Origin of the sequence: Planococcus faecalis (genome assembly GCF_002009235.1) — a bacterium.
Classification (GTDB): domain Bacteria; phylum Bacillota; class Bacilli; order Bacillales_A; family Planococcaceae; genus Planococcus; species Planococcus kocurii.
In genome coordinates this window covers 2,435,320-2,550,662 of record NZ_CP019401.1, presented here as the reverse complement: position 1 = coordinate 2,550,662, position 115,343 = coordinate 2,435,320, and the positions used below count along the sequence as shown (strand labels likewise).

108 protein-coding genes, 1 pseudogene, 1 riboswitch and 1 other annotated feature (1 of these 111 running past the window's edge) are annotated in these 115,343 nt (G+C 40.2%); of the genes and pseudogenes, 73 read left to right on the top strand and 36 right to left on the bottom strand.

Translation table 11 applies throughout. From position 1 onward, the window contains the following. Positions 1 to 140 precede the first annotated feature (140 nt). The 6 genes from AJGP001_RS12835 (at position 141) to ystJ (ending at position 7,300) form a co-directional block, all read left to right on the top strand. Entirely contained in the window at positions 141 to 1,127 is a 987-nt protein-coding gene (locus AJGP001_RS12835; protein WP_071153857.1) for a LacI family DNA-binding transcriptional regulator, read from the top strand. A 91-nt stretch (positions 1,128 to 1,218) separates the two neighbouring features. Further along, positions 1,219 to 2,496 carry a histidinol dehydrogenase gene (hisD, locus tag AJGP001_RS12830; RefSeq protein WP_071153856.1) on the top strand — a complete coding sequence of 426 codons (1,278 nt, stop codon included), beginning with the start codon at positions 1,219 to 1,221 and terminating at the stop codon, positions 2,494 to 2,496. Positions 2,497 to 2,526: 30 nt separating this feature from the next. Then, complete coding sequence (locus AJGP001_RS12825; protein WP_071153855.1) at positions 2,527 to 3,843, top strand: GntP family permease; 1,317 nt, start codon at positions 2,527 to 2,529, stop codon at positions 3,841 to 3,843. Between the two features lie 83 nt (positions 3,844 to 3,926). After that, entirely contained in the window at positions 3,927 to 4,871 is a 945-nt protein-coding gene (locus AJGP001_RS12820; RefSeq protein WP_071153854.1) for a 3-hydroxyacyl-CoA dehydrogenase family protein, read from the top strand. After that, positions 4,868 to 5,632, top strand: coding sequence for an SDR family NAD(P)-dependent oxidoreductase (locus AJGP001_RS12815; protein WP_071153853.1), 765 nt, complete (start codon positions 4,868 to 4,870; stop codon positions 5,630 to 5,632). The genes AJGP001_RS12820 and AJGP001_RS12815 overlap by 4 nt, the downstream gene beginning before the upstream one ends. A 420-nt stretch (positions 5,633 to 6,052) precedes the next feature. Then, on the top strand, positions 6,053 to 7,300 hold the full coding sequence (ystJ, locus tag AJGP001_RS12810; protein WP_058384658.1) for an NADP-dependent malic enzyme: 1,248 nt from the start codon (positions 6,053 to 6,055) through the stop codon (positions 7,298 to 7,300). 76 nt (positions 7,301 to 7,376) lie between these two features. Here ystJ and AJGP001_RS12805 read toward each other — a convergent pair whose 3' ends face one another. From AJGP001_RS12805 to AJGP001_RS12785, 5 genes are all read right to left on the bottom strand, one after another. Then, positions 7,377 to 8,120 (bottom strand): ABC transporter ATP-binding protein, encoded by a 744-nt coding sequence (locus AJGP001_RS12805; protein WP_058384659.1) that lies wholly within the window; start codon positions 8,118 to 8,120, stop codon positions 7,377 to 7,379. A gap of 1 nt (position 8,121) precedes the next feature. Beyond that, on the bottom strand, positions 8,122 to 9,753 hold the full coding sequence (locus AJGP001_RS12800) for an ABC transporter permease (protein WP_071153881.1): 1,632 nt from the start codon (positions 9,751 to 9,753) through the stop codon (positions 8,122 to 8,124). A gap of 70 nt (positions 9,754 to 9,823) precedes the next feature. Beyond that, positions 9,824 to 10,888: a Fe(3+) ABC transporter substrate-binding protein gene (locus AJGP001_RS12795; RefSeq protein WP_058384660.1), complete on the bottom strand. Its 1,065-nt coding sequence runs from the start codon at positions 10,886 to 10,888 to the stop codon at positions 9,824 to 9,826. A 343-nt stretch (positions 10,889 to 11,231) separates the two neighbouring features. Further along, positions 11,232 to 12,404 (bottom strand): cystathionine beta-lyase, encoded by a 1,173-nt coding sequence (gene metC / locus AJGP001_RS12790; protein ID WP_071153852.1) that lies wholly within the window; start codon positions 12,402 to 12,404, stop codon positions 11,232 to 11,234. Continuing rightward, on the bottom strand, positions 12,388 to 13,521 hold the full coding sequence (locus tag AJGP001_RS12785) for a methionine biosynthesis PLP-dependent protein (protein ID WP_071153851.1): 1,134 nt from the start codon (positions 13,519 to 13,521) through the stop codon (positions 12,388 to 12,390). Before AJGP001_RS12785 ends, metC begins: the two co-directional genes overlap by 17 nt. Before the next feature lie 74 nt (positions 13,522 to 13,595). Beyond that, positions 13,596 to 13,701, bottom strand: a riboswitch (SAM riboswitch). A gap of 513 nt (positions 13,702 to 14,214) precedes the next feature. Here AJGP001_RS12785 and AJGP001_RS12780 point away from each other — a divergent pair. Continuing rightward, complete coding sequence (locus AJGP001_RS12780; protein ID WP_078080617.1) at positions 14,215 to 15,222, top strand: LLM class flavin-dependent oxidoreductase; 1,008 nt, start codon at positions 14,215 to 14,217, stop codon at positions 15,220 to 15,222. 123 nt (positions 15,223 to 15,345) lie between these two features. Here AJGP001_RS12780 and AJGP001_RS17550 read toward each other — a convergent pair whose 3' ends face one another. The 5 genes from AJGP001_RS17550 to AJGP001_RS12760 form a co-directional block, all read right to left on the bottom strand. Beyond that, positions 15,346 to 15,510: a hypothetical protein gene (locus AJGP001_RS17550; RefSeq protein WP_169835273.1), complete on the bottom strand. Its 165-nt coding sequence runs from the start codon at positions 15,508 to 15,510 to the stop codon at positions 15,346 to 15,348. A 178-nt stretch (positions 15,511 to 15,688) separates the two neighbouring features. After that, on the bottom strand, positions 15,689 to 16,570 hold the full coding sequence (locus tag AJGP001_RS12775) for a hypothetical protein (RefSeq protein ID WP_071153850.1): 882 nt from the start codon (positions 16,568 to 16,570) through the stop codon (positions 15,689 to 15,691). Between the two features lie 136 nt (positions 16,571 to 16,706). After that, entirely contained in the window at positions 16,707 to 17,429 is a 723-nt protein-coding gene (locus AJGP001_RS12770) for an amino acid ABC transporter ATP-binding protein (protein ID WP_071153849.1), read from the bottom strand. Continuing rightward, complete coding sequence (locus tag AJGP001_RS12765) at positions 17,422 to 18,081, bottom strand: amino acid ABC transporter permease (RefSeq protein WP_058384666.1); 660 nt, start codon at positions 18,079 to 18,081, stop codon at positions 17,422 to 17,424. Before AJGP001_RS12765 ends, AJGP001_RS12770 begins: the two co-directional genes overlap by 8 nt. Before the next feature lie 28 nt (positions 18,082 to 18,109). After that, positions 18,110 to 18,895 carry an ABC transporter substrate-binding protein gene (locus tag AJGP001_RS12760; protein ID WP_058384667.1) on the bottom strand — a complete coding sequence of 262 codons (786 nt, stop codon included), beginning with the start codon at positions 18,893 to 18,895 and terminating at the stop codon, positions 18,110 to 18,112. 319 nt (positions 18,896 to 19,214) lie between these two features. Here AJGP001_RS12760 and pcp point away from each other — a divergent pair, with 319 nt between their 5' ends. Continuing rightward, positions 19,215 to 19,823 (top strand): pyroglutamyl-peptidase I, encoded by a 609-nt coding sequence (gene pcp, locus AJGP001_RS12755; RefSeq protein WP_071153848.1) that lies wholly within the window; start codon positions 19,215 to 19,217, stop codon positions 19,821 to 19,823. Positions 19,824 to 19,860: 37 nt separating this feature from the next. Here the strand turns inward: pcp and AJGP001_RS12750 are convergent, their stop codons facing one another. Next, the gene (locus AJGP001_RS12750; RefSeq protein ID WP_071153880.1) at positions 19,861 to 20,520 is read right to left on the bottom strand and encodes an HAD-IB family hydrolase; all 660 of its coding nucleotides are present in this window, start codon (positions 20,518 to 20,520) and stop codon (positions 19,861 to 19,863) included. 153 nt (positions 20,521 to 20,673) lie between these two features. Here AJGP001_RS12750 and AJGP001_RS12745 point away from each other — a divergent pair, with 153 nt between their 5' ends. Together AJGP001_RS12745 and AJGP001_RS12740 are read left to right on the top strand one after the other, a co-directional pair. Then, complete coding sequence (locus AJGP001_RS12745) at positions 20,674 to 20,967, top strand: hypothetical protein (RefSeq protein ID WP_071153847.1); 294 nt, start codon at positions 20,674 to 20,676, stop codon at positions 20,965 to 20,967. A gap of 225 nt (positions 20,968 to 21,192) precedes the next feature. Beyond that, positions 21,193 to 21,798: a hypothetical protein gene (locus tag AJGP001_RS12740; RefSeq protein WP_071153846.1), complete on the top strand. Its 606-nt coding sequence runs from the start codon at positions 21,193 to 21,195 to the stop codon at positions 21,796 to 21,798. Positions 21,799 to 21,844: 46 nt separating this feature from the next. Here the strand turns inward: AJGP001_RS12740 and AJGP001_RS17595 are convergent, their stop codons facing one another. Both AJGP001_RS17595 and aceB read right to left on the bottom strand, forming a co-directional pair. Continuing rightward, a complete protein-coding gene (locus AJGP001_RS17595) occupies positions 21,845 to 21,973 on the bottom strand; it encodes a YhfH family protein (RefSeq protein WP_211272186.1) in 129 nt (42 codons plus the stop codon). Positions 21,974 to 21,992: 19 nt separating this feature from the next. Continuing rightward, a complete protein-coding gene (gene aceB / locus AJGP001_RS12735; RefSeq protein ID WP_071153845.1) occupies positions 21,993 to 23,585 on the bottom strand; it encodes a malate synthase A in 1,593 nt (530 codons plus the stop codon). Between the two features lie 172 nt (positions 23,586 to 23,757). Here aceB and AJGP001_RS12730 point away from each other — a divergent pair, with 172 nt between their 5' ends. Beyond that, positions 23,758 to 24,408: a LytTR family DNA-binding domain-containing protein gene (locus AJGP001_RS12730; RefSeq protein ID WP_058384672.1), complete on the top strand. Its 651-nt coding sequence runs from the start codon at positions 23,758 to 23,760 to the stop codon at positions 24,406 to 24,408. 96 nt (positions 24,409 to 24,504) lie between these two features. Next, positions 24,505 to 25,662 (top strand): aminotransferase class I/II-fold pyridoxal phosphate-dependent enzyme, encoded by a 1,158-nt coding sequence (locus tag AJGP001_RS12725; protein WP_071153844.1) that lies wholly within the window; start codon positions 24,505 to 24,507, stop codon positions 25,660 to 25,662. A gap of 154 nt (positions 25,663 to 25,816) precedes the next feature. Here AJGP001_RS12725 and ahlS read toward each other — a convergent pair whose 3' ends face one another. Beyond that, the gene (ahlS, locus tag AJGP001_RS12720) at positions 25,817 to 26,665 is read right to left on the bottom strand and encodes an AhlS family quorum-quenching N-acyl homoserine lactonase (RefSeq protein ID WP_071153843.1); all 849 of its coding nucleotides are present in this window, start codon (positions 26,663 to 26,665) and stop codon (positions 25,817 to 25,819) included. 116 nt (positions 26,666 to 26,781) lie between these two features. Continuing rightward, complete coding sequence (locus tag AJGP001_RS12715; RefSeq protein ID WP_071153842.1) at positions 26,782 to 28,146, bottom strand: aspartate kinase; 1,365 nt, start codon at positions 28,144 to 28,146, stop codon at positions 26,782 to 26,784. Positions 28,147 to 28,273: 127 nt separating this feature from the next. Between AJGP001_RS12715 and AJGP001_RS12710 the strand changes: the two genes are divergently transcribed. The 3 genes from AJGP001_RS12710 to thrB are packed head-to-tail and all read left to right on the top strand — an operon-like array spanning position 28,274 to position 31,526. Beyond that, positions 28,274 to 29,566: a homoserine dehydrogenase gene (locus AJGP001_RS12710; RefSeq protein WP_071153841.1), complete on the top strand. Its 1,293-nt coding sequence runs from the start codon at positions 28,274 to 28,276 to the stop codon at positions 29,564 to 29,566. Further along, on the top strand, positions 29,563 to 30,624 hold the full coding sequence (gene thrC, locus AJGP001_RS12705; RefSeq protein WP_078080616.1) for a threonine synthase: 1,062 nt from the start codon (positions 29,563 to 29,565) through the stop codon (positions 30,622 to 30,624). Before AJGP001_RS12710 ends, thrC begins: the two co-directional genes overlap by 4 nt. Continuing rightward, on the top strand, positions 30,621 to 31,526 hold the full coding sequence (gene thrB, locus AJGP001_RS12700) for a homoserine kinase (protein ID WP_071153840.1): 906 nt from the start codon (positions 30,621 to 30,623) through the stop codon (positions 31,524 to 31,526). The genes thrC and thrB overlap by 4 nt, the downstream gene beginning before the upstream one ends. 55 nt (positions 31,527 to 31,581) lie before the next feature. Here the strand turns inward: thrB and AJGP001_RS12695 are convergent, their stop codons facing one another. Beyond that, positions 31,582 to 33,006, bottom strand: a complete 1,425-nt coding sequence (locus tag AJGP001_RS12695; protein ID WP_071153839.1) for an NAD-dependent succinate-semialdehyde dehydrogenase — start codon at positions 33,004 to 33,006, stop codon at positions 31,582 to 31,584. Between the two features lie 327 nt (positions 33,007 to 33,333). On the opposite strand from AJGP001_RS12695, the gene AJGP001_RS12690 reads away from it, so the two are divergent. From AJGP001_RS12690 to AJGP001_RS12650, 9 genes are all read left to right on the top strand, one after another. After that, positions 33,334 to 34,530: a hypothetical protein gene (locus AJGP001_RS12690; RefSeq protein ID WP_071153838.1), complete on the top strand. Its 1,197-nt coding sequence runs from the start codon at positions 33,334 to 33,336 to the stop codon at positions 34,528 to 34,530. A 67-nt stretch (positions 34,531 to 34,597) separates the two neighbouring features. After that, positions 34,598 to 35,773 carry an amidohydrolase gene (locus AJGP001_RS12685; RefSeq protein ID WP_071153837.1) on the top strand — a complete coding sequence of 392 codons (1,176 nt, stop codon included), beginning with the start codon at positions 34,598 to 34,600 and terminating at the stop codon, positions 35,771 to 35,773. Between the two features lie 36 nt (positions 35,774 to 35,809). Next, positions 35,810 to 37,111, top strand: a complete 1,302-nt coding sequence (locus tag AJGP001_RS12680) for a M20 family metallo-hydrolase (RefSeq protein ID WP_071153836.1) — start codon at positions 35,810 to 35,812, stop codon at positions 37,109 to 37,111. Between the two features lie 228 nt (positions 37,112 to 37,339). Continuing rightward, positions 37,340 to 37,639, top strand: a complete 300-nt coding sequence (locus tag AJGP001_RS12675; RefSeq protein WP_071153835.1) for a replication/maintenance protein RepL — start codon at positions 37,340 to 37,342, stop codon at positions 37,637 to 37,639. A gap of 842 nt (positions 37,640 to 38,481) precedes the next feature. Beyond that, positions 38,482 to 39,150, top strand: coding sequence for a YveK family protein (locus AJGP001_RS12670; RefSeq protein WP_071153834.1), 669 nt, complete (start codon positions 38,482 to 38,484; stop codon positions 39,148 to 39,150). A 28-nt stretch (positions 39,151 to 39,178) separates the two neighbouring features. Next, entirely contained in the window at positions 39,179 to 40,192 is a 1,014-nt protein-coding gene (locus AJGP001_RS12665) for a GNAT family N-acetyltransferase (protein WP_078080615.1), read from the top strand. Positions 40,193 to 40,244: 52 nt separating this feature from the next. After that, positions 40,245 to 40,727 carry a hypothetical protein gene (locus AJGP001_RS12660; protein ID WP_245830179.1) on the top strand — a complete coding sequence of 161 codons (483 nt, stop codon included), beginning with the start codon at positions 40,245 to 40,247 and terminating at the stop codon, positions 40,725 to 40,727. A 26-nt stretch (positions 40,728 to 40,753) separates the two neighbouring features. Beyond that, entirely contained in the window at positions 40,754 to 41,101 is a 348-nt protein-coding gene (locus AJGP001_RS12655) for an MGMT family protein (protein WP_071153878.1), read from the top strand. A 149-nt stretch (positions 41,102 to 41,250) separates the two neighbouring features. Next, entirely contained in the window at positions 41,251 to 41,988 is a 738-nt protein-coding gene (locus tag AJGP001_RS12650) for a gamma-glutamyl-gamma-aminobutyrate hydrolase family protein (RefSeq protein ID WP_245830177.1), read from the top strand. Positions 41,989 to 42,127: 139 nt separating this feature from the next. Here the strand turns inward: AJGP001_RS12650 and AJGP001_RS12645 are convergent, their stop codons facing one another. After that, positions 42,128 to 42,553: a hypothetical protein gene (locus tag AJGP001_RS12645; RefSeq protein ID WP_071153830.1), complete on the bottom strand. Its 426-nt coding sequence runs from the start codon at positions 42,551 to 42,553 to the stop codon at positions 42,128 to 42,130. A gap of 12 nt (positions 42,554 to 42,565) precedes the next feature. Next, the gene (locus AJGP001_RS12640; RefSeq protein WP_071153829.1) at positions 42,566 to 43,855 is read right to left on the bottom strand and encodes a helix-turn-helix domain-containing protein; all 1,290 of its coding nucleotides are present in this window, start codon (positions 43,853 to 43,855) and stop codon (positions 42,566 to 42,568) included. 505 nt (positions 43,856 to 44,360) lie between these two features. Between AJGP001_RS12640 and AJGP001_RS12635 the strand changes: the two genes are divergently transcribed. Both AJGP001_RS12635 and AJGP001_RS12630 read left to right on the top strand, forming a co-directional pair. After that, positions 44,361 to 44,954 carry a general stress protein gene (locus tag AJGP001_RS12635; protein ID WP_071153828.1) on the top strand — a complete coding sequence of 198 codons (594 nt, stop codon included), beginning with the start codon at positions 44,361 to 44,363 and terminating at the stop codon, positions 44,952 to 44,954. Positions 44,955 to 45,066: 112 nt separating this feature from the next. Further along, positions 45,067 to 45,936, top strand: coding sequence for a general stress protein (locus AJGP001_RS12630; RefSeq protein WP_071153827.1), 870 nt, complete (start codon positions 45,067 to 45,069; stop codon positions 45,934 to 45,936). Between the two features lie 40 nt (positions 45,937 to 45,976). Here the strand turns inward: AJGP001_RS12630 and brnQ are convergent, their stop codons facing one another. The 3 genes from brnQ to AJGP001_RS12615 form a co-directional block, all read right to left on the bottom strand. Continuing rightward, entirely contained in the window at positions 45,977 to 47,302 is a 1,326-nt protein-coding gene (gene brnQ / locus AJGP001_RS12625; protein ID WP_078080614.1) for a branched-chain amino acid transport system II carrier protein, read from the bottom strand. A gap of 118 nt (positions 47,303 to 47,420) precedes the next feature. After that, positions 47,421 to 47,606 carry a CsbD family protein gene (locus AJGP001_RS12620; RefSeq protein ID WP_058384693.1) on the bottom strand — a complete coding sequence of 62 codons (186 nt, stop codon included), beginning with the start codon at positions 47,604 to 47,606 and terminating at the stop codon, positions 47,421 to 47,423. Positions 47,607 to 47,671: 65 nt separating this feature from the next. Further along, positions 47,672 to 47,974: a hypothetical protein gene (locus AJGP001_RS12615; RefSeq protein WP_058384694.1), complete on the bottom strand. Its 303-nt coding sequence runs from the start codon at positions 47,972 to 47,974 to the stop codon at positions 47,672 to 47,674. A 106-nt stretch (positions 47,975 to 48,080) separates the two neighbouring features. On the opposite strand from AJGP001_RS12615, the pseudogene AJGP001_RS12610 reads away from it, so the two are divergent. Together AJGP001_RS12610 and AJGP001_RS12605 are read left to right on the top strand one after the other, a co-directional pair. Beyond that, positions 48,081 to 48,200, top strand: a pseudogene (locus tag AJGP001_RS12610) (NAD-dependent epimerase/dehydratase family protein); the annotation flags it as partial. Between the two features lie 382 nt (positions 48,201 to 48,582). Then, entirely contained in the window at positions 48,583 to 49,659 is a 1,077-nt protein-coding gene (locus AJGP001_RS12605; RefSeq protein WP_058384695.1) for a glycosyltransferase family 4 protein, read from the top strand. A 104-nt stretch (positions 49,660 to 49,763) separates the two neighbouring features. Here AJGP001_RS12605 and AJGP001_RS12600 read toward each other — a convergent pair whose 3' ends face one another. Further along, on the bottom strand, positions 49,764 to 50,801 hold the full coding sequence (locus tag AJGP001_RS12600; RefSeq protein ID WP_071153826.1) for an LCP family protein: 1,038 nt from the start codon (positions 50,799 to 50,801) through the stop codon (positions 49,764 to 49,766). Between the two features lie 158 nt (positions 50,802 to 50,959). Then, positions 50,960 to 51,595, bottom strand: coding sequence for a YigZ family protein (locus AJGP001_RS12595; RefSeq protein WP_078080612.1), 636 nt, complete (start codon positions 51,593 to 51,595; stop codon positions 50,960 to 50,962). Between the two features lie 155 nt (positions 51,596 to 51,750). Between AJGP001_RS12595 and AJGP001_RS12590 the strand changes: the two genes are divergently transcribed. Both AJGP001_RS12590 and AJGP001_RS12585 read left to right on the top strand, forming a co-directional pair. Then, complete coding sequence (locus tag AJGP001_RS12590; RefSeq protein WP_078080611.1) at positions 51,751 to 52,896, top strand: sensor histidine kinase; 1,146 nt, start codon at positions 51,751 to 51,753, stop codon at positions 52,894 to 52,896. 27 nt (positions 52,897 to 52,923) lie between these two features. Next, positions 52,924 to 53,598, top strand: a complete 675-nt coding sequence (locus tag AJGP001_RS12585; protein WP_058384699.1) for a response regulator transcription factor — start codon at positions 52,924 to 52,926, stop codon at positions 53,596 to 53,598. Positions 53,599 to 53,692: 94 nt separating this feature from the next. On the opposite strand, the gene AJGP001_RS12580 is transcribed toward AJGP001_RS12585, so the two are convergent. Further along, positions 53,693 to 54,301, bottom strand: coding sequence for a 3'-5' exonuclease (locus AJGP001_RS12580; RefSeq protein WP_058384700.1), 609 nt, complete (start codon positions 54,299 to 54,301; stop codon positions 53,693 to 53,695). A gap of 133 nt (positions 54,302 to 54,434) precedes the next feature. Between AJGP001_RS12580 and AJGP001_RS12575 the strand changes: the two genes are divergently transcribed. The 5 genes from AJGP001_RS12575 (at position 54,435) to AJGP001_RS12555 (ending at position 58,341) form a co-directional block, all read left to right on the top strand. Then, a complete protein-coding gene (locus tag AJGP001_RS12575; RefSeq protein ID WP_078080610.1) occupies positions 54,435 to 55,004 on the top strand; it encodes a DUF4440 domain-containing protein in 570 nt (189 codons plus the stop codon). An 89-nt stretch (positions 55,005 to 55,093) separates the two neighbouring features. Then, positions 55,094 to 55,927 carry a DegV family protein gene (locus AJGP001_RS12570; RefSeq protein WP_078080609.1) on the top strand — a complete coding sequence of 278 codons (834 nt, stop codon included), beginning with the start codon at positions 55,094 to 55,096 and terminating at the stop codon, positions 55,925 to 55,927. Between the two features lie 39 nt (positions 55,928 to 55,966). After that, positions 55,967 to 57,289, top strand: coding sequence for an ATP-dependent helicase ComFA (locus AJGP001_RS12565; protein WP_078080608.1), 1,323 nt, complete (start codon positions 55,967 to 55,969; stop codon positions 57,287 to 57,289). Next, a complete protein-coding gene (locus AJGP001_RS17645; protein ID WP_245830175.1) occupies positions 57,289 to 57,945 on the top strand; it encodes a ComF family protein in 657 nt (218 codons plus the stop codon). The genes AJGP001_RS12565 and AJGP001_RS17645 overlap by 1 nt, the downstream gene beginning before the upstream one ends. Before the next feature lie 36 nt (positions 57,946 to 57,981). Continuing rightward, complete coding sequence (locus tag AJGP001_RS12555; protein WP_071154714.1) at positions 57,982 to 58,341, top strand: PilZ domain-containing protein; 360 nt, start codon at positions 57,982 to 57,984, stop codon at positions 58,339 to 58,341. Positions 58,342 to 58,676: 335 nt separating this feature from the next. Here AJGP001_RS12555 and AJGP001_RS12550 read toward each other — a convergent pair whose 3' ends face one another. Next, complete coding sequence (locus AJGP001_RS12550; protein WP_071154713.1) at positions 58,677 to 59,384, bottom strand: SDR family NAD(P)-dependent oxidoreductase; 708 nt, start codon at positions 59,382 to 59,384, stop codon at positions 58,677 to 58,679. Between the two features lie 126 nt (positions 59,385 to 59,510). Here AJGP001_RS12550 and hpf point away from each other — a divergent pair, with 126 nt between their 5' ends. The 11 genes from hpf to AJGP001_RS12495 all read left to right on the top strand — a co-directional run bounded on the left by hpf (position 59,511) and on the right by AJGP001_RS12495 (position 70,687). Continuing rightward, complete coding sequence (hpf, locus tag AJGP001_RS12545; RefSeq protein WP_058384706.1) at positions 59,511 to 60,080, top strand: ribosome hibernation-promoting factor, HPF/YfiA family; 570 nt, start codon at positions 59,511 to 59,513, stop codon at positions 60,078 to 60,080. A 305-nt stretch (positions 60,081 to 60,385) separates the two neighbouring features. Then, positions 60,386 to 62,902, top strand: a complete 2,517-nt coding sequence (gene secA / locus AJGP001_RS12540) for a preprotein translocase subunit SecA (protein ID WP_071154712.1) — start codon at positions 60,386 to 60,388, stop codon at positions 62,900 to 62,902. A gap of 62 nt (positions 62,903 to 62,964) precedes the next feature. Further along, a protein-coding gene (gene prfB / locus AJGP001_RS12535; RefSeq protein WP_143039566.1) for a peptide chain release factor 2 occupies positions 62,965 to 64,066 on the top strand; the annotation gives its coding sequence in 2 pieces (ribosomal slippage) (positions 62,965 to 63,036 and positions 63,038 to 64,066; 1,101 coding nt in all). A gap of 220 nt (positions 64,067 to 64,286) precedes the next feature. After that, positions 64,287 to 65,117: a YitT family protein gene (locus tag AJGP001_RS12530; protein ID WP_410477393.1), complete on the top strand. Its 831-nt coding sequence runs from the start codon at positions 64,287 to 64,289 to the stop codon at positions 65,115 to 65,117. A 51-nt stretch (positions 65,118 to 65,168) separates the two neighbouring features. After that, positions 65,169 to 65,507, top strand: a complete 339-nt coding sequence (cccB, locus tag AJGP001_RS12525) for a cytochrome c551 (protein ID WP_071154711.1) — start codon at positions 65,169 to 65,171, stop codon at positions 65,505 to 65,507. Between the two features lie 265 nt (positions 65,508 to 65,772). Next, positions 65,773 to 66,459 (top strand): cell division ATP-binding protein FtsE, encoded by a 687-nt coding sequence (gene ftsE / locus AJGP001_RS12520; protein ID WP_058384710.1) that lies wholly within the window; start codon positions 65,773 to 65,775, stop codon positions 66,457 to 66,459. After that, the gene (gene ftsX, locus AJGP001_RS12515; RefSeq protein ID WP_058384711.1) at positions 66,449 to 67,333 is read left to right on the top strand and encodes a permease-like cell division protein FtsX; all 885 of its coding nucleotides are present in this window, start codon (positions 66,449 to 66,451) and stop codon (positions 67,331 to 67,333) included. The genes ftsE and ftsX overlap by 11 nt, the downstream gene beginning before the upstream one ends. 144 nt (positions 67,334 to 67,477) lie before the next feature. Beyond that, positions 67,478 to 68,056, top strand: coding sequence for a TlpA family protein disulfide reductase (locus AJGP001_RS12510; RefSeq protein ID WP_058384712.1), 579 nt, complete (start codon positions 67,478 to 67,480; stop codon positions 68,054 to 68,056). Between the two features lie 11 nt (positions 68,057 to 68,067). Then, a complete protein-coding gene (locus tag AJGP001_RS12505) occupies positions 68,068 to 69,174 on the top strand; it encodes a trans-sulfuration enzyme family protein (RefSeq protein WP_071154710.1) in 1,107 nt (368 codons plus the stop codon). 91 nt (positions 69,175 to 69,265) lie between these two features. Beyond that, a complete protein-coding gene (locus tag AJGP001_RS12500) occupies positions 69,266 to 70,417 on the top strand; it encodes a PDZ domain-containing protein (RefSeq protein ID WP_071154709.1) in 1,152 nt (383 codons plus the stop codon). A 12-nt stretch (positions 70,418 to 70,429) separates the two neighbouring features. Beyond that, positions 70,430 to 70,687 carry a CsbA family protein gene (locus AJGP001_RS12495; RefSeq protein ID WP_058384715.1) on the top strand — a complete coding sequence of 86 codons (258 nt, stop codon included), beginning with the start codon at positions 70,430 to 70,432 and terminating at the stop codon, positions 70,685 to 70,687. A gap of 58 nt (positions 70,688 to 70,745) precedes the next feature. On the opposite strand, the gene AJGP001_RS12490 is transcribed toward AJGP001_RS12495, so the two are convergent. Together AJGP001_RS12490 and AJGP001_RS12485 are read right to left on the bottom strand one after the other, a co-directional pair. Beyond that, the gene (locus AJGP001_RS12490; RefSeq protein ID WP_058384716.1) at positions 70,746 to 71,051 is read right to left on the bottom strand and encodes an AzlD domain-containing protein; all 306 of its coding nucleotides are present in this window, start codon (positions 71,049 to 71,051) and stop codon (positions 70,746 to 70,748) included. Next, entirely contained in the window at positions 71,048 to 71,743 is a 696-nt protein-coding gene (locus tag AJGP001_RS12485) for an AzlC family ABC transporter permease (RefSeq protein WP_078080606.1), read from the bottom strand. The genes AJGP001_RS12490 and AJGP001_RS12485 overlap by 4 nt, the downstream gene beginning before the upstream one ends. A 139-nt stretch (positions 71,744 to 71,882) precedes the next feature. Here AJGP001_RS12485 and AJGP001_RS12480 point away from each other — a divergent pair, with 139 nt between their 5' ends. The 7 genes from AJGP001_RS12480 to AJGP001_RS12450 all read left to right on the top strand — a co-directional run bounded on the left by AJGP001_RS12480 (position 71,883) and on the right by AJGP001_RS12450 (position 83,863). Further along, the gene (locus tag AJGP001_RS12480; RefSeq protein WP_058384718.1) at positions 71,883 to 72,512 is read left to right on the top strand and encodes a TVP38/TMEM64 family protein; all 630 of its coding nucleotides are present in this window, start codon (positions 71,883 to 71,885) and stop codon (positions 72,510 to 72,512) included. Positions 72,513 to 72,585: 73 nt separating this feature from the next. Further along, entirely contained in the window at positions 72,586 to 76,062 is a 3,477-nt protein-coding gene (gene addB, locus AJGP001_RS12475) for a helicase-exonuclease AddAB subunit AddB (RefSeq protein ID WP_071154708.1), read from the top strand. Continuing rightward, positions 76,040 to 79,648 carry a helicase-exonuclease AddAB subunit AddA gene (addA, locus tag AJGP001_RS12470; RefSeq protein ID WP_078080605.1) on the top strand — a complete coding sequence of 1,203 codons (3,609 nt, stop codon included), beginning with the start codon at positions 76,040 to 76,042 and terminating at the stop codon, positions 79,646 to 79,648. The genes addB and addA overlap by 23 nt, the downstream gene beginning before the upstream one ends. A 10-nt stretch (positions 79,649 to 79,658) precedes the next feature. Continuing rightward, on the top strand, positions 79,659 to 80,801 hold the full coding sequence (locus AJGP001_RS12465) for a DUF418 domain-containing protein (RefSeq protein WP_071154707.1): 1,143 nt from the start codon (positions 79,659 to 79,661) through the stop codon (positions 80,799 to 80,801). 79 nt (positions 80,802 to 80,880) lie between these two features. Then, entirely contained in the window at positions 80,881 to 81,780 is a 900-nt protein-coding gene (locus AJGP001_RS12460; RefSeq protein WP_058384722.1) for a fumarylacetoacetate hydrolase family protein, read from the top strand. A 68-nt stretch (positions 81,781 to 81,848) separates the two neighbouring features. After that, positions 81,849 to 82,220, top strand: coding sequence for a YisL family protein (locus tag AJGP001_RS12455; RefSeq protein ID WP_058384723.1), 372 nt, complete (start codon positions 81,849 to 81,851; stop codon positions 82,218 to 82,220). Between the two features lie 176 nt (positions 82,221 to 82,396). Next, positions 82,397 to 83,863, top strand: a complete 1,467-nt coding sequence (locus AJGP001_RS12450) for an alpha-amylase family glycosyl hydrolase (RefSeq protein WP_078080604.1) — start codon at positions 82,397 to 82,399, stop codon at positions 83,861 to 83,863. A 63-nt stretch (positions 83,864 to 83,926) separates the two neighbouring features. Here AJGP001_RS12450 and AJGP001_RS12445 read toward each other — a convergent pair whose 3' ends face one another. From AJGP001_RS12445 to AJGP001_RS12435, 3 genes are read right to left on the bottom strand one after another with little or no spacing between them, the layout of a single operon-like run. Next, positions 83,927 to 85,261, bottom strand: a complete 1,335-nt coding sequence (locus AJGP001_RS12445; protein ID WP_078080603.1) for a CoA-disulfide reductase — start codon at positions 85,259 to 85,261, stop codon at positions 83,927 to 83,929. A gap of 13 nt (positions 85,262 to 85,274) precedes the next feature. Then, complete coding sequence (locus AJGP001_RS12440) at positions 85,275 to 86,126, bottom strand: DegV family protein (RefSeq protein ID WP_078080602.1); 852 nt, start codon at positions 86,124 to 86,126, stop codon at positions 85,275 to 85,277. A gap of 20 nt (positions 86,127 to 86,146) precedes the next feature. Beyond that, on the bottom strand, positions 86,147 to 86,953 hold the full coding sequence (locus AJGP001_RS12435; RefSeq protein WP_078080601.1) for a Cof-type HAD-IIB family hydrolase: 807 nt from the start codon (positions 86,951 to 86,953) through the stop codon (positions 86,147 to 86,149). Positions 86,954 to 87,112: 159 nt separating this feature from the next. Between AJGP001_RS12435 and AJGP001_RS12430 the strand changes: the two genes are divergently transcribed. The 3 genes from AJGP001_RS12430 to AJGP001_RS12420 all read left to right on the top strand — a co-directional run bounded on the left by AJGP001_RS12430 (position 87,113) and on the right by AJGP001_RS12420 (position 90,550). Next, entirely contained in the window at positions 87,113 to 87,880 is a 768-nt protein-coding gene (locus AJGP001_RS12430; RefSeq protein ID WP_078080600.1) for a prolyl oligopeptidase family serine peptidase, read from the top strand. A 65-nt stretch (positions 87,881 to 87,945) separates the two neighbouring features. Next, the gene (locus tag AJGP001_RS12425) at positions 87,946 to 88,254 is read left to right on the top strand and encodes a metal-sulfur cluster assembly factor (protein WP_058384729.1); all 309 of its coding nucleotides are present in this window, start codon (positions 87,946 to 87,948) and stop codon (positions 88,252 to 88,254) included. Positions 88,255 to 88,408: 154 nt separating this feature from the next. Then, on the top strand, positions 88,409 to 90,550 hold the full coding sequence (locus AJGP001_RS12420; RefSeq protein WP_078080599.1) for an ATP-dependent Clp protease ATP-binding subunit: 2,142 nt from the start codon (positions 88,409 to 88,411) through the stop codon (positions 90,548 to 90,550). A gap of 31 nt (positions 90,551 to 90,581) precedes the next feature. Here the strand turns inward: AJGP001_RS12420 and AJGP001_RS12415 are convergent, their stop codons facing one another. Beyond that, positions 90,582 to 90,767 (bottom strand): YjzD family protein, encoded by a 186-nt coding sequence (locus AJGP001_RS12415; RefSeq protein ID WP_071153547.1) that lies wholly within the window; start codon positions 90,765 to 90,767, stop codon positions 90,582 to 90,584. A 187-nt stretch (positions 90,768 to 90,954) separates the two neighbouring features. Here AJGP001_RS12415 and AJGP001_RS12410 point away from each other — a divergent pair, with 187 nt between their 5' ends. The 7 genes from AJGP001_RS12410 (at position 90,955) to opp4A (ending at position 99,209) form a co-directional block, all read left to right on the top strand. Beyond that, complete coding sequence (locus tag AJGP001_RS12410; protein ID WP_058384731.1) at positions 90,955 to 91,887, top strand: beta-ketoacyl-ACP synthase III; 933 nt, start codon at positions 90,955 to 90,957, stop codon at positions 91,885 to 91,887. Positions 91,888 to 91,914: 27 nt separating this feature from the next. After that, the gene (gene fabF, locus AJGP001_RS12405) at positions 91,915 to 93,150 is read left to right on the top strand and encodes a beta-ketoacyl-ACP synthase II (protein ID WP_058384732.1); all 1,236 of its coding nucleotides are present in this window, start codon (positions 91,915 to 91,917) and stop codon (positions 93,148 to 93,150) included. A 305-nt stretch (positions 93,151 to 93,455) separates the two neighbouring features. Continuing rightward, positions 93,456 to 94,472 (top strand): ABC transporter ATP-binding protein, encoded by a 1,017-nt coding sequence (locus AJGP001_RS12400; RefSeq protein ID WP_078080598.1) that lies wholly within the window; start codon positions 93,456 to 93,458, stop codon positions 94,470 to 94,472. After that, entirely contained in the window at positions 94,459 to 95,394 is a 936-nt protein-coding gene (locus tag AJGP001_RS12395) for an ABC transporter ATP-binding protein (RefSeq protein WP_058384734.1), read from the top strand. Before AJGP001_RS12400 ends, AJGP001_RS12395 begins: the two co-directional genes overlap by 14 nt. Positions 95,395 to 95,399: 5 nt before the next feature. After that, the gene (gene opp4B / locus AJGP001_RS12390) at positions 95,400 to 96,362 is read left to right on the top strand and encodes an oligopeptide ABC transporter permease (RefSeq protein WP_058384735.1); all 963 of its coding nucleotides are present in this window, start codon (positions 95,400 to 95,402) and stop codon (positions 96,360 to 96,362) included. A gap of 25 nt (positions 96,363 to 96,387) precedes the next feature. Then, on the top strand, positions 96,388 to 97,299 hold the full coding sequence (locus AJGP001_RS12385; protein WP_058384736.1) for an ABC transporter permease: 912 nt from the start codon (positions 96,388 to 96,390) through the stop codon (positions 97,297 to 97,299). A gap of 95 nt (positions 97,300 to 97,394) precedes the next feature. Then, positions 97,395 to 99,209, top strand: coding sequence for an oligopeptide ABC transporter substrate-binding protein (opp4A, locus tag AJGP001_RS12380; RefSeq protein ID WP_058384737.1), 1,815 nt, complete (start codon positions 97,395 to 97,397; stop codon positions 99,207 to 99,209). 41 nt (positions 99,210 to 99,250) lie between these two features. Here the strand turns inward: opp4A and trpS are convergent, their stop codons facing one another. Both trpS and AJGP001_RS12370 read right to left on the bottom strand, forming a co-directional pair. After that, positions 99,251 to 100,246, bottom strand: a complete 996-nt coding sequence (gene trpS / locus AJGP001_RS12375; RefSeq protein WP_071153548.1) for a tryptophan--tRNA ligase — start codon at positions 100,244 to 100,246, stop codon at positions 99,251 to 99,253. Positions 100,247 to 100,290: 44 nt separating this feature from the next. Next, positions 100,291 to 100,501, bottom strand: a binding site (T-box leader). Positions 100,502 to 100,544: 43 nt separating this feature from the next. Continuing rightward, positions 100,545 to 100,895, bottom strand: a complete 351-nt coding sequence (locus AJGP001_RS12370; protein ID WP_245830173.1) for a DUF3899 domain-containing protein — start codon at positions 100,893 to 100,895, stop codon at positions 100,545 to 100,547. 233 nt (positions 100,896 to 101,128) lie between these two features. On the opposite strand from AJGP001_RS12370, the gene AJGP001_RS12365 reads away from it, so the two are divergent. From AJGP001_RS12365 to pepF, 10 genes are all read left to right on the top strand, one after another. After that, positions 101,129 to 102,820: a peptide ABC transporter substrate-binding protein gene (locus AJGP001_RS12365; protein ID WP_058384740.1), complete on the top strand. Its 1,692-nt coding sequence runs from the start codon at positions 101,129 to 101,131 to the stop codon at positions 102,818 to 102,820. 186 nt (positions 102,821 to 103,006) lie between these two features. After that, positions 103,007 to 103,942 (top strand): oligopeptide ABC transporter permease, encoded by a 936-nt coding sequence (gene opp3b / locus AJGP001_RS12360; RefSeq protein ID WP_058384741.1) that lies wholly within the window; start codon positions 103,007 to 103,009, stop codon positions 103,940 to 103,942. Continuing rightward, entirely contained in the window at positions 103,942 to 104,970 is a 1,029-nt protein-coding gene (gene opp3C / locus AJGP001_RS12355) for an oligopeptide ABC transporter permease (protein WP_071153549.1), read from the top strand. The genes opp3b and opp3C overlap by 1 nt, the downstream gene beginning before the upstream one ends. Positions 104,971 to 104,985: 15 nt before the next feature. Then, the gene (locus AJGP001_RS12350; RefSeq protein ID WP_058384743.1) at positions 104,986 to 106,041 is read left to right on the top strand and encodes an ABC transporter ATP-binding protein; all 1,056 of its coding nucleotides are present in this window, start codon (positions 104,986 to 104,988) and stop codon (positions 106,039 to 106,041) included. Continuing rightward, positions 106,041 to 106,976: an ABC transporter ATP-binding protein gene (locus tag AJGP001_RS12345; RefSeq protein WP_058384744.1), complete on the top strand. Its 936-nt coding sequence runs from the start codon at positions 106,041 to 106,043 to the stop codon at positions 106,974 to 106,976. Before AJGP001_RS12350 ends, AJGP001_RS12345 begins: the two co-directional genes overlap by 1 nt. Before the next feature lie 216 nt (positions 106,977 to 107,192). Then, positions 107,193 to 108,401 (top strand): putative glycoside hydrolase, encoded by a 1,209-nt coding sequence (locus tag AJGP001_RS12340; protein ID WP_078080597.1) that lies wholly within the window; start codon positions 107,193 to 107,195, stop codon positions 108,399 to 108,401. A 369-nt stretch (positions 108,402 to 108,770) separates the two neighbouring features. Next, positions 108,771 to 109,166, top strand: coding sequence for a transcriptional regulator SpxA (gene spxA / locus AJGP001_RS12335; RefSeq protein ID WP_008429739.1), 396 nt, complete (start codon positions 108,771 to 108,773; stop codon positions 109,164 to 109,166). A gap of 244 nt (positions 109,167 to 109,410) precedes the next feature. After that, positions 109,411 to 110,067, top strand: coding sequence for an adaptor protein MecA (gene mecA / locus AJGP001_RS12330; RefSeq protein WP_071153550.1), 657 nt, complete (start codon positions 109,411 to 109,413; stop codon positions 110,065 to 110,067). 70 nt (positions 110,068 to 110,137) lie between these two features. Then, on the top strand, positions 110,138 to 111,244 hold the full coding sequence (locus AJGP001_RS12325; protein WP_245830171.1) for a competence protein CoiA: 1,107 nt from the start codon (positions 110,138 to 110,140) through the stop codon (positions 111,242 to 111,244). A gap of 45 nt (positions 111,245 to 111,289) precedes the next feature. Next, a complete protein-coding gene (gene pepF / locus AJGP001_RS12320) occupies positions 111,290 to 113,098 on the top strand; it encodes an oligoendopeptidase F (RefSeq protein WP_078080596.1) in 1,809 nt (602 codons plus the stop codon). 467 nt (positions 113,099 to 113,565) lie between these two features. Here the strand turns inward: pepF and AJGP001_RS12315 are convergent, their stop codons facing one another. The 3 genes from AJGP001_RS12315 to AJGP001_RS12305 form a co-directional block, all read right to left on the bottom strand. Then, positions 113,566 to 114,363, bottom strand: coding sequence for a ClpXP adapter SpxH family protein (locus AJGP001_RS12315; RefSeq protein ID WP_058384749.1), 798 nt, complete (start codon positions 114,361 to 114,363; stop codon positions 113,566 to 113,568). Beyond that, the gene (locus tag AJGP001_RS12310) at positions 114,360 to 114,758 is read right to left on the bottom strand and encodes a globin domain-containing protein (RefSeq protein WP_071153552.1); all 399 of its coding nucleotides are present in this window, start codon (positions 114,756 to 114,758) and stop codon (positions 114,360 to 114,362) included. The genes AJGP001_RS12315 and AJGP001_RS12310 overlap by 4 nt, the downstream gene beginning before the upstream one ends. A 101-nt stretch (positions 114,759 to 114,859) precedes the next feature. Continuing rightward, positions 114,860 to 115,343, bottom strand: the 3' portion of a protein-coding gene (locus tag AJGP001_RS12305) for a CYTH domain-containing protein (RefSeq protein WP_078080595.1). It continues 107 nt past the right edge of the window; 484 of the gene's 591 nt are visible here — the last part of the coding sequence; the start codon falls outside the window, past its right edge; it ends in the stop codon at positions 114,860 to 114,862.

Genomic DNA, 115,343 nt, shown 5'->3' with positions numbered 1-115,343 from the left:
TAGTAAAACGGAGCAAATGAAAGAGTAAAATTCCTGCTGTTGCCTGCAGGAATTTTTACTGCGACTAAACACAAGGGATGCTAGAAAAGCAGTTATAGTGTAAGCTAGAGTTCGATATTAGTGGAAAAGGGTTGAAAAGAATGAAGTCTACAATCAATGCAAAAGATGTTGCAAAGCTTGCAGGTGTCTCGCAATCGTCTGTTTCTAGAGTCTATTTTGAAGGTGCAAAAGTTTCTAAAAAAACACGTCAAAAAGTATTGGCTGCAGCAGAAGAACTGGGCTATCGGCCAAATGAGTTTGCCAGAAGTTTAATCACTAACCGAACAAAAATTATAGGCTTAGTGATGAAAGGCGTACAAAATCCTTTTTATCCTCAAGTCTTAACACAGTTTACAGCTTCATTTAAAAAATTCGGCTATAGCATTCTATTCGTCCATACGAATAGCGATGAAATTCAAACTGAAGATATTGAGACCTTATTGAATTACAATGTTGCTGGAGTGGTCATCACAGATGCAACGATGTCGCTAAATGTTGCAGAAAGCTTCAGAGCAAATCAGATTCCGTTGGTGTTTTTTAACCGGAAATTGAGCCGTTCTAATTTCTATTCGGTCTGCTGCAATAACTTGAGTGCAGGTCGTGCAATAGCAGAATATCTGATTGCTAAAGGCTCGAAAGATATGGCTTACATTTCGGGCAATGAAAATACATCGACTAGTCAAGAACGTGAAGAAGGATTTAGCGAAGTAGTGACTCAACACAATTTGAATTTCAAAAAGTATTCGTCAGATTATACATATGAAGGTGGCTATAAAACAGCCCTTGCAATCATGGAAGAAGAGGCACTGCCGTCCGCTTTTTTTGTAGCGAATGATATTATGGCGCTAGGTGTTATGGATGCTTTACGGAAAAAAGAAATTCAAGTTCCAGCACAAGTAAAAGTGATTGGCTTTGATAACATTGGCATGTCTTCTTGGCCTGCTTATGAACTGACAACTTGGGAACAACCGATTGAAAAAATGGTAGAAGAAACGGTGACTTATTTATTAGCTGAAATGATTGACTATACAGGCACAGCAGAGGCTGTAGAAGTGGATGGGGTATTTATTGAACGGAAAACGACATAATAGGTGTTGACATTTATCGAAAATGCGCATATTATCTAAATAGTTTCATTTTTGCATACGTATTCAAAAATAAATTTTTGGAGGAATTATGATGATGAAAGTATTGAAAGCAGGAAAATCTCAAGAAGAAGTAAGCGCTAACGATTCGAAAGTTTCGCAAATAGTGGCAGAGGCATTATTAGCCATTGAAAAAAATGGCGATCAAGCAGTGCGTGAACTATCAGGTAAATTTGATAATTGGCAGCCAGAATCTTTTCGCTTGTCTCAAGCTGAAATAAATGAAATCGTTTCCACTGTTCCTGATCATGTTATCGAGGACATTAAGTTTGCCCAAAAAAATATTCGCGACTTTGCAGAAGCACAACTGGCTTCTATGAATGACGTTGAAGTAGAAAATATACCAGGAGTTATTCTTGGACATAAAAACATTCCAGTGAACAGTGTAGGCTGCTATATTCCAGGTGGACGCTATCCAATGGTTGCTTCCGCTCATATGAGTGTGCTAACAGCAAAAGTTGCTGGTGTTAAACGTGTAATCGCTTGCACACCGCCAATCAATGGAGAAATTCCAAACGCGACAATTGCCGCAATGTCACTTGCTGGAGCAGATGAAATCTATTTACTTGGTGGAATTCAAGCGATGGCAGCGATGGCGATCGGAACGGAAACAATCAGATCAGTTGATATGATCGTCGGGCCGGGAAATGCCTTTGTAGCGGAAGCGAAGCGTCAATTGTACGGACGCGTTGGAATCGACTTATTTGCTGGACCGACTGAAACGCTAGTGGTAGCAGATCATACAGCGGATGCTGAAATGGTGGCGACAGATCTTCTAGGTCAAGGAGAGCACGGCCCAACTTCACCAGGAGCATTGATTACAACTTCAGAAGAACTAGCAAATGAAACAATTAAAGAAATCGAACGCCAATTAGAAACATTAGTAACGGCCGATGTTGCACGCGTTTCGTGGGAAGATTACGGCCAAATTTTACTAGTCGATTCAATAGAAGAAGCACGTATTGAAGCAGACCGTTTGGCATTTGAGCATGTTGAAATCCTAACAGAAAATCCTGATTATTTCCTTGAAAATATGACGAATTATGGCTGTTTATTTTTAGGACCCGAAACGAATGTTGCATATGGCGACAAAGTAATTGGGACTAACCATACACTGCCGACAAAAGGCGCTGCTCGTTACACAGGTGGATTGTGGGTAGGTAAGTTCATCAAAACCGTTACGTATCAGAAAGTAACACCAGAAGCGAGTGCTTATATCGGTGAATATGCAGCACGTTTATGCCAGCTTGAAAACTTCGCAGGACATGCAGAACAGGCGCTTCTCAGAGTCAGAAGATACGGCAGTAAATAAGTTACTCTAAGGGGTATAGGGGGTTGTTTTATGCTTGGCATGTTGGGAATGTTTGGTGGCTTAATTTTATTGATCATTTTGACGATGCGCGGGATGAACTTGTTGATCGCAGCACCGTTAACTGCTTTGTTTGTTGCGTTATTAAACGGATTGCCGTTGTTTCCTCAGCTTGCTGAGGAAGGGGCAGCTAACTTTTTAACAAATTACATGACCGGTTTTACAGGCTTTATCGCTTCGTGGTATTTGATGTTCTTGACCGGTGCCATTTTTGGTAAAGTGATGGAAGACAGTGGTGCAGCTGACAGCGTATCAAAATGGATCGTTAGCAAAATTGGGATGAAACGTGCGGCTCTAGCTGTTGTTCTTGCTTGTGCGGTTTTAACTTATGGCGGCGTCAGTTTGTTCGTTGTCGCTTTCTCTGTGTATCCGATGGCACTCAGCCTATTTAGACAAGCTGATTTGCCGAGACGTTTTATCCCGGCGGCGCTTGCTTTTGGATCGACCACTTTTACGATGACTTCTGCTGGTTCGCCTGAAATCCAAAACTGGATTCCCATTGAATTTTTAGGAACGACACCGTATGCAGGGTGGGAGGTCAGTATCATCGTAGCCTTATTTATGATGATTTTTGGGTACTGGTGGTTGAAGAAAATGATTTCCAAAGCGTTAGTAAAAGGGGAGCGATTTACCGCTCGGAAAACCGATCCGGCTGCAGAAGAACGCATAGAATTACCAAATCCTTTACTCAGTATGATTCCACTGGTTGTCGTTCTAGGCATTTCATTTCTTTTCCACAATTCGCTTGGAACTTCGGCATTGATTATTGCGTTAAGCGGCGGTATTGCAACAACTTATTTTCTTAACAGAAAATATTTCCGTAATATTGGGCATGCCTTCAGTGAAGGTGCAGTAGGAGCTGTTATCGCGATTGCTAATACGGCAGCAGTGGTTGGTTTTGGTGGAGTTGTCAAAGCGACACCTTCTTTTGAAACAGCGGTTGATGTTATGACGGGTATTCCAGGAAGCCCGTTAATTGGGGGTGCACTGGCGGTGGCGGTCATTGCCGGATTAACAGGTTCGTCTTCGGGTGGACAAGCGATTGCTTTACCCCTGCTTGCACCTCATTATTTAGATATGGGAGTCGATCCAGAAGCCTTACACAGAACGGTTTCCATTTCTTCAGGTTCACTCGATTCAATGCCGCAGGGTGGTTATGTCGTAACGACTATTCGCTCAATTGCAGGTGAAACACATAAAGATGCGTATCCTGCATTTGGTGCATTAACCGTTGTCGTGCCACTCATTGGTGCTGCACTGGCAGTTGTATTATTCTCACTTGGATTATAAGATGAAACTGCCCAACAAACTTTCGGTTCCTTGTTTGTTGGGCAGTTTGCGTGAGACAGTCAAACGACAGAGGGGTGTAAGGGATGGAAAAAATTTCAATTCTTGGAGCAGGAACGATGGGACATTCAATTGCCTTATCGGCAGCATGGGCCGGCGAAACTGTAACGGTTTATGGCATCGATGAACAAGATCTTAGCAATGCGGATAGAGGATTACATAACAAACTCAAAGTCATGACAGACAATAAACTGGTTACTGTCGACCAAGCAGAAGAAATTAGACAACGAATTCAATTGACCACTTTTCTTGAAAAAGCTATTTTGAACTCGACGTTCATTATCGAAGTTGTACCCGAAGTATTGGAGCTGAAAAAAGAACTTTATAGTCGATTGGAGACGTTGATCAGCGATGACGTGATCATTGCCAGCAACACCTCTGGATTTAAACCGAGTTTATTGGCTGAAGAGATGCGGCTACCCGCTCGCTTTGTCGTAACGCATTTTTGGAATCCAGGACATCTTATTCCTTTAGTAGAAGTAGTTAAGGGAGAGCAGACAGATGCAAAGACTGTTGAGCGAGCAATGGCTGTTTTAAAAGAAATGAACAAAAAAGCAATTTTGCTCCATAAGGAAATTCCAGGATTTATCGGCAATCGTCTACAATATGCCTTGTTCCGTGAAGCGCAAGCTTTACTGGATGCTGGAGTTGCTTCAAAAGAAGATATTGATGCAGCTGTCACGTATAGCATTGGGCGAAGGTTGCCTGTAACCGGACCACTTATGACTGCGGATATGGGAGGGCTTGACGTCTTCTCGGCAATCTCTAATTATTTGTTTGAAGAGCTAGCGACAGATCAGCGATCAGGCGAAACGCTGTCCACACTTGTAGTTGAAAACAAGCTTGGGGATAAAACAGGAGAAGGGTTTTATTCGTGGGAGCCTGATGTTTCGGCAAAATTAAATAAAGAACGAGAACAGACCTTAATTCACTTTTTGAAAAAAGATTTAAAGGCAGGTGCCTCAGAATGACTGCCTATTTTTCTGAACTTGAAAACAAAACAGTAATTGTCACAGGTGGCAGCAAAGGAATCGGTAAAGACATTGCGTTGACTTTCGCAAAACTAAAAGCCAATGTGGTGATTTCTGGACGAGACACAACAGTTCTCAAAGCGTCTTTGAAGGAACTACAAGAATACAATCCGAAATGCATCGCAGTTTCCGGGGATTTGAGTGATATCGGGGAAGTTCAGAAACTGATTGATAAAGCTGCGTCAGAATTTGGAACTGTTGATGTATTGGTTAATAACGCGGGTATTAACATTGCGAAACCGGCAATGGAAGTAACAGAAGCGGACTGGGATGCGGTACTCGACTTGAATTTAAAGACGGCATTTTTTGCTAGTCAAGCAGCAGCTAGATACATGCTCGAACAAAACAGTGGACGAATCATTAATATCGCGTCGCAAATGGCCTTTGTTGGTTATGTGAAGCGAGCGGCGTATTGTTCAAGTAAAGGAGGTCTCGTGCAACTGACAAAAGCTCTCGCAGTGGAGTGGGCAAAGCAAGGAATTCGTGTCAATGCGGTAGCGCCGACCTTTGTCGAAACCGAGTTGACTGTCAATATGTTCAAAGACGAGACGTTCAAACATGAGATTGACAGTAGAATTTTACTGGATGGCTTGTCTCAACCAGCAGATATCTCGGGAGCCGTGTTGTATTTGGCTTCTAACTTAGCTAATTTTGTAACCGGTGAAACCATTAAAGTCGATGGTGGCTGGACAGCTATCTAACTAAAAAAGAGAACTGAAGAAAGTTCAGCAGCTTGTAGACAAAGTCTTATTAAACTGAATAGTGATGTATAATCTTCAACTAGGCTGGCCACTTCGCTTTCCGGTGGGCTCAGCTTCAGTCTCCTCGTCACTGAAAACCCATGCTCCTGCATCGCTGCGCTAGCTTCGTCGCAAAGCGTCCGCTTGGTGCAGAAAATCCTAAATGCATACAAAAAAATGAATAAGTATTCTTTTGTCTACAAGCTGAACTGAAGAAATTTCAGTTCTCTTTTTGTTAGCGTTTTTTAACCAGTAGATACAGAAAAACTTTACTACTGTATCCGCCTAAAGTCTGAACATTGATCAAATTAATTGAAAACTCTTTCAATTATCAAAATACTCTTTATAATAAACAATTATGAACAAAGGGAGATGAGGCACATGTCTAAGCTAAAAAACGATTCGTTGCAACTGCACAGGACGCATCAGGGGAAATTGGAGATTCGGTCAAAAGTAGCAGTGGAAAATGAAAGGGACTTGAGCCTCGCCTATTCTCCAGGAGTAGCAGAACCTTGTAGAGAAATCGCAGCAGACCCGTCAAAGGTTCACGACTACACAATGAAAAGCAATATGGTCGCGGTAGTGACAGATGGGACAGCAGTTCTTGGCCTCGGCAACATTGGTCCGCTTGCCGCATTGCCGGTTATGGAAGGAAAGGCTATATTATTTAAAGAATTTGCTGGAGTTGACGCGTTCCCGATTTGTTTGGATACAACCGATGCGGAAACCATTATCCAAACGGTTAAATTGCTTGAACCAGGATTTGGCGGCGTCAATCTTGAGGATATTTCGGCCCCGACTTGTTTTATTGTGGAAGAGCGTTTGAAAAAGGAAATGGGAATTCCCGTGTTTCACGACGATCAGCACGGTACAGCAATTGTTACTTTGGCAGGCTTGATCAATGCATTAAAACTGGTCGGAAAAGACGTACAGGAAACCAAAATTGTCGTTAACGGTGCGGGAGCTGCAGGAATTGCCATCGTTAAATTACTGAGTAAATTTGGCTTTGGTCACGTGATCATGTGTGATACAAAAGGAGCTATTTTCAAAGGACGCAAAAATGGCATGAATCCGTTTAAAGAAGAAGTAGCTGAAATGAGCAATTACGAACGCAAAGAAGGTCTACTGGCAGATGTCATCCAAGGAGCAGACGTCTTTATCGGCGTATCAGCAGAAGGTGCATTGACTGGAGATATGGTCCGAACGATGAATGATGATGCCATCATTTTCGCTATGGCCAATCCAAACCCTGAAATTCTTCCGCACTTGGCGAAACAAGCCGGTGCCAGAGTAGTTGGCACGGGACGTTCTGATTTCCCAAACCAAGTCAATAACGTATTAGCCTTCCCTGGACTCTTTAGAGGTGCTTTAGACGTATTGGCTACTGACATCAACGATGCGATGAAAATCGCTGCAGTCGAAGCGATTGCGGGATTACTAGAGGCAAATGAGCTGAATGAGGACTATGTTATACCCAAACCGTTTGACTTGCGTGTGGCCTCAGCTGTTGCGGCGGCAGTAGCAAAGGCTGCTATGGATACGGGCGTTGCTCGGAAAGCAATTGAAATAGAAGATGTGAAGCAAAAGACAGAAAGCTTGTCAGTCGTCGGCGAACACAACACCTTATAATAGAAGAAACCCATTCGATTTTTTTCGAATGGGTTTTTGTATGGGTTTAGTAAACCACTCTATTGGAGGGCTGTTTTTAAATACGAACTAATTCTTTTTCTTCTACAATAGTAGGTGCGTTGCGAGCTTCTTGACGATAAACATCGAGTAAATCACAAGGACGACCAATAAAATCAGTACTGCCGTCTTTGATCTTAACAATTCGATCAGCTAGAATATGAGCATCTTTCTCGTCGTGTGTTACGAAGATAGAGGTGATATTGGCTTTCTTTAAAATATCACGCAACTCTTTCCGAATTTTCTCTTGAAGTTCGGCATCTAAATTACTAAAGGGTTCATCGAGTAATAATAGATGTGGATTTGGCGCGAGCGCTCTAGCAATCGCAACACGTTGCTGCTGTCCACCACTTAATTGGTGCGGATAACGTTTTTCATAACCCTGTAATTCCACGAGTTCTAAGACTTCTTGGAGCCGCTTTTGCTTAGCCGCTTTTTTCATGCGGAACAGTCCAAATAAAATGTTATCGGCAACCGTCATATGAGGGAAAAGTGCATAATCTTGGAATACCATGCCGATGCCACGTTTTTCAGGTTGAACGAAAGTATGTTGATCACAAAGAACTTGATCTTGAATCGTCACTTTTCCAACTGAAGGATTTTCAAGTCCTGCAAGTAAGCGAAGGACAGTGCTTTTTCCACTACCGCTTCGCCCAAGGATGGAAATGACCTCTCCTTTTTCAATCTCTAAAGAGAAATTATCAAGTGCTACAGCTTTTGTATTTGGGTAAGAAAAGCAAAGATTTTCAATGGTTACGAACATATTAATCCAACTCCTTTTCCAAAAACTTATAAAAGACCACAATTGCTAAGGCACTAATACCAACAATCAGCAAAGAAGCTTGAGATGCTTCCATGATTTTTTCGTCGCTGGCATATTGGAAAGCTTTTGTAGAAAGTGTATCGAAATTAAAGGGTCTCAAAATTAAAGTCAATGGAATTTCTTTTAATACGTCAATGAATACGAGAATAAATCCACTAATGATGGCACCTTTCATCATTGGCATGTCTACCTTAAAAAAGGTTCTTGTCAGTCCGGCTCCAAGAAGGCGAGAAGCATCTTGGAAGTCGGTGCCGATTTTGTCGTAACCCGTTTCAATGGAACTGTAGCCAATGGCGAAAAATCGGATGATGTAAGCTGTGACGAGCAAGATGATGCTCACACTAAGTACGAGTGTCGTGTTCATGCCAACTAGTTTATATAGTGGTGCTAAAAATTCATCTAATGAAACAAAAGCAGTTACTACGGCAACTGCAATAACAGCTCCTGGAATAGAATAACCTAAAACTGTTAGTTTGGGCAATAATTTAGCAAGTCTGCCATGAACGAGGCGGGCAAAATTGCCGACAATCAGTGCGAAAACGATAATGACTGCAGCGCTGAATCCGGCTACGAAAACAGAATTTCTTATATAGGACATAAATTCATCTAATGGAATGGTTCCAAAAGTTAAAATGGTCCAGTCAATCAATTGCGCAACCGGGATGAAAAAACCTAAAGCCAAAATAGCGAAGCCATAACTAGCAGCAGCAAAAGCTTTCCAACCGGTTAATTTAACAAGTGGCAGCGGTCTGACTTTTGTAGAAGCGTAGCTATATTGACGTCTGCCGCGCAGAATTTTTTCAATCAGCAGAATAACAATGACAAATCCCATTAAAGAAGCGGCTAGTTTAATAGATGTTTCGATGTCGCCTAAGCCAAACCAAGTTTGAAAAATCGCTGTTGTAAAGGTTTGGATGCCGTAGTATTTCACTACACCGTAATCATTTAATACTTCTAAGACGACCAAACTAGCACCTGCGATAATCGAAATCCGCGATATCGGAACGACTACTTGGAAAAACGTTCGCCATGGGCCTTTGCCAAGTAATCGTGTACTTTCAATGAGTGAAGCCGACTGCTGTGCCAAAAAAACTTGTGTGATGGTGTAAACATAGGGATACAAGAAAACCGTGTAAATGAAAATAGCACCTGGCAAGTTCATGATGTCAAAATATGCTGGATTTAGTTCCATATTAAAGCGCTCACGGAGTGTTGTCTGAATCACACCCGTATAATTAAAAATCCCGTGGTACGTGTAGGCCCCAATAAAAGGTGGGATTGAGAGGGGGAGAATCAGTGCCCATTTTAAAAATCGGCGGAAAGGAAACTGATACTGGGCAATCAGCCAAGCTAAGCTTAGACCGATAAAAATTGTTGAAGCAGCGGTGGCTACAACGAGTATTAAGGAGTTTTTTACAAACGACCAAAGGACAAATTCTTTCATATGTGCCCAGTTCTCGTTAGAGGGGGTGAAAAGACCTGTCACAATCGTTAAATTCGGTAAAAACAATGCAGCGATAATGGCGATGGCTGCAACCGTCCAAATATTTATATTAGCTAATCTTCTTTGCATGGTTAAGCCACCTTCTCCAATCGCCAGAAATCCCTTGCTGTAAACATACAGCAAGGGCACAGCATATTCATTATTTCCAGCCAACTTCATTAAAAATCAGAATTGATTTCGCATTATTGTCTCCTAAAGCAGAAAGCGGAATGTCCTGTTCTTTAAATTCACCCCATGATGTTAGTAACTCAGAAGGTTCGACTTTTTCATTTACTGGGTATTCGTAATTTGTTTCTGCAAACGTTCCTTGTGCTTCAGGTGCAGAAAGGAATTCAAGAAGTTTTATAGCATTTTCTTTGTTTTTAGCTGTTTTCACAACACCCGCACCACTAACGTTCACGTGAGTACCAGTCGTATCTTGGTTCGGGAAGAACAATCCAAGTCCTTCTGCTACTTCTACTTCAGCAGGATCTTCAGAGTTCAACATTTGTCCAAAATAATAGCTGTTCATAATAGCAACGTCGCCAACTCCAGCAGCGATTGCTTTAGCTTGGTCCCGATCTCCGCCTTCAGGATCACGTGCGAAATTATTTACTAGACCTGCAGCCCATTCTTTCGCTTTTTCTTCACCCTCTATTTCAATAAACGAAGCAAGTAGTGATTGATTGTAAATATTTTCAGAGCCACGAATCAATACACGGCCATTCCACTCGTCTTCTGTCAAAGCTTCATAAGTAGATAATTCTTCAGGTTTTACAGTTTCTTTGTTGTAGACAAGTACACGTGCGCGTTTTGTTAAGCCATACCACATTTGGTCTGTATCTTGGAATTTTTCAGGAATTTGTTCGTCTAGTATGTCACTTGATACGGACTGTAGCAAGCCATCTTCTTTAGCACGGTACAAACGTCCAGCATCTGCAGTCAAGAACAAATCAGCTTCAGTGCCATCTCCTTCACGCTTAATGCGCTCAAGCAACTCATCTGCGTCACCTTTAATTAGATTTACTTTGATACCCGTTTCTTCTTCAAACTTTTTGTATAATTCATCATCTACATCGTAATGTCTTGCCGTATATAAATTAACTTCTTTGCTTTCAGCTGTTTCTTCAGGTGCATCTGTTGCCGGTTCGGATGCATCATTGCTTCCGCATGCAGCTAAAACAAGAACTAATAAAGCGATAACCAGATAAAAAAGTTTATTCATGGATGTCTCTCCCCTTAATGTGTAATTGAGATTTCAAATGAAAATCATTCTCATCATCAATTATAAAGTTCCAATTGAGAATGTCAATCATTATCAATACAGTCTCTTATTTTTTTTTATAGTTGTGTCTAAAAAATGAGTGAGTAGTTGTTAATCAGTATTCATTTGCGATTCCCTGTTGTTGCAAAAATGGAAATGAGCGAAAAACAAGAGGTAGCTTAAAGCCAAGAAGAATTTGATAGAGGACTGCAAGATGAATCGAGTTCTCTATTCATAAGAAACCCTCTTGCCAGATGAGGCAAGAGGGTTTCTTAGAACAAAAGTTCTTTCTATAGAAGAAACATTAATTTGCGATGCTTAATCCTTTTCGACGGGCTACTTGTAATAGTGCTTGGTTTAGATCTTGCACCAAATCATCACAATGTTCTAAGCCGACAGAAAAACGTAGCAAGCCGTCGGTGATTCCGCGTTTTTCGCGTTCTTCTGGAGGCATTGAGCCATGAGACATCGTTGCAGGATAGGACAAAATCGATTCGACTGCGCCTAAACTAACTGCAAACACCGGAATTCTCAGATATTCGACAAATATACGAACGGATTTTTTATCAGCTAACCGAAATGATAGAAGCGCTCCTGCATTTGTAGCTTGGCGTTCGTGAATTGGGTTCCCAGGATGGAACGAAAATCCGGGGTAGTATACTTCTTCAATTAACGGATGGTTCTGCAAGTATTCAGCAATAACGCGAGCCGATTGAGACGACTGGCCTAACCGAGCACCTAAAGTTTTTATGCCTTGGATTAACAGGTAAGAATCTTGAGCTCCTAGAACAGAGCCAAACGTGTTTTGGATAAAGCCCAAACGGTTTCCAAGTTCTTCATCTTTGGTCACAGCAAGACCTGCGATGACGTCGCTATGACCTGACAGAAACTTCGTTGCACTGTGAAGAACGATATCTGCACCAAGCTCCAGTGGATTCTGGTAAAGCGGTGTCATAAAGGTGTTGTCAACAAACGTTAAACAGTTATTGGCTTTTGCTAGTTTTGCAGCGATTTCAATATCCGTAATATTCATAACAGGATTTGATGGCGTTTCCAAGTAAATCACTTTTGTATTTGGCTGGATGGCATTAGCCATTTCGTTCAAGTCCGTCATATTCACAAAGGTATACTCGATATTGAATTTGTCCAAAATTTCCGTGATAAAACGATAAGTTCCGCCGTAAACGTCTTCTGACACTAAGACATGGTCACCTGAAGACAGCAGCATAAAAGCAGAGGAAATAGCAGCCATCCCTGAAGAAAAGGCGAACCCACGCTTGCCTCCTTCTAGCTTAGCGATGGTTTCTTCTAACGCTAGGCGAGTGGGGTTTCCAGAACGGCTATAATCAAACGGTCCAAACGAATCCAGGCTTTGTTGGTGGAAAGTGGATGATAAATAGATAGGTACATTGACAGCTCCAGTTTGTGGGTCGACTCCAGTAGAGTGAATAAACTTCGTTTCAATGCGATCGGTCATATTCGACTACCTCCTTATTTAGTTCTGAAAATGCTTGTGCTAAGTCAGCAATTAAATCTTCAGCAAGTTCCACCCCGACTGAAAATCGCAATAACCGATTGCAAACGCCACGTTTCGTCCGTTCTTCAAAAGGCATGTCTGCATGAGTTTGGGTGGCGGGGTAAGTAATAAAACTTTCAACACCGCCAAGACTTTCCGCAAAGGTGATGAGTTTAATGTGTTCAAGAAAAGGAGCTATCCATTCTTCTTTTTGCAAACGGAAGGACAACATGCCGCCTTTTCCAGGGTACAACACATCAGACACAGACGACTGCTGAGACAAAAACTCAGCAATGGTTTTCGCGTTTGCGTCATGCTGTCGCATCCGTAAAGGCAATGTCTTTAATCCGCGAACCAGTAACCAAGAGTCAAAAGGGGACAAAACGGCACCAACCGAGTTATGGAATGTTGCCAGTTTTTCGCAAAGGCGATCGCCTTTAGCGGCAACAAGTCCAGCTAAAACATCATTATGACCACCAATATATTTCGTCGCACTATGGATAACAATGTCTGCACCCAGTAATAGGGGCTGTTGAAAGAATGGCGTTAAAAATGTGTTATCGACGATTAATAGAAGCTTATGCTTTTTAGCCAATGCGGCATAAGCAACGAGATCAATTTCTTGCATCAGTGGATTGGTGGGCGTTTCAATAAAAAGTGCACGTGTATGAATGGTTATTTTTTGTTCTGTGTCTTGGACATCTTTGAACTCGGCGTAGTTGGGGTGAATATTATAAGCTGATGCAAAGTGATCTAATAGGCGGTATGTTCCACCATAAATATCTTCCGGTAGTAACAATTCATCACCTGGACGAAAAAGAGACAAAACGAGTTGAATAGCTGCCATTCCAGAACTGCAAGCAAATGCAGCATCTGCGCCTTCAAGTTCTGCAAATCCTTCTTCCAGAACAGAGCGAGTCGGGTTTTTCGTGCGCGTATAATCATAGCCAGTTGAGTGGCCAAGTCCTTGATGTTCGTAGGCTGTCGATAAGTATATGGGCGGATTAACGGCTCCTGTTGTGGGATCGCTGTGATTGCCTAATTGAACTAATAAAGTTTCCAAGCTGTGTTTTGTCATATTACTCATCCTCTCAATAAGAAAACAGGGGCTTTTCTTCATAAAGAAGAAAGCCCCTGTCCGGAAATGCATTCTTCTCATCTGTTAGGCAGAAGCCTATTGGAATTAGCACCGTAGTCTTCATCAGACTGGTTGCTGAGACTTCACAGGGCCAAATCCCTCCGTCTCTCTAGATAAGAAATATCTTATTAAGTTTAGTGTTTCTGTTTAGATGTTCCTAATCATAAATCAATTAATGACAGAAAGCAAGTGTTGAATTTTAAATAATGCAAATATAAGAAGTGGGTAGGCAACTAGCTTGACTAGTAAAGGGAGGATGGGAAAAGAAAAATTTCTTTAGGCCTGTCGAATCTACATGGCTGCTTACGCTTTTCGGTGTCCAGTTGCAAGTGCCTAGCTCTTCGGGACATAAGTCAACCCAGCTGCGTGGCAAAGAACGCCACACTGCTGGTCTGTCTTATGCCTGTCAGAGCTGACGAGGCACTTTCACTTTTCATGGTGTCCAGACTCCAGCAGCCAGATTCTCGGGTCATAAGCCACTCCGGCTGTGTGGCTGAAAACACGCCACTTCGCCAGAGCGTCTTATGCCTGTCGAATCTACATGGCTGCTTACGCTTTTCGGTGCTTGAGCAAAAAAAGGGACGGTTCAGATAAACATCGCTACAATGGAAGAGAATAGGAGTGAACGTAATTATGCACATTAAGAAATTTGAAAATATCCCATTGGCGGTGCTTGATTTAGCACCAATAAACGAAGGCGCAGAAACAGCACAGACCTTTAAAAATAGTGTAGAGTTGGCACAGCATGTGGAGCGATTGGGGTTTAATCGCTATTGGCTAGCTGAACATCATAATATGCCGGGTATCGGCAGTTCTGCGACATCTGTCCTTATTGGACATATTGCAGGCGCAACAGAGTCGATTCGTGTAGGTTCAGGTGGAGTTATGCTACCGAATCATGCACCGCTTGTCATAGCAGAGCAATTTGGTACATTGGAAACTATTTATCCTGGACGCATTGATTTAGGTCTAGGGCGTGCACCTGGTAGTGATCAAGCTACTGCGCATGCGTTACGTCGAAATTTGAATAGTAGCGGAGATGATTTTCCCCAGCAAGTTGCGGAGTTAGAAAATTACTTTTCAGCTAACCCTGTCGGACGTGTTCGGGCCTACCCTGGAACTAATATAAAGATTCCGCTTTGGCTACTCGGATCGAGTGGATTTAGTGCACAGCTGGCTGCGTTAAAAGGTTTGCCATTTTCATTTGCTAGTCATTTCGCACCGGATTACATGATGCAGGCTTTGCAACTTTATCATCAAAACTTTAAACCGTCACAGGTGTTGGCCGCTCCTTACGCGATGCTTGGCGTTACGATTATTGTTGCAAAAACACAAGAACGTGCAGAATGGTTGGCGACTTCTTCGCAGCAGCAGATGTTCTCCTTGATGCGAGGAGAGCCAACTACATTTAGAGCACCCATCGATCACTTGGAGGAAGTTTGGACAGACCGCGAAATTGCGATTTTCCGGGACAAATTAGATTCTGAATCGACAATGGTTGGAACACCGGATCTTGTTAGACAAAAGTTGAAAAACTTTATTCAAAAAACAAGAGCCAATGAAATTATCGTCAATTCGCCGGTTTTTTATCAGGAAGATCGTTTGCGCTCATATGATTTTGTAGCAAAAATGATGGATTAAGTAAAGGGGCTACCCCAAAAGGTCATAAATCAGGACCTTTTGAGTGTAGCTCCTTTTGCATGCCACTTTCTTTTTGTTATAAAAAAATCGCCTCTCCGGTAACGGAAAAGCGATGATTCAACATTAATGAAGCTCTTTTTTTTCTTCACGCTGCCGTTCTTTTTCTATCTTGAATTCTTTGTAAGTTGTATAAACGGGTGCACCTTCGCCAATCATATTCAGAATCGCATTAAAATCATCATCTAACCGAAGTTCTATTTCTTGTGAATCGAGTACTCGGCGTTCCATTATGACCAACCTCCTCATATAATAATCAGCCGCCACGTAGCAACAGAAATAAGGTTTTAACTCACTTTAATTATACGGAATTTTTAGTTAATTTGAAAGCTAACTGCCTGGGTATTAAGAAAAGAAGAAAAGAATATAAAAAAGCGTTAAAGCAGGGGCTTTAACGCTTTTTAGATGATTATTGATTGATTTCAGCATTTAGTATCATGGACTCAAAGAACAAAGAGGGCGAAGTTTCATTCCATTCAAGGGAAGAGAGGTCGGCCGTTCGCTTATCGATATAGCCATAGGCAAGTTGTGTTCGTGGGTCGTCCGTCAATTGAAGCTTAACGTAAGGACCTTGAGGCGTCAGCCAGTTTAACTGCGACAAACGATTTTCGAGTGAAAATGCAATCCATTGGTCTTCATCTTCTTCTGTTTCGAATAACGGTTGTTGAGCTGCCATTAGCCATGTTTGACTTGAGTGCTTAGGTGGCAACCAAAGGTTTTTCGATAAGGTGCCTTCTTCTGTAGTGAAATCCGTAATTTCATGACGCAATTCCTGCACGGAGTCGCCATTTCCTAGTTGTAGATTCCGCGATACGTAAACATTGCCGATTAGAATTTCACCATTTTTGGTTGTGAAAATGCCATGCGGATTGGTCGTTGAGTCTAACCCGTACAACGCTTCGTCAAGTTTTGCTACCGGCTGTGGATTCCACGATTTAAAATCGGTGTCTTCTAACTTGTTGACATTCATCGACAATGTGTAAGGAATCCAACCGGTGTTTTTGATTTCTTCGAAAATAATGGAAGTGTCGTTTTGAAGCGATCGATCGACTAATGTATATGTGCCGACCTCTATTCCAAGGAAAGTCATCGTGTAAACTTGCGTAAGATCTGAACCGTTGTTACGGACTTCCGGTTCGCTGAATGTAATGAAAGTCGGCTTTTCAATGGTTAAGGACACATCGGTTTCCGAATAAAGTTCTACTTCATTTTTTAAGAACATGACAGCTGTAAAGATAATCAGCGACATGAAAAATAAGACGCCTATTAAAATAACAATTTTTCTAAACACATTTTCCACCTCTGTTTTCTGCGTGTTTGCCAGCTTCGATTATAACATGCAGAAATGAGAAGTAACGCCAACACATTTGAGCATCAAATGAACAAATAGTGATAAATAGAAAAACAGGTATCCAGAAGGATACCTGTTACAAGACTTTATCCAAAAAATCCTTAGCACGAGCAGTTTTCGGATGACTAAAGAATTCCATCGGCTGGCCTTCCTCGACTAATACACCATGATCCAAAAATAAAACACGGTCTGCAACTTCTCGAGCAAAGCCCATTTCGTGAGTCACGACAACCATCGTCATTCCGGATTTTGCTAAGTCTTTCATGACATCGAGCACTTCTTTGACCATTTCTGGATCCAGTGCCGAAGTAGGCTCATCAAACAGCATTAATTCCGGTTCCATAGCCAAAGCACGTGCAATCGCAACACGCTGCTTTTGGCCGCCAGACAAGCTGTTTGGGTAGGCCTTTTCTTTTTCAGCTAAGCCAACGCGTTCAAGTAGCAATCGTGCTTTCAATTCTGCTTCCTCTTTTTTGATGCCTTTTGCTTTCACCGGTGCATAAGTTAAATTCTCAAGCACCGTCAAATGAGGAAATAAATGAAAATGCTGAAATACCATACCGATTTGCTGCCGAATTTTATGGATATTTTTTTTAGAAGCCGTTAAGTTTTTACCGTTGATTTCAATAATGCCTGAAGTCGGTAGTTCCAGTAAGTTTAAACACCGTAGAAAAGTGGATTTGCCTGAACCAGAAGGACCGATAATCGATACGACTTCACCTTTCGTGACAACAGTAGAAATGTCACTGAGGACTTCATTCGTACCAAACTTTTTATAAAGCTGTTGAACTTTAATCACTTTGTTTTAACCTCCGTTCGAAAACTTTACCAATCATCGTCAAGCCCATCACGAGACACCAATAGATGACGCCGACAAATAACAACGGTTCAAAGTTGCGGAACAAGTCGGCACCCACTACTTGTGCGCGTCTCATGAGATCGAGGTAGCCGATGGTCGAGACGATAGCGGATTCTTTTGTTAAGGTGATAAATTCATTCATTAATGCGGGTAAGATGTTTTTCAAGGCTTGAGGCAAAATAATGTCTTTCATCATCGATCGGTACGGAATACCGAGCGCTTGAGCCGCTTCTGTTTGTCCTTTATCGACTGCTTGAATTCCAGCACGAATAATTTCTGATATATAAGCGGATGAATTCAGTCCAAAAGCCAAAATGGCCGAAAGAAATGCTGAAATGTCATAGCCTGTTAGCTGTGGAATCGAGTAATAAATAATCATCAATTGCAAAATTAGCGGTGTTCCCCGGAATATCGATGTATAGGCATCGGCAAACCATCTAAGAGGTGCAACACTACTTATTTTGAGTAAAGCGAGCAAGGTTCCAAGAATCGAACCTAAAATAATCGCAAAAAATACGAATTTTAAAGTGGTCCAAATTCCTTCTAGCATGAAAGGAATATAAGGAACTATTTGTGAAAAATCCAGGTTCATCGATTACAACTCTTTTCTACAAGGTAATTTATTCTTCTTCAGTCAGCCATTGTTCTTTTAACTTATCTAACTCGCCGCTTTCTTCCATTTCAGCAAGTATGCCATTCACTTCTTCTACTAGCTCACTGCCTTTCGGGAAAGCAACGGCCATACCGGGTGAAGCAGTTGTTGGGTCATCAAATGCACCCAGATCCTGTGCTTCGATATAGCCAAGAGCCACTTGTTTATCCATGTAGGCGGCGTCGATACGACCAGATAAAATTTCTTGTATTAACGCACCAGAATCATCTAACGCTTTTAACTCGAAATTGATGCCTTCATCAGCGATAATGCTTTTTGCTCCTTCTTCTTGAATCGTTCCAAGTTGGACCCCAACACTTTTTCCCTCTAATGACTCAAGGCTAGTCAGTTCTGAATCTTTGACAGTGACAAACATTTCGCCAGAATGATTGTACTCTGTTGAAAAATCAACGTTTTCTTTACGTGATTCGGTAGCGGACATACCCGCAATGACCATATCAACCCGGTCGTTTTGCAACGCTCCGATCAAGCCATCAAATTTCATATCAGTAATTTCAAGTTCGTAGCCAAGTTCATCTGCTATATGGTTGGCAAGGTCAATGTCGAATCCGACAATATCACCTTCAGGATTGCGTGATTCAAATGGAGCGAATTCAGCGGATGTTGCCATTTCCAAAACCTTTTTTTCTCCTGAAGTTCCTGAATCACTTTCACTTGTGCTGTCATTTCCACAAGCCCCTAATAATAATGCAGACGATGCCAACAAAGCGATAAATGGTTTTTTCTTAATCATGTATATTCCTCCTGTTTAATGTATAATTATTCGGTATAATGAATTTTAACACAATAGTTGGTAATTGAGAAGAGTTTTTTAATAGAGAATAGAAAAAATGTGTTGATCTAACCCGGCTGTCCTTAGTAGGAAAGAATGACAAAATTGCGTATAATAACGACTAGGTAAATCGAATAAATAATCGTTCCTAGTAGTGGAAAGCCAGTTTAGTAGAATTTGTCTGCGCTACAGATCGTGCACTTTACTCTTAAGAACTGTGACAAGAAAAGTCTGTAATATAGGTAAGTGGAGTATCAAGTTGAAACAGGAGGAGATAGCAATGAAAAAGTTATTATTGACCGGCTTTGAGCCATTTTTGGCTTATACAGTCAATCCAACGATGAAAATTGTTGAAGCACTAGATGGGACGATCATTGGTAACTACCAGGTTGTCGGTAAAATAATGCCAGTGGATTTTAATTCTTCAGGAAAGGCTTTGCTCAAATTTATCGACGAGGAAGTTCCAGATGCAGTCATTTCTCTCGGACTTGCAGCAGGACGCTATAAAATTACACCAGAGCGAATTGCTATTAACATCAAAGACGGAGATGCTGACAACGAAGGCAACAAACCTGTCGATGAGCTGATTAGAGAACAAGGAGAAGACGCGTATATGTCTACGCTGCCGATTCGAAAAATGGTGGACAGTCTGCTTGCGAAGGGGCTTCCCGCAACCATTTCGAATACAGCAGGTGCATATCTATGCAACAACGTCATGTATGAAGGATTGCATTACGCCAAGGTCCATAACCCGAAACTTCTTACTGGCTTTATTCACATTCCGGCGTCGCATGAATTAGCGATCGAGCACGGTGGGATTCCAAGCTGGTCTCACGAGGATCTACTAAAAGGCATTCGAATTTGCATTGAAACATTAAATGAGACATAAAAAACGGACTGCAATTGCAGTCCGCTTTTTTTTATGATTAAATGATTTCCCAATGCCGTTGCTCAGCCACTGTACGCAGCTTAGACTTGGGTTGAACCGCTACTGGATGTCCAACGAGTTCAAGTACAGGTAAATCTGAGTGACTATCCCCATATGCGTAGCTATTAGCCCAATCAATATCTTGTCCTGCAAGTGCTTCTTTGATTTTTATTGTTTTTAACGGTCCTTGAACATGTGACAAGGGAGTACGATGATCGACGACGTTATTTTTATAAAGAATTTCTGTACCAATAATGGTCCTAATCGGCAATTGTTTAGTCACTGCGTGAAGAAGTGGCGTAAAAGCGCCAGATACGAGCATGACGTAATCGTTATTCTCCACATGGTTTTTTAGTCGCTCGACGACAGTCAGATTCAGATCGCCGTGCATTTGTTCAGCAATCTCCCCAAAATACTGCTCAAGTTCAGTTTGTGTAAAAGTGTCCAATGCGGCTAAATATGCCTGGACAGAACGTTCACGCATTTTCTGCTCAGGATAAATTTTCAGCTTATGGCCGATATAAGGAGGCATAATGGTACGATAAAATTGACGATAGCGGCTGCTATGTTCAGGATGGTTCTTTAAATGGTTCATCATCAGCTGAAACGTTTCCTTCGAATACAAAGTTCCATCAAAATCAAATATAGCTACGCGCAAAGCGATCAACTCCGGTTTCTCAATTTTTTCTGCTCTTTCCATCATAGCGGAAATCAAGAGCATCTTCCAGTGGATGGCAAATGAAGGTTTATGCATTTTCAATTGACGGGTATAGAAGAAGAAACGATAGATTAAGCTACAGGAGGTTTTAACATGGAAAAGCAACACATTACCGTCGGATACGTCGAATTATCACCAGATGAAGCTCAACGATTATTTGAAGAAGTTAAAAAAGATAAAGGCATTAAAACTTACAAAGAGCTCCAGGGCTTGATGGATGATTATGATTCAGCCATCATCGAACCAGAAGCACGTCCACTTGCTGAAATTTTAGATGGAGACGAAGCGCCCAACGGACGAGAACAAGGCGGCATTCGTTATATCGAAGTTTTTAACAAGCTTGAAGAAGATCGACGATACCGTTTCAAATCATCCAACCAACAATAAGACAACTGTCTAACAAGTGATTGATTAAAAAACATCGTACGATCCAACAACAAAAATTTCATGAAAATACCAGCATCCCAATTCTCAACGTTCGATTTACTTGAACGATGAGTGTTGAGGGTGTTTTTTGTTGTAAGAAAATTGGAACTTTTAAGAGGCTGATTCGTATAATAGTAAATGATTTTTTTGAAATAGGTTGTAGTCCATTCAAAGGGGGAATTAAAGATGAACATTTTCACAAGAAATAGATGGCTTTTAGGATTCCTACTCGTAGTTGTTTCTTGTCTACTCATCGTAGGTTGTTCTAGTAACGAAAAAGCAAAAACAGCAGAAGCTGAAAAACCAACCGAGTCGCTTGAAAAAGACAAAGCGGCAATTCAAGCCGTCATTGAAAAACAATTTAATGGACCAGACAACAGGTACCGACAATTATGGGACGCAGCAACGGCAATTCAAACAGCCAGTATGAACGAGGAACAGTATGACGCTTGGCTCAAGACGCCAGAATACAACGCATTAATCGATTATATGAACAGTACGTACGCTTCTTATTTTACTGAAAATGCCTATGAAACCTTTAGGAACACAGATGCATTTATCTATAGTTATTCAGATCGAGAATACAAACTTACAACTTCTGCGATTGAAATCACTCAAAGCGAAAAGGAGAGGACCCTTTATCCTTTCACATTCCAAGTCATGTATGAAAACGAATCAGGAGAAACTGAGATAGTTGATTTTGAAGGACAAGCCATCGTGCCAGTAGCAGGAAAAATCGGTAAAATTCAATTTAACAATCAAGAGAAATTGCTACAAAAAATCGAAGAATAACAATGAAAAGAGGAAAACCACTTTACTGGTTTTCCTCTTTTCATTGTTATTCTTCTTGCTTCCCGATGCAGCGTTCGCATTCATAAATGATCGATTCACGTTGTTCGTTTATCTCACAACCACATTCCCGGCATTCTTTTTTCGTCCGGATTTCGTATGTTTGAGTGTTTGTCATGTCGATCTCCTCCAATTATTTAGTTTAGGATTTCATAACCTGGCAGTGTCAAAAATTCAGCGAATTCATTTTGTACGGTAAGGTTTATAAACAACGCACGAGCTTCTACGTAATTTCCAGATGAATAGTTGTCTTCGCCAACTGCTTGTTGAATTTTACTAACTTCTTCTTCCAACACTTCATGAAATAAAGGAAGATCAATTTTTCGGCCGTCGTCGAATCGTCCTTTTGGATGGCGAATCCATTGCCATACTTGCGAACGGGAAATTTCAGCTGTTGCAGCATCTTCCATCAAGTTATTAATTGGCGCTGCGCCGTTTCCAGATAACCAAGAAGCGATGTATTGAATGCCGACTGAAATATTCGAGCGTAGTCCGTCTTCAGTAATGGTACCTGTTGGCACTTCAACTAATTGTTCAGCTGTTACTTGGACGTCTTCACGCTTATTATCGATTTGGTTCGGTGTTGGCATATGCTTATTAAACTGTTCCATCGCGATTGCAACCATTCCAGGATGTGCAACCCACGTACCATCGTGGCCGTCCATCGCTTCGCGTCGTTTGTCTTCTGCGACTTTCTGGAAGGCAACTGTGTTGGCATCATCATTTCCTTTGACTGGAATTTGAGCAGCCATGCCGCCAAGAGCCGGTGCATTACGCTTGTGGCAAGTTTGAATACAAAGTTGCGTATACGCGCGCATAAACGGTACAGTCATCGTCACTTGAGAGCGATCTGGGAAAATATATTCGGGTAAATTACGCAGTCGTTTAATCACGCTAAAGATATAATCCCAACGTCCACAGTTCAGACCAGCAGAGTGGTCACGCAATTCGTATAAAATTTCATCCATTTCAAAAGCAGCCAGAATCGTTTCAATCAACACAGTTGCGCGAATCGTGCCTTGTGGAATCTCTAACTCATTTTGTGCGAAGACGAATACATCATTCCATAAACGAGCTTCCAAATGACTTTCTAATTTGGGGAGGTAAAAATAAGGGCCAGTTCCCCGATCAATCAGTTGTTGAGCATTATGGAAAAAGTATAATCCGAAATCGACAAGACTGCCGGAAATTGGCTGGCCATTAATATGAATATTCTTCTCCATCAAATGCCAACCACGAGGTCGAACCATTAACACCGCAGTTTCTTTATTTAATGCGTATTTTTTTCCGGTTTCAGGAATTTCAAAATCAATTTGTCTTCGAACCGCATCACGTAAGTTGATTTGACCGTCAATAACGTTAAACCAATTTGGTGCAGTAGCATCTTCTAAATCAGCCATAAACATCTTGGCACCAGAGTTTAATGCATTAATGAGCATTTTGCGGTTTGTGGGTCCCGTGATTTCAACGCGGCGATCCTTCATATCTTCCGGCAGGGGAGCAATCGTCCATTTGTTATGTCGTATGTGCTTTGTTTCTGGAAGAAAGTCAATTTTCTTCCCAGCATCAATTTCTTGTTGGCGTGTTTGACGTTTTTTTAACAGTTTGACACGACGTTGATCAAAGTTATGATGTAGCTTTTCAATAAAATCTAGCGCTTCGGGTGTTAAAATCGTCTCTATTCCTGGTACATCTTGACCTGTTATCGTAACATTCGATTTTGTTAACAACTAAATCATTCCTCTCTAAAATAATTTTTAGTAACTGTATTAATACAGTTTATTTTGATGTATATTAATATATAACAGAAAATTCTAACTGTCTTGTAAACAGGATGGAAAGTAACATTCGGCGACAAGAGCGATTATTAGGCGATAAGCACATTTGGAAGGGGAGCTGGGGATGACTACTAGTATGTTGGAACAAATCGGATTTATCATTGGAGATTGGATTCCGAAAGAAGCATCGATTGCAATTGCAGATGAAGAGAGCTATATCTACTATAAAGCGGGAGTTCATGATTTGCAGATTCGAGAAGGGCAACTGGTTTTACCCGGCAGTATCGCTGCGCGTGCTAAAAAAGAAAAACAACGAATCGAAATGTTTGTGGAAGAGTCTATTCTCGGAACAGCGTATTACGGTATTGGTTATCCGATCAAGTTAGTGGAAAAAGAAGGCGTTCTTGTTATTATTCTGCCCCCCGATTACTTGGTTCGTAAAAACAAACCAATTCAATTCCTAACAGGGAAATTTCAAGACACGTGGCGTCCCATTCCAGTAAACAAGGTATCCCATATTGAAAGCAGCCAAAAGAAAACATGGTTTTATACAGATGATGAAACCTATTGTGCAATTCATACGTTGAAAAACTTAAAGCATCAATTGCCGGATAGCTTCTTGCCAGTTCATCGGTCATATATTGTGAATATTGACTATATAGAAGAGATATCTCGAGACATCGCCTCAAACTATCAATTGACGCTGAAAGACGGCTCAATTTTACCGGTTAGCCAAAATTATACAGCAAGTGTTAGAGCGCGACTCGGGTTCTGAAGCTCCAATACGACAGCAGGAGGAACAGTATTGTGTGCTATAGTTATCTGTGAACTTAATTATAATAGAACTTAGTTAAAAGAAAGGTTGTCACTCATGCCTATTTCAATCAACAGCCAGATCGAAGCTATTCAAATTTCGGGTATACGTCAATTTTCAAACCAATTGGTCGATTTTCCAGATGCGATTAACCTGACAATCGGTCAGCCAGATTTTCCAACGCCTGAACCAATTAAGCAAGCTGGAATCGAGGCGATCCGGCACAATCATACGAACTATACACATAATGCAGGAATGCTCGAATTGCGGACAGAAATCGCTTCTTTTTTTCAGGATACTTATGAGTTGAACTTTGAGCCGAAAACAGAAATCATCGTTACCAATGGTGCAAGCGAAGGCTTGGATTCTCTATTTCGAGCGATTTTAGAAAAAGGGGACGAAGTTATTTTACCTGCCCCGGCCTACCCTGGATACGAGCCAATTATTAAGTTGTGTGGAGGCAAAGTGGTTTATTTGGACATGTCAGATACGGGATTCCAACCAGATCCAACGCGTTTAGAAAGCTTAATCACAGACCGCACGAAAGCGGTATTGATGAATTTTCCATCTAATCCAACAGGCGTCACAATGGATTCTACGCAGCTTGAAAAAGTTGCAGCTGTATTAGAAAAACACGAGGTCTTTGTCGTAACCGACGAAATTTACAGCGAAAACGTATACGGTGACAAGCATGTTACGGTTGCGCATTTTGAAAAGATGCGCAACCGCACATTTTTAGTTCATGGTCTGTCAAAATCGCATTCCATGACAGGTTGGAGAATTGGTTTTGTACTGGGCCCAGAAATGTATATGAAACACGTGTTAAAGGTTCATCAATACAACGCCATTTGTGCATCCGTACCAAGCCAGTATGCAGCGCTTGAAGCGGTGAAAAATCAGCGTCATGTTCCTGCTGAAATGAATAAAGAATATATCAAACGAAGAGATTTTGTTTACAGTCGCCTGACAGTGATGGGCATTGATGTGATTTTGCCAAAAGGTGCCTTTTACATTTTTCCATCAATTGAAAAATTCGGCATGACTTCTTTCGAGTTTGCAACACGGTTATTAAGAGAAGCAGGAGTCGCAGCAGTTCCTGGTTCTGCATTTACACGTTACGGAGAAGGATTTATCCGGATTTCTTATGCTTGCAGCATGAAGGACCTTGAAGAAGGCATGAATCGATTAGAAAAATTCATTCAAAGCTTAACGTGATTGGTGAAACCGTTATTTCTTACGGACATTGCCGTAAACGGTGACAGAGTCTTAGTTATTGAAATATGGATGTAACCAGATAAAAGCCCTTTGCCAGTACTTGGCGAAGGGCTTTTGAGTTTTAGTGAATCAACTTTGGCTTATCCTAAATTCGTTACTCATAATAGCCTTCAGTCGATTTACGGAACGTCTTAAACTGTGCAGCGTCATGACCAAACCACACATCAGAATTGGTTTCTTGCGACAGTCTGCGGATTTTTTCAACAGCTGATGTATAGCCGACAGAATCATATAAAATGCCAGGTGGCTTAACGGGAGGACCAAAGCTTTCGGCCGTATAAATAGCATCAGATGCAAGAATAATGCCACCCGTTTCGGGAAGTTGAATTTGCAGACCGAGCATTCCCCAAGCATGCCCACTGCCAAAATTCAGCAATTTGATTCCTTCGGCTAGTTGAAGTCCATCCTCAGTTCGTTTGACAGTTTTCCATTGTAGATTGTTTTTAATCCAAGCATCAATATCGCCCCAAATATAAGCACCTTCTTTCGTGTTCCTCGCATAGGTTTGAAGGGCTCCATTTAGTTCATCTTCGTGAACGATAATGGTCGCATTGGTGAATAATTCAAGACAGCCTGCATGATCCAAATGGAGATGAGAAGCCACAACGTATTTAATATCTTCTGGACGAACGCCAAGCTCATCTAACCGGTTATGCAAATAGCATTCTTCCGGCATGTCAATCGGAAAAAGAGATTGTGTTACTTTGCCCCAACGTCCTTCAGCACCCATGGAATTTGGGTTACATGCTGTATCAAATAAAATTTTGCCTTCCGGGTGATCAATCAATACTGTATAAACGGGAAATGTAGCCATTTCACTTGGCGGATTCGGGTTTTCCAAACTCGCCGGATTGTGCATGGAAATTAAAAAATTCTTGTCCATGCTCAAAGTACCGTTGTCCATTACGTATAGTTTTGGGTGAGGCTTAATAATGCCAGTCATCCATGTTCCCCCTCTCAGAATAATTCCATACTATCACAATTTTCAGTTAATGTACCGAGACAAATAAAAAACTCTTGAGTATCGAGCTCAAGAGTTAAAAGATGGGGGAGTGTTGATTAATGAACCAAAGCAGGTTCAAAGAATTCTTTGTACAATTCGTTCAATATTTTTTGTTCATCTTCTTTCAAGATGCCAAACACCAAACTCACTTCAGAAGAGCCTTGGTTGATCATTTCAATATTGACACCAGTTCTAGCAAAAGCGTTCGCGGCACGAGCTGTCAGTCCTTTTTGATTGTTCATGCCTTCTCCAACAAGAACAATCATAGAAAAATCACTTCGGATGTGAACGTCATCAGCTTGCAGTTCTGATTTAACGCGTTCTACAATGCGCTGCTCTTTATCAACAGTCAATTGGTGACTGCGCAAAATAACGGAAAGGTTATCAATACCAGACGGGATGTGTTCATATGAGATATCTTCGTCTTCTAATATTTGCAGCAGTCTCCGGCCAAAACCAACTTCGCGGTTCATCAAGTATTTACTGACGTATAAAGTTGAGAAGCCACTATCAGCTGATATGCCTGTAACAGGACGTAAGGAATGATCTCGCTCTGCAACAATCATCGTTCCGGGTGCTGATGGATTGTTGGTATTACGGATACATAAAGGAACAGACGCTTTAAAGACAGGCATAAGGGCTTCGTCGTGAAGAACCGCAAATCCAGCATAGGAAAGCTCACGCATTTCACGGTAAGTCATTTGTTCGATTTCAACAGGGTTTTCAACAACACGGGGATTAGCTGCAAAGACGCAGTCCACATCGGTAAAGTTTTCATATAACTCTGCCTGAACCGCAGCTGCTAAAATAGAGCCGGTAATATCTGAGCCACCGCGTTCGAAAGTTCTTAATTGGCCTCTTTTTGTATACCCGAAAAAGCCTGGGAAAACAGTTATCGTTTTTTTGTTGCGCAAGTCAGACAAATTGTCGTAAGCTTCTGGAAGAGCTTGTGCACGCTCGGGTAAGTCATTTACAAACAACCCTGCATCAAATGGATTGACGTATTCTGCAGCTAACCCGATAGATGTTAAGTAAGCAGCTATTAGTTTCGCAGAGTTATCTTCACCGCTCGCTTTAATTAAGTCTGCAAAAAGAGGAGGTGAACTTTTGTCTGCTTGAAGACGGTTCAACAAATCGGTTTTAATGATTTTCTTGATGTCTTCGTCTAGTCCTAATCCATCAGCGATTTCAGCATATCTTTCCATAACGTTGGCAAGAGGAGTTGCTGTTGGTTCGTCACGTAATGCCGCTGCTGATAGATGAATGAGCAAATCTGTCATTTTTACGTCTCCATCAAATCTCTTGCCTGGAGCAGAGACAACGACGATTTTGCGAGAAGGCTCTGCTTTAACAATTGCAGCCACTTTTTTTATCTGTTGTGCACTAGCTACTGATGTCCCGCCAAATTTGCTTACTTTCATCTAATCAAGTCCCATCTTTTTTAATAGTCTGTAAAAAGGTTGTTTTAACTAAGATATAATACTATAATGTCCCTATGACAAAAACAATTGTTTTTTCACAGTGTACACACCATGGGAGGAATCGTCAATGAAAAACGAAATTTCAATCGGATTATTAGGCCTTGGAACAGTGGGCAGCGGGGTTGCTAAAATCATCCAGCAGCATCAGCAGGATTTGCATCATAAATTAGGTGCCCAAGTTCTAATCGGAAAAGTACTGGTCAGAGATACAAATAAGGACCGACTTTCTAGTTTAGATCCGAGTGTATTCACGACGGACATAGAAGAGATATTGAATGATTCTTCTCTCGACATCATTGTAGAAGTGATGGGTGGCATAGATGGTGCAAAACTAGCGATTGAAAAAGCGCTTAGAGCGGGTAAGCAAGTTGTGACAGCGAATAAAGACGTCATGGCAGAATACGGCCACGATTTATTGAAATTAGCAGACGCTGAAAAATGCGACCTTTTCTATGAAGCCAGTGTTGCCGGGGGTGTCCCGATTATCCGCACTTTAGAAGATGGTCTTGCTTCTGATCGAATCTCTAGTTTGATGGGAATCGTCAATGGCACAACAAACTTTATCTTAACAAAAATGAAAAAAGAAAACATGAGCTACGATGATGCATTAGCCGAAGCAACTGAATTAGGATATGCCGAAGCTGACCCATCAGCGGATGTTGATGGTATCGACGCAGCACGGAAGATGGTTATCCTATCTTCACTGGCATTCTCTACAGAAGTGCATTTAGATGACGTACTCGTCAGAGGCATGAAAGAAATCCGTGATGGCGATTTGGAGTTGGCGACTAAATTTGGTTACACGATGAAAATGGTTGGCTCTTCAACAAAAGACGAAGACGGCATCGAAGTTTCAGTGGAACCTATTTTTCTCGCAAACTCGCATCCATTGGCGTCCGTTAACAATGAATTCAATGCCGTATACATATATGGAGATGCTGTAGGTGAAACGATGCTTTATGGTCCCGGAGCAGGATCTTTGCCAACTGCAACTTCAGTCGTTTCTGATATCATCGCAGCTTGTCGCAACTTACAGCTTGGTGTCAACGGAAAACGTGCGCATTCAGCGCAACACGAACGTGTTATTAAACCAGAAACAAAACGTTTTGCGAAATACTGCCATCGCTTGCTCGTAAATGATGAAGTTGGCGTTTTATCCAAAATGACTTCAATTTACAGTAAGCACGAGGCGAGCATTCAATCAGTTATGCAGTCGCCCGCTGAACAAGTTGGCAAAGCAGAATTAGTCTTGCTGACTCACCAGATTTCCCGACAACAACATTTAGATGTATTGAGTGACTTAGAAGGAACGGCGAGCGTTATCAGCCATTACCGCATAGAAGGGGAGGAAACTGCATGAGATGGCAAGGATTAATCGAGGAACATAAAGAGTGGCTTCCAGTTACAGAAAATACCCCTTCACTGACTTTGCAAGAAGGCAATACACCGCTTGTTCGTTTGGAAAAACTATCAACAGAGTGGGGAATTGAGCTGTACGCAAAACTAGAAGGCGCCAACCCGACAGGTTCTTTTAAAGATCGCGGCATGGTGATGGCTGTCGCCAAAGCAAAAGAAGAAGGCAAAACTGTATTGATCTGTGCGTCAACAGGCAACACGTCGGCCTCGGCTGCAGCATATGGTGCAAGAGCCGGTATGCGGACGATTGTTGTCATTCCAGAAGGCCGTATTGCGCTCGGGAAACTGGCACAGGCAAAAATGTATGGAGCGGAGATTCTTGAAATCAAAGGGAATTTTGATGAAGCACTGCAAATGGTTCGTGAAGTTGGCCAAGAAGCAGGCATTGCTTTGGTCAATTCGGTCAATCCTTACCGCTTAGAAGGACAGAAAACAATCGCATTTGAAGTAATTGATCAATTAGGGCAAGTACCAGATATCTTCGCATTGCCAGTTGGTAACGCAGGCAACATTTCAGCTTCTTGGAAAGGCTTTACAGAATATGCGAAGCGCACTGGTGAAAAACGTCCGGTGCTTCTCGGCATCCAAGCAGCAGGTGCAGCACCCATCGTCCATAATAAAGTTGTGGAAAATCCAGAGACGGTAGCAACTGCTATTCGCATTGGGAATCCAGCAAGTTGGCAATTAGCGCTGGATGCTTTAAATCAATCAAATGGAACGATTTTAGCAGCTACTGATGAAGAAATCCTTGAAGCTTATCAGCTCTTGGCTCGAACTGAAGGGATATTTGCTGAACCGGCTTCGTGTGCTTCTATTGCAGGGATCAAAAAACAAGTAGAAAATGGCATGTTGAAAAAAGGGGTAAAAGTGGTTGCTGTTTTGACAGGAAATGGACTGAAAGATCCTGAAACAGCAATTTCAGTTAATCAGCACAAAGCACTTCTCGTTCCAGAAGATATGGAACGTTTCTGGGAGGATTTGAAAAAAGGAGTGAGCGTATGAACTGGAAAGAATTCTCAGTGACTGTGCCTGCATCGACCGCAAACCTAGGTCCCGGATTTGATTCGATTGGTCTAGCATTAGATCTTCATATGGTCGTTCATGTGTCTCCCGCGATCACATGGCTTGTCGAATACAACAATCAAGGCTATCAGCAGATTGAGACCGGTACTGACAATCTGATTGTCGCAACGGCACAGTTTGTTGCGGATAAGTATGATCAATCACTGCCTGCTGCGAAATTGGCAGTGGATACAGTAATTCCTTTAAGCAGAGGTCTTGGCAGCAGTGCAACAGCGATCGCTGCCGGCATCGAAATTGCCGATCGTTTGATGGGGTTAAAACTGTCAATGAAAGAGAAATTGAAAATCGGAACAGAATTAGAAGGACATCCGGACAATATCTCAGCTTCACTTCTTGGAGGGCTAACGATTTCTTATTTTGATGAACAAGAGTTAGAAATTGTTCACGTCCCAGAAGTAGAAATTGGGGTTGTTATATTAATTCCTCCTACGGAATTTCTGACTTCAGAATCGCGTGAACTCCTGCCAAAAACCTTATCTCATAAAACGGCTGTGCAAGGGAGTGCTGCAGGCAATGTTGTGTCTGCGGCTTTAGCAAAGGGAGACTGGCAGACAGCGGGACGCATAATGCAAAAAGATGTTTTTCATGAACCTTATCGTAAAGACAAATTCCCTAAATTTGATGCGATACAGCAAAGTTGCCTTGAACTTAAGGTGTTTGGTTCAGCTATTAGTGGAGCAGGACCTTCTTTGTTTATCGCAGTGGAAAAAGGAAGAGAAACGGCTGTAGCGGAACACTTGGCAAAAGAATTTCCGCTATACGAATGTTTAGTTACAAAACCATCTTCTACAGGAATTAATATATGTGAAACAGTTGTATAAAAGGAAAAAGAAGCTACCCGGGAATTTCCGGATAGCTTCTTTTTATCGGCAGAATTTAAATTTTGATTGAAACGTACTTTGTTTCCAAAAATGCATCTAAACCTTCTTGGCCACCTTCTCGACCGACACCACTTTCTTTCATTCCACCAAATGGAGCCTGAGCAGTAGAAGGGGCTCCATCGTTCCAGCCGACAATGCCGTAATCTAGATTTTCAGATAGATAAGTACCACGAGACATGCTTTCAGTAAAGAAGTAAGCAGCCAAGCCAAAGCGTGTATCATTTGCTAATTTAACGGCTTCTTCATCTGTTTCAAAAGACATAATGGGAGCAACAGGACCAAAAGTTTCCTCATTCATGACTAACATATCTGAAGTTGCATCAACCAATACTGTTGGGTTATAGAAATAAGCATTGTTCTCTGAACGCCCATTTCCGCCAACAAGCACTTTAGCTCCTTTTTCAATAGCGTCGTCAACGTGTTTTTGAACTTTATCATAACCGTCTTTGTCGACTAAAGGACCTATCTGCACGCCTTCTTCTAATCCGTTGCCTACTTTTAAGTTGCCAGCAGCTTGTTTAAGTTTCTGTGAAAACTTTTCGACAATGCTTTGCTGCACATAAATGCGGTTGCCACATACGCAAGTTTGTCCGGCATTTCGGAACTTCGATGCCATAACGCCTTCAATTGCTAAGTCCATGTCCGCATCTTCTAAAACGATAATGGGTGCGTGACCTCCTAGTTCTAAAGACAAGTTCAACATCGTTTCTGATGCTTGTTTCATTAATTCTTTACCAATTTCAGTCGAACCGGTAAACGTTAACTTACGGACGTCTGGATGACTGGTGAACACTTTACCGATTTTGCTGGCACTGCCAGTCACCAGGTTGATGACGCCTTTAGGAAATCCAGCTTCAATAGCAAGTTCGTACATTTTGACTGCCGTCAATGGTGTCATTTTCGCCGGTTTGGCTACAAATGTACACCCTGCGGCAAGTGCGGGAGCCATTTTTCTTGCCATCATTGCTGCTGGAAAATTCCAAGGTGTAATAGATACTACCACGCCAACTGGTTGTTTGTTAATTTGAATTCGTTTGCCTTCTTTACTCGCCGGTATTGTGCGACCATACATGCGCTTGCCTTCTTCAGCAAACCAAGAGACGAATGAAGCGGAATATTCTACCTCTCCAATGGCTTCGGAAAGAGGCTTGCCCATCTCTTTCGTCAGAATTTCACCAATTTCTTTTTTGTGTTCGAGCAATAAATCATGCCATTTCATTAAAAGTTCAGCCCGATGGTAGGCAGTTGTTTTCGACCATTCTGGAAAAGCTAAAGCCGCAGCCTCGATTGCAGTGGTGGCTTCTTGTTCGCCTCCGTTAGGCACTGATCCGACAACTTCACCAGTTGCGGGATTTATCACTTCAATCTTGCCATCTCCTGTATCAGTCCAGTCACCATTAATATAATGTCTACCTTTCATTCTGCTGAATCCTCCTTTTGATTTACACTTATCCTCAATAAATACCTCTTATTGTTATTGCGTAAACGTTCAAGCAAAAGCTTACTACACAATGTTCACGAAATGTACACATTTCAAGAGTAGTGCATGAACTATTTCAATATGCAATATATAGCGATTGGGAGCGCTTTCTAAAAAAGACAGTTAAACTAAAAAGAATATTATTTTGGAATAGTCTTTTTATTCCATTCATTATTGAGTTATATTGTGCTACTATTTTGATATTAAGAAAAATTCAGCGAAATACTAAAAGTTTGTTCGCTGAAAAAGAAAAAGGAGGAAACAAGTATGTCTCAGATGCTGGCATTAGCAATTTTGATTTTAGTATTATTTATAGGCGAAGCAGTTTCAATTCGCACAAAAGCATGGATTCCTTCGATTTTTGTCAGTGGAGTTTTGTTCTTACTCGGATTTTGGACATTCTTTCCTCCTGAAATTGTTACGCTTGCAGGAGTTCCACCGGCTGTTGCCGTCATGCTTATTTATTTACTAATCACAAATATGGGCACTTTATTGTCTTTGCAAGAATTAAAAAGTCAGTGGAAAACAATCTTAATTGCGATATCAGGTATTTTAGGAATCATTGCCGCGTTATTTGGCATCGGTACTTTGTTATTCGATTTTGAAACTGTGGTAGTTGCTATTCCACCTCTAGTCGGAGGATTGGTATCTGCTTTGATCATGTCAGAAGGAGCTGCTGCTGCAGGACTTCCAACATTAGCCGTCTTTGCAATCGTCATTTATGTCGTACAAGGATTTGCAGGATATCCATTGACCTCAATTATGTTGAAAAGAGAAGGCAAAAACCTTTTGAAGAGGTACAGAAATAACGAACTGACAGCTAAGCAAATGCCTGGCGAACAACAAGAAACTATAGGGAAGCCAGTTAAAGAACCACGGATGTTTGCGAAGATGCCGGATAAATACAATACCGACTTCTTTAAGTTTTTCCGCTTAGCTTTTGTTGGTTATCTTGCTTATTTAACTTCTGTTCTAATAGCTCCGGTAGTAGAAATCAGTCCTTTCGTTTTATGTCTATTGTTTGGTGTTATCGCGCGTAGCATTGGTTTCTTAGAACGCCACCCACTACAAAAAGCGAATGGTTTTGGATTTGCGATTATGGGCTTATTGCTATTTATTTTTGATGGCTTAAAAAATGCTACCCCAAGCATGATGGTAGAAATAATGTATCCGCTTATTGGCTGTATTGTTATTGGTGTTGCAGGAATGTACATTTTTTCATTAATCGTCGGTAAGCTTCTGAAAGTTAGTAAAGAAATGGCGTTTGCAGTTTCTTTGACTGCTCTTTACGGTTTCCCAGCAGATTATATTATTACGGTAGAAGTCATCAATTCCTTGACTAAAGACGAAGAAGAACGCGAAGTTCTAACAAGTCATATGTTGCCGCCAATGCTAGTGGCAGGCTTTATTACGGTCACAATTGTTTCTGTTATATTAGCTGGAATATTTGTCGGGTTTCTATAAACGGCAACACCGTGTTGATTCTTCAACCTATTAAGTACGGTAAAATAGAAAGTGGAGTGAATTGAAGATGATCAATCAAACAATAAAAAACGCCATTATAGAAAATAATGCCGAAATGATTCAAATACGTCAAAAGCTTCACAGTGAGCCCGAATTGTCATGGCAGGAATTTGAAACTTCTCAATTTGTTTATAATTACTTAACTGAACTTGGCATCGATGCACGCCTGACAGAGCCAACTGGTGTTATTGGGGAGCTAAGAGGTGGGAAACAAGGACAGACTGTCGCGTTACGTGCGGATATGGACGCTTTGTCTGTTGAAGAACTAAATACAGACTTGCCGTACAAATCCAAAAATCTTGGCAAAATGCATGCATGTGGACACGATGCTCATACGGCCATGCTCTTATCAGCAGCTAAAGCACTGGTCAGTGTTAAAGAAGAAATTCCGGGCAATGTTCGATTTATTTTTCAGCCTGCTGAAGAAGTCGCAACGGGTGCTAAAGCAATGGTCAAGCAAGGAGCTGTAGATGGAGTTGATAACGTTTTTGGTATTCATATTTGGTCTCAAGGAGCTACCAGCAAAGTGGCCTGTAATCCAGGACCTGCATTTGCCTCAGCAGACATTTTTAACGTGCGGTTTAAAGGACAGGGTGGACACGGAGCGATGCCGCAAGCATGCATTGACGCGGCAATTATCGCTTCTTCATTCGTAATGAATGTACAATCAGTGGTCTCTCGTACAGTTGATCCCATGCAGTCAGCAGTAGTAACCATTGGGAAAATGGTCGTAGGAACTCGGTTTAACATTATTGCTGAAAATGCTGAAATTGAAGGAACGGTCAGGTGTTTCGATCCCTCAATCCGTGATCATATCGAAAAGCAGTTACAAGTTTATGCGGATCATACAGCTGCAATTTACGGAGGTACTGCAGAAGTTGACTATATTAGAGGTACACAAGCTGTTATAAATGGAACTGAAAGTGCCCAATTGGTCCAAAGAGTAGCAATCGAAGCATTTGGAAAAGATGCTATTTATAATGAAGAACCCACAATGGGTGGAGAAGATTTTTCATTTTACTTAGATGAAGTTCCCGGAAGCTTTGCGTTAGTCGGAAGCGGCAACGCAGAAAAAGATACGCAATGGGCGCATCATCACGGGAAGTTTAATGTGGATGAAGATGCATTGACAACAGGTGCAGAACTTTATGCACAATATGCGTGGTCTTTTTTAACTAAATAATACACAGGCTACTAGTTAAAAACTAAGGAGGAAGTTATGAGTACTACTAATGATAATCCTTTATATGAAGAGTTATTAAAAGATTACGATACAAAACTTGATCATTCAGGCATTAACGGCAAACGTATTGCGAAACGATTAGTTGAATTGTCTCAAATAGGATTTGTTCAAGTTGGCGGAGTCAAACGACCTGGTTTCTCAAATGAAGAAAAAGAAGCAAAAGTTCTCGTTAAAAAGTGGATGGCTGAAGCGGGATTAACGGTTTCCGAAGACGGGGCAGGAAATGTCACGGCTCGATTGGAAGGAAAGAACAATCATCCAGCCATTGCGTCGGGTTCCCATGTCGACAGTGTGCCAAATGGTGGTAATTTTGATGGTCCGTTGGGCGTTTTATCGGCATTAGAAGTTGCAGAATCATGGAAAGAAGAGGGATACATTCCTCAAAAACCGTATGAAGTCATTATTTTTTCTGACGAGGAAGGATCACGATTTAACAGTGGATTAACAGGAAGTCAGGCGATGACGGGTACTATTTCTGAAGAAGAAATGGCACAACTAAGAGATTATAACGGGGACACGCTAGAACAAGTATTAACGCATTACGGCAGTACACTGGAAGCATTTAAAGCTGCAGGTAGAGATTTGGCTGAATTGGAATTGTTTGTAGAAGTACATATCGAACAAGGAAAAAAACTAGAAATAGTAAATCAACCAGTCGGAATTGTCAGTGGCATTGCAGGACCTGCTTGGCTTGCTGTGGAATTTGCTGGGGAAGCCGGACATGCTGGAAATACGCCAATGATTGGCAGAAAAGACTGCCTAATAGCGGCAGCGGAATTTATTCAATCGATTCCTCAGTTTCCCAAAACAGTTAGTGAAACCGCAGTAGCGACCGTTGGAAAAATGGATGTTTTTCCAAACGGTGCAAATGTAATTCCTGAAAAAGTAAAATTACTTGTCGATATTCGAGATATAAACGAAGCACCAAGAGATCAACTCATTGATCAACTCATAGAACAAGCTGAAAAAGTTGCTGCCAAAAATGACATTCACGTAACAGTTAAATTGAATACGCGAATTCAGCCAGTGCCGATTGCTAAAGATTTGCAGAAACGCTTGGCCATTTCTTTAAATAAGTTTGGAATTTCGCCAACTTATATTCCGAGTGGAGCTGGTCACGATGCCATGAATCTGGGGCGCTTTATTCCAGTAGCTATGCTTTTTGTCAGAAGCAAAGGTGGTATTAGCCACAATCCAAAAGAGTGGTCTAGTCTAAATGATTGTGTGATGGGAATACATGTATTAAAAGATTTTATTCAAGACGCAATGAAAAAATGATAATACTAAGTCGTTTAACTTAAAAAAATGAAATTTACGAAATTGCAAAACAACCAACAGAATATATTTCTGTTGGTTGTTTTTTTATTTAGAAAACCTTTTAATGGGTATTTTTATATGGTTTTGGAATTATCAGTATTATATGAAATAGTATGTATATCTTTAGAGTGGAAGGGTATAGAGATAGTAAGCACGCTTCGATGGGCTGCAATTTTTGGAGGTGGTTAGATGAAAATATTGGAAAATCTTATGCACAGTAGAACAGAAAATTTTTCGGAAGAGAAAATCTTAAGTGAATGCCGGGAGTATTTTTCATCAGAAACTGAAAAGACGGCAGAAACGGGAGAGAAGTTCATAAACTATTTTCTGAGGAATAGTTCGTCAGAAGGTGTACTTTTCAAAACGATCAAGGAAATTACAGCAGATATTAACATTTCACATCAAACTTTGACAAAAGTGTTAAAGACTTTGGAGTCAAAAGAAATTATTTATCGTAGAAATGGCATCATTGGCTTGTGGAAAGAGTAAAGGATGAATTTTTAACTTTTTCGAAAATAAATCTTACCGTGAACAGAACAACAAATCCATTTTCGCAATAAAAAATTCAAAGGTTTAAGTTAATTAAATTTGTTTATAGACGAAAGGGACTGCCTAAAAGGTCATAAAATGACTATTAGGATGCAGTCCCTTTTGCATGCTAAAAGATAGTTTAATGCCCGTCGCCAAAGGTACTTTCAGTGAGCACAGCCATAGCCATTTTAACTCTAAAAAAGTTCTTTCTACAAAAGAAAAAAGTTTAGAGAAGCGACGTTACTTTCAGGAAATCCAAAAAATACAGGCCTAGTTCAGGATTCTGAGCGAGCTATTCAATAAAACAGACGCAGAAAAAGAACCTTTTTCTGCGTCTGTTTTATTTTAGAGACTTCCGGGACCCCTGCTTTTTTGGTACGTCTGGACTTATATAGCTGAAGAAAAATTCTTAATGGTGAAGGGACAAACCATAGTTCTATCTGTGTTGATCGGTTAATCACGAACAAGTTAACACTAGCTAGGTAAACATCTATAGGAATCAAGGCAATTGCCACAAGTTAATAAGAATGAGACACGAACTTCGTGGGGTTAAACTTAACAGGTAAGTCTTCAGTAGCGGTTAATTTAATTAATTCTAATTACCTAATTTGGAATAAAAATATAAAATAAAATTCATGTCTTTGGACTAAATACTTATTTTTATTAATAATTATTTTAAAAATATCCTTAAAAGTGTAGATTGAACCACCTAAATATGATATAAATGAACTATAATAATCTGAATTTTTAGAAATAAAAATAAAATTCATGCTGTTATTGAGCACAAGGAGGTAAATCTAGTGAAAAGCAGAAAGATCATTGCGTATTTATTGGCAAGTTATAAAAAGCAAATCTACTTTTCGCTCAGCTTTACTTTTTTTCTAATGCTGACAGCCTCCTTGATTTTTGTTTTTATCATTGATTCAGAATATCAGGCGTCTAGCCAATTGCTCGTGGAAAATTCACAATCGGTATTATCAAACCAGCTAAAGGAAAATAAGCAGATAGATTCCCGAATGATAGAAGCATATGCAGCTTTTATTGAAAGCTCGGAAGTACTGGATCAAGTTAGTAAAGATCTGACGTTAAAAAGATCTGTTTCTGCTCTTCGTGGACAAATTCTTGTGAGCTATGCCAGTAACTCTCGGGTGTTAACGGTTACTGTTTCTTCTGCTAGTAGTCAGGAGTCAGTTAGCATTGCTAATGCAGTAGCAGCTGTTTTTCAAACTAAAGTAAGTGATTCTTTTCAAACAAATCCGGTCACTATCATTTCACAGGCATTTCCTGAAAATGGGAGTAAAGAGTTTAGTCAGAAAGAGTTACTAATGAAGATAGCGATAGCTGGTACTTTTGGTTTTATTAGTAGCATCCTTTTAATAGCTAGCACCCATTCAGTGAAAAAAACGGCAAATGCTAGAGATAGAAACATACGGAAAAAAAATCGCCAATTACAGACAGTATTTAAGTAATTTTCTAGGTAGAGCAGGGGTGGAATGAATGTATGAACTGATCGCGATACAAGATCGTAGTCGCTGGCAAAAAATTCTTGATAAATTACAAATAACAGACATTTATTATACAAGTCAATATTTTTTGGGAGCTCTAAAATTAGATCCAGGAGAAGCTTTGCTTTTTTACTATAAAGATGATGATGGTGAGGTCGCTTACCCTTTTATCAAAAGGGTAGTAAATGACGGAGATATCACTTATTTTGATGTTACAACGCCATTTGGTTATGGAGGACCTATATTGAACGTGGAGAAAAATGTTGCTAACTTGACGGCTAATTTCAGAAAATCTTTTATGACGTATTGTCAGAATGAGAAAATCATTGCCGAATATGTACGTTTTCATCCGCTGAAAGAAAATGCTCAATTTTTCGGAACTCATTTAAAAATTTCTTCATTATTTGAAACGTACACAATCAACTTAAAAGCTCATTTTACCCTTCCTCAAAAATTACTTCTGCCAAATAAAGAAGATGTTGATAATGCTTCAGAATTAATAGTAAAAAAGCTTGGAACTGTGCGTCATCTGTTTGAATTTCTAGTGTTGTATTACGCAGCGGCTAGAAGAAGAGAAGAAGCGGATAGCTATTATTTTTTTACCAATGATTACTTTGAAACATTGATTGGTTCAATGGGATCTAACCTACACTTATTTGGTGCCTTTCACGAAAACAAGCTAGTATCAGCATGCTATGTTCTGACAATGGGCGATACGATTTATTATCATCTTGGGGGCAGTTTATCTGAAGTGGACAATGAAATGACTATGCGGACCTTATTGTTAAAAATAGCTGAATGGGGAGAAGAAAACTACTATGTCTTCTTTCATTTAGGTGGAGACTTTCAAGTAGAAGAAAATGAGAAACAAGAGATAAAAAAAGAAATTGCTAATTGCGAACCTGCCGTGTTTTATATTGGGCAACAAATACATGATCAACAAACCTATGATAATTTGGTGTCATTAGAAGAAGAAGACGTTATTCGGAGATATGGAAACATTTGATGATCATGTTAATTCGGCAGACATAAGAGCTAAATTATTTGGGGGAGGTATAATGATGAAGTATATGCAATATAAAGGTGTAGTGGAAAGAGAATATAAAAAATCTCTAAGAAAGATTATGTATGAAATTTGTGTAATAGAGGGACTTAATGCGTCTCTTGGAGCGAAGAAGTTGGGAGTGGCAAAAGAGATTTTTGTTTTTTGGAGAAATTTTTATCGCTTGGATAAGAACCAGCAACTATTTGATCACACAGTTGCTAATATGGATCAGATGAAGTTTCTCTATCTCAACGAAGCGACCGGAGTCGATTTAACGCGTCCATTAGAGCATGAAAATGAACAATCACTTGAAGGTTTTGAGGAATTGCTCGATAGAATGATAGAGTATTATAAGTATGTACACGCTGAAAGTAATGGACTTGCAGTAGAAACAGGGAATCTGCCATTATATGAATGTGCGCAGCAACTTCTGAAGGAATATAAAACGGGAAGTTTATTGGCAAAAGTCGAACAACAAAAGAAAAAAGCCTTATAAAGATTTTGGTGGGACGGATGAAACGGATGCAGACTTTTACTGAAAGAGCTTTAAGAATTATCAAACAAATTCCGCTGGGTAAAATTATGACTTATGGCCAAGTCGCAGCGGCTGCTGGAAGCCCGCGTGGAGCCAGACAAGTAACGAGAATATTGCACAGCATGAGTGCCAAGCATAGTTTGCCATGGCATCGAATTGTTAACGCTAAAGGTCAAATTGTTCTACGGAATGAAGAGGCTCGATTTTTTCAAAGAAAAACGCTGCAAGAAGAAGGCGTGGAAATAGACAAGGACGACCGAATTGACTTACTCAAGTTTCGATTCCATCCTATTGCAGAGGAAGAAAAAATAGACTGTTTTAAAAACCCATTATGAGAAGGGTTTTTCGTTTAAAGAGTTTTCCTGAAAAACCAATAAAAATAAACATTTAAGGGATTCAGCATAATGCTGAATCCCTTAAATGTTTATTGATTTTACTGGATAGGGTATATAGGAGGATATGAACAAATAGAGAAGAGGAAAAAATGATGGTAGCAAAAGATAAACCGGTAATTGGTATAACGGCACGTGTAGAAGAAGATCAGACTTATTCGCTAGACCCAGTGTACGGTAGAGCCATTCTTCGAGCAGGAGGGTTGCCGTTGATTGTTCCTATCGTAGACAGAGAAGATATTCCGTTGCTATGTGAGCGATTAGATGGACTGATTGTTACTGGCGGAGGGGATATTAATCCGACGCTATATGGAGAAGAGCCTCATTTACGTCTCGGCGCTGTTTATCCCGGCAGTGACGAATATGAAAAAGAATTAATCTTAAAATTTCTAGAGTTAGATAAGCCTTTTATCGGCATGTGTCGCGGACTGCAAATGTTTAACATCTCACTAGGTGGGACTAATTATCAAGATTTAGAATCTCAATTCGAAGGAAATTTACATCAGCATAAGCAGAATGCCATGCGAACTCATCGTACACATTCCGTAACTTTAGAAGATGAAAGTCTATTATACGACATCATGAAGGAGAAAAAATTCAACGTGAATTCTTTCCATCATCAAGGAGTGAAAGATGTTTCAGATCAATTGACAGTAGCAGCTCATGCTGCTGATGGTCTTGTAGAAGCGCTGGAAAGCAAAAATCATCAGTTTGCTGTGGGTATTCAATGGCATCCAGAAGAATTTGCTCTTCAAGGAGACGAAGCTTCCATGAATATTTTCAAGCGTTTTGTTGATGAATGTCTAATAGACAAAAAACAAAATCAATAAAAAAAGAACGGTAAACAAGAAGGCATCCAAGGATTAACTCATCCTAGGATGTCTTCTTGTTCTAACGAAGCTAAGTTTTGAGTAGAATAAAAAAGCTGCCGTTATAAAAAAGCGGCAGCTTGATAAGATAGCAAAAAAATTATACTTGCTGAGTTTTAATAGACCAAGGCTCAGGAACGCGAGCTTGAGCAGCAACTTCAGTTTTGACAGACCAAGGCTCAGGAACGCGAGCTTGAGCAGCAACTTCAGTTTTGACAGACCAAGGCTCAGGAACGCAAGCTTGAGCAGCAACTTCAGTTTTGACAGACCAAGGCTCAGGAACGCGAGCTTGAGCAGCAACTTCAGTTTTGACAGACCAAGGCTCAGGAACGCGAGCTTGAGCAGCAACTTCAGTTTTGACAGACCAAGGCTCAGGAACGCGAGCTTGAGCAGCAACTTCAGTTTTGACAGACCAAGGCTCAGGAACACGAGCTTGAGCAGCCATTTCAGTGCCTGAACCATTGTTAAATGGTAAAGTGCTTAATGCAAAAACTGAGAAGAATAATATAGTAATTCCTTTTTTCATAACTTCCACTCCCTAAGATAATATAGTTATATTTTTATATGCTTTTCTTGCTTTGTCCATAATTTTGGCTGATTCTTGAAAATTTTCTTGCAGATAATAAACCTTGCCCAGATGACCTAAAAAATAGCCCATTTCAAAGAAATTTTCTGTGCTTTCTAGGCTGGGTAGTAACTGGTTAACGAAAAGATCTTTGAATTCATCATAATTTTTGTTCACTAGATAGTCTAAGCAGATGAATTCAATATAAGCTTCTTTAAAAGCTTGATTTGTAGGAGAGTGAATGCTTATTTTTTTATTTTCTACTATATGCAACCCTTTTTTTAACCAAGCTTTGGCAGCTTCATAGTTTTGAAGTTCATAATTACACTTTATCAAAACACAATAACTTATTAAGATGTCAGCAGGGTACTCAGGGTGGATGTAATTTAATGAACTTTCTGTATGAGTAATAGCCTGCTCATAATTCTGAAATAAGAAGTAAGCGTAGCCCATATTGTATTCTGTCGTAAAGCGTAAAATATCAATTTCTAACTTATTGCCGATAGTTAATGCGTTTTTATAATGCTCCATCGACATTCGGAAATTGCCGAAATGCTGATGAGTAATTGCGATATTCAAATGGCATTCCACAATGCGTTTAGGAATGAATTCCTGCTGATAAATTTTCAGAGCCATTTCGGAATACTTAAAAGCCATTTCTGTTTCTCTACACTTCGTACTGGAGATGCCGATTGAATAATAAAGATCACCAAGTTCTGAAGCAGAAATCGTATTCGGTGCAATTTTTTCTGCAACGAAATAGGTTTTTAAGGCCTTTTCAAAATCGTTGAGAATATAATTGTAGTTTCCGATGTATTTATGGAATAAATAAAACTGTTCCTGACTCATAAATTCTCTGAAACGGTCCATTTCTTTAATTTTTTCTTCGGCACTATCTAGGTCGCCAGTAATAATGAAATACCGAATTTGTTGAATGGAGTACTCAAGTTCCACATCTTCATCAGCGCTCAGTAAAGGATGGCCTTGGATGTCGTTGTACTGTTCCATAATTTCGGCTTTGTTGTGCGGATGTAATAATGAGTTTTTAAAGTTTTTTACAAGAACTTTTCCAATTGGGTTATCTTTTGGTGCCAGCGGAATAGTCAACTTTTTGCACAAAGCTTCCAGTTCTTTTAACGCTGGGTCTTTAACGCCACTTTCAATTTTTTTCAGCTCTCTGGGAGACAGTATGCCAGAGGAGAATTCTTCTAAGCTAATTTTCTGTTTTAAACGATGGTATTTTAAACGCATTCCCGTGTCCATTACTGCTCTCCTTTCTTGTTGCAAGGGCAGTACTTCCGTTAGCCATGTAGGAGAGATGTTTTCGACCTTCCTCGGTCCATCTGAAAAGTAAGAAGAAAATAGATCACCAAGTACAATGATTGCCGCCTCCACATCCTGTTTTTCACTTTGATTTATGTCTTTAAGCTATGATATCATCAATTTTCGAAATAAACTGCTTTTTATATTAGAATTATGAGAAAATGAAAAAAAGGTAAAATATGCCTACTTCGGTAAATGTTGAATGCGAAAAAATGAAAATAGCTTTTTAAATAGATCTATTGAACTATTATATAGGAATAAATTAATGTTTCTGTCTAATCTTCTTTTCTACGATTACTAGTAATAAAAACAAATACACGATTTGACAAATCGTAACTAGTGAAGAAGAGATTTTTCTTACTCTAATCACAAAATAGTTTATTGGATGCCCAATAAGGGGTAAACATTACTTATAATAGTCTATTAAATTGACGGAGGTTTTCAAATGAGTTCACACACTAAAGTGCTGGCAGTAGTTTTCTCAGAAAGTGATTTGCAGAAAAAAATTGGGGAATTAAAAAGCCAAGGCTATAAGGAGCAGAATCTTCATATCATGGCTAAAGACACATCGCATTTTGAAGAGTATTCATTTGATAAACAAGAAGTTGATACGTTTACTGACAAATTTAAAGGATTCATTTCTGGAGACAGTGGTGTTCGTGAAGGAGTAAAATCATTAAAGCTCTCAGAAACGGAAACCGCACGGTATACTGCAGATCTTGCAAAAGGCGGAATTATTCTCTACCAAGATAAAGATGAAGAAACGATACTCGATACGATTTCTGTTAACGAAGTAAGTGCAGAAAAAGAAAAAACAAATGATTCGCAAAGACAGCAATTCATTAATTCTGTCGATAATAATTTTGATGAACAAGAAGACCGCTTTGAACGAGGAGAAACATTCCAACAAGACCCTACATTAATTCAAGACGAAAGACACAATTCATTTACTACTCAGGAAAATCCTGAAGTTGAAAAAGCTAGAGGCGGTTCTAGTGAAGCTGCAAAACATAGCCAGAGCGATAAGAAATATAAATAAAACTTTACTGTATCTTCAGCTCTCGTGTAAGAATTAAGCAGTTTTGCAGGTTTAGAAGATTGCGATGATGAGGTAGATAAAGACAATAACAGTACACAGGAGGTTTAATAAAATGAAATCAGGAAATCGTGAATTTGAGATCGTTTACAGCAAGTCAGAAATGGAAACAGTAATTGAGTCATTGAAAACAAAGGGTTATCGTGATGAAGATATTCATGTGATGGCCAATGATAGAGAAGTAATTGACTCTGCAGGTAGCAAAGGGGTTCATGCGAATCAGGCAAACTCTTTTTCCAATCGCTTTAAAACGCTGCTAAGTGGAAAAGACGTTGTAAGAAAAGAATTAGACCGTTTTAATATGAGTAAAGAGAGAACAGATGATTATGAACGTAAAATTGAAAAAGGTGCAGTTCTTCTTTATACGGACGGAGAAGGAAGATCAGGTGAAGATGAAAATTTTTCGTCTTTCGATGATTCAAATAGCTCAATAAATCTAGAAGAAGGAACTGCTGGTACGCCTAGTTCCGGAACAGTCACTCGCCACCAAACAAGCAATCCTGGATCTGATGAAATTTACGCACGAGAAGTTTCTAGAGAAGACCAACATGTACGTTCTAGTGACAATGATCGTCTGCAGGATTCTCGCTTAAAGGGTGATGAAATTCACCCGACCAGTGGGCTGAAAAAGGATGAAGGTTCTACTCTCGAGAAAGAACTAGATCATGAACCAGCTCTTCAAACAAAAGAAGGTGCGGAAAATCTATTACACGAAGAGGGTGTCAATAATCGGCAAGATGAACCTTCGCCAGGCGCAGATCCAAATTTAGGCCCAGCTCCGTTTGGAAGAGACTCTGAAGAAGAGAAACTGATGAAAAACCGACAAGGTGATTTTAAAGAAGGCGCAAATCCCCACGAACATCGCGATATTGAGAGTCAAAAAAATAAAGACGATAAAAACCTACCAACACAAAGACTATTTTAAATTCAAAAGAGCTTTCCCGATAGTAATCGGGAAAGCTCTTTTAGTTTTTACTATGTGTAGAACGCGCAATTATAATTCCTATTAAAGTTCCGATGACAGCTGGGAGAATCCAGCCAATCCCTTGTTCAAAAAACAGTAAATACTGGAAAATTGAATCTATTTGTTCGAAAGCAATCCCAGTTGAACGTAAGGCATCGAAAATACTGACAACTGCAGTTACAGAAAGAGCAATTGTATAAACGAAAGGTTTTCTGTAAAATACATGGTCAAAAAATGACAATACTACAAGAACGATGGCTACAGGGTAAATAGCCAGTAACACCGGTAGAGAAATAGCAATCAACTGTGTTAAGCCGACATTTGCAATGGTAGCAGAAAACGATGCGAACAAAAATACATAAGTGATATAAGAAAACTTAGGTAAAATCTTGAAGAAAAACTGAGCGGTAGCAGATACTAAACCGATGGAAGTCGTCAGACAAGCAAAGGTGATTGCTGCAGATAGGATAATTCCTCCAATTTCTCCATACAAAACACGTGCCGCCATAGCGATAATAATGCCGCCGTTATCTTGAAGGCCAATAGCTTCCACGCTGGTTGCACCAATATAACTTAACGACAAGTAGACAGCAGATAAACCAATAGCGGCAATAAACCCTGCATAGGCAGTAGTCCTTAAGATGATTCTAGTATCGGTAATTCCCTTGCTCCGAATAGATTGAATAATAACAATTCCAAAAACCAATGCGGCAATAGCATCCATCGTAAGGTACCCTTGTAGAAAGCTTTCAAAAAAAGCTTTCGTATCGTAATTTCCGATAGGTGACTTTATGGGGCCCATAGGTGTTAGAAAGCTTTTTATAGCCAATAGCCCAATAACTACTATTAATAAAGGTGTTAAAATTTTACCAATTCTATCAACTAATTTTGTCGGGTTCATCGCGAACAAAACAGTAATAGCAAAAAAGACAAAGGTGAAAATTAGTAAAGACCAAAAAGAATCAGCGAAACTGGCTGGTAGAAAAGGAGAAGCACCAATTTCAAAAGCAACAGTAGCTGTACGCGGGATTCCAAAAAAGGGACCGATAGCTAAATAAACAATTAACGTGAATACGATACCGAATAATGGATGGACGCGTCCGGCAATGGACTGAAGATCTCCGCCCGCTTTTGCAATAGCGAGAATACCTAATAATGGAAGACCGACCCCTGTTAATAAAAAACCGGTAATAGCAACAAATAATTGATCACCGGCGAGTTGACCCAAATAAGGGGGAAAGATGATATTCCCTGCTCCCAGAAACAAAGCAAAAAGCATAAGTCCAAGGGTCAGAATATCCATTTTTGTAAGCGCCTTCTTTATCATTATAAGCTCCTTAATAAATAACATTTATACACGGTTATTTATTATAACAGAATGCTTTAATTTTTGAAAACTTTTAAAAAACCAAAAAGAAAAACCCGGTCATAAAACCGGGTTTTTCTTATTTCTTATCATTATTTTTGAAATCGCCAATCTTATCTTGAATATTGCCTTTAGCTTTATCCATTTTGCCTTCAGCCTGCGTACTCGAATCATTAGTAGCATTACCAATTTGGTCTTTAATTTCGCCTTTGCCTTTGTTTACTGCACCTTTTAATTTGTCGGAAAATCCTTTGTTATCACTCATCAATGATTCCTCCTTTAAATTTTAACTTACTACTACTAATAACCTTCTATTAAACAAGTTAAACATCAAAGCGGACAATCTGTTGGAAGTTTAAGGTTTAACAAAGTTTGTTTAGCGGTATCTTTAACAGTAATGCATAAATCTTCTTTACTCAGCCTTTTCAACGTTTGAAGAGGGGTATTGGCGTTTATAGCAACACTAAATCTCACTTCTGGGTGTTGATCCATAGACAAGTCAACAAGTAGTCCTTCGCAGTTGATAACTTTTGCGAGATCTGCGCGGCGCTGGTAATCCATTTTCAATACAGCAGCTTCATCTGAATGTGTCCACACCTTTTTCAGTGAGTAGATTTGAAGCGTGTCATCCATCTGGTTTACACCCCTAATAAAATAATAGAAAATTCTTTATATTCCATTCAATATATCATACTATTAAGAAAAAAGTAAGTAAAATTACTTATAAAGGAGTGAGAAAATGATGGTATTAGTCCTTGGAGGCACTTCTTTTGTAGGGCGACATATGATAGAGAAACTATTGGATAAAGGGCATGAAGTAGTTTTGTTTAATCGAGAAAAAAGTAATCCTCGATTTTTCCGAAATTAAGATGGTTCGAGTGAATTTCCAGAGGGTTTCATACGTGTAGATAATGACAAGGCGAAAAGAGCAGGACTTGTATTTCATACTCTCCAATCGACGTACTTGAATGGAGTGGCAAAAAAGAAGTTTTAAGTTTGAAAGTGGAAATAAGCAAAGAAAAAGAAAAAGTTATTAGTAGGCAGCGAAATAAGAATGCCTGATTAACGAAATTATCAGTTGAACAAGAGTGTGGAAACTTTCTGAGTAAAAATACGTCCCACTTGTAAGGAAGAAAGAAGCTTGAAAAGCTTAAAGACAAGTATGTTTTTATTCTTTTATTGCTGTGGCATGTTATAATACCAATTGGATATGTATAGAAGATACTTTAAGGAGGAAAGATATGCTATACCTCATGATGGCCTTGGCATTTATCGCTTCGATTGTGCTAACTCCAATTGTCAAACGCATTGCCTTTCGTGTAGGGGCAGTTGACAAACCGAATTATCGAAAAGTTCATGCGAGAATTATGCCGCGATTAGGCGGATTAGCCATTTTTGGTTCGTTTTTAATTGCGTATTTTATATTTAAGCCTCAAGATCCAATTTCAAATGCTATTGAAGCTTCATTTATTCCCATTGAAACAGCGATTATTATAGGTGCTTTATTGATTATCATTACAGGGGTACTGGATGATATGTACGAAATCAGTGCCAAAGCAAAATTAGTTGGGCAATTGGTTGCCGCTGGAATCGTCGTAATTGGTGGGGGGCTCGAAATTTCTTTTATTAATCTGCCATTTGGTGGAGTATTGGATTTTGGCTACTTTAGTATTCCACTGACTGTTCTATGGATTGTTGGAATTACCAATGCAATTAATTTAATTGATGGGCTTGATGGATTGGCTGCTGGGGTATCAACGGTTGCCTTATTAACTTTAGCAGCTATGGCGTTTATTATGGGCGACGTTTATGTGATGTCAATGGCTGCTTTGCTAGCCGCCAGCACTTCAGGATTTTTGGTTTATAATTTTCATCCTGCCAAAATATTTATGGGGGACACGGGTGCATTGTTTCTAGGATTTATGATTTCAGTCCTAGCATTGATGGGCTTTAAAAACGTCACAGTTGTCGCATTGATCATTCCTATTATTATGTTGGGTGTTCCAATTTCAGATACGTTTTTCGCTATCGTTCGTCGAGTTCGCGAGAAAAAATCAATATCAGAAGCGGATAAATCTCACCTTCACCATTGCCTGTTAAATATCGGATTTTCGCATAGTCAAACTGTTTTAATCATCTATGGAATTGCCGCTTTGTTTGGTCTTGCAGCACTCTTGTTTTCGCAAGCTACATTGTGGGGAGGCATTTTGCTAATTAGTATTATGCTGCTCGCTATAGAGCTTTTTGTAGAGGTAGTTGGTTTGGCAGGGAAAAATTACCGTCCATTATTAAATTTAGTGCGTCTGATTGGGAAATAAAGAGATTGAACTCGAAGCTTATCGCTTTTGGTTCAATTTTTTTTGTGGAAAAAGGTTTTCTCAGTTATTAACTAGTTCGATTCAATAAAAAAACACCGCAGTTTTCACTGTGGTGTTTCGTTTTCTTCAGGTGGGTAATCAGCAATTTCTCGATTAGTGCCCATATCAGTTAAATTAGACGTATCCGGTTTCAATCCCAAATGGCTTTGCAATACGTCTTGAATTTCTAATAAGGACTCTTGTTCTAACTGCCAATAATAAATGCCGGTTGACATGTCATCATAGCCATCAAGTGTCATCGTTTCAACATCCGGTTTGCCATCTTTGGCATATTCGAACAATGCACGCATGTTTTGGAAACTTAAATCTGTTTTCATATTATCTCCAACTGCCTCAAAGACATCTCCATATTTAGTAATAGATCCGGCTGATAAAGCGCGGTCCATAATGGATTCTAAAATCATTTGTTGGCGTTTTCCACGTTCAATATCATTGTCGTAATGACGAGTTCTAGCAAGAGCAAGTGCTTCGCTGCCGTCGAGAAATTGAATTCCCTCTTTTAGTTCAATCGCATTTTTTGAATCATTTTCATCTTGTTCCGTAATATCATAGGGAACTTCCACTTTGATGCCGCCGAGTGCATCAACTACTTCGATAAAAGCATCAAAATTCATACGGAGATAATAATCGACTGGTACATCTAATAATTCTTCTACGCTTTCAATAGTAGAACTTGGTCCGTTTAAAGCATAGGCATGTGTGATTTTATCTTCTTTTCCAGCATCCGGTATAAATGTGTAAGTGTCTCGAGGAATACTAACCAACTTGATGGATTTGTCTGCATTGTTTAACGTAGCCAGTACGAGTGCATCTGAGCGGATATTGCCATCACTTTGATTGCGCTGTTCACTGTCGTCGACTCCGATAAATAAGATGGAAATGTTATCTGTAAGCGGTTCAACATCTTCATTTATATTACCGACAGGTTCATAAGCGGTATCCACTGCAGATTCAGCTTGCTTAATTAAGTAAATGCCGTAAGCAGAGACACAGATAAGTAGCGAGACAGCTAAAGTAACGATTATTTTGATAATCGTTCTTTTTTTGTCTACTTTCGTTTTCCGATAAATTTTTCGGTTCATCTCTATTGCTCCTCTATGAATTATGGGCTAACCGAGTAGTTGATACGGATCAATCCAATCTTTTAATGAAAACGTATTAATTTTTTTAAAAGTCTGTTTCATTTTTCTATGCTTTTGACAGTATACAGTGATTTTTGAGATGCGTAAATGAAAAGAATTTAAGGTGCTGGGCATTCAAGAAATTGGCTGTCTGTAATACTGATATGAGCTTGTCCATTTGTCAGTTCATTTATCCAGTCCATAAACTCTTTTTCTTTTTCAATGGGGACATGAATATAAAGATCAACAGATTCCATATATTCTATGTGATTTAGTGGAAATGGAGATTGGCGAATTTCGTTTTCTAGTTTGCCAAGCCATGTATAATCAATGGAAGTTTTCATTAAGTAATGAAGCTTCCTTTCTACGATACCAGCAGCTGAGAGTGCAGCTGATGTGGATTTTCCGTAAGCACGTATCAATCCACCACTACCTAGCTTAATGCCACCATAATAACGGGTGACAACAACCACAGTGTCTTGTAAACCTTGTTTTTTTAACACTTCGAGCATCGGAAATCCAGCAGTACCGCTTGGTTCACCGTCATCGTTTGCTTTTTGGATAGAGCCATGTTCTCCAATAAGATAGGCAGAACAGTTATGAGTGGCAGTTCGGTGAAGCGATTTAATCGATTCGATAAATGTAATAGCTTGCTGTTCATTTTCTGCGCGTGCAGCATGCCCAATAAACCTAGATTTTTGGATAAGTATTTCTGCGTTGGCAGTATCGCCTACAGTTGTGTAATTTTCTCGCAATTTGATTCCTCCTGTTGTAAAATGAAATCAGATAATTTGTAACGTATATTTAACATAGTCTTACGTATATAGTGATATACTTATTACAACCGACAAGGTATAAAGAAGCAAGAACAATACCTAGATACAGTCAGTATAGCTAAGGCGGTTTTAAAATGGCAAAGAAAATCGGTGGAAAAGCACCTGATTCTATTTTTAATACAATGTTAGATGGAATGGAACAGGCGAAGCAGGATATTTTCGCCATTAGTGAAGAAAGTCGCCAAAGTTATGAAGTGATGAAAGACGAGCTGGAAGAGGTCCGGATGGATATTACAACGGTCATTGAAACCGGAGATCTTTTAGAAGAAAAAACACGTACTGCCCGGAGGCGATTAGCGGAAGTATCTCAGTTTTTTGATTCTTTCACTGAAAGTCAGGTTCGTCAAGTGTATGAACAAGCAAACGAGCTTCAAGTACAATTATCCTCTAATCGTAGCGAAGAGAAAAAGTGTCGGCAAAAGCGAGATAAGTTACAGCGACGGCTTCAAACTTTGCTTCAAACAATTGAGCGAACTGAAAGCCTAGTCAATCAAATAAATATTGCTAGCAGTTATTTAGTGTCAGACTTTAAAAATGTCGATGAAGCCATCGATAAGAGCAAGTCAAGTCAAGATTATAGCTTTCGAATCATTGAAGCACAAGAGGAAGAACGAAAGCGTTTATCAAGAGAAATTCATGACGGGCCTGCTCAAATGATGGCGAATGTGCTGCTTCGCTCAGACTTAATTGAAAGAACCTATCGTGAAAAAGGTCCTGAACCGGCTTTTCAGGAAATTACTTCATTGAAGGAAATGGTTAGACAGGCACTTACTGAAGTAAGAAGGATCATTTATGACTTGCGTCCGATGACGCTTGATGATCTCGGTCTAGTACCGACTTTAAAAAAGTACATTGATACTATTGAAGAGTATAATAAGGGCATTAAATTGAAGTTTTTATCCAAGGGCAAAGAAGAACGATTGCCTAACAACTACGAAACTGCTATTTTCCGTCTTGTTCAAGAGGGGATTTCAAACGCAATCCGTCATGGGAAATCGAATGTAATCACCGTAGAGATGGAATGGTTAAGTGAGCAAGTAAAAATTATGGTAACAGATAACGGCACTGGTTTTGATCAAGGAATTGTAAAGAACCAGTCATTTGGGTTAGCAGGCATGAGAGAAAGGATAGAATTAGTCGAAGGAGACTTTTTTATCAATTCCTCACCTGGGAACGGTACGGTCTTAATGTTTCACATTCCTTTTAAAAAGGGTAAGTAAGATAGGGTATTCGAGGAGGACGACATAATGACAAAAATTATTATTATTGATGATCATCAATTATTCCGTGAAGGTGTAAAAAGAATTCTGGATTTTGAAAGTTCGTTCGAAGTTGTTGCTGAAGGCGGGGACGGCACCGAAGTTGTCAAATTGTATGAAGAAAATAGACCGGACGTTGTATTGATGGATATCAATATGCCGCAAAAAAATGGTGTAGAAGCTACAGGTGAATTGATTGAGCAATTTCCTGATGCAAAAGTTATTATGCTGTCTATCCACGATGATGAATCCTATGTGACGCACGCATTAAAAACCGGTGCTTTGGGATACATGCTTAAAGAAATGGATGCAGATGCAATTATTCAAGCGATCAAAGTGGTAGCAAAAGGCGGGTCTTATTTACACCCTAAAGTTACACGCAATTTAGTAATGGAATTCCGTCGCTTAAGCGAACGTGAAAACAAAGGCTCTTTCCATCAAACGGAAATTCGCCGTCCCTATCATCTTTTGACAAAACGCGAAAGTGAAGTTCTGCAATTGTTGACAGATGGTCAAAGCAATCGTGTCATCGGAGAAACTTTGTTTATCTCTGAAAAAACAGTTAAAAATCACGTATCAAGTATTTTACAAAAAATGCAGGTAAATGACCGGACACAAGCAGTTGTGACCGCCATTAAAAATGGTTGGGTTGAAGTAAGATAATAGAGAAGACGGTGCATCTGCTTAAATGCAGATGCACCGTCTTTTACTTTGTGGATGAATTAAAGGACTTTTTGTTGTCTACTGGTGTTTTTCTTCAGATTCGGTCGTAGCAGTATTGGTAGATGGCCGCGGTCGCTAAGCAGTCGCCTAAGGCATCGTGGGCATCGTGTTCGAGTTTTAAAAAAGCTGTTAATGTCGTTAGTTTATGGTTAGGTGTCTGAGTAATGGCTCTTCTGGCTAATTTGACTGTATCGATTACCGTATATTCTGGAATCGGCGTGATTTCTTCCAAGGCGTAAAGAAAGCCCATATCAAAAGGAGCATTATGGGCTATAATGGGCAACCCATCGATAAATGCTATGAGTTCATGAGCGACTTCTTCAATTACGGGTGCATCTTGTACATCTTTGTTTGTAATGCCCGTAATTCGAGTAATCGTGCTTGAGATGGAGCATTGGGGATTGATCATCAGGTACATCGTGTCTTTACGCTCATGGTTGAGGTATCTGACCGCACCGATTTGAATGATTTTATCACTTCCTGCACGCAAGCCCGTCGTTTCAAAATCTAAAACGATATAATTTTCGACTTTTTGCATACTTGATTTATATCTTTTAGGACGAGCAGGTTGTTTACGGCTCCATTGAGGGCGCGTTTCTTTCATTTTTTGTTCTAGAATTTGTCTGGCATCTCTTTTTTCCAAATGGTTTCCTCCTTTATTTGTACATACTAGTGTATCGTAAAACTAAAAAAAATTCTGTTTTGACAGATGACACAGTTTCTTCATTGTATTCGCCATCTGCCTATGGCAAAATAAAGCGCAGGAGGAATGCATGATGAAAAAAATGATTATTGCAGTTGGTCTCATTTTGACACTCGCTGCCTGTTCAGATTCTGAAGAACCCTCTGTCAATGAAAATACAGTTGAAGATGGTAATGCAGCAAGTGAGAACAATGCAGTCGAGCATGGTATTGATGAGGAAAAAGAAGAACAAGTGGGCTTTACGGTAGATGACGAAGGAAATATCCTAGCGGCTGAAGTGCCAGAAGAACCGGCACGCGAACTTTTAGCAGCTTATGATGAGTATATCGCGGCTTTTAATGCGGAAGATATCGATCGATATATGGAAACTATTGCAGAGAAACCCGACGGATTTAATCGCGAGGAAGACAAAGCGGCATTGGTTCAAGCTTTTAAATCTTACGATAGTCAATATGAAACAAGTGATGAAACAATCGTAAAATATGAAGAGAATCGAGCCGAAGTTTTTGCATCGCTTAATGTTCACATGAAGGATGCTAATTCGGACGATGCGATTGAACAATCGGCACGTCAAGTTGTCATATTTAAAAAAGAAGACGGCGAGTGGAAAGTAAACGGCGTTCACCTTGTCGGCAATCAATAAAAAGTTTCCGCTTTTTGCGGGAATTTTTTTATTTTGTCTAATCTATTAATGTCTTTTTTGATAAACTAACAGAGGGGGCTGATTGATTAATGAAAACGGCAGTTGTTACAGATAGTACGTCTTATTTACCTAAAGAAAAACTTGAAAAACTCAACATTCATATGGTTTCGCTAGAAGTAACATTTGGAAACGAATCATTCAAAGAAGCAGAAATGACGGAGGAAGAATTTTACCGGAAAGCCAGAGACGAATTTCCAAAAACGTCGCAGCCACCTTTAGGGGAATTTGTTGAACTATATAGCAAACTATCATCCCATTATGAAGAAATTATTTCCATTCATTTATCAAGTGGCATTAGTGGAACTCACGCAGGTTCGCAACAAGCGGCAGAAATGGTTGATGGCGTAAAAGTTTATTCTTTTGATTCGGAACTTACATGTGCTCTTCAAGGATTTTATGTTGTGAAAGCGGCAGAGATGGCTAGAGACGGTGCAGATGCTCAAACGATATTGGTGGAATTACATGAAATGAAGAAAACGTTAAGAGCTTACTTCATGGCAGAAGATCTGAAGCACCTTCAGCGCGGTGGGAGATTGTCTAGTGCACAAGCTTTAGTTGGTGGCATGTTACAAATCAAGCCTATTTTGCATTTCCAGAACAAAGTAATTGTTCCTTTCGAAAAAATTCGGACACGTAAAAAGGCGATGAATCGAATGGTTGACTTGTTAAAAGAAGCAAGTAAAAATGGGCAAAAACTACAAGCAACTGTGATTCACGCAAATCGTTTAGAAGATGCACAACGGTGGCAAGAATACCTAGAAACTGAATGTCCACAAGTAGACTTTGAAATTTCCTGTTTTGGACCGGTTATTGGCACACATTTAGGAGAAGGAGCAATGGGTCTTGGTTGGGTAGAAAAATAATCCTACTGAGACTTTTTCTCTATCGAAAGGTGGTTGAAAATGGATCAATTAGAAGAATTTTTGACTGGTAGAATATGGCTTAGGGATTTTGGTCCTTTCTCTAAAGAGCAAGTGGATAAAGCGGTATTAAGTGGTTTTGTCAATGTCCGTTTGGGTATTACTGCAGAAAAACAATGCATCAGATGCCTTGAAAAATCTATACACAAAATTATTCCATATTTTTGTGAGGCGTGTCAGAAAATCTGCTATTACTGCCGAAACTGTCTAAAGATGGGGCGTATCAGTTCTTGTACCGAGTTGATTACGTGGGCACTCCCTTCCCAAAAACTTCCTCAGCACCATTCATTAAATTGGACGGGCAAACTTACTCCTCTACAAGAAATAGCCTCACAAGAAGTACAACAAAGTCTCTTACAAAAAAATGATCATCTTATTTATGCTGTCTGTGGAGCTGGGAAAACCGAACTGCTTTTTGCACCAATCTTCGATGCTTTAAAGAAGGGACTGCGAGTTTGTATTGCGGCTCCAAGAACAGACGTAGTATTAGAGCTAACCCCACGCTTGCGCGCTGCATTCTCAACAACCACTATTCATAGTTTATATGGAGGTTCTCCAGTTGAACCGGGATTTGCGCAGCTTGTCATTGCAACAACGCATCAGCTGTATCGATTCGAAAATGCTTTTGACGTCTTGATTGTCGATGAAGCGGATGCGTTTCCCTATTCTTATGATCCCGCGTTGAAACGTGCTGTTTTAAAAGCGAAGAAAAAAGAAGCACCCATTGTCTATGTATCAGCAACTCCTTCGGATCAGTTGGTTAAGCACATCAATAACAAATCGCAATTATTTCGGCGTTTTCATGGTTACCCGCTACCGGTTCCGGAATTCCGGTCTTTGTGGGGATACGAGAAAGATTTTGCGAAAGGAAAAATCCCTAGAAAGTTAAAAGCATGGGTAGATGAAAAGATAGAAAAGAAACAACCTTTTCTCTTGTTTTTCCCAACAATTGAATTGATTGAACAAGCGGTTGTTTTGTTTCAAAAAATACATCCAACAATCGAGGCTGTTCATTCAAAAGATGTAGATAGAAAAGAAAAAGTTTTGAAACTGCGTCAAAGACAAATCCCTGGTGTCTTAACTTCAACGATTCTAGAACGCGGAATAACAATTCCAAATGTCCAAGTTGCAGTGGTAGGTGCAGATCAATCAGTTTTCGATGCCGCTGCATTGATCCAAATTGCAGGAAGAGTTGGAAGAGCTAGTGATTATCCAAATGGAGAAATCGTATTTTTCCATAACGGCATTGTGCGACAAATGGATCAAGCTAAAAAAACCATTATTTCTTACAATGGAGGACGATAATGAATTGTTATTTATGTGACAGTCATATGCCGCTCCAAGTAACTTGGCGAAGTATCTTTTTCAATGAACTAGAAGAGGTTATTTGCAAGCGCTGCCGAAACAGTTTTGAGCGAACAGTAGCAGGTTGTCCGCTATGCAGCGCCCGCGTGGAAGGAAAATGTTTGGATTGCTGTGAATGGGAAACGACCGAATATAAGGGGATCATCGACTCAGGGAAAAGCTTATACCACTATAATTCAGCTATGAAAGAATATTTGCACCAATATAAATTTTTGCAAGACGTGGCATTATCCGAAGTTTTTGCGACGCTCTTGAAAGAACAACTGCGTGATCATTCGTCGGTCATCGTTCCGATACCGATGAATGAAGCAAAACTGAGAGTCCGAACTTTTTCTCAAGTTGATCGATTGCTGGATGCGGCGTCTATTCCATATACACATCTTCTAGGGAAACGTGAAGTAGGTATAGGGGATAAACCAAAGCTTGAGAGAATGGCTTTACAAGATGTCTTTTGGTGGAATGGAAAACCTGTCCCTGAAAAAATATTGCTATTTGACGATGTGTATACAACAGGAAGTACGATGCGTTTAGCAGCTAAAGTTTTAAAAGATAAAGGTGCTAAGGAAATTAAGATGATGACGCTAATTCGAGCATAACCATCGTTCAAAACAAAAAACTTGGGAGTGACCACGATGTTTTATAAACGCTTAGAAAGCTTTCGCTACACATTCGGGACACCACGAGAAATTTATTTACAATTGCTGGATTCAAGCAACAAGGACGCCTTATCTCAGAAGGTTTATTGTCTACTGCTTGATATTTCTCCTAAGGGAGCAAAACTATTTACTGAGGAAGAATTGGCGGCGAGACAAAAAAAGGCGCGTATGAAATTTATCTTAAATCACGAAACAATAACGGTAGATGCAACGATTGTCTGGAAACAAAAATATGAAGAAGGCTGGTTATATGGTGCGGATTTTGAGCGCAACACAGTAAAGGAAATGCTTATTTTAAACGAAATTAGAGAGTTGAAAGAAATAGAGATGAATTAAAAAAACCGGCAGCTGCCGGTTTTTTAATTCAGAAAAATTTTCAATATAATTTATGCCTGTCGAATCTAGATGGCTGCTTCCGCTTTTCTTAGTGTCCAGACTCCAGCGCCTAGCTCCTCGGGACATAAGTCAACCCAGCTGCGAGGCAAAGAGCGCCACACTGCTGGTCTGCCTTATGCCTGTCAGAGCTGACCAGGCGCTTCCGCTTTTCTTAGTGTCCAGACTCCAGCGCCTAGCTCCTCGGGACATAAGTCAACCCAGCTGCGAGGCAAAGAGCGCCACACTGCTGGTCTGCCTTATGCCTGTCGGAGCTGACCAGGCGCTTCCGCTTTTCTTTAGTGCTCGTAGATCATTTTTCTTGTCATGCCGCCGTCGATATTTAGGCATTCACCCGTAATGAATGAATTTTGTGGGTTACTTAAAAACAGACAGGCGCGAGCAATGTCTGCAGGTTCTCCAACTCTTCCGCTCCAATGTTGCTGATGATCTCTATCTCTTAGGTCAGTATGGTCTCCAGTGTGAATCCAGCCTGGAGCTATCGAGTTGACGCGAATTCCTTTTTCACTGAACGTAGCGGCCAGCGAATGGGTCAACGCGTAAATGCCACCTTTTGATGCCGAATAAGTTTCGGTATGAGGTTCGGACATAAAAGCGCGTGTTGAAGTCATATTGATAATTGAACGAATGTCTTCTGTCATGTAACGAGCCGCTTCTCGACTGCAAATGAAAACACTCTTTAAGTTGGTATCGATCACTCGATCCCACTCCTGTTCGTCTACTTCCCAAATCGATTTAAAGGTCGACAGCCCAGCATTGTTAATTAGTGCGTGGATGGCGCCGTAGTCTGCATGGAGTTCTTTAAATACAGATATAACTTCACCAAAATTTCCGACGTCGCATTTTCGGTATTCGACATCCTTTAATTTGACTGGATTGATATCCAATCCAATGACGCGTGCGCCTTCAGCGGCAAAATGCGCTGCAATATGATTGCCTATTCCTTCAGCTGCGCCTGTGACTATGACAGTCTTCTCCTTAAACATGAGCTTCATCTCCTTGTATTGTAGTTTACCTGAAATAAAATTTTTAAAACTTTTTTTGGTTTTAAGAAGGGAAGACAAGGGAATGTGTAGAATTGTATAGATAGCACAATAGAAGGAGGAGTTAATATGTTGCAATTCAACATTAGAGGCGAAAATATCGAGGTAACTCCAGCAATACGCGATCACATTGAAAAGAAAGTAGAAAAAATTGAACGTTATTTTACAGACGGTGCAAATGCTACCGCAATGGTCAACTTGAAATCGTATAATCATAACCAAACAAAAGTGGAAGTTACAATACCTATGAAAAATTTAACATTACGTGCTGAAGAGCGGCATGACGATATGTATGCAGCAATAGATTTGATTGTTAGCAAATTAGAGCGTCAAATCCGTAAATACAAAACGAAAGTAAACCGTAAGTTCCGTGATCGAGATGGTATGGGCGTGTCATTTGCAGTTGCTGAAAATGATACACGCCACCAAAACGAAACGGAAGAAGAGGACGAGGATTTCACAATCGTTCGCACGAAGCAATTTGAGTTGAAACCGATGGATGAAGAAGAAGCGGTTTTACAGATGAATATGCTAGGACATAACTTCTTCGTCTTCACGGACGCAGAATCTAATGACACGAATATTGTTTACAAGCGAAAAGATGGAAGTTACGGCTTGATCGAAACTTCTGCACAATAAAAAACGGTGCTTTATCCATTTGATAACCTCACAAAAGCCTCTCAAACCGAGAGGCTTTTGTTTTACGTTTATTTGGAGCAACTCCTTGGTAATCTGCCGCATTTCCACAAATTGGTTCTTTGAACACAACGCCATTATTTGCACGCTTTTCTGCGCAGTGTTAAAATAAATAGTGAGATTTTTTTTGAATAGACTGATGATAATTTTGATAAGTGTATTATTGCTTACTAGGGCACGATAAAAGCTAAAGCAGTCATCCGGTATGTTGAGTATCGGCGGACACTTACGCAAGGAGCGGTATAGATATGTTGGGAGTATTAAATAAGGTATTTGATCCGAATAAACGGGATTTAAAACGATTAGAAAAAGTAGCAGATCGCGTAGAAGCACTAGCTTCAGACTTTGCAGCTTTGACTGACGAAGCATTAAAAGCAAAAACAGAAGAATTTATGGCGCGTCATGCTAAAGGTGAGTCATTAAATGACCTATTGCCAGAAGCATTTTCGACAATTCGTGAAGCATCCAAGCGTGTCCTCGGATTGTATCCATTCCGTGTACAGATTATGGGTGCGGTTTCGTTACATGAAGGTAATATTTCAGAAATGAAAACCGGTGAAGGTAAAACCTTAACTTCAACCTTATCTGTTTACTTGAATGCTATTAGTAAAAAAGGCGTCCACGTCGTAACGGTCAACGAATATTTGGCTAGCCGTGATGCTTTGGAGATGGGCGAGTTATATGAATGGCTTGGATTGTCTGTCGGATTAAACTTAAATAGTTTGACGAAAGACGAAAAACGAGCAGCGTATCAGGCCGATGTAACATACAGTACAAATAATGAATTGGGCTTTGATTATTTGCGTGATAATATGGTTCTTTACAAAGAAGATATGGTGCAACGTCCACTAAATTATGCAGTAATCGATGAAGTCGATTCTATTTTAATCGATGAAGCACGTACACCGCTGATTATTTCAGGACAGGCAGCCAAAGCGGCTCAATTGTATTTGCAGTCAAACGCTTTTGCTCGTTTGTTAACAAAAGACACAGACTATACCTACGATGAAACAACAAAAGGCGTTGTGTTAACAGAAGAAGGTATCGAAAAAGTCGAAAAAGCATTCGGCATCGATAATCTTTTTGACATTAGCCATGTTCGTTTAAATCACACGATTAACCAATCTTTAAAGGCGTACGTAACCATGCACAAAGACGTAGATTATATTGTTCAAGAAGAAGAAGTTGTTATTGTTGATCAATTTACGGGTCGTTTAATGAAAGGTCGTCGTTATTCTGACGGCTTACACCAAGCGATAGAAGCCAAAGAAGGTTTAGAGATTCAAAATGAATCGATGACGATGGCCACAATTACCTTCCAGAACTATTTCCGTATGTATGATAAATTGTCTGGGATGACGGGTACAGCGAAAACTGAGGAAGAGGAATTCCGCAATATCTACAATATGTACGTTATTGTCATTCCGACCAACAAGCCAATTATTCGTGAAGATCACGTAGATTTGATTTATTCTACGACTGCCGGTAAATACAAAGCAGTAGGGGATGATATTGCTGAACGTAATGCCAAAGGTCAGCCAGTTCTAGTCGGAACAGTGGCCATTGAAACGTCAGAAATCATCTCGGAATATTTGACGAAAAAAGGCATTAAGCACTCTGTGTTGAATGCAAAAAATCATGCACATGAAGCAGAAATAATTTTAAATGCTGGTCAAAAAGGTTCTGTAACAATTGCCACTAACATGGCAGGTCGAGGAACAGATATTAAGCTCGGAGAAGGTGTTATTGAAGCAGATGGACTTGCAGTTATCGGTACAGAACGCCACGAATCACGCCGCATTGATAATCAGTTGCGTGGACGTTCAGGACGTCAAGGTGACCCGGGTGTTACTCAATTTTATCTGTCTCTTGAAGATGATTTGATGCGCCGTTTCGGTTCAGACGCAATGCGTGCGATGATGGGCAAATTAGGAATGGACGATTCCCAACCATTGCAATCGAAAATGGTAACACGTTCTGTTGAATCCGCACAAAAACGAGTAGAAGGTAATAACTTTGACGCTCGAAAACGCTTGCTTCAATACGATGATGTTCTTCGTCAACAACGAGAAATTATCTACAAAGAGCGTATGGAAGTGCTAGAAACTGAAAATATGCGTGCCCTAGTTGAAAACATGATCAATAGTTCAATTGAACGTATGGTCTACACGCATACAGCAGAAGAAAAACAAGAAGACTGGCACTTGAAATCACTGAATGAATTGATTGCAGCGAATCTTCTTCCGGAAAACACGGTGACAGAAGCCGATCTTCAAAGCAAATCTCAAGAAGAGCTCATCACTTTCATTAAAGAAGCTGTAGCTGTTCGTTACGATGAAAAAGAAGTGGAAATGACGCCTGAGCGGATGCGTGAATTTGAGAAAGTCGTTTTGCTTCGCTCAATCGATACAAAATGGATTGACCACATTGATGCAATGGATCAATTGCGTCAAGGAATTCACTTGCGTGCGTATGGACAAAATGATCCACTTCGTGAATACCAAAGCGAAGGATTTGCAATGTTTGAGGCAATGGTCGAAGCCATTGAAGAAGACGTTGCGAAGTACTCAATGAAAGCTGAAATTCGCAATAACCTCCAGCGTGAAGAAGTTGCAAAAGGTCAAGCCGTTAACCCGAAAGAAGATGGACCAGCTCCGACAAAGAAAAAGGCGCCTGTCCGTAAACAAATGGAAGTTGGCCGTAACGATCTTTGCCCATGTGGCAGCGGCAAAAAGTATAAAAATTGCCACGGTACAGCTTTATAAGAAATGTGTGAAAGGACCGAAGAGCATTTGCTCTTCGGTGTTATTTTGAGGAGGAACAGATGATGGAATTAGCAGACATCCGCAACGAGCTCGACAAATCAGCCAGTAAATTGGCCGACTTTAGGGGGTCACTTTGACTTAGAGAACAAAGAATCCCGCATACAGGAATTAGATGAAATGATGCTTGATCCTGATTTTTGGAACAACCAGGAATCGGCACAAACCGTTATTTCAGAATTGAATGGATTAAAGGAAATCGTTCATACGTATTACGGTTTCATGGAAACGCAAGAAAATATGGAAATGTCTTTAGAGTTATTAAGAGAAGAAGACGATGAAGATTTGCACGAAGATGTCGACAAAGAAATGAAAGAATTCATTTCTAAGTTAGCTGATTATGAATTGACGATGTTGCTTAGCGAGCCATACGATAAAAATAATGCCATTTTGGAATTGCATCCGGGCGCAGGGGGCACGGAGTCTCAGGACTGGTGTTCGATGCTACTACGCATGTATACACGATGGGCAGAAAAACGTGGCTTCAAAGTTGAAACATTGGATTACCTGGCAGGCGACGAAGCAGGGGTCAAATCCGTTACTCTTGGTATCCGAGGACACAATGCGTACGGATACCTAAAAGCTGAAAAAGGCGTTCATCGTTTAGTTCGTATTTCGCCTTTCGATTCGTCTGGTCGTCGTCATACCTCGTTTGTGTCTTGTGAAGTCATGCCAGAATTTACTGGTGAAATCGAAATTGATATCCGCACTGAGGATCTGAAGATTGATACGTACCGGGCAAGTGGGGCAGGTGGACAGCACATTAATACAACAGACTCTGCTGTTCGAATCACGCACCTTCCTACGGGAGCTGTCGTGACGTGCCAGCAGGAACGTTCGCAAATTAAAAACCGTGAAAAAGCAATGCAAATGTTAAAAGCAAAATTATATGCTTTGAAGATTGAAGAAGAAGAAGCCCGTCTTCTTGAGATTCGCGGGGAACAAAAAGAAATCGGTTGGGGAAGTCAAATCCGTTCTTACGTATTTCACCCGTATTCGATGGTTAAAGATCATCGTACCAACTACGAAACAGGCAATTTAGGAGCAGTTATGGACGGCGATATTGATGGATTTATCAATTCCTTATTGCGTTCTAAAATGGAATAAGAACAGCAAAGCAACTGAAAGCTATTCTTTTTTTAGCTTTGCAAAAAGCCTGAAAGCCCACCAGCTTTCAGGCTTTTTTTGGTGATCCTGCTTTACTCAAATGAAGTTCACAAAGTGCGAAGCTTTTGGTATACTCTGACAGGGTTTAATCGACGTGTAGAAAAGAGGAAAAAACTAAATGACTAAAAAAAATCGTCGTATCCGCAAAGATCCACATCCAATGCTGACGTTTTTCATAGACTATACGAGCGTAATTATAGGATCAGCGATTGTGGCCATTGCCTTTAACGTATTGTTGTTGCCAAATGAAGTAGCCTCCGGAGGCGTAAGCGGCATTAGTACAATATTAAAAAGTGTACTTGACTGGAGACCGGCATTTGTTCAATGGGCTTTTAACATCCCATTGTTTATTGCAGGATTGATTTTGTTAGGAAAAAATTTCGGGATTAAAACGGCTGTGGGTACTGTGTTTTTACCACTCGTTGTCTTCTTGACAGAGTCGTGGGAACCGTGGACACTCGACCCCTTGCTCGGTGCTTTGTTTGGGGGGATAATGGTGGGTCTTGGGCTCGGCATTGTCTTCAGAGGCAAAGCTTCTACAGGAGGAACTGATTTAGCTGCACAGATTATTACAAAGTTCACAGGGGTCAGTTTAGGGACAAGTGTTGCAATGATTGACGGCTTTATCGTGCTGGCCGCGGCATTAGTATTTGATATTGAAAAAGGGCTTTACGCATTGATTGGTTTGTATGTAACAACGAAAACAATTGATCTTGTTCAAGTTGGCTTCGGTCAATCAAAATTGGTTTATATCATTACGACGAAACAGAAAGAAATTCGGGACGCGATCTACGATGAAGTTGATCGAGGTGTAACGGAACTCGCTGCCACAGGAGGATATTCGGGAACTGAAAAACCCTTATTAATGGTAGTTATTCCTCAAACAGAATTTACTAGACTAAAACAATTAGTTAAATATATCGATCCATCCGCCTTTGTTATCGTGTCCGATGCTTCTGAAGTTTTGGGAGAAGGTTTCAAACGACCATAACTTTGGTATACTGTAAGAAGAACTAGATAAACTATATGAGGAGGTCACTAAATGAAAAAGCAATTAATGGTCATGCTATTTGGCGCAACGCTTGTTCTTGGAGCTTGTGGTGGAGAAGATACATCAGAACCTGATGCACCAGCTGACAGCGGCGGAGAAGAAACTGCAGCCGTCGATGCAGAGCAAGTGGTTCAACAAAACTGTATTTCTTGTCATGGTGAGAACTTAGAAGGCGCGGGTAATTTTCCAGCTTTGAATGATGTTGGATCTCGTTTATCAGAAGAAGAGATTCATTCTGTCATCGAAAATGGACAAGGTGCAATGCCAGCTGGGCTTATTGAAGGCGAAGAAGCTGATGCAGTTGCGAAGTATTTGGCTGAAATGAAATAAACCTGCTGACTAGCAGGTTTATTTTTTTGTTCAATTTTAGTTGTTTTTAACACTTTTCTCTTCTTTAAGTGGATTAATATGTAATATTTTTAATCCGAAATACCTTTTTCATTCAGTTTTTATATCATTCTATTTATTCAGATTGAATTTTAAATGATACAAAAATGTAATAAAAAAGTAGGTTTAAGGTGTTATAATGGGTTTGCTGTGAAATTCTAAGGAAAAAATTTTGGCGCAAGCCAATTACTAGTAGGTGGTAATAAAAATGATTCAAATGAAGAATGTTTACAAGAAATACCCGAACGGAATTGTTGCCTTGAACGGTCTCAATGTTGAAATTGAACAAGGTGAATTTGTATATATAGTAGGACCAAGTGGTGCAGGGAAATCGACATTCATCAAAATGATGTATCGCGAAGAACGGCCATCTTCTGGTCAGATGTTTGTGGATGACATTGATATCGCCACATTGAAGAATCGGAAAGTTCCCATGTTGCGTCGTCAAATTGGCGTTGTGTTTCAAGACTTCAAATTGCTCACAAAATTAAATGTCTATGAAAATGTAGCATTTGCATTGGAAGTAATTGAAGAAAAACCGGCAGATATTAAAAGACGTGTCATGGAAGTATTGGATTTAGTTGGGTTAAAACATAAAGCCAAAATGTTCCCGACTGAATTATCCGGTGGCGAACAGCAGCGTGTATCAATTGCGCGTTCAATTGTGAACATGCCGAAAGTGATGATAGCTGACGAACCAACAGGAAACTTGGATCCTGAAACAGCCTGGGATATCATGGATTTATTTGAACGAATCAACAAAGCGGGCACAACCGTTATTATGGCAACGCATAATCAACATATCGTGAATACATTAAGACATCGCGTTATTGCAATTGAAGGCGGATTAATTGTCCGTGATGTAGCTGGAGGTGACTACGGCTATGAAGGCTAGAACAATGGTGCGTCATTTCAAAGAAAGTTTTAAAAGCATTGGTCGAAATAGCTGGATGACGTTTGCTTCAGTAAGTGCCGTTACAGTCACACTATTATTGGTAGGCGTATTTGTTCTTATCATGATGAACTTAAACAAAGTGGCTGATGATCTTGAAAAAGATGTCGAAATCAAAGTTTTCGTTTCTTTAGAAGCTGAAGACAAAACAATCGAAAAATTAGAGTCTCAAATTAGTGAAATTCCAGGAGTAGACTCAACCAATTTTTCAACGAAAGAAGAAGAGTTAACAGACTTGGTTCTTGATTTTGGAGATGAGTTGAGTTTATTTGAACAAAGTAATCCACTTTTTGATGTGTTTTATGTAAAAGCGACCGATCCGCAACAAACCGAAACCGTTGCGAAAAGTATTGCAAAGCTTGAGAACATTGAAGATGTGAAATACGGAGAAGGCAAAATAGAGAAACTTTTTGATTTCCTAAATGCCGGAAGAAACGTGGGCTTGATTTTAATCTTGGCTTTGTTATTTACCGCAATGTTCCTAATTTCTAATACAATTCGTATTACGATTGTCGCGAGACGTCGTGAAATTGAAATCATGAAATTAGTAGGTGCTACAAACTGGTTCGTTCGCATTCCTTTTATTTTGGAAGGCATGTGGCTTGGGATATTAGGTTCTCTTATTCCGATTGGTCTCGTAGCGCTACTTTATAAAAAAATTACCGAATTTGCACAACCTCGTTTGAGTGGAGAATTATTCCAGCTATTGGACTTCTCTCCTTTCATCTACCAAGTAAGTGCCTTGATTTTATTGATGGGCGTATTTATTGGGGTATGGGGAAGCTTTATGTCAATCAGAAAATTTTTGCGCGTGTAAGAGTGGTTTAGCATGTGGAACAGCCGGCATATGGATGTCGGCTGTTTTTTAGATTCCAGTTATTCTGTCACATTTTTAAAGAAACTTAGTGGAATAATCGGTCTCATTTATCGTATGATGAAAGTTGAATGGAGTGAATAACAGATGCCTAAAAAAATAATCGGATTATTGGTACTGGCCACTATGGTAGTACTCGTTATAATCGGGGCTGTTAAGAACAACATGGCGGAGTCCGAAGCGCTTGATAACATGGCAATCGGCAGTAATGTGGATTTTTTGCCAACAGATGAGGGTTTAGCTAAAGGAGAAAAAGCTCCAGATTTTCAATTGACTACATTAGATGGTCAAGAGGTGACGTTATCGGATTATCAAGGACAGAAAGTGTTATTGAACTTTTGGGCTACTTGGTGTCCTCCGTGCAGAGCTGAAATGCCGCATATGCAAAGTTATTTCGAAGAGCATGCTGAAGAGGAAAATGTAGTCATTTTGTCTGTCAATTTAACGACAGAAGACAAAGGCTTGGAGGAAATCGAAGAGTTTGTCGAAGAATTTGGGCTAGAGTTCGCTATTCCGATGGACGAAAAAGGCGATGTTGGTGCCACTTATCAAGCGGTGTCTATCCCGACATCGTATATGATTGATACTAAAGGACGTATTCAGAACAAAGTTGTAGGTCCAATGGATTTGCCAATGATGGAGAAATTAGTGGAAGCAATGGAATAGGAGATGGAAAAATGACATCAATCGAAACAAAATCAGTGCATACCGCTACAATGAAGGAACGTACGATTCAATCGAAAGTTATGCCACTTTATCAAACTTCAGCGTTTTCTTTTTCATCTTTGGAAGAGCTTGAAGGTTATTACGAGGGCAATGGTACGTATTTGTATTCAAGAACAGCCAATCCGAACACTGATGCACTTGGTCAGACTGTAGCTGATTTAGAACAAGCACCTAAAGGAGTTTCGGCATCTTCTGGAACTTCAGCGATTCTAGCTGGAATCCTATCTGTAGTAAAATCGGGCGATCATGTTTTAGCTGCTCAGGATGTTTACGGCGGAACGTTTCATTTGTTAAAGGAAGAGTTAGTGCTGATGGGAATCCAAGTTCATTTTGCGGACTTTTCGGATCGTAGTGAAATCGAAGGGATTTTAATTGATTTCCCTGAAGTCAAATTGCTATTTAGTGAATCGATTACTAATCCATTTTTGCGCTTAGAAAACATGGAGAATTTATGCCAATTAAAAGATCATTATGGAGTACGTATTATGATAGATAATACGTTTGCTACACCTTACACAATGACTCCGTATTTACTTGGGGCAGATCTAGTAGCACACAGTGCGACAAAGTATCTAGGGGGTCATAGCGACGTTACATCTGGCGTTTTAGTTGGAGATGCAGACTTGATTGGCATTGCTGAAAAGCGTGTGGTCAATTTAGGATTGAATTTAAGTCCATTTGAAGCATGGCTGACGATTCGCGGGATTAAAACCTTGGCGCTCCGAATGAAAACACAAACAGCAAATGCTGGGGCAATTGCTAATTTTTTAACAGATAAAGCACGCGTCTGGTATCCAGGAGTTGGAGCAATCGTTTCTTTTGAATTGCCGGAAACAATTGATGTGTCGAAGTTTTTTTCATCACTTGGCTGGATCAAAATAGTACCTACGTTAGCTGGCGTGGAAACGACTGTATCGTATCCTTATGGAACGTCGCATAGAGCACTGTCAGCTGAAGAAAAAGAGAAAGTCGGCGTGACACGCCAAGTAATTCGATTGTCTGCTGGAATTGAAGGCATTAAAGATATTTTGGAACAATTAGATGCCGCATTTGGTTAACTGAAAAAGAAGTGTAGAAAGCCGGCAATTTTTGGTACAATGAGAGATAGCGTTTATTGTCGGTGATAGGGATGGTGTAAGTATAGTGATAATGGATTTAATGTTAGCGATTGGTGGATTTTTTATAAATCCGGTTTTATACATAGCATTGCTCGCTGCAGTGTTGTTGGGATATTATCGTGTAAAGAAAGAAAGAAGGATTTTTCGAATTCGAATTGTTTACGGATTAACTGAATTTAAACGACTATTGAAAGACGGTTGGTTATATGCAGTCATATTTTCAGTCCTATTTGCAGGAATTGGGCTCGTCGTGCCACTGGATTGGCTAATTGCTTTAGCGATCATTTCTATTTTGTTAATGGCAACAAGCTTTTATCAAGCAGGCTCATTTGTTTATCTAGCTACAGCTGCTGTAGCACTCAGCTGGTTGTTTCAGGCCAATAGCTGGACGTTGAATTTTGGCTTATTTACATTCGAAGGAATTGCTTTTGACTACCAGTGGTTAATTCCTGTCGCACTCATTACGGGGGCACTGGTATTTGCTGAAGGGAAAATGATTGATAAAGCTGCTGCTGAAGCAGCATCGCCGAGGTTGCATAAATCTGGTCGCGGACTTAAAGCGGCCGCTTATGTTTCAAAAAGGTTGTGGCTATTGCCAATTCTATTAGTCGTGCCGGGTACGGTAATTGATACGTATGCGCCATATTGGCCACAATTGCCAATTGGTGAAACAAGTTTTTCGTTAATTCTATTCCCGTTTGTTTTTGGATTTTTTGGCCGCTCACAACGGACATTGCCAGTTTACCTATACCCACTGGTCGGCAAAGCGGTTTCTACTTTAGGAATTAGCATTGTGGTGATTGGTTTGGTCGCATTATTGTGGCAGCCTCTAGCCGTAGTCGCATTAGTTGTAGGAGTGATTGGACGTATCGCGATCTCCATCCACTTTGTGTTAAGAGAGCGCGGCGGCAATTTTGCCGTGACACCGCAATCTCAAGGAGTCATGATTGTTGATGTGTTGCCGGGGTCTCCAGCTGACAAAATGGGCCTATTGCGCGGAGAAGTTATTCGTAAAGTAAATGGTATTGCCATTGCAAACGAGTCGGAGCTGTATGAAGCGATTCAAGTTAATGCTGCTCATTGCCGTCTGGAAGTACTGGATCATAACTTGGAAGTGCGTTTACGCCAGCATGTTATTTTCCGTCACGATCACCACCGACTGGGATTATTAGTGGTCAATTAAGGAGATAACTAAATGGAATCAATGGTAACGAAATTCTTTCTGTCTCTGCTCGTGCCAGGATTACTCGTCATCCTGTTTACGAGAGTGACATTTAATCACATTGTGGCATTAATTTTAACAGTGGCGCTTATGGCAGCAGCTGTTTATGCAGGATACACTCATACGTGGTTATTGTTTATCGCCAATGCGGCTTCTCTTACTGCCGGATTCTGGTATGCCACAAATATGTTTAAACGTAGAAAAAAAGCCGAAGCTCATGAAAATGAGTAACGGCTTTTTTTGTTTGAAAAGATTGTTTACGCATCAGTACGATTTACGGTGCATTATTTCAGATAAACAGACTGTAAACTGCTAGCACAGCAATAGAACCAAGAACGACAAGCATAACGTTAGCACCTGCAATGGCAAAGCCAAATGCTGCAATAGCACCAATAATGCCAAACCAAACGTTTTCTTGAATGAAAAATATTGCCGGAAAAATCAGTGCACCTAAAACAGCATATGGAATATTGCGCAGCACATTTTGTACGGCTGCAGGCAACTCGCGGCCTTCTAGAAAAGTTAGCGGAATGGCACGGGGAATATACGTCACGACAGCCATGCCAAGGATCATCCACCAATACCAAGAATTCATGTTGCCTTCACACCTTTCCGAGAAATCCATTCAATGAAGATAGCGGATACTAAAGTTGAAACCATAATGGCCCACCCCGTTGAAAGCCATTCCGTAAAGTAAAACAGGGAATTGGTCAGACCTGCTAAAATAGCTAGACTGACGACTTTTCGATTGCCGCGCATTGAAGGTACTAACAATCCAACGAACATTGCATAAAGTGCTATGGTCATAGAAGCTTGTAGGAATTGCGGCAAGTTGGCACCGATTAAATGACCGATTGCTGTAAATATGACCCAACTTCCATAAGCGATGACGATAACACCAACAGCAAACGCAGTAGATAATTTAGTGCCCTTTTGTGTAGCTAATACAGAAAAAGTTTCGTCGGTAATTCCAAATGCGTAAAGCGCTTTTTTCCAGCGATCGTCAGGCTGCATCTTTTCGTTGAGTGCCGCCGTCATAAGGAAATGACGGATGTTAACGATAAAGGTATTTAACACAATCAAGACTGGAGCGACTCCAGCTGTAATGAGAGAAAGTGAAATATACTGTGCCGCACCAGCAAAAACAAAAATACTCATCGCCGTGGCTTGTAGTAAAGAAAGCCCAGTAGTCTTTGCTAATAAACCAAAGGTCAATGCAATTGGAAAATAACCAATCGCAATGCTAGTTCCAGCCTTTAATCCAGCAGAAAACTCACGTCCGTTCATTTTTTTCGCTCCCTATGTATAAGTATTTCCTTTTCCAAACTCTTTGAAAGAGTGTAAAGTAATTATAATAGCATAGCACAAAAGCTTTTTAGTTTGGGCTAGTATTTTGAAAAATTAAACAGATTAAAGGACTGAGCTTATGACAGAGTTTTTTTCTATGGAGAATATTGTTGAATTGACCCAGTCCTACCGAGCATTTGGTCCATTAATCGGCTTCTTGTTGCCGTTTATCGAAGCCTTCTTGCCGTTTTTACCATTATTTGTTTTTGTTTTTGCTAATGCCACGGCTTATGGATTATGGTTTGGGTTCTTGCTATCTTGGGGTGGCTCAGTAATTGGCGCTTATGCTGTGTTTTTACTGGTCCGCAAATACGGGCGAGCCCGCTTCATGAATTTCATGACGCGTCATGACAAAGTACAAAAATTGATTCACTGGGTAGAACGCAATGGTTTTGGTCCGTTATTTCTATTGCTTTGCTTACCTTTTACGCCATCTGCGCTTGTTAATCTTGTGGCTGGCTTATCCAATATCCGCAAGCATTATTATTTATTGACGGTGATGGCGGGAAAACTTGTTATGGTCTTTACAATTTCTTATGTGGGTTACGATCTGCGTGCGCTTTTTACACAACCAATTAGAACGGCAATTGTGATCGCAGTCATTATTTTATTGTATGTAATCGGTAAAATTCTTGAAAAGCGATTACATAAAAAAGTGGAAGCGGATTTTCGCTTAGCAAAAGAAGAACGCAAAAAACAACAACAGTAAGCCATTCCAAAGGTGGCAATCAAATTTTAATAAACGTATAATGAGAACAAATGTTCTTTTGGGGAGTGATTATATGTCTTTGCGCATTGTATACGGCAGAGCGGGAGCGGGGAAAACTCGTTTTGTTCAAGAAGAAATAGTAGATGAATTGAAACGACAAGCAGACGGAGAACCGATTTTCCTCATCGTTCCGGATCAGATGTCGTTTTCCACCGAATATCAGCTTGCGGCAGATTACGGCATGAACGGGATGATTCGAGCACAGGCCGTTACTTTTAAACGACTGGCTTGGCGTGTGCTACAAGAAGTTGGAGGCATAAGCAGGAAAGAAGTGGATACGTTCGGATACCGCATGCTCATCCGCAGCTTATTGGAAGATCACCGAGATGATTTTCAATTATTTCGTCGGGCAGCAGGCAAAAGAGGTTTTACCGACCAAATTGAACAACTAGTGAAAGAGTTCGCTCGCTACTGTGTGGATTGTCTAGAATTGGGATCAATCCGTTCTTCATTAACTGAAGCTGGGGCGCCGAGAACGCTGCTCGATAAAGCACAAGACCTCGAACTAATCCTTACCGAGATTGAAAATCGTTTAGGAAAAGTTTTTGTTGATTCTGAAGGTCACTTGGCTTTACTGAGTGAAAAAATTCCATATTCGGATTTAGTGAAATCAGCGACGATCTACATTGATGGATTTGTAACATTTACAGCGAGAGAATACGAAATTCTTTTTGAATTAATGAAACATGCTAAATCGGTGACAATCGCCTTACCGATGGATGAACAAACAGATCCAAACGACGAACAGGCTTTATTTTATCAGTCTGCTAATACGGCCAGACGATTAACTGAACAAGCTGCGAAAGAAGGCATCGAGATTGACCATTCGGTGCATTTGGATTTGTCACGCCGATTTACTAATTTAGAACTTCAACATATTGAACAGCATTTTGATGTGTTTCCAACTCCAACAATTCAAGGATCAGGTCATGTTACGCTAGTCGAGGCCTCAAACAGAAGAGCTGAGATGCATGCGGTGGCACGCGCGATAAGAGACCAAGTAAGAAGTGGGTTTCGGTATAATGAAATTGCCATCCTCTACAGACAGCCTGAAATTTATGATGAACTGATTAATACTATTTTTCCGCAATACGAAATTCCTTATTTTATTAGTCAAAAAAAATCGATGCTCCATCATCCATTGATCGAATTCAGCCGCTCTATTCTTGAAGCAGTTGTCAATAATTATTCCTATGAATCAATTTTCCGGGCAGTTAAGACGGATTTGTTTTTTCCTCAAGGGCCTGTCTCCAAATGGAGAGAACGCAGTGATGTGCTGGAGAACTTTGTCATAGCAAATGGGATATACGGAGAGCGTTGGTTTGAGGAAAAGCGCTGGTTTTACAAAAAATACCGTGGACTGGAATTTCATACGTCGATTCAAACAGATGAAGAATTGGCAGCTCAACTAGAGCTTCACGCAGTTCGTGATGTAATCAGAGAACCGATGGCACAGTTAAAGGAACAATTAAAACTTAGTAAAACAGGAAGAGATATAGCGGAATCACTGTTTCTCTTCATAGAAAAAATGAACGTATACGCCAAAATTCAAGATTTGAGAGAACGTGAAGAACAGGAACATCGTCTATTAGCGGCTACCGAACACGAACAGGCCTGGAACCAGTGGATCGGTGTACTGGATCAGTTTGTGTTGATGTTTGGAGATAAAGAAATCGATTTACCAACAGCGGTGAAAATCTTAGACGAGGGTTTTGAGACGCTAGAATTTTCACGAATTCCGCCCTCATTAGATCAAGTCATGGTATCCAAAATTGATTTAGCGCGTTTGATGGATATCAAATCGGTATTCGTCGTCGGAGCTAATGATGGAGTATTGCCAAAGCGAATCGAGCAAGATGGGATTTTGACGGATACAGACCGTGAGTGGTTTGCGCAAATCGGATTTGAACTAGCGCCAACTTCGAAAATGCGTTTAATGGATGAGACTTATATGGTTTACCGTGCATTTACCTCTGCATCGGATTTGTTGACGGTGTCGTTTCCGATTGCAGATGAGGAAGGCAAAGCACTGTTGCCTTCTCTTTATATTCAAAAGCTGAAAGATATGTTAGCGATTGAAACGATTCCTGCTGTTATCGATCCGGAAGAGCTGCTAAACGCTTCTCCATTGGCATATATTTCGCATCCGCGAGCGAGTTTAGCTTATTTAACGTCGCAAATTCGCGGTGGGGATTTGTCAGCAGAATGGCATGCCGTTTTACATTACTATCAAGAAGATCCATTTTGGTCTTCTGTCATTCACCGCATTTTAGCACCACTTAAGCCCAATACAGCCGATTCACTGCGCAAAAACATTGCAGATCCTTTATATGGTACGCCAATTTCCTCTAGCGTTTCACGAGTTGAAACGTATTATGGCTGTCCGTTTGCGCATTATGTGGCATATGGTTTGCGCCTTGAAGAAAGAAGTCAATATAAATTGGCAGCTCCTGCTATGGGTGATCTTTTTCATGCAGCGATTAAATGGATATCAGATGAAGTGTTGCGACTTGGCATATCCTGGTCATCACTGACAAAAACACAATGTCAAAACTTAGCGAAACAGGCAATTGAACAATTATCGCCTTATTTCGTCAATCATATCTTAATTAGTTCACACCGCTATCGTTATATTCAACATAAACTAGAAGGGATTATTCGTCAGACAGCCTTCATGTTAAGCAAGCACGCCAAAGTTTCTGGCTTTGTCCCAGTTGCACTTGAGGTAGGGTTTGGACCGAAAGAAACCATTCCACCACTTGAAATCTCTTTAAAAGATGGTCGCAAAATGAATGTCCGCGGACGCATTGATCGAATTGATTCGACTGAAATCCACGGTAAACCGTATTTACGTGTCGTCGATTATAAATCATCTAAACAAGATCTTGACCTTAGTAATGTCTATCACGGTCTGTCGCTACAGACTTTTACGTATTTAGATGTAGCATTGACACATGCTGATCGCTGGCTTGGAGAAGAAGCCGAACCTGCTGGCGTACTGTACTTCCATATGCACAATCCTATGCTAAAGCTCACAAAGTTGATGACGGCTCAAGAGTTAGAAGAAGAACTGGCAAAATCCTTTAAAATGAATGGCTTGGTCGTGGAAGACCCAGAAGTAATTCAAGCGATGGATGACGGCATAGCTGGCTATTCCAACGTTATACCTGTCAGACTCAACAAAAGTGGTGCAGTATCAGCTAGCCAATCAAAAACAGTCATGAAAGAAGACATGCAAGCCATTCGGCGGTTTGTCCGTGGCAAGCATCAAAATGCCGGAAATGGCATACTAGAAGGCAATACGAGCATTACTCCTTATAAAGTAAAAGAAGATACACCTTGTCAATTTTGTTCTTATCGCTCGGTTTGCCAATTTGATCCGGCAGATCCACAGCAAAACTACCGAAAACTTTCAGCTTTGTCACCCCAACAGGCAGTTGAATTGATTAGAAAGGAGACCGCTGCAGATGATACCGAAAAAACCGATTGATGCCACATGGACCGATGAACAATGGCAAGCAATTTGGGCAAAAGGACAAGATATGCTCGTGTCAGCCGCAGCTGGTTCAGGAAAAACAGCTGTTTTGATTAATCGAATGATTGAAAAAGTATTGGCCGAAGAAGATCCTATATCCGTAGACGAACTTTTAGTCGTTACGTTTACCAATGCGTCAGCTGCTGAAATGCGTTACCGAATGGCAAATGCTTTGGAACGAGCAGTTGCAGAAAATCCTGAATCGACTCATTTAAGAAAACAATTGCGCCTAATTAATAAAGCACAAATTTCCACGTTGCATTCTTTTTGTTTGCAAGTCGTAAAACAATACGCGTATTTACTGGAAATTGATCCAGGTTTCCGGATTGCTGGAGAAACTGAAGCTGCATTGTTGCGGGATGATGTACTTGAAGCCGTTCTTGAGACAGCTTACGAAGGACAAGGCGCAGAGGCGGTGTACCGCTTAGCAGACAGTTTTACTTCTGATCGCAGCGACCAAGCGATGGAAGTTCTCCTCAGCAAGCTTTACGATTACTCACGTGTGCATCCTGATCCGGAAGCTTGGCTAGTACAAGTGCCCACGTTATACAATGTACCGGCATCTTCCACAGTTGATGAACTGCCGTTTATTGACGATTTAAAATTGACGATACGTCATGCTTTGGAAGAGGCATTGCAGTTAACTCGAGAAGGACTTGAGTTGGCGGTACAGCCTGATGGTCCAAGCGTATTAGAAGTAACTTTTAAAACAGACGCGGAGGTCATCCAGGCAGCCATTGTTTCTTTGGAGGATTCTTGGGACAGCCTGTACGATTTTTCGAAAACGTTTAAATGGGAAAAGGCAGCAAGTATTCGCAAAGATTCGTGTGACCCAGACATTGCAGAAGAAGCAAAAGCTAGACGCAATGAAGTAAAGAAAATTGTCAGTGGATTGTTTGACGCCTATTTTACTCGCTCCCCCAAACGCTTACTTGAAGAAATGCGCGAAATGGCACCTATGATGAAAACCTTAGTTGAGCTCACACAACTGTTTGCAGAGCAATACAAGGCGTTGAAAATTGATAAAGCGTTAGTAGATTTTTCTGATCTTGAGCATTATGCATTAGAAATTTTAATGGATGAGGGCAAGCCTTCTGTAATTGCGGAAGAATACCAAAGTCGCTTTAAAGAAGTGTTAGTGGATGAATATCAAGATACGAATTTGCTTCAAGAAACAATTTTGAACCTCGTGAAATCCGGCGGAGAACAAGACGGCAATCTCTTTATGGTAGGAGATGTTAAACAATCCATCTACCGTTTCCGTCTCGCCGAACCAATGCTCTTTTTAGGGAAATATGCTCGTTTTCGCTACGATGCAAAAGATACCGGATTGCGAATTGATTTAAATGCGAACTTCAGAAGCCGTAAAGAGATACTAGACGGTACCAATTATATTTTTTCTCAAATTATGGGACGACGAATGGGAGAAATTGACTATGATGAAGCAGCAGCGCTAAAAGCAAAAGCTCCTTATCCGGAACAGCCAATTCCGATTAAATTGGCTTTGATTCACGAACCTGAAACGGAAGAGGAATTGGTAGACGAAGACTTAGTGAAATCGCAATGGGAAGCCCGTTTTATCGCCAAAAAAATCAAGAAACTGATGGACGGCCAAACAATGATTAACGATCCATGGACCCGGCAACAACGAAAACTGGAATATCGTGATATTGTAGTCCTGATGCGTTCTATGACTTGGTCAGGAGACTTTGTAGAAGAATTTAAGATGGCTGAAATTCCGCTGTATGCAGAATTAAGAGGAGGCTATTTTGAGGCGCTTGAAGTGATGATTATGCTCAACACATTGCGTGTCATTGATAATCCTTACCAAGATATTCCACTGGCTTCTGTTTTACGTGCACCATTTGTTGGATTAAAGGAAAATGAATTAGCTGAAATCCGCTTAGCGGCACCTCAAGCTTCATTTTATGAAGCAGTAAAAACCTTTATGCGTGCGGGTACTGGAATTGATACCGCTGCCGCTGAGAAGTTGCAACGTTTCGTTCTTCAACTAGATCAGTGGCGAAACCTTGCGCGTCGTGGTTCTCTGGCAGAGTTAATATGGCAGGTGTATTTAGACACCAATTATTATGAGATGGCCGGTGCGATGACAAATGGCAAACAACGGACAGCTAATTTACGTGCTTTACATGATCGGGCATTAGAATATGAAAAAACATCGTTTCGTGGACTGTTCCGGTTCCTACGCTTTATTGACCGGATGCGTGAGCGTGGAGATGATCTAGGAACTGCAAAATCGCTTAGTGAAAAAGAAAATGTCGTTCGGCTTATGACGGTTCATAAGTCAAAAGGACTTGAGTTTCCCGTCGTTTTTTTTGCGGGTACCGGTCGTTCATTTAACGAAATGGATTTCAGGAAATCGTATTTGTTTGATCAAGATTATGGACTAGCAGTAAAAGCAGTCAATCCGGATACAAGAATCGAATATACGTCGTTGCCGTTTCTGGCGGTCAGAGAAATGAAACAGCTACAGATGAGAGCGGAAGAAATGCGGGTTTTATATGTAGCGATGACACGAGCAAAAGAGCAATTATTTTTGACCGCTTCTGTTAAAGAGATTGATAAGCTAGTTGAAAAGTGGAAAGTCAGCACACATGACGTGCTGCTGCCAGATTTTATGCGTTCACGTGCAAAAGGGTATTTAGATTGGATTGGTCCAGCTGTAGCTAGACACCCTGATGCCAAAGAGTCATTAAACAGTAACGGCAATTTGCTTAACCATTGTTCTCATTTTGATGTTGAAATTATCGAATCTCAAACCTTGCTTCCAGCTATAGTGGGTTTGGATGAATTGCTAGAAGACAAGAGTACAGCTGAAGATTATCAGCAACTCGTCAATGAGCGTTTCAATTATCAGTATCCACACCAGCGGGCAGTCGACAAACGCTCTAAACAATCGGTGACGGAAATGAAAAGACTGCAGATGTTGCAGCGTCTGGATGAACCCGAATCCTTCGTTCAAACAGCAAAACCTAAAACGGCAAAACTGCTGCACCGGCCAGATTTCATGATGGACAAACAGTTGTCAGCAGCTGATGTTGGAACGGCTGTCCACGCGGTCATGCAACATATCCCATTGGATCGTACGATGACTGTTAGTGAAATAAAAGAATTCATCGACAGTTTAGTTGGGATGGAAATTTTGTCGCCTGCTGAAGGAAAAGTAGTGAGTGTTAAAGAAATTGAACGCTTTTATAAAAGCGAAACAGCTGGACGTCTACGCTTAGCGAAAAATATTAAACGAGAAGTACCTTTCACCTATGCCAAAAAAGACGCTGATGGAGACCATCAAATTATCCAAGGAATCGTCGATTGTCTTTTTGAAGAACAATATGGCTGGGTTTTGCTGGATTATAAAACCGATCGCGTTGCGAATATGGGCAATGTGACAAATGAAATGACCGAACGCTATAGCGTCCAGCTGACTGTCTACCAAGAAGCAGTCGAGTCAATCCTGAGAATTTCAATAAAAGAACGGTGGCTCTATTTGTTTGCAGCGAGTCAAGAAGTGATTATTTAGGAGGATTATTTTGAACTTACAGCCAGTTTCTATTCAAGAACGAGTAACAGCGATTGATTTAATGAGGGGATTCTCACTGTTTGGCATTTTGATCGTTAACATGCTAGCTTTCCATTCGCCTTTTTTCTATATCGATCCATATAAATGGTTTAATGGAGCGATGAATGAAGGAATCTATTTTGTTATCGATATATTCATCCAAGGCAGTTTTTACCCGCTCTTTGCAATGTTGTTTGGCTATGGACTAGCCATGCAATACATGCGTGCAGAAGCGAGTGAACGTCCCTTTATGCCTTTGGCTAGTAAACGACTTGTGGTTTTACTGTTATTCGGCATGATTCATGCCTTTTTGATTTGGTATGGGGATATTTTAATCACTTACGCCATTATGGGCTTTTTACTTATTGGCATGATTCGTTTGCCATCCAGTTGGTTAGTAGGATTTGGTGCGATCATTTATACAGTACCGCATGTATTGTTACTAGGTATTTTATTTTTAGCAGTAGCCGCTGATCCGAATATTTATGTTGGGTATATGGAAATCGAAAGTTCGATACAAGCGTATCAATCAGGGAGTTTTGCGGAAATTTTTAGCCAGCGATTGGCTGACTGGTCCTATAGTAATAATTTAGTTGGCTTTGTTATCTTAATAGCTACCATTCTGCCATTTCTAATGGTTGGAGCGGCTGCTGCAAAATGGCGATTAATTGAACGAACACAGGAAAAGCGGAAATTGTGGCTGTTTTTAGCGATTGTCCCACTGTTAATCGGTTTGGCGCTAAAATCTTTGCCGTTTCTATTAGAACCGAATTATGCTTTTGTTTATTTGCAAGATATTTTCGGAGGACCGCTTGTAGCAATTGGCTACGCGGCGATTATTGCTTTACTAGCTCAGAACAACGCGATGCAGAAACTACTTTCTCCAGTTGCTAAAGTAGGACGCATGTCGTTAACGACTTATATTACGCAATCTATTTTTGCAACACTGATTTTCTATTCATATGGATTGGGATTATATGGCCAAGTGGATTTGTTGACGGGGACATTGATTGCCATAGGTATTTTCGTGATTCAGCTTATTTTTGCGGAACTGTGGTTTGAGAAGTTTTCGCGTGGACCGCTTGAAAGTGTCTGGAGAAAATGGACTTATTGAAATAATTTCGAAAAAACTAACAATTCAAAACCGTGAATGTGTATAATGAATTCAACCACAGAAAAGGAGTGTTTGACGAATGAAGCTGTTATCATTTCGCTATGAAGGAAAAGAAGGATTTGGACCAAAAGTTAAAAAGGAAGAAGCTGTATGGGATTTAGTTGCGATTCAACAGCAATTAGAAGTTCTACCTGCGTTTCCTACACAATTGATTGAAGGAATCCCGCAAGGAATGGAATTTGTTGAACAAATCCGTAAATTGACGGAAGCCGCTGTCCAATCTGACCGCTCTGAAGAATTCAAACACTCTTTTTCAGAAATTGAATGGTTAGCTCCAATTTCGAGAACGCCGAAAAATATCATCTGCGTTGGAAAGAATTACGCGGATCATGCAAAAGAGATGGGTGGAGAAGCTCCTGTAGACTTAGTAGTTTTCACAAAGTCGGCTACTTGTATTTCAGCTGACGGTGAAACCGTCTCGGTTCACAGTGATGTAACGGATTCCTATGATTACGAAGGCGAATTAGCTGTTATTATTGGTAAAGCCGGACACAAAATACCAAAGCAAATGGCTTATGACTATGTTTTTGGCTATACCATTGCAAATGATTTGACTGCACGGGACTTGCAACAAAAACACCAACAGTATTTTCTTGGGAAAAGCTTGTCGGGCTCATGTCCATTAGGTCCATACATCGTCACAAAAGATGAAATCCCACAAGCACAAAATCTATCAATCGTCACAAAAGTTAACGATGAGGTACGCCAAAACGGCAACACGGAAAACATGATCCGTCGTGTGGATGACCTTGTAGCGGAAGTATCAAAATATATTGCGCTGGAACCAGGGGATGTTCTTCTTACTGGGACACCGGCTGGAGTGGGCAAAGGTTTCAATCCGCCAAAATTCCTAAAAGCGGGAGACACGATTAAAGTGTCGATTGAATCCATTGGGACTCTCGTCACACATTTGTCATAAGATATAGGCTCTTCCCATCGTCCAACTTGTGATAAACTGGAAAGGACTTTATTAGAAGAGGTGAGCTTTTGAGCATTTTTACAGACACTACACATTTACACATCACGACATGGGTTGTTGCAGTCATTTTGTTTCTGATCGCCGCATTTATGCAGCGCGACAGTAAAGGCCGTAAAATTTTGCACATGGTCTTGAGATTGTTCTATGTTTTGATCATCATTACAGGATTAACATTGTTTATCGCCCATTCTTCCTATGATGCAATGTTATACGGCATTAAGTTCTTATTGGGTGTTTTGACAATTGGAATGATGGAGATGGTGTTGGTCCGTTCGAAAAAACAAAAACCAGTTACGATGTTCTGGGCATTGTTTGTCTTGTTCTTACTTGCAACAATGTTCATCGGTTTCATGTTGCCAATCGGATTGGATTTCTTTTAAGGAAAGTAGGCAGGTGCATCTAGCACCTGTCTTTTTCTATGCAACTTTTCACAGTTTAGACGAAACTCCAGCAAGTCAGTGCTGAAACACTAACTTTACATGGCGGCGATAGCTGGAGTTTGATAAAATGAATCGGGTGGAATGTACCAACAACCTCATTGAAGGAGGACTTAGAATTGAAGACAAAATGGATTTTGAGCATAATAACAACTGTACTGCTACTGGCACTAGTCAATCCAGTGTTTGCTGCAGAAGAGCGGGAACTTAAAGATGAACTTATCTATGATGTGTTAGTTGACCGTTATTTCAATAAAAAGATTAATAATGATTATGAAGTAAATGCATTAGATCCTGCGGCTTTTAATGGTGGCGATTTTGATGGAATGGCCAGTGAACTATTATTTGCGAAAGAAATGGGTTTTACAGCTCTTTCAATAGGACCTGTATTTTCAACAGCTACATATGATGGCAAAACAGTAAAAGACTATACTAAATTCGAGCGTCATTTTGGTACAGAAGAAGAATTTCAAACCTTGGTAGATGAAATCCATAATCAAGAAATGAAAGTAATTGTGGATATTCCGACGCAACAAGTAAGTGCAGATCATGTGTGGGCAGTTGAAAACCCAGAATGGTTTACAGAAAACGAAGACGGTAGCTTGGCACTAGATACAGCAAACACAGAGGTCCAAGAAGCGCTAATTGCTACATTTGTAGAATTTAGTGAAGCCTATCAGGTTGACGGGTTCCGACTACAAGATGCAGACAAATTAGATGCAGCTTTTGTTAGCGATTTTTCTAAAGCGATAAAAGAGGTGCGAGATAGTTACATTTTAAGTGATCAAGAAATGGCAGACAGTGGTGCATTCGATGCGGTAGTGGTGCCTGGTGTGGAAAAGACATTACGTGCGGCTTATAAGAATTTTGATCAGGATATGACTGACGTAACGACGATCATGGAGCAAAGCAAAAACAACTTGATTCAAGTAGATTCATTGACTGGATCTCGATTTACAGCAGATATTGTAGCGGAAAATGGATTTCCGCCGACACGCTGGACGCTATTGTTGACTCAGTTGTTGACGATGCCTGGAATTCCAGTCGTTCAATACGGTTCAGAATCTGCTATGAATGGGACAGAGTTGGATGAATCTCATCAAATTTTAGATATGGCCGTAGATAAGGAACTTGTTGATCACATCACTAACTTGACGTCATTGCGTAATTCGTCTGAAGCATTACGAACAGGGGAATTGGAAGTGCTACACGATGAAGATGGATGGCTCGTTTATAAACGTTCGAATAACGAAGAATCATGGATTGTTGCTATTAACAACGCGTCTTCAACAAAGAGCATTAACCTATCAGCTGATGTCATTGGACAAGGACAGGAATTACGTGGATTATTTGAAAGTGATATTATTCGCCAAGGAGATAATGGGGATTACCGAATAACACAAGATCGAGAAATCGCGGAAGTGTTCCACGTAACAGAAGAAAGTAAACTCAACTCTGCATACATTGCAACGCTAGTTGTTATGTATGTTGTGTTCATGATGTTCTTGTGGTTTGTTTGGCGTAAAGGCAAACAACGTAAAGCAGATGCAGCGAAACAGTCGACAGTTGAGAAAAATCCGAAATAATCCGAAAAAATAAAACAGGCAGAAAAAGCGGATTGCTTTTTCTGCCTGTTTTTGATGTTGGCATTATTTACTTAATGCTTTATAACCTACCATATTAATTGGGTCTTTCGGCGATGAATAGGGAGGTGCATAGCAAAGTTCGAGTGCCTGCAAATCGTCAATCGTCAACCCACCATAGATTGCTGTCACAATGACATCGATTCGTTTGTCAACGCCTTTGCCACCAATACATTGTGCCCCTAAAATCTTACGGGTTTGTGGATCGTAATGGACTTTTAACGTGATTTCGGAATGATCAGGATAATAACCCGCATTCGAATTGCCGGTATGCGTCACTGTAGCAAAAGCTAAATTTTTATCTTGAATCGCTTTTTCGTTTAACCCTGTCATTGCAGCAGTTAATGAGAAAACTTTCAAGACGGAAGTTCCGAGCAAACCTTTTTTCGCTACCTTGTTGCCCGTAAGGTGACTCGCTGCGATAAATGCTTGACGATGCGCAGGAGAAGCAAGTGGAACTCTTTTGGGATCTCCCGTTACCATATCAAAATTCTCTGAAGCATCTCCAATGGCGTAAATCGATGGATCATTTGTTTGCATAAATTCATTTGTTTCAATACCATCAGTTTCACCAATTGTTAAGCCCGCTTTCATAGCCAGTCTAGTATTCGGTCTCAAACCAACACTCATAATAATGAAATCTGCTTGTATGTCAATGCCATTTGACAGGTGGATGGTTTTGCCTTCAGTTTTTTTGATCTCTGTTCCAGTAATTAATTTAACATCTTGAAGTGCCAGTTCTTTCTCGATCATTAATGAAATATCGGTATCCAAAATAGACATAATGGTTGGGGATCTATGCACTAAAGAAACGTCCAAGCCAATGTTTTTAAGGTTTTCTGCCATTTCTAGCCCGATAAAGCCACCACCTGAAACGACGCAATTTTTGGGTTGTGCAGTTTTGATGAACTGGTCAATTTTTTGCATGTCTTCAAAATTTCGTAAGGTAAAGACTTTCGATGTATCTAGACCTTCGATTTTAGGAACAATTGCAGAACCACCTGGAGCTAAGATTAAGGCATCGTATGACTCTTCAAATTGTTCGCCACTTTCCAGATTGTGCACAAGCACTTTTTTGGCTGCTCGATCGATTGCGATTACTTCGTGTCTCATGTGAACATCGATATCTCGTTTTTTCTTAAATCGTTTGGGATCGGTCATAATGATTGACTCTTCATCTTCGATGACACCGCCTATAACATACGGCGTTCCACATGCTGCATAAGACATCGTCGAATCACGATCAAAAACAATAATCTGCACGTCTGGATCATAGAAGCGCAGTTGACCTGCGGCAGTAGCGCCTCCGCCAACTGCGCCTACAATAACTATTTTGTTCATCGTCAATCAGCTCCTAGTCAATTGTATTGAAGAAAAATACTGCCAGTGTACCAGGACCCGTATGTGCAGCAATGACCGAACCAATCATATGGACTTCAACGGATTTCGGGTGGAAGTTGCTTTCAATCTCCTGTTTTAGTAAAGCCGCAAACTCTGCGTCGTCACCGTGGCTAATGGCAATTGTCTGTTGATCTAATTGAGTTCCGCGTTCTCTCATTAGGTCAATCATCCGTTTGATCACTTTTTTACGTCCTCGAAGTTTTTCAATCGGTACAAGTTTGCCATCTTCTACGTGAAGCAATGGCTTAATATTTAATAACCCGCCAACAAAAGCGCTACCTTTGGAAATGCGGCCGCCTTTAGCCATATAATCTAAGTCTTCTACAGTAAACAGACTTTCTAAATGATCAATCATCAAACGAGTTTTCTTAATAATAGTTTCGAGAGGCTGTCCAGCGGAGCGCAATTTTGCGGCTTCTTTTACTAACAGTCCGTAGCCAAGCGAAGCGGCTTTTGAATCTAGTATTGTTAGCTTCAAATCCGGGTATTCTTCACGTACCTGATCTGCCACCATTACGGCTGTATTATAAGTACCTGATAGCTCAGAAGAAAAGGCAATATAATAGCCCTCGTCTTTGTCTTTTGCCAGCTGTTCAAAAGCTGACCACATTTCTTCAGGTGAAACTTGGGATGTTTTAGGTTGATCACCACCACGAATTGCATCAAACACTTTAATGGATTGAATGCCTCGAATGTCTTCGAAATCCTGATCTCCAATATGAACACGAAGCGGCAATAAAACAACGTTTTCATTTTCGAAAAAGTCTTTTGGCAGATCAGATGCGCTGTCAGCAAATAGTCTCATAGTCAATCCCCCTTTTGTAGTTACAGCTTCAACCGCTCTATTAACAACTCAGCAATGCCATCATCGTTATTAGTTAACGTGATTTCATTGGCAATCGTTTTTAACGGTTCAATGGCATTGCCCATGGCAACACCGACTCCTGCAAAATCAATCATTTCAAGATCATTGTCTTCGTCACCAAAAGCAATAATGTTTTCTCGTGCAATGCCCATTGATTTGGAAACACGATCTAGTCCAACGGCTTTACTCATCCCACTTTTCACAATTTCAATCACGTGCCACGGAGCTCCCCAACGGCGATGATCGATTACTTCTGCATGTACAGAAGATAAATGGTCATGGATTTCCTGTACGCGTTCATATGGAGCATGAATCAAAATAGACGTCGGATCTGTTTTTAAGTAATTGCGTAAATCTCCAGTTGTGATTGTAGGATCACCAAAGCGAAAAATATCCATAAGTTTTTCGTCATGATGGTGGACATACACATCGTCTAAGACCTCTGCCACAATATTATGGAAATCAAAGTTATGCATAGACTCTACCACTTCATGGACAACGTTCAATCCGATTGGTGTATGATGTGTTCCCCAATGATTGTTTGTAGGATGGTGGACAAATGCACCGTTAAAATTGACGATGGGGGTTGTTAGTCCTAGCTCTTTATAAAAAGTTTCGCTTGAACGATAAGGTCGACCCGTAGCAATCATTACCTCATGTCCTGCTTCCATTGCTTTATTTAACGTTCGTTTTGTTTTCGGGGAAATAACTTTCTGATCGGTCAATAATGTGCCGTCTAAATCTAGAACAATTAAATGTTGTTTCATAAAAATAGCCGTCTCCTTTCTATCTATTCCTAGTGTAGCGATAGTACAAGCGATTCGTCAAAAATTTCAGAGGAGGAAAAGACTTTTCGCTAGAGAGAATCGGCGTTTGCTGGGAATCGAGAAGATTGGTACGATTAGAGGTGAAGGAAGTGATTTTAGTTGAGAGTTCAACGACAAATTTGGGGGCACATACCGTTGCTTCATATAACACCAGATCAATGCGAAAAAGTCGCATTGCCAACGGTTGTCTTTTTTCATGGCCATACGAGTGCAAAAGAACATAACTTGCATTACGCTTACCAATTGGCTGAAAAAGGACTTCGTGTAATTTTGCCGGATGCGCATCTTCACGGTGAACGAAGTGAAGGATTGGATAATGTTCAGATCAGCCTGCGATTTTGGGAAATTGTTCTGACGTCTATAGAAGAATTAGCCTTTTTACACAAAGAACTGCACAAGCAAGACTTAGTAGTTGGAGAACCAGGAGTAGGTGGCACTTCTATGGGTGGGATTACCACTCTAGGAGCAATGACAGTTTATCCGTGGATTTCAGTAGCTGCAGTAATGATGGGTGCAGGGAATTATGTAGAATTAGCGCAAGCACAAATGGCCCAATATGAATCAAGAGGATTCAAGCTGCCAGTTAGTGAAGAAGAGCGTGAACGAATGCTTTCGACTTTAGCGATTTTTGACAGTGTTCAACATCAAGCGAAGTTTAATGGCCGTCCCATTTATTTTTGGCACGGCGAACAAGATATGACGGTACCTTTTGAACCAACTTATCGCTTGTATAAAGAACTTAAGAAGCATTACGAAGCGGTACCAGAAAAAATAACCTTTACTCGGGAAAGAGAAGCGGGACATGCAGTAAGCCGAAAAGGGATGCTTGAAGCGACAGAATGGCTCGCGAAGTATTTATCTAACTAAGCATGTCGATTCCATTTTCATATGAAGTTTGTTAAGATAGTTTTAATAGTAAGGGAGGGATTTAGATGGATCAAGATATGAAAGATAGTATGATGGGTGCGTTAGAAACAGTAATCGATCCTGAACTAGGAGTCGATATTGTTAATCTTGGGCTTATCTATGATGTGATGTTGACAGAAGATGGTTTTGCCGTAGTGACGATGACGTTAACGTCTATGGGTTGTCCAATGGGACCACAGATCGTGCAAATGGTTAAAACTGCTTTGTATGAACTACCTGAAGTAGAAGAAGTCGATGTAAAAATCGTCTGGCAGCCAGTATGGGGCAAAGAACATATGTCACGCTATGCAAAAATGGCACTTGGCGTTCGATAAATAGTACGTAAAAAACCCTCATTGGATTTATTCCAGTGAGGGTTTTTTGTTTGATACGAGTACTAAAAAAAGGTCGAAATAATTGCTTAACAGTGAATAATTAGCTATAATTTAATTAGTCAAAGATAGTCAAACTTTTAAAGGAGTGGATAAAATGGTTCAATCCCAGAATAACGAAGAACAAAAATCTCCATTGGAGCAGTTTGGCCGGAATATGGTTGAACAAGCGCAATCAGGAAAAATGGATCCTGTTATCGGTAGAGATCAGGAAATCCGTAATGTAATTCGAATTTTATCGCGTAAAACAAAAAATAACCCCGTGTTGATTGGTGAACCAGGTGTTGGTAAAACAGCAATTGTTGAGGGATTAGCTCAACGCATTGTTCGTAACGACGTACCAGAAGGATTAAAAAACCGAACCATTTACGAACTCGACATGAGTGCGTTAATTGCTGGTGCTAAATACCGTGGAGAATTTGAAGAACGATTAAAAGCCGTTTTAAAGCAAGTGAAAGATAGCGAAGGTCAGATTATTTTGTTTATCGACGAAATTCATACGATTGTTGGAGCAGGGAAAACTGAAGGAGCAATGGATGCAGGGAATATGCTGAAGCCCATGCTTGCTAGAGGAGAACTGTATTGCATTGGTGCGACTACGCTAGATGAGTATCGCATGCATATCGAAAAAGATCCGGCTTTAGAACGACGTTTTCAACAAGTACTGGTGCGCGAACCGTCTGTTGAAGATACGGTATCGATTTTGCGTGGCTTAAAAGAACGTTTTGAACTACATCATGCTGTTCGAATTCATGACCGTGCGATTGTCGCAGCGGCTGCTATGTCGGACCGCTACATTACAGAACGCTTTTTGCCTGACAAAGCCATTGATTTAATTGATGAAGCTTGTGCGATGATTCGTACAGAAATCGATTCAATGCCTCAAGAACTTGATGAAGTGACGCGTCGTCTGATGCAGCTAGAAATTGAAGAGCAAGCGTTAATGAAAGAAAAAGACGTAGCAAGCAAAGCACGACTCGACACCTTGCGTAAAGAAATTATTGAACTGCGCGACTCTTCGTCTGGCATGAGAAGTCAATGGACGGAAGAAAAAGAATCATTGAAAAAAATTCAACAAAAACGTGAGCAATTAGACCAATTCCGCAGACAATTAGAAGATGCTGAAAATCGTTATGATTTGAATGCGGCGGCTGTCTTACAGCATGGCAAAATTCCCGAACTCGAAAAAGAATTAGTCGCACTAGAAGCCGCTTTAGAACAAGAGGGTACTGAGCGCTTACTGCGCGAAGAAGTAACGGAAGAAGAAATTGCAGGAATTGTCGCAAGGTGGACTGGAATTCCGGTAACAAAATTAGTAGAAGGTGAACGTGAAAAGTTATTGCGTTTAGGTGAGACGTTAAAAGAGCGCGTAATTGGTCAAGACAAAGCAGTCGAACTGGTTACAGAAGCTGTATGGAGAGCGCGTGCGGGTATTAAAGACGAAAGAAAACCAATTGGCTCTTTTATTTTCCTTGGACCTACAGGCGTAGGGAAAACAGAGTTAGCAAAATCGCTGGCCGCAAATCTATTTGATTCGGAAGATCATTTTATTCGAATCGATATGTCAGAGTATATGGAAAAACACAGTGTGTCACGTTTGGTCGGGGCACCTCCGGGATACATCGGTTACGAAGAAGGTGGCCAACTAACAGAAGCCGTGCGCCGGAATCCGTACTCCGTTGTATTGCTCGATGAAATTGAAAAAGCACACCCGGATGTTGCCAATATCTTACTGCAGATATTAGACGATGGCCGTATCACTGACAGCCAAGGACGATTAGTTAACTTCTCCAACACGGTAGTCATTATGACTTCTAATATTGGTTCTGCCTATATTAACGATGCGAGCAATGAACACGATATTGAAGACATTGTGATGGGAGAATTGCGCAGACATTTTAAACCTGAGCTATTGAACCGTATCGATGATATTGTTATTTTCCACGCACTTAACAACGCTCATTTTTATGGCATAGCGAAGAAAATGATTGCTGAACTAGCCGTTCGTATGAGTAAACAACAAATCAAACTAACCGTAGATGATTCAGTTATTGACTATATCGTTGAAGCAGGAACCGATCCGGTTTTTGGTGCGCGACCATTAAAACGCTTTATCCAGCGTACGATTGAAACAAATATTGCCCGGGAATTAATTGGAGGCGGAATTGTTGCCCATACCGAATTGGAATTAACCATGGACGATAATAAGCAAATTGTTATCAACAAAAAAGAAGCGTAATCCGGAATTCCGGATTACGCTTCTTTTCTTATTAGTGTTTTTCAGGAGTTAGTTCGCTAGGAATAACCGCTACCATAACGAAGATTAAAATTGAAAATACGATCGAAATGTAAACGCCGACCATAAAGTCGAAAGGTACGTTTTGTACTGCACTTACCACGTAGTTGACTAATGAAATCAGTAAGAATGACCAAAAAAATGTTCCAATATATTGCATCTAGTTTCACCTCTACATAGAATATCTAGTTTAATCATAGCATAAGCTCTTCAAGACAGAAAGAAAGATTGTAGAGAATGAATATTTTTTGTCGGAAATATGTCAGTTAGTTGAAATTGAGTATAGTATGGCGTATTATTAACACCAGGTACTAATATATGATGATAATTGAAATGAGGGACATAAGATGAATGCTGGAATAGTCGGTATGGGCAGATGCCTGCCAGAAGAAAGATTGACGAATTTTCAATTAGAGCAGCGCATGGATACGAACGACGAGTGGATCCGCACTATGACAGGCATAGAAGAACGTCGGATTGCAAAAGACGATCAGGACACTTCTGACATGGCGCGTGAAGCGGCAAAAAAAGCGATTGAAGATGCTGGTATTGATCCAGCTGAAATCGGTTTAATCTTAGTGGCGACGGTTACACCTGATCAACCTTTCCCATCGATGGCCTGTGTGATTCAGCAAGAAATAGGAGCTGTTAATGCTGCGGCTATGGATATTTCAGCTGCATGCGCAGGATTTATGTATGGAGTTATTACTGCAAAACAATTCATCGATTCGGATGTTTATAAATATGTGTTGGTTGTAGGTGTTGAAAAACTATCGAAAATTACTAACTGGGAAGATCGCAACACGGCTGTTCTTTTCGGAGATGGAGCTGGAGCTGCAGTTATTGGGAAAGTTTCTGAAGGGCGAGGTATTTTATCTTTTGAACTCGGTGCTGATGGTTCTGGAGGCAAACACCTCTATCAGGACGAGTATTTAGTAATGAATGGCCGCGAAGTCTTTAAATTTGCTGTGCGCCAAATGGGCGAATCTGCAATAAATGTCATCAAAAAAGCAGGTTTGGAAAAAGAAGATGTCGATTTTTTGATTCCTCATCAGGCGAACATTCGTATTATGGAAGCATCTAGAGAACGATTAGGCTTGCCAGTTGAAAAAATGTCAAAAACAATTCAAAAATATGGTAACACTTCAGCAGCTTCAATCCCAATTTCTCTTGTCGAAGACTTAGAAGAAGGCCGTGTTAAAGACGATGATGTTATCGTGATGGTTGGATTCGGTGGCGGCTTGACTTGGGGCGCTATTGCTATGAAGTGGGGCAAATAATTAGGTATGCGAAAGGAAGAAGATAGAATGGAAAATCGCCGTGTAGTTATTACGGGAATTGGTGCTGTAACACCGTTAGGTAACAATATTGAAACTACTTGGGAAGCTGTTAAAAGTGGTAAATCTGGAGTCGGTCCCTTAACACGATTAGATGCAGATTTGTATTCAGCGAAAGTGGCTGCAGAAGTAAATGACTTTTCGATAGAAGATTATATTGAAAAGAAAGATGCTCGGAAAATGGACCGTTTTACGCATTATGCGCTAGCTGCTTCGATCATGGCAATGAAAGATGCCAAGCTTGAACTAGATGACAAAACAGCTTTGCGGACAGGTGTGTGGATTGGTTCGGGTATTGGCGGTATGGAGACAATCGAAAGTCAAATGAATGTACTAAATACGCGAGGCGTTCGTCGCATTAGTCCGTTCTTAATTCCGATGATTATTCCGGATATGGCTTCTGGCCAAGTATCAATTTACTTTGGTGCTAAAGCAATCAACTCTTGTTCAGTAACAGCTTGTGCTTCAGGCACTAATTCGATTGGTGATGCGTTTAAAGTTATTCAACGTAACGATGCAGATGTGATGATTTCAGGTGGAGCAGAAGCGCCTATCACGCAATTATCTGTAGCTGGATTTACAGCAAATACAGCTTTGACAACAAACACAGATGCCGCTACAGCATCTCGTCCATTTGATAAAAACCGCGATGGCTTTGTCATTGGAGAAGGCGCAGGTATCGTTATTCTTGAAGAATATGAACATGCGATAGCACGAGGTGCTACGATTTATGCGGAAGTCGTTGGCTATGGTTCTACAGGAGATGCTTATCACATTACTGCTCCTGCTGAAGGTGGCGAAGGTGCAGCTCGTGCAATGGCACAAGCTTTGGCAGATGCAGGCGTTGAAACTACGGATATTGGATACATTAATGCACATGGTACCAGTACGGCTTATAACGATCTGTATGAAACAATGGCTGTCAAAACAGTCTTTGGCGAACATGCTTATAAATTAGGAATGAGCTCAACTAAATCCATGACAGGTCATTTGCTTGGAGCTGCCGGTGGAGTCGAAGCGATTTTCACAGCACTGGCATTACAAGAAGGCATTATGCCTCCAACGACAAATTACGAAACACCTGACGAACAATGCGATTTAGACTATGTTCCAAACACTGCACGTAAAGCAGAATTTGAATACGCGATGAGCAATTCACTTGGATTTGGTGGACATAACGCTTCGTTAGTATTCAAGAAAGTGTAACAAGACAAAAATGGCAATCTACGGGAGGATCCTGTAGATTGCCATTTTTATGCTTATAAAAAGTAAAAGAAAAGAAAAAAACCCATAATTTTATAAAAAATGAAAAAAACTATCGACACCTTAAATTATTGTGCTATTCTAAATATAGTGAATAAAAGATGTGAACTCAATCATTACTAGAAAGACAAACGTCAATTTGAAGGCATTTTTTATCTGTTTAAGTCTGAATATTTAAACTATTAGGATATAAAGAATGTGAGACGTTAAAAGAAGTGGTAGAACGCTTTATTTTGAGGAGGATAAATGTGAATGAAGTTTTGCTTGAAATCAAAAATCTAAAAACGTCCTTTAGAATTAAAGATAATTATTATGCTGCAGTTGATGATGTTTCCTTGAATGTTAAAAAAAATGAAGTGTTGGCAATTGTGGGGGAATCTGGCTCCGGAAAAAGTGCATTTGCGTTCTCCATTATGGGTCTTCATACAAGAGCCCAAATAGAAGGCCAAATCAATTATAAAGGAAATAACTTAGTAACGGCAAATCCGGCTCAAATGAAAAAGTTGCGAGGCAGCGAAATGGGGATGATTTTTCAAGATGCGCTGTCTGCGCTAAATCCACTTATGGTAGTGGGCGCTCAGATTGATGAAGCGATATTCCTTCACAATCCGAAAAACTCAAAGAGTTTGAGAAAAAAACAAGTGATCAATCTATTAAACCAGGTCGGCATTCCGCGACCAGAAAAAACATATCATCAGTATCCACACGAATTGTCAGGTGGTATGCGTCAACGTATTGTGATCGCCATGGCCATCTCCAATCAGCCTGAGTTGCTGATTGCCGATGAACCGACAACTGCGCTGGACGTAACCATTCAATCTCAAATTTTGGATTTGATTAAAGAACTAAAAGAGACCATTCATGCTGGCATTATTCTGATCACGCATGATTTAGGTGTAGTCGCTGAAATGGCCGACAGAGTCGCTGTTATGTATGCCGGACAAATCGTAGAAATCGCTGATATCTATACCTTAATGGAAAACCCGAAGCATCCGTACACACGGTCATTATTAAATTCGATTCCAACATTATCAGAAGTGAAATCAGATCTTCATGTTATTCAAGGTGTGGTTCCTTCCTTACAAAAGTTACCGAGAACTGGCTGTCGCTTTGCTTCTCGTATCCCATGGATTGATGATTCTTCTCATGAGGCTTCACCTGAACTCCATGAGATAAGCACAGGCCACTTTGTGCGCTGTACGTGCTACAAGGATTTCTACTTTCCAGAAAAAGTCGAGGAGGAACACAATTATGTCGCTAATTGAAGTTGAAAATTTAAAAGTTCACTTTCCTGTTCGTGGCGGTGTCTTTCAAACCGTACAAGATCATGTCCGTGCAGTAGATGGCGTATCGTTCTCGATTGAACAAGGTCAAACTTATGGACTTGTTGGAGAATCGGGGTCTGGAAAGACAACGACCGGTCGTGCCATTATCGGATTAAATGACATTACTTCAGGAAAAGTTCTGTTTGAAGGTAGAGACTTGGCAACAGTTAGCAAAAAAGAGTACATTGATGTGCGAAAAGATATTCAAATGATTTTTCAGGATCCTTTCTCATCGCTCAATCCCAAAAAAAGAGTCGCAGATATAGTAGCTGAACCACTCCGCAACTATGAAAAATTATCTGCAAAAGAAGAACGGATGCGTGTGCAAGAACTGATGGAATTAGTAGGACTTAGTCCAGAGGCTATTTACAAGTATCCTCACGAATTTTCTGGGGGGCAACGTCAACGAATCGGTATTGCCCGGGCAATTGCCTTAAATCCCAAATTGATTATTGCTGATGAACCTGTTTCTGCATTAGATGTATCGGTCCAAGCTCAAGTATTAAACTTTATGCGTGAAATCCAAAAAGAACTAAATTTAACGTATTTATTTATTAGTCATGATTTAGGAATCATTCGCCATATGTGTGACCATATTGGCATTATGTATAAAGGGAGATATGTTGAGAATGGCACAGCAGAAGAAATTTTTACCAATCCACAGCATATTTATACGAAGCGTTTAATAGCAGCTATTCCAGATAGTAATCCACGCAATCGAGATATGCATTATGAAAATCGTAAGTTGGTAAAAGCTGAATATGACCGGCTGGAAAAAGACTTTTTTGATGAAGAAGGTTTGCCCTACTCGTTAAAATCAATTTCAGCTACCCACCAAGTAGCGTTAGCTGAGAGAGGTTGAATGGTATGTGGAAATTAATTGTTCGCAGAACACTGATCACTATCCCGCAAATAATTGTATTAAGTTTATTGGTCTTTATTTTAGCTCAAGCCATGCCAGGAGATGCATTAACAGGATTGATCGATCCAAGTATTGATCCCGCTACTATCGAGGCAATGCGTGAACGTCTCGGGTTAAACAATCCTTGGTATGTGCAGTACATCGACTGGATTAAAGGAGTCTTACAAGGTGATTTTGGTCAATCATTCCGCTTTAAAATGCCAGTATCTGAATTAATTGGCGGGCGAATGATTAATACGTTGTGGTTGTCTTTAGCAACATTGATTTTAACGTATTTGATCGCTATTCCTCTTGGAATCATTAGTGGTCGTTTTAATGACACGTGGTTGGACCGTGCGATTACAGGTTATACGTACATTGGCTTTGCAGCACCCTTATTCATTTTCGCATTAGTGATGTTGTTCATTTTTGGTTTCCAACTTGGTTGGTTCCCGACAAGCGGCAGTGTCGCACCTGGTACAGAACCAGGAACCTTTGCCTATTTCATCAGTAAAGTAAATCATTTATTATTACCGGCATTATCGATGGCTTTAATTACTACCGTATCCACCGTTCAGTACTTACGAAGTGAGATTATTGATACGAAACAAAAAGATTTTATCGTAACAGCTCGCGCTAAAGGGGCATCTGAATCACGGGTTTATAACCGCCATGTACTTCGTAACTCGTTGCTTCCAATTGCAGCATTCTTTGGATACGAAATCACAGGATTGATTGGGGGAACCATATTCATCGAAAACATTTTTGGCTATCCAGGAATGGGTGAGTTATTCCTATCTTCTATTAGTTTGCGTGATTATAGCGTCATGACAGCCCTTGTTCTGTTATTCGGACTTGCCGCAATTATTGGTGCGTTATTATCAGATATCATCTTAAGTTTAGTAGATCCACGTATCCGGATTAAATAATAAATGATAATTTTGAGGTGTAACTATGAGACTTGATAAAGACGTTGGAACACAAATTCCAGATTTGGATCTCGGTAAAAGCCCATCTGGATTTAGTATATTGCTAAGAGAATTAATACGAGATAAAGTAGCTTTTGTTTCTTTATTGTTTTTATTTCTAATTGTTGCTGGTGTATTCGGGACATCCATTATTTTGGATCAAGCTGAAATCATTAAAGTGGACTTGTTTGCTCTTTATGAAGCGCCATCTGAGATGTATTGGCTCGGCACCGATTACGGCGGACGAGATATTTTTGGTCAATTGATTATTGGGACGCGTAACTCTCTGGCTATTGGAATCATCGTTACGTTACTGACAGGAATTATCGGCATATTGGTCGGACTGATCTCCGGATACTACGGAGGCACTGTTGATAATGTTTTCATGCGTTTTGTCGACTTTTTCATGGTTTTGCCAACGCTTATGATTGTCATCGCTTTTGTTACGGCTGTCCCTGGTTATAGCATTGTATCGTTTTCATTAATCATGACGGCTTTCTTATGGATGGGAATCGCCCGTCTAATTCGGTCTAAAGCATTACAGGAAAAAGAGTTGGATTACGTAAAAGCCTCTAAAACATTAGGGACGTCCGATTTTAAAATTATGTTTTTCCAAGTGTTACCAAACCTAAGTTCGATCATCATCGTGACGATGACATTAAACTTAGCGGCAAATATCGGAATTGAATCTGGATTGTCCTTTTTAGGATTCGGTTTTCCAGAGTCAACTCCAAGTCTGGGGACGTTGATTAGTTACGCACGAAATCCTCAAACGCTGGAGCTGAGATGGTGGATTTGGTTACCTGCATCAATTCTAATTTTAGTATTGATGCTTAGTATAAATAATGTTGGGCAAGCGTTAAAACGCGCTACCGATGCCCGGCAGCGAAGAGGGTAACAAATTAGGGGGAGAAGGGGGAGAAATTGAACTGCGGCTAGAACAATTCAGTATACAGCAATTATTTCATTTAAAACTAGAGGGGGAAATAAAGAATGGGGAAGAATAACAGGTCTAAGTTTTTACTCTTTTTAATCATATCTTTTGTCCTAATTTTGGCAGCTTGTAACGGTGACGATAAAGCGAAAGACGGCGACGACAAAGGCGCTGAAGACGGAGATAAAAAGAAAGACGGCATGTATTCAATAGAAGATTTTAGCAATGTTAAAACCAATGAAGGCGAAGCCATTGATGGTGGAACGATTACATTTGGTTTAGTATCCGATACGGTATTTGAAGGAACGTTAAACTGGAACTTCTACTCTGGTGCACCAGATGCAGAAATTTTAAACTGGTTTGATGAAGGCTTGTTAACGTGGGATGAAAACTACGTGTATACAAATGATGGAGCTGCGACATATGAAATTTCAGAAGATGAACGCACATTTACATTCAAAATCGGCGATAATGTCAACTGGCACGACGGCGAGCCTGTAACTGCTGAAGACTGGCAGTTTGCGCACGAAGTAATCGGTAACAAAGATTACGACGGTCCTCGCTACAACTCTGATTTCACGAACATTGAAGGGATGGAAGAGTATAACAGCGGAAAAGCTGATACGATTTCAGGCATTGAAGTAGTTGATGAGAAGACATTGAAAATTACGTACATCGAATCAACACCTTCTCTATTAACAGGAAGCATTTGGTCATATCCACTAGCGAAGCACATTTTTGGCGACATGGCAGTAGCAGATATTTCATCTTCACCAGAAGTTCGTCAAAACCCAATTGGTTTTGGACCGTTTAAAGTAGACAGCATCGTACCTGGTGAGTCTGTAACGCTTACTAAAAACGAAGACTACTGGCGCGGAGCACCAAAACTTGATGGTGTGACAATCAAAGTAATTAGCAGTTCAACAGTTGTTCAAGAATTGGAAACGGGTGGCGTTGACTTGATCAGTGATTTCCCAGTAGATCAATTCCCGGACAATGCTGAAATGTCTAACGTTGAATACTTAGGTACGATTGATCGTGCTTATACGTATATTGGCTTTAAACTTGGAACATGGGATGCAGAGAAAAACGTAGTAGCGCCTAACCCAGATGCGAAAATGGGCGATGTCGAACTTCGTCAAGCAATGTGGCATGCGGTAGACAACACGGCAGTTGGCGAGCGTTTCTATAATGGATTACGTTGGAATGCAACAACATTGATTCCACCGTCGCATCCTGAATTCCATGACGATAAAAACGAAGGAAGAGCTTATGATCCTGAAGCCGCAATGAAGCTTTTGGATGATGCAGGATATGTTGATACGGATGATGATGGATTCCGTGAAGATCCGGAAGGCAAACCACTTGAAATCAACTTTATTTCGATGACTGGTGGAGACACTGCTGAGCCATTAGCTCAATACTATGTACAATCATGGGAAAAAGTTGGATTAAAGGTAAACTTGGAAATGCTTGAGTTTAATACATTCTACGACCGTGTTGGTAACGGCGGAGAAGACGATCCAGAAGTAGATGTCTACCAAGCAGCTTGGGGAGTTGGAATTGACGTAGATCCTTCAGGTCTTTACGGAGCTGAAGCTCTATACAATTTTGCTCGCTGGGAAAACGAAGACAACGAGCGTCTTTTAAAAGAAGGCCGTTCACCAGAAGCATTCGATTTAACATACCGTCAAGACGTATACAAAGAGTGGCAGCAGTTGATGGTTGATGAAGTGCCGGTATTCCCGACTCTATATCGCGCATTACTTAGCCCGGTTAACAATCGCGTATTGAATTATGCAATCGGTGATGGAACTGGCATTTACTTGTCTGATCTTGCTGTGAGTGAAGAAAAAGCAATTACAGCAGAATAATAACCAAATAAAAAAAGAGCTGCGATTTTGCAGCTCTTTTTTTATTTTCTTTTACGTCCAAGACCCATAGCATTTTCCATCTTCGTTAAGGTTTTAGTAGCTAGGAAATTAGCTTTTTGGGCACCTGCGTCAAGAATGGTATCTAATTCGTCAGAATCAAGAAGTACGGCATAACGTTCCTGAATAGGAGCTAAATGTTTGATAACAGCTTGTGCAACAGAAGATTTAAAATCTCCGTAACCCGCACCTTCGTACTTTGTCACCAAATCATCGATACTTTCGCCAGTTAACGCAGCTTCGATTGTTAAAAGGTTGGCAACACCCGGCTTGTTGATTGGGTCGTAGCGAACAATTCCTTCTGAATCAGTGACAGCGCTCTTAATTTTCTTTTCAATTGTTTTCAAGTCATCAAGCAAAGTGATCATTGCTTTTTTGTTGGGATCAGATTTACTCATTTTCTTTGTAGGGTCTTGCAAGGACATAATACGTGCGCCATTTTTAGGAGTACGTATATCAGGCATAGTAAAGACATTATTGTACTTCCGGTTAAATCTCTCTGCTAAATCACGCGTCAATTCAATATGCTGTTTTTGATCATCGCCAACAGGTACAATATCAGTTTGATACAAAAGAATATCGGCTGCCATCAATGGCGGATACGTTAACAATCCTGCCAAAACAGAAGTATTTTTCGCCGATTTGTCTTTATATTGTGTCATGCGTTCTAGTTCTCCGATGGTTGAAACACACTGTAACATCCATCCAGCTTGTGCATGCGCTGGAACTTCCGATTGAATAAACAAAGTTACTTTTTCGGGATCAATTCCAACGGCTAGATAAAGTGCCGCCAACGCCTTAATATTTTTACGTAACGCTAGTCGATCTTGAGGCATTGTAATGGCGTGTTGATCAACAATACAAAAAATACAATCATATTCATCTTGCAGCTCAGTAAACTGTTTAAACGCACCTATGTAATTTCCGAGTGTTACCGTACCAGTAGGCTGAACGCCTGAAAAAATTTTCTTCTTGGTCATTATTATTCCTCCTCAAAGTAAAAAACACAACACACATCCCTTAAAAAAGGGACGAATGATGTGTTTTCCGCGGTACCACCCTAGTTGCCGTCACCGGCCACTCTTCTTCATAACGTGAAGAACACGGAATCAGCTACTACCTATTCACCGATTCAGCTCAAAAGTCCATTCGATGCAGCACTCCATCTGTTTTCACCAACCACAGACTCTCTTATAGAAGGAACTGCATTTACTCTTCTTTTTCATGGCTCATTTTATATCCTATTATTATAATACATAACCAATTTAGGAAGCAATACTAAAGGCTATAAATTACTAGGCAAACCATCATGATCAGCAAGGTGATCGTGCCAGTAAGGAGCAGATACGAACTGGAAAAAGCAATCACTTCAGAAGGCGGCCGCATCTCATCATCTTCAAGAGTCGATTTTAGCTTGAAAGCCTTTCTCATACTTATAGTGAATATATCAAACACACCTGTTCGAACGACAAAAACCCAAGAACCCAAAAACAATAAAATGCCGCCGTAAACAAATGAATTATTAATATACGACAACAACGTGACATGATCAGTCCTAAAAAAAGCAGTAATTAAAATCAATACTTGAATAATTACGATAGAAAAAAACAATTTTTTCAAAATTGGCACCTCGATTCTTACCAATTGTAGAAGAAATTCTAAAAAAAATCAAAATATTTTTTGTTTATCGTAGACTGCGTAAACGCTTACAAATCCAACATTCCCAAGGTTTCTTGTAATGTCAATGTAACGCAATTGTTACAAGAGTGTAAAAATTAGCAAAAAAGTTCTGTACAAGAAAAAATATGTATGTATAATTAAGAGTGTACCAAGTTTTCAGAAAATTCGAGGGGGTCAATTTAGTGAAAAACAGTAAGATTTTTTGGCTACTAAGCCTAGTTTTAGTTCTAAGTGCTTTTCTAGCAGCGTGTGGTGGCGGCGATGAAAAAGAAACTGGAACTGACAAACCAGATGACAAAGAGACAGCTGGGGAATTAGACTCAGAGCAAGTATTGAACTTAATGGAAAGCGCAGAAATTCCAACAATGGATCTTTCATTAGCTGAAGATGCAGTTGCGTTTAACATTTTCAACAATGTTAACGAAGGTCTTTTCCGTTTAAATCAAGAAAGCGTAGCTGAACCAGCACTTGCGGATGGCGAGCCTGAAGTCAGCGAAGATGGACTAACTTATACATTTAAATTGCGTGACTCAAACTGGTCAGATGGAACACCTGTTACTGCTAAAGATTTTGTCTACTCTTGGCAACGTTCAATTGACCCTGCTACTGGATCTCCATACGGAGCATACATGATGGGCGGATCAATTTTAAATGCTACTGATATTGCTGAAGGAAAAATGGAACCAACTGAACTTGGAGTTACTGCTGTAGACGACAACACGCTTGAAGTAAAGCTTGAACGTCCAGTACCTTACTTTATGTCATTAATGTCTTTCCCAACTTTCTATCCACAGAACGAAGCTTTCGTAACTGAAAAAGGTGACGCTTACGCTTCTAACTCTGATAACTTGATCTTCAACGGACCATTCACATTGACTGATTGGGACGGAACTGGTTTAACTTGGAAAATGCAGAAAAACCCTGAATATTGGGATGCTGAAACAGTTAAACTTGAAACAATCAACTGGGACGTAGTAAAAGAACCTGCTACTTCAGTTAACCTTTACAACTCTGGTGAAAAAGATCGTGCTGCGTTGAGCGGTGAATTTGCAATGCAATACGCAAATGACGAAAACTTAGTAACTGATTTGGAACCAACTGTTTTCTACTTCAAACTGAACCAAGAACGTAAGGGCGAGAAAAATGCTCTTGCAAACGTAAATATCCGTAAAGCAATCGCGTCAGGCTTTAACAAGCAAGATCTAGTTGACGTAGTATTGGCTAACGGTTCACTACCAGCAACATTCTTAGTGCCAACTGAGTTTGCTTTTGATGAAAACAAAGCGGACTTCCGTGAAGTTAATGGCGACCTAATTGAATTCGATGCTGAAGAAGCTGCAAAACTTTGGGCTACTGGTCTTGAAGAATTAGGAGTGGAAGAAGTGACACTTGAAATCTTGGGTGGCGACACTGAAACTGCTAAAAACATGGACGCTTATTTGAAAAACCAACTTGAAACAAATCTTGAAGGGTTGACAATCAACCTTAAAGCAGTACCTTTTGGAGTTCGTTTAGAACTTGATGAAGCTCAGGACTATGACATTCAAACAGCTGGATGGGGACCAGATTATCAGGATCCTATGACATTCATCGACTTGTTCGTTACTGGATCTCCTCAAAACAAAATGGCTTACTCGAACCCTGAGTATGATGCTTTAGTTGAATCAGCTAAAGGCGAACTAGCAACAGACCCAGCTGCACGTTGGGAAGCAATGGCTAAAGCTGAAAAAATTCTTCTAGAAGATGATGCAGCTATCGCGCCACTTTACCAACGCGGAGCAATGGCTCTACAACAACCCTACGTTAATGACATTATTAAACACCCATTCGGTGGAGATTTCTCTTACAAATGGGCATACATTTCGGGCAAATAATAACTTAATCCCGCTACTGTGAAAACAAAATAGAAAGAGAGTATATCGTATTTTGGCTCGGTATACTCTCTTTTCTAATGCTAAGTAATTGACGGAAAATTACCACTTTTCTGCTAAATCATGAATGCTGCAAATTCATTGTTTTTTGATGGATTTGTCAAATAGAATTATTTTTGGAGGTGCACCATGGCGAAGTATATTGGCAAGCGTTTAATTTATATGTTTCTCACATTAGCATTAATTGCTACATTCACTTTTTTCTTAATTAAGATTTTACCAGGCTCCCCTGTTGCTTCCGCAGATAAATTATCTCCAGAACAAAGGGCAGTTGTAGAGGCTAGATATGGTTTGGATAAACCACTCCCGGTTCAGTATTTTGACTATATGTTTGGTCTCGTACAAGGAGATCTAGGAATTTCTATCAACCAGTTTAAAGGAGCAGAAGTGACAGATGTCATTTTAAGTCGAATGGGTCCTTCCGCTCAAATTGGTTTCCAAGGCATGCTGCTCGGCACCGTTTTAGGAATTCTTTTGGGAATGGTTGCCGCTTTAAGACAAAACACTTGGGTTGATTACACCAGCACATTCATAGCGATTGTCGGAATATCGATTCCTTCCTTCGTTTTTGCTTCACTCTTGCAATATTGGTTCGGATTAAAATGGGGACTGTTCCCGGTGGCTTTGTGGAAAGATGGCTTTATGTCCAGCGTACTGCCTTCTGTCGCGTTAGCGATGTTCCCACTTGCTACGGCAGCACGTTTTATCCGGACAGAAATGATTGAAGTTCTTGGATCGGATTATATTACGTTAGCAAAAGCTAAAGGCGCAAGCGGATCAGAAATTGCATTTAAACATGCGTTTCGTAATGCGTTGATTCCATTGATTACGGTTTTAGGACCGATGGCTGTAGCTATTCTAACGGGGTCACTTGTTGTTGAACAAATTTTCGCAATTCCAGGTATCGGGGAGCAATTTGTTAAATCGATTATTGTCAGCGATTTCTCCATCATTATGGGAACTACTATTTTCTTCTCAGTATTCCTGATTGTGGTGATCCTATTGGTAGACATTTTGTATGGTGTCATTGATCCTCGTATCCGTCTTTCAGGAGGTAAAAATTAATGACTCAGAAAATTGATAAAATCCCAGAACTGCCGCAAGGTTCGTTTGAGCGGATTACATTAGATTCGAAGCAAGCTGAACGCATTACAAAACCAAGCGTTAGTTTTTGGCAAGATGCTTGGTACCGTATTCGGAAAAACAAAGGTGCTTTGTTCAGTCTAATTCTCTTTGGTTTGATTGCAATCATGGCCTTTTTAGGACCAGTGATTAGTCCTTATGAGCCTAATGCGCAAACGATTACTCATGCAAACTTACCACCGAAAATTCCGGGTATAGAAAAATTAGGGATTTTAGACGGTGTTGGAACTTTGGGTGGCCAAAAAGTCGATCTGTATGAAATGAAAAATGTCGAAGTCAATTATTGGTTTGGTACAGATGGACTTGGCCGCGATATGTTTTCTCGTGTGTGGAAAGGGACTCAAGTGTCCTTGTTCATTGCTTTTGTAGCAGCAGCAATTGATATGTTAATTGGTGTAATCTACGGGGGTGTTTCAGGATACTTCGGCGGGCGTGTGGATGACTTCATGCAGCGGATTGTCGAAATCCTGACAGGTATTCCAAACTTAGTTGTTGTTATCTTGTTTATCTTAATTATGGACCCCGGAATACTGGCCATTATTATCGCCTTAACCATAACCGGATGGACCGGAATGTCCCGGGTCGTCCGTGGGCAAGTTCTTAAATATAAGAGCCAGGAATTTGTTTTGGCTGCCCGTACTTTAGGTGCCAGCGATAGTCGCATTATATGGAAACATTTAATGCCAAACGTTTTGGGCGTAATTATTATCAATACAATGTTCACCATTCCAAGTGCTATTTTCTTTGAAGCTTTCTTAAGCTTTATCGGTCTAGGTCTTCAAGCACCAGATGCTTCGCTTGGTACATTAATCAATGATGGTTACGCGTTAATCCAATTTGCGCCGCATATTTTAGCATTCCCGGCCATCTTGCTGAGTTTGATTATGATTGCGTTTAACTTGATCGGTGATGGACTTCGTGATGCCCTCGATCCGAAGATGAAAGATTAAGGAGGAAAGTTTATAATGGAGAAAATTTTACAAGTAAAAGACCTTGAACTTTCCTTTAATACCCAAGGTGGGGAAGTTAAAGCGATACGTGGGGTCAACTTTGATTTATATAAAGGTGAAACTTTAGCAATCGTTGGAGAGTCGGGTTCAGGAAAATCTGTTACGACAAAATCCATTATGCGTTTGCTACCAGAACAATCAGCAGAATTTAAAAATGGTGAAATTTTGTTCGGAGGTCAAGATTTAACGAAATTGAGTGATCGCGAGATGCAGAAAATCCGTGGAAAAGAAATATCGATGATTTTCCAGGATCCAATGACTTCTTTAAATCCGACAATGCCAATTGGCCGTCAGTTAACAGAGCCTCTGTTAAAACATCAGAAAATTAGTAAGACAGAAGCAAAAAAAGTTGCGATCGACTTGTTGCGTTTGGTCGGCATGCCAAAACCTGAACTGCGGATGAAACAATATCCTCACCAATTCTCAGGTGGACAGCGCCAGCGGATCGTGATCGCCATTTCATTAGCTTGTAACCCGAAAATTTTGATCGCGGATGAGCCCACAACTGCACTGGATGTGACAATTCAAGCGCAAATATTAGAGTTAATGAAAGACTTACAAAAGAAAATTGATACTTCGATTATTTTCATTACACACGATCTTGGTGTCGTAGCCAACGTAGCCGATCGCGTAGCCGTTATGTACGGAGGGAAAATTGTTGAAATCGGCACAGTGGATGAAATTTTCTATAACCCGCAGCATCCATATACATGGGGCTTGTTGAGTTCAATGCCTTCACTCGATACAGAAGATGCAAAGCTGTATGCGATTCCAGGGACGCCTCCTGATTTGTTGGATCCACCAAAAGGAGATGCTTTTGCTCTTCGAAGCGAATATGCACTAAAAATCGATATGGAGCAAAATCCGCCATTCTTCAAAGTCAGTGATACGCACTCTGCTGCAACTTGGTTGTTGCATCCAGATGCGCCTCAGGTAGAACCACCTTTGACTGTTATTGAACGCATGAAGAAATTCCCGGGAAGCAGATATTATGAAGGGGGCGCGGTATAATGGCTGAAAAGTTACTCGAAATTAAAAACCTAAAACAGTATTTCAATATCGGTAAAGCAAACGAAGTCCGCGCAGTAGATGACATTAGCTTTGATATTTACAAAGGCGAGACTTTAGGACTTGTTGGAGAGTCAGGCTGTGGAAAATCCACGACTGGACGTTCGATCATCCGTTTATATGATGCAACAGATGGTGATGTTTTCTACGAAGGTGAAAATGTTCATGGGAAAAAATCAAAGCAAGATTTAAAGAAATTTAACCGCAAAATGCAAATGATTTTCCAAGATCCTTATGCTTCGTTAAACCAGCGCATGAAAGTTATGGATATTATTGCTGAAGGCATCGATATTCATGGCTTAGCAAAAAATGCAACAGAACGTAAAAAAATGGTTTATGACTTGCTGGAAACAGTAGGTTTGAACAAAGAACACGCGAACCGATATCCGCATGAATTCTCAGGTGGACAGCGTCAGCGTCTTGGAATTGCCCGTGCTTTAGCGGTAGATCCTGATTTTATCATTGCCGATGAGCCTATTTCTGCACTAGACGTTTCAATTCAAGCACAGGTTGTAAACCTACTGAAAGAACTTCAAATTGAAAAAGGACTAACATTCTTATTTATCGCGCATGATTTATCAATGGTTAAATACATTTCAGATCGTATCGGTGTTATGTATTTTGGTAAATTAGTAGAGTTAGCTCCTGCTGAAGAGTTATACAAGAACCCGTTGCATCCATACACGCAATCCTTGTTATCAGCGATTCCGTTGCCAGATCCAAACTATGAACGCAACCGGGTACGTAAATCATATGATCCTGCTGTACACGAATACACAAAAGCTGATGATGTTCGGATGAGAGAAATCAGTCCTGGCCATTTTGTTCAATGTTCAGAGCGCGAACTTGAGTCTATAAAAGCAGCTGCAGTGAAGTAAAAAAAGCGATGTCCTTATGGGCATCGCTTTTTATTACTCTTTTGTTCATATATAACAACTCTATTCACTATTCTCGTAATTTCCTAATTTTATAAGTCAAATAAATGATAGAATGGAAGAACGATGGATAAAGAAAAGCTTTAACGAGCAGATCGTTCTTTATTAGTACTCATCGTTAGTCGCCTTAATGCAATAATGGAAAAAGGAGTGCAGCAAATGATGAAAACGTGGAAGTGGATGACCGTTTGTGCAGTGAGCATTAGTTTAGTAAGTATAGGAAATGTATATGCAGATGAAGAAAATAAAACGCCTGATTTTACACAGCGTGCCTATGAAACAGCTGAACTTGACTCTCAGGTATTGGCATCATCCAAACTATTCAAATTTGATTCTGGACTGGAGTTTATTTACCCGGATGCTGTACGAGGAATTTTTGTAACGGCCCATTCGGCTGGAGGAGAACGCTTTGATTCGCTAATTAGTCTTGTGGATAAAACAGAATTAAACGCTATGGTTATTGATATAAAAGAAGACTTAGGCCACTTAACGTACATACCTGAAGAAGGTTCAGATTTGGCGAAACTGGATATGGGACAAGCTCTAATAAAAGATCCGCGAGCAATGCTAGAAAAATTAGAAAAAAAAGAGATCTATCCGATCGCCCGCGTCGTTGTATTTAAAGATACCGTCTTAGCTGAACAAAGGCCGGAGCTAACATTTATGGACGGAGATCAAGTATGGAAAAATAACCGCGGAGAATCGTTTGTGAATCCATTTCTAAAAGAAGTATGGGATCATAATGTTCAAATTGCCATCGAAGCAGCAAAGCTTGGATTCAAAGAAATCCAATTCGACTATGTCCGCTTCCCAGAAGGTTTTGAGAACCGAGCGAGTGACTTAACTTATTCACTCGGTGATTACGAAGATTCTGCTGCTGACCCTATACAAAGAAGAGTCGAGGCCGTGACGGACTTTGTGGCTTACGCTAAAGAACAATTACAACCTTATGGAGTAGAAGTATCGGTCGACATTTTCGGCTATGCAGCTACTTTACCAGAAGCGCCAGGTATCGGTCAGAATTTTTCGAAGATCTCTGAAAATGTCGATGTGATTTCATCCATGATTTACCCGAGTCACTGGACCTCTTATTTTGGAATCGCAAAACCGGACTTAGAACCTTATCAACTAGTGACGGAATACGCGAAAGTAGAAAACCAAGTACTAGCAAGCTTAGACAGTGCACCTGTTTCAAGACCTTGGCTTCAAGACTTTACAGCGAGTTACTTAGGCGCTGGTAATTATAAGCGATACGGAAAAGTAGAAGTAGAGGCTCAGATCAAAGCACTCAATGATCAAGGAATAGAAGAGTTTCTGTTGTGGAACGCTGGAAATTCGTATTCCGAGGGAGTAGATTATACGCCGTAAAAATATATTCAAGAAATCACTCATTAAATTATCTAGCTTAAAATGAAACCTTTTTCAGACTGAAACGTAATATATAAGTATGAAAGACATTTTCAAAAAGAAATGGTAAATGAGAATAAAATATTTTGATTTGGGAGTTTACGACAAAAAGAAACAGGGTAAATTTAAGATATAACTTACAAAGTATAAAGAAAATATAGTCAAAATGTGACGAAATGCTTCTTTTTTAATTTATTTATTGAGATAGGCTATTAAAATAGCTCCAATCGTTGTATAATGAATGTAGAGCCTCTAAACTATAATGATTCTAAATTGAAAAAAGAAATACACTAAAATTTTCATGAATCCGAAAGGAAGTGCTCCACTATGATGGTTACACTATTTACTTCTCCGAGCTGCACATCTTGCAGAAAAGCAAAAGCATGGCTTGAGGAACATGACATTCCATATACAGAACGCAATATTTTCTCTGAGCCACTAACTATTAGTGAAATTAAAGAAATCTTACGTATGACTGAAGACGGTACGGATGAAATCATCTCTACTCGTTCTAAAATATTCCAAAAATTAAATGTAGATGTTGAGAGTTTACCGCTTCAGCGTTTGTATGAGTTAATTCAGGAACATCCTGGTTTGTTGCGTCGTCCGATTATTATGGATGAAAAACGCCTTCAAGTAGGATACAATGAAGATGAAATTCGTCGATTCCTACCACGTAAAGTCAGAGCTTATCAGTTGCTTGAAGCTCAGCGTATGGTGAACTAATAATAAATGCATTAGCTGCCCGGTCTTTATGGTATTTCATAAGAGATCTTCGGGCAGCTTTTCTTTATCCTAAATTAGTTGCATAAATCAGTTAAGTAGATTAAACTCTATGTACTTGCAACTGCCAGTAGAGATAGGCATAAACTTTTTCTTTATCTGCAATAGAAGTTATACTTATTAAAAGTAATACAGCACGGCTCTGAGGAATGTTCTCTTAGTCCAAACCGTAAAGGAGAGGTGTAAAATGGAAATAGAACGCATAAACGACAACACAGTTAAATTTTACATTTCCTATCTCGACGTTGAAGAGCGAGGGTTTAGCCGTGACGAAATCTGGTTTAACAGAGATAAAAGTGAAGAGCTTTTTTGGGAAATGATGGATGAAGTCAACGAAGAGGCCGATTTCGTAATGGAAGGTCCACTTTGGATCCAAGTCCAGGCTATGGACAAAGGTCTTGAAGTGACTGTGACACGCGCTCAATTAACTAAAGATGGGCAAAAACTCGACTTGCCTGATGATATAGAGGAACGTCGAAAAATGTTTGCAAGCGAAGATGCAACTGCTCCAGAATTTGATGAATTCGAGCCAGTTTTTGAAGAACCTGATGTTAAGAAACTTGAATATACATTTGTCTTCTCAGAAGTGGAAGAATTGCTACCGATTGCAAGGCGCTTAATGTACGTGCCGATTGCATCAGCTATCTACCATTTTGATAATAAGTATTATCTTTATACAAATTTCGATGAAATTCTTCATTCACAAGAAGACATCAAAAATAATGTCAGTATCATTGCAGAGTATTTGCGTACTTCACCTGTCACAATTCACCGTCTTGAAGAATACGGTAAACCTATTTTTACAGAGGATGCACTTTCAAATGTGCTTCACTATTTCGGCTAAGATCTCCTGAGAAGGAGATCTTTTTTTGTTGCCAAACTCCTGTTAATTTCATAAACTGAATAAAAGGAGAGTGATTACTATATTAGTGGCCAAAACCAAGCGCCAGGAATTATTTTATTTAACCGGCAAGCATACCCGACAAGAATTACAGGAAATTCGTTTGCAAGAACAGTTTTATTGCCCCTCCTGTCAAGCCTCGCTGCTGTTGAAAATTGGACAAATTAATATTCCTCATTTTGCACACAAAACTCTTTCAGACTGCGACCATTCCAGCGAACCCGAATCCTCTTTACATCTTCATGGTAAACTTCTGCTTTATCACTTCTTCCAACAGTTAAAGTTCAAGGTTGAACTAGAACAATACTTACCCCCGATTCGCCAGCGTGCGGATCTTTTAGTCGATAGCCATTATGCTATTGAATTCCAATGTAGTTCAATACCTGTCTCGCAGCTTGTGCAGCGCTCTAAAGGTTACCTAACAATCGGTATTCAGCCTATCTGGATTAAAGGCTTAAAAGAGCCTTGCCAAGAAGAAATTGGACTGCTTCGGATAAAATCAGACGAACTTGCAATGCGACAAAGTGCAGGTCAGGTTTCTTTTATTCTTTTATTTTATCCACCGAATAACCAATTTTATTATCAGTCCAATTTGTTTTATGTGAGTCCAAACCGGTGGGTAGGGAAAACTAAGTCACTTCAAGCGACTAAACAGATTTTTCCTTTCGCATTGCCGAAGCCGTTATCAAAAGAGGAATTCAAAGTGGTCATGGAAGTTTTTTACCAGGTGAAAAAGAAATATATCCGCAATCAGTTATATGCCGAAAATCGGATCAAAAATGTATTTTGTCGGCTGTGCTATGAATTACGAGTAGATGTGATGAATGTTCCAAAATTAGTTGGAATTCCTTTACTGGGTGCAGACTGCATAAAGCAGCCTGCTATACTGTGGCAATTACAAGTTGTAGTGGCTTACGATAAAGGCATTTCAATAGCGGCGTTGGTAGCTTCAGGGAAATTGACTTTAATCAATCCTGCACTAACACAACAAGCCGTGCTAATCATGGAAGATTATTTGTCTCTATATGTAGCTTTTAAAGACAAAAAACTGGAGAATGCCAATCTTTTGGATATCGTCTATGATATCTATTGCAAAAACTTGAGAAAATTGAGAAAATAAGGTGTAATTCGATTCCCGAAAGAATGGAATAGAGGAGGAAATAGAATGGTTGAAAAAGTACTGACAAGAGATGAAGTTCCAACAGAATTGACATGGCGATTGGAAGATATATTTGCGAGTGATGAGCTTTGGGAAAAAGAGTTTGAAGAGGTTACCGCTCTTAGCGATAAAGCAGAATCGTATCAAGGAAAGCTACAACAAAGTGCAGAATCTCTTTATGAGGTGTTGGTTTATAAAGATGAGTTGACGGAGCGCTTGAGACGTCTTTATACTTACTCGCACATGCGTTACGATCAAGATACGACCAATTCAAAATACCAAGCACTAGACAGTCGAATCAAATCGTTATTTGCAAAAGTATCAGCAGGTTTGTCATTTTTAACACCTGAAATTTTAGCTCTAGACGAATCAACTTTAAATGAATATGTCGCAAACCATGAAGGATTGAGTTTATACAAGCAAGCACTTAAAGAATTAAATTCGATGCGTCCTCATGTGTTGCCGGCTGAACAAGAATCTTTAATGGCTCAAATGTCAGAAGTCGCCCAAGCGTCTTCCGAAACATTTGGCAGCTTGAACAATGCAGACCTTGAATTTCCAGAGATAGAAGATGAATCTGGCCAACAAGTTCAAATTACACACGGCAATTATATTCGGTTCTTAGAAAGCAGCGACCGCCGCGTACGTGAAGATGCTTTTAAAGCGGTCTACGCGACGTACGGCAAGTTCCGGAACACCTTTGCATCTACCTTATCAGGTAACATCAAACGCGATAATGTAAATGCGCGAATCCGTAAATTCGATTCAGCTCGCCAAGCGGCTTTAGCTGACGACCATATTCCAGAAGCGGTTTACGATAACTTGGTTGAAACGGTCAATGACAATCTTCACTTATTGCATCGCTATTCTGCTTTGCGTAAAGAAGTACTAGGACTCGACAAAGTTCATATGTGGGATCTGCATACACCACTCGTTCCAGAAGTGAAGATGGAAATGCCGTACGATAAAGCAACAGGCGTTATGCTGAGAGGGCTGGAAGCTTTAGGGGATGAGTATGTAGGAATTGTCAAAGAAGGCATCGATAACCGCTGGGTAGACGTGAAAGAAAACAAAGGCAAGCGCAGCGGAGCTTATTCATCAGGAGCATATGGAACCAATCCGTATATTTTGATGAACTGGCAAGATAATGTGAATAATTTGTTTACGCTGGCGCATGAATTTGGCCACAGTGTCCATAGTTATTATTCACGCAAAAATCAGCCTTATGTTTACGGGGATTATTCGATTTTTGTCGCAGAAGTGGCTTCTACAACAAACGAGGCTTTATTGAATGAATACATGGTCGAGGCAACGGATGATGACCAGGAACGTATTTACTTATTGAACAATTGGCTTGATGGCTTCCGTGGCACTGTATTCCGTCAAACGATGTTTGCCGAGTTTGAACATATGATCCACAAAATGGACCAAGACGGTGAAGCATTGACTGCAGATCGCTTAACAGAAGTTTATTACGAGCTAAATCAAAAATATTATGGACCTGACGTCGCAGCTGATGAAGAAATTGGGTTGGAGTGGGCACGCATTCCACACTTTTACTATAATTATTATGTCTTCCAATACGCCACTGGATTTAGTGCAGCTACAGCATTGAGCAAAGGCATTCTAGAAGAAGGGCAACCTGCAGTGGACCGCTATATCAATGAATTTCTCAAGGCGGGAAGCTCAGATTACCCAATAGAAGTACTAAAAAAAGCCGGTGTTGACATGACCCAATCAAAAGCTGTTAAAGAAGCTTGCATGGTATTTGAAGAAAAATTAAACGAACTCGAAAAATTATTGCTGAATAAATAAAGCTTTAAAAAGAAGCAGCCCTCATGAGGTTGCTTCTTTTTAATATTATTTAAGAATAACAAACGAGTAGATTAGAGATTTCATTGTGACTACAAATATGACAAGTTTGTGAAATCGCTTGTGAAATATTGATTTAACTATTATTCCATGATAAGATAATCTTGTGAAATAAATCACATACAAACATACACCCCTTTGTTTGAGCGTGAACATTTCTCCCATCCCCTTTGTGTAATATAGAAAGACGCCTTCCGGACGTGGAAGGCGTCTTTTACGTTTAATAGAAGGATGAATTTTTTTATTTTATCCTAAAATTTGGTGATACTGTCCGATTCAAATGAAATACTGTCCAAATTGGCCAAATACTGTCCAATTCAGCTCGAATACTGTCCAACTTACATAAATACTGTCGAAACGCATAATAAACGCTAAAAAAAATAACCTGTCTCCCAAAGTTGGGAGGCAGGTTATTTAACTTTCCATAACGTTTCTTTCGGCATGCAAATGCGTTCTAGTTTTTGTTGAAGTACTTGTTTTTTTAACTCACATTCTGCTGTTTGTTCAGAAATGTTGTATATAGAAGCAATTTCTCTAGTTGCCATCGTCGAATATTTAGTGAAAAGATCATCTAAAGAAGGTGGAGTTTGTCGATTTAAACTTTCTTCTCCCATCATCTCTTGTAAAATGGTTTGATAAACATCATATGAATAAAGTCCAGATACTTTTACACCTTCATCTTCAATGCATTCATTGAAAAACACGATGCTTGGCACTTCGTTAATTTCCATTTCACGAGTAATCTTTAAATCGCATTGAAACGCTTTTGCGGTATGCACCGAATGAAAATCCAATTTAAATTCTTCTTGGTCTAGCTCGGCTTCTTCTGCAATCTCTAACAAAACGCTGTAAGAAGAAACGTCTTTTGACTGAAGAAAAAGGTGTTCTTGCAATTTGTGGAGAAATCGATTTCCTGAGCGTTTTCCTTGAAGCTCTGCCGCTTTGATCGCAACGGAAGGTAACACGGGATGAGTCAAGTTGTCGGTCTCGATATTTGCTGAAAGTATTGTTTTATTTAAGTTGAGTAATTGTGTACTTAGCACAATACGCATGGAAAAATAATGGCCATATTCAATTTGTAATTTTCGAATGACTCCTTGCATCTCCCAGCATTCTGGGTTGAGCGGATCCACAAAAACATACAGCTCCATTGGTTTAAAAGAACTCACAGGTTCATGAATTTCTTCGACCAAATCTAAGTTACTCACTCCAACTCCTCCTCACTATCAGACTCATTGACCATATGATGTGCCGTTAAAACAAGTCTGTTGTATAAGGTTTCACGGAACATTCCATTTAGCCCCACTTCATCCATCGCTTCGCTCATGCACTCTAACCAAGCTTGAGCTCTAGCAGGTGTGATAGCAAATGGGTTATGTCTAGCTTTTAATCTTGGATGTCCATGTTCTTCTGAATAAAGATTCGGTCCACCTAAATATTGGGTTAAAAATTGTTTTTGTTTACGGGCGGTTTCTGAAAGGTCATTTGGGAAAATAGGCTGCAGCTTTGGATGTGCCGCTACGCGAGCATAAAATGCGTCGACTAGCTGTGATAATGTTTCCGCACCAATCTCTTCATACGGAATAATCGGTTTTCCAGTCATCATCGTGTCTCCTTTGCTTTAGCTGTCATTTCATTCTACCAACGGATCCCGAATATCTCAAACAAAGCGACTGCAGAGCTGCCAGGATTTGGGGATTGAAACTAGTAATCAGTAGAACGTGCTGCAGCAGATTTCATAAAACGCGCAATTTTCTTATCTGCTGGACGTTGTTGAATGCCTTGTTGCTGCAAGAAATTCAAAAAGTTTTCCTGACCAGTTGCAGCATCGGAAACTTCGTATTCCAATTCGAAATCTTCTTGTCCATTGTATTCGGAATGGTCAAGTACCAATAAGCCTTGCAAGTATTCAAATTCCACACGATGGGTCGTTAATGTGCCGATGGATGTTAACTTTTCTGTCAGCACCTCAAGTTTTAACAATGCTTCGGCTACTTCTGTAGCTTCGAAAGACTGTGATTCAAGCATGCGACGTGCTTGTTCATTAGTCAATTGATCGGTAATTTCGTAATGTCCAACTGGGGCTGGAATTTTTAAGGTACATTCAAAGTGATTGTTTTTATCGCGTATGCGCAATGCGCTAAGTTGCTGTTTTAATTGGAAATCAGCGGTATCAAAATAATGATTG

Bases quoted from the DNA above. Each gene is read 5' to 3' on its own strand.
- AJGP001_RS12835 (WP_071153857.1), top strand. From the start codon at position 141: ATGAAGTCTACAATCAATGCAAAAGATGTTGCAAAGCTTGCAGGTGTC.
- hisD (WP_071153856.1), top strand. From the start codon at position 1,219: ATGATGAAAGTATTGAAAGCAGGAAAATCTCAAGAAGAAGTAAGCGCT.
- AJGP001_RS12825 (WP_071153855.1), top strand. From the start codon at position 2,527: ATGCTTGGCATGTTGGGAATGTTTGGTGGCTTAATTTTATTGATCATT.
- AJGP001_RS12820 (WP_071153854.1), top strand. From the start codon at position 3,927: ATGGAAAAAATTTCAATTCTTGGAGCAGGAACGATGGGACATTCAATT.
- AJGP001_RS12815 (WP_071153853.1), top strand. From the start codon at position 4,868: ATGACTGCCTATTTTTCTGAACTTGAAAACAAAACAGTAATTGTCACA.
- ystJ (WP_058384658.1), top strand. From the start codon at position 6,053: ATGTCTAAGCTAAAAAACGATTCGTTGCAACTGCACAGGACGCATCAG.
- AJGP001_RS12805 (WP_058384659.1), bottom strand. From the start codon at position 8,120: ATGTTCGTAACCATTGAAAATCTTTGCTTTTCTTACCCAAATACAAAA.
- AJGP001_RS12800 (WP_071153881.1), bottom strand. From the start codon at position 9,753: ATGCAAAGAAGATTAGCTAATATAAATATTTGGACGGTTGCAGCCATC.
- AJGP001_RS12795 (WP_058384660.1), bottom strand. From the start codon at position 10,888: ATGAATAAACTTTTTTATCTGGTTATCGCTTTATTAGTTCTTGTTTTA.
- metC (WP_071153852.1), bottom strand. From the start codon at position 12,404: ATGACCGATCGCATTGAAACGAAGTTTATTCACTCTACTGGAGTCGAC.
- AJGP001_RS12785 (WP_071153851.1), bottom strand. From the start codon at position 13,521: ATGACAAAACACAGCTTGGAAACTTTATTAGTTCAATTAGGCAATCAC.
- AJGP001_RS12780 (WP_078080617.1), top strand. From the start codon at position 14,215: ATGCACATTAAGAAATTTGAAAATATCCCATTGGCGGTGCTTGATTTA.
- AJGP001_RS17550 (WP_169835273.1), bottom strand. From the start codon at position 15,510: ATGGAACGCCGAGTACTCGATTCACAAGAAATAGAACTTCGGTTAGAT.
- AJGP001_RS12765 (WP_058384666.1), bottom strand. From the start codon at position 18,081: ATGAACCTGGATTTTTCACAAATAGTTCCTTATATTCCTTTCATGCTA.
- AJGP001_RS12760 (WP_058384667.1), bottom strand. From the start codon at position 18,895: ATGATTAAGAAAAAACCATTTATCGCTTTGTTGGCATCGTCTGCATTA.
- pcp (WP_071153848.1), top strand. From the start codon at position 19,215: ATGAAAAAGTTATTATTGACCGGCTTTGAGCCATTTTTGGCTTATACA.
- AJGP001_RS12745 (WP_071153847.1), top strand. From the start codon at position 20,674: ATGGAAAAGCAACACATTACCGTCGGATACGTCGAATTATCACCAGAT.
- AJGP001_RS12740 (WP_071153846.1), top strand. From the start codon at position 21,193: ATGAACATTTTCACAAGAAATAGATGGCTTTTAGGATTCCTACTCGTA.
- AJGP001_RS17595 (WP_211272186.1), bottom strand. From the start codon at position 21,973: ATGACAAACACTCAAACATACGAAATCCGGACGAAAAAAGAATGCCGG.
- AJGP001_RS12730 (WP_058384672.1), top strand. From the start codon at position 23,758: ATGACTACTAGTATGTTGGAACAAATCGGATTTATCATTGGAGATTGG.
- AJGP001_RS12725 (WP_071153844.1), top strand. From the start codon at position 24,505: ATGCCTATTTCAATCAACAGCCAGATCGAAGCTATTCAAATTTCGGGT.
- ahlS (WP_071153843.1), bottom strand. From the start codon at position 26,665: ATGACTGGCATTATTAAGCCTCACCCAAAACTATACGTAATGGACAAC.
- AJGP001_RS12715 (WP_071153842.1), bottom strand. From the start codon at position 28,146: ATGAAAGTAAGCAAATTTGGCGGGACATCAGTAGCTAGTGCACAACAG.
- AJGP001_RS12710 (WP_071153841.1), top strand. From the start codon at position 28,274: ATGAAAAACGAAATTTCAATCGGATTATTAGGCCTTGGAACAGTGGGC.
- thrC (WP_078080616.1), top strand. From the start codon at position 29,563: ATGAGATGGCAAGGATTAATCGAGGAACATAAAGAGTGGCTTCCAGTT.
- thrB (WP_071153840.1), top strand. From the start codon at position 30,621: ATGAACTGGAAAGAATTCTCAGTGACTGTGCCTGCATCGACCGCAAAC.
- AJGP001_RS12695 (WP_071153839.1), bottom strand. From the start codon at position 33,006: ATGAAAGGTAGACATTATATTAATGGTGACTGGACTGATACAGGAGAT.
- AJGP001_RS12690 (WP_071153838.1), top strand. From the start codon at position 33,334: ATGTCTCAGATGCTGGCATTAGCAATTTTGATTTTAGTATTATTTATA.
- AJGP001_RS12685 (WP_071153837.1), top strand. From the start codon at position 34,598: ATGATCAATCAAACAATAAAAAACGCCATTATAGAAAATAATGCCGAA.
- AJGP001_RS12680 (WP_071153836.1), top strand. From the start codon at position 35,810: ATGAGTACTACTAATGATAATCCTTTATATGAAGAGTTATTAAAAGAT.
- AJGP001_RS12675 (WP_071153835.1), top strand. From the start codon at position 37,340: ATGAAAATATTGGAAAATCTTATGCACAGTAGAACAGAAAATTTTTCG.
- AJGP001_RS12665 (WP_078080615.1), top strand. From the start codon at position 39,179: ATGTATGAACTGATCGCGATACAAGATCGTAGTCGCTGGCAAAAAATT.
- AJGP001_RS12660 (WP_245830179.1), top strand. From the start codon at position 40,245: ATGATGAAGTATATGCAATATAAAGGTGTAGTGGAAAGAGAATATAAA.
- AJGP001_RS12655 (WP_071153878.1), top strand. From the start codon at position 40,754: ATGCAGACTTTTACTGAAAGAGCTTTAAGAATTATCAAACAAATTCCG.
- AJGP001_RS12650 (WP_245830177.1), top strand. From the start codon at position 41,251: ATGATGGTAGCAAAAGATAAACCGGTAATTGGTATAACGGCACGTGTA.
- AJGP001_RS12645 (WP_071153830.1), bottom strand. From the start codon at position 42,553: ATGAAAAAAGGAATTACTATATTATTCTTCTCAGTTTTTGCATTAAGC.
- AJGP001_RS12640 (WP_071153829.1), bottom strand. From the start codon at position 43,855: ATGGACACGGGAATGCGTTTAAAATACCATCGTTTAAAACAGAAAATT.
- AJGP001_RS12635 (WP_071153828.1), top strand. From the start codon at position 44,361: ATGAGTTCACACACTAAAGTGCTGGCAGTAGTTTTCTCAGAAAGTGAT.
- AJGP001_RS12630 (WP_071153827.1), top strand. From the start codon at position 45,067: ATGAAATCAGGAAATCGTGAATTTGAGATCGTTTACAGCAAGTCAGAA.
- brnQ (WP_078080614.1), bottom strand. From the start codon at position 47,302: ATGATAAAGAAGGCGCTTACAAAAATGGATATTCTGACCCTTGGACTT.
- AJGP001_RS12620 (WP_058384693.1), bottom strand. From the start codon at position 47,606: ATGAGTGATAACAAAGGATTTTCCGACAAATTAAAAGGTGCAGTAAAC.
- AJGP001_RS12615 (WP_058384694.1), bottom strand. From the start codon at position 47,974: ATGGATGACACGCTTCAAATCTACTCACTGAAAAAGGTGTGGACACAT.
- AJGP001_RS12605 (WP_058384695.1), top strand. From the start codon at position 48,583: ATGCTATACCTCATGATGGCCTTGGCATTTATCGCTTCGATTGTGCTA.
- AJGP001_RS12600 (WP_071153826.1), bottom strand. From the start codon at position 50,801: ATGAACCGAAAAATTTATCGGAAAACGAAAGTAGACAAAAAAAGAACG.
- AJGP001_RS12590 (WP_078080611.1), top strand. From the start codon at position 51,751: ATGGCAAAGAAAATCGGTGGAAAAGCACCTGATTCTATTTTTAATACA.
- AJGP001_RS12585 (WP_058384699.1), top strand. From the start codon at position 52,924: ATGACAAAAATTATTATTATTGATGATCATCAATTATTCCGTGAAGGT.
- AJGP001_RS12575 (WP_078080610.1), top strand. From the start codon at position 54,435: ATGAAAAAAATGATTATTGCAGTTGGTCTCATTTTGACACTCGCTGCC.
- AJGP001_RS12570 (WP_078080609.1), top strand. From the start codon at position 55,094: ATGAAAACGGCAGTTGTTACAGATAGTACGTCTTATTTACCTAAAGAA.
- AJGP001_RS12565 (WP_078080608.1), top strand. From the start codon at position 55,967: ATGGATCAATTAGAAGAATTTTTGACTGGTAGAATATGGCTTAGGGAT.
- AJGP001_RS17645 (WP_245830175.1), top strand. From the start codon at position 57,289: ATGAATTGTTATTTATGTGACAGTCATATGCCGCTCCAAGTAACTTGG.
- AJGP001_RS12555 (WP_071154714.1), top strand. From the start codon at position 57,982: ATGTTTTATAAACGCTTAGAAAGCTTTCGCTACACATTCGGGACACCA.
- AJGP001_RS12550 (WP_071154713.1), bottom strand. From the start codon at position 59,384: ATGTTTAAGGAGAAGACTGTCATAGTCACAGGCGCAGCTGAAGGAATA.
- hpf (WP_058384706.1), top strand. From the start codon at position 59,511: ATGTTGCAATTCAACATTAGAGGCGAAAATATCGAGGTAACTCCAGCA.
- secA (WP_071154712.1), top strand. From the start codon at position 60,386: ATGTTGGGAGTATTAAATAAGGTATTTGATCCGAATAAACGGGATTTA.
- AJGP001_RS12530 (WP_410477393.1), top strand. From the start codon at position 64,287: ATGCTGACGTTTTTCATAGACTATACGAGCGTAATTATAGGATCAGCG.
- cccB (WP_071154711.1), top strand. From the start codon at position 65,169: ATGAAAAAGCAATTAATGGTCATGCTATTTGGCGCAACGCTTGTTCTT.
- ftsE (WP_058384710.1), top strand. From the start codon at position 65,773: ATGATTCAAATGAAGAATGTTTACAAGAAATACCCGAACGGAATTGTT.
- ftsX (WP_058384711.1), top strand. From the start codon at position 66,449: ATGAAGGCTAGAACAATGGTGCGTCATTTCAAAGAAAGTTTTAAAAGC.
- AJGP001_RS12510 (WP_058384712.1), top strand. From the start codon at position 67,478: ATGCCTAAAAAAATAATCGGATTATTGGTACTGGCCACTATGGTAGTA.
- AJGP001_RS12505 (WP_071154710.1), top strand. From the start codon at position 68,068: ATGACATCAATCGAAACAAAATCAGTGCATACCGCTACAATGAAGGAA.
- AJGP001_RS12500 (WP_071154709.1), top strand. From the start codon at position 69,266: ATGGATTTAATGTTAGCGATTGGTGGATTTTTTATAAATCCGGTTTTA.
- AJGP001_RS12495 (WP_058384715.1), top strand. From the start codon at position 70,430: ATGGAATCAATGGTAACGAAATTCTTTCTGTCTCTGCTCGTGCCAGGA.
- AJGP001_RS12490 (WP_058384716.1), bottom strand. From the start codon at position 71,051: ATGAATTCTTGGTATTGGTGGATGATCCTTGGCATGGCTGTCGTGACG.
- AJGP001_RS12485 (WP_078080606.1), bottom strand. From the start codon at position 71,743: ATGAACGGACGTGAGTTTTCTGCTGGATTAAAGGCTGGAACTAGCATT.
- AJGP001_RS12480 (WP_058384718.1), top strand. From the start codon at position 71,883: ATGACAGAGTTTTTTTCTATGGAGAATATTGTTGAATTGACCCAGTCC.
- addB (WP_071154708.1), top strand. From the start codon at position 72,586: ATGTCTTTGCGCATTGTATACGGCAGAGCGGGAGCGGGGAAAACTCGT.
- addA (WP_078080605.1), top strand. From the start codon at position 76,040: ATGATACCGAAAAAACCGATTGATGCCACATGGACCGATGAACAATGG.
- AJGP001_RS12460 (WP_058384722.1), top strand. From the start codon at position 80,881: ATGAAGCTGTTATCATTTCGCTATGAAGGAAAAGAAGGATTTGGACCA.
- AJGP001_RS12445 (WP_078080603.1), bottom strand. From the start codon at position 85,261: ATGAACAAAATAGTTATTGTAGGCGCAGTTGGCGGAGGCGCTACTGCC.
- AJGP001_RS12440 (WP_078080602.1), bottom strand. From the start codon at position 86,126: ATGAGACTATTTGCTGACAGCGCATCTGATCTGCCAAAAGACTTTTTC.
- AJGP001_RS12435 (WP_078080601.1), bottom strand. From the start codon at position 86,953: ATGAAACAACATTTAATTGTTCTAGATTTAGACGGCACATTATTGACC.
- AJGP001_RS12425 (WP_058384729.1), top strand. From the start codon at position 87,946: ATGGATCAAGATATGAAAGATAGTATGATGGGTGCGTTAGAAACAGTA.
- AJGP001_RS12420 (WP_078080599.1), top strand. From the start codon at position 88,409: ATGGTTCAATCCCAGAATAACGAAGAACAAAAATCTCCATTGGAGCAG.
- AJGP001_RS12415 (WP_071153547.1), bottom strand. From the start codon at position 90,767: ATGCAATATATTGGAACATTTTTTTGGTCATTCTTACTGATTTCATTA.
- AJGP001_RS12410 (WP_058384731.1), top strand. From the start codon at position 90,955: ATGAATGCTGGAATAGTCGGTATGGGCAGATGCCTGCCAGAAGAAAGA.
- fabF (WP_058384732.1), top strand. From the start codon at position 91,915: ATGGAAAATCGCCGTGTAGTTATTACGGGAATTGGTGCTGTAACACCG.
- AJGP001_RS12395 (WP_058384734.1), top strand. From the start codon at position 94,459: ATGTCGCTAATTGAAGTTGAAAATTTAAAAGTTCACTTTCCTGTTCGT.
- opp4B (WP_058384735.1), top strand. From the start codon at position 95,400: ATGTGGAAATTAATTGTTCGCAGAACACTGATCACTATCCCGCAAATA.
- AJGP001_RS12385 (WP_058384736.1), top strand. From the start codon at position 96,388: ATGAGACTTGATAAAGACGTTGGAACACAAATTCCAGATTTGGATCTC.
- opp4A (WP_058384737.1), top strand. From the start codon at position 97,395: ATGGGGAAGAATAACAGGTCTAAGTTTTTACTCTTTTTAATCATATCT.
- trpS (WP_071153548.1), bottom strand. From the start codon at position 100,246: ATGACCAAGAAGAAAATTTTTTCAGGCGTTCAGCCTACTGGTACGGTA.
- opp3b (WP_058384741.1), top strand. From the start codon at position 103,007: ATGGCGAAGTATATTGGCAAGCGTTTAATTTATATGTTTCTCACATTA.
- opp3C (WP_071153549.1), top strand. From the start codon at position 103,942: ATGACTCAGAAAATTGATAAAATCCCAGAACTGCCGCAAGGTTCGTTT.
- AJGP001_RS12350 (WP_058384743.1), top strand. From the start codon at position 104,986: ATGGAGAAAATTTTACAAGTAAAAGACCTTGAACTTTCCTTTAATACC.
- AJGP001_RS12345 (WP_058384744.1), top strand. From the start codon at position 106,041: ATGGCTGAAAAGTTACTCGAAATTAAAAACCTAAAACAGTATTTCAAT.
- AJGP001_RS12340 (WP_078080597.1), top strand. From the start codon at position 107,193: ATGATGAAAACGTGGAAGTGGATGACCGTTTGTGCAGTGAGCATTAGT.
- spxA (WP_008429739.1), top strand. From the start codon at position 108,771: ATGGTTACACTATTTACTTCTCCGAGCTGCACATCTTGCAGAAAAGCA.
- mecA (WP_071153550.1), top strand. From the start codon at position 109,411: ATGGAAATAGAACGCATAAACGACAACACAGTTAAATTTTACATTTCC.
- pepF (WP_078080596.1), top strand. From the start codon at position 111,290: ATGGTTGAAAAAGTACTGACAAGAGATGAAGTTCCAACAGAATTGACA.
- AJGP001_RS12310 (WP_071153552.1), bottom strand. From the start codon at position 114,758: ATGACTGGAAAACCGATTATTCCGTATGAAGAGATTGGTGCGGAAACA.